Raw genomic sequence first — 115,343 nt, forward strand, 5'->3', positions numbered from 1 at the left:
CCGATTCCATCTCCGTCAAGAGTCTGGATGGCACCGCCACCCAGGCCATCACCGTCACCATCAATGGCACCAACGATGTGCCCGTGATTGGCGGCTCCAGCTCCGGCGCCGTGGTCGAGGCCGGCGGCGTGGCCAACGCCACCACCGGCACGCCCAACGCCAGCGGTACCCTGACCATCTCCGATGCCGATTCCGGTCAGTCCAGCTTTACCGCTGTGGCTCCGGCCAGCCTCACTGGCACTTACGGGACTTTCACTTTCAACAACGCCACCGGCGCATGGACCTATGCGCTGGACAACACCAAGTCCGCCACCCAGGCCCTCACGGCCGGTCAGGTCGTGCACGACACGCTCTCCGTCACCAGCCAGGATGGCACTGCCACCCAGACCATCGATGTCACGGTCACCGGCGCCAATGACAACGCCGCCATCACCGGTACCTCCACCGGCTCCATGACCGAGGATGTCGCCGTCTCCGGCGGCAACCTCTCCACCAGCGGCGCACTCGCCGTCTCCGATGTGGACAGCGGCCAGGCCACCTTCCAGACGCCGGCCACGCTGGCCGGTACCTACGGCACTTTCACGTTCAACACCAGCACCGGTGCATGGACCTATGCCGCCAACAACGCACAAAGCGCCATCCAGGCCCTGGGCGCAGGCCAGTCCCTCACCGATTCCATCTCCGTCAAGAGTCTGGATGGCACCGCCACCCAGGCCATCACCGTCACCATCAATGGCACCAACGATGCTCCGACCGTCACCAGCGGCACGGTCTCAGGAACAGAGGACACGGCGATCACCCTGTCGTGGACAAATTTCTCTATCAACGACATCGATTCATCCACCAGTGCCCTGAGTGTGAAGATCATTACGCTGCCGTCGGACGGTACGCTGCAATACTCGGCCAACGGAGTGACATGGACCAATGTTGCAGCCAACCAGTTGATCACCAAAGCTGAGGTTGATGCAGGACACTTGCGCTTCACACCAGACCTCAATGAGTCCGGTGGCAGTGACTATGCAACGGCTGGTACAGGCAACATGAAGAGCCACTACGCCAGCTTCACCTACCAAGGAAGCGACGGCAGCCTTACCAGCACCACGGCCACATTGACGGTTGATATCAAGCCCGTGGCGGATGATCCCATTCTCAAGATTGGTGGGGCCTCTGTGATCGACGGCGCCACCACGGTTGTGACGCAACCCGCGGGTGACGGATTGACTGTGCGGACTTACACGGCTGTACCGAATATTGATACGACGACGGTAGACACCTTGACAGAGGTGGAACAACTGCTCAACTTGTTGAATGCCGATACACCAGCCACGACATCCATATCTACGGCACCCCAGAACTACACCGTAAACACCAACAGCGATCCATCGGGAATCCCAACTGACGGTGCTTACCGGATGACTGGGTTGATCTACCTCGACGCGGGCCACACCTACACCTTCAGCTCCTACATGGACGATACGGCCCTGCTGTCACTCGGAGGCACCATTGTTCTGGAGAAACAATACAACAGCTGGGGCAATATCACCGGCACAACCTACACGGCCGCCGTCAGTGGCTATTACACGCTCGACTGGGCTGTTTACAACGGCAATTCGATTGGAGCAATCAAACCCTACCTGAGTATCGATGGTGGTACTGCACAGGACTTGACCAGCGCCAACTTCAAAATCTACAGTTCCATCGCAGCCGTTGAGAACGCCGGTGGTATCCACGATGCAGTCGTCGGAACCAGCACTGCCGGCTACTACCCTGTAAGCAACAGCGGCGTGGAAGATACAGCGATCAAGATTTCGCCCATTACGATTGCATTGGCCGACACCGATGGATCAGAGTCCCTGGTTTCGCTTTTCGCGAAGAATCTCTTGACCGGCACTGTCCTTTCCGACGGCACCAATAGCTTCACAGCCAGCGCCGCGACCACGTCCATCAACATCAGCGGCTGGTCGCTCAGCACCTTGACCTTGAAGCCACCGGCCAACTTCAACGGCACATATGGCTTGACGCTGGAACTGACCAGCAAGGAAAACGCTACCAGCGAACTAGCCACTACGCTCACCACGCTGTCCATTCCCGTAGCCGCCGTCAACGACGCACCGGTAGCAGTAGCGGATACCAACAGCGTGACCGAGGACTCAGGGGTCTACACGATTACTGGCTCCGTCACCAGCAACGACACGGATGTGGATGGGGATACGTTGAGTGTTGCCGCAGTCAGTGGTCAGAGCGCACTCACTGGGGCCAGCATAGCCGGCTCCTACGGAACGTTCGTGATCAATGCCAACGGGAACTACACCTATGCACTGACCAGCGATGATGCGCGCGTGAACGCGCTCAACACCGGAGAGTCGCTGACTGACTTCATTTCCTATACCGTCACAGATCCAGGCGGCTTAACAAGTACCAGCACGCTGACCGTCACCATCAACGGCCACACTGACACGTATGCCGCGACATCGTTGATCACGGGGACTGCAGCCGCGAACAACATAGTTGGCACCGCATCGGACGATAGCATCAGCGCCTTGGGCGGCAACGACTATGTAGAGGCCGGCGCTGGCAATGATGTTGTATACGCCGGAGACAGTGGCACTGCCTTGACGAGTGTTGCCAACCTCGCCGCATCGACCTTTATGACGACAGCCGATGGAAGCATGACGACTGCAGGCGGCACTTTGACGGCTACCGTCGCCAGCAATACCAACAAAGGCTACGGTGACTTGGTACATGGAGGAGCTGGCAACGACGCCTTGTTTGGCGAAGCCGGAAGCGACCTGCTGTACGGTGGTGCCGGCAACGACTATTTGAACGGCGGTGCAAGCAATGATGCGTTGCGCGGCGGTGCCGGCAATGACCGTCTTGAAGGTGGCGCCGGCAGCGATGTACTCCGGGGCGACTCAGGCTCAGACGTCTTCGTCTGGTCCCTCAACGATGGCAGCAGCACCAATGGTGTTGCCGCTGCTGGCGCAGGGAACGCTTATGGCGTAGGCAACAACATTGGCCTATCTGGCACCACTGACTTGGTGATGGACTTCAGCAAATCGGAGGGGGATGTACTGGACCTGCGCGATCTGTTGGTCGGCGAAAGCCATCAAGGACTCGCTTCTGGCAACCTGTCCAACTATCTGCACTTTGAAGTTTCCAACGGAAACACTGTGGTTCACGTCAGCACCAATGGTGGCTTTACTGGTGGGACCTACAACGCCGCCAATGAAAATCAGACCATCGTATTGACCGGCGTGAACCTGCTGCAAGACAACAATGGCACCACCCTGCTCAATGACAATGCAGTCATACAGGACTTGCTAACCAACAAACGGTTGATCGTCGACTGATACGTGCTGGCGACTTGCGCTTCAGGAGTGGGTTATGGGCAACGCCCGTACCCCAGGACCCGTTGCTCCGTCAAAACCCAACGCCAGCACGGTGTCCAATTCGCTGGGCGACGTGACGCCTTCTGCCAGCACGAGCAAACCAATGTTGTGGGCAATGCCGCATAGTCCTTTCAGGAAGGCCGCATTGCCGCTGTTGGACTCCACCCCACGTACAAAACTGGAGTCCACCTTCAGATAGTCCAAGCCGAGGTCGTGCAGCTGACCGATCTGGCTGAAGTGGTGCCCAAAGTGCTCCAACCCGGTCCTGCAGCCTACGGCGTTCAAGGCGCGACACAGTACTTTGAACGCTTCAAGATGCTTCAAAGCGCCGCCTTCTGCCATCTCCAGCCATAACCTGGGCGCCAACGCTTTTTCTGCCGCGATCAGTGCCATCAAGCGCGGCTGAAATGCGGCGTCTTCCAGTGAACTCGCAGACAGGTTAATGGCCAATCCGGGCAAGTCAGGGTCCGCCTTGAGCTCCTGCAGCCCCAAAGCTACGGCAACTAGGTCAAGCGATGGCGTCAACTTGAGACGCTCGGCCACGGGCAGGAATCGGCCAGCTGGCAACCACTCGCCTTTTTCGTCAAACATCAAGCGCAACGGACACTCCCGATGCGACAGGGCACCTTGGGCGTTGACCACTGGAAATGAAATAAGTCGCACCCACTGGTGCTCCAGTGCGCGCTTGATCATGGTGGCCCATTGATCTGCAGTACGAGGCATTTCATCCGCAGCATCCGCCTGGGCTTCCCGCACACCGTCCTCCCCACCGGCTTCGGCTGCGGCCAACGCCAGATCCACCTGGGACAGAAGACCGCCAACATCCGCACCAGCAGCAAACCGGCCAACACCAATCCAAGCAGTCGCAGCACCATCGACAAAAGGCGCAGCAGCCAACACCAAACTTTGCAACAGCTCAACGCCCGCGGCATACCCTGCTTTGTCGGCAGGAAGCAATAAGGCGAAGTCTGCACCATTGAGACGTGCAGCCACACCGTTGCTCGAAGTTGCACAGGCCGCGTTGATCGTATGTCCCACGACTTTCAAAAAATCGTCTGTTGAAGCACGCCCGAGTCGCCGGTTGATCCCCGTCAGGTCAGCCAGCCGGACCATCATCAAGGTTCCGCCCACCGAGTCCTCAGCATCAATCGCCTGGCGCAAACGCGCCATGAAGTGAGACCGGTTGGCTAGCCCAGTCAAAGGATCAAAATTGGCCTCTTTGCGCACCAGCTCCAGCCGCGAAGCCTCCTCCTCAAACATGGCCTTCAGCCGCCCCACCGTAGCATTCATGGCAATGGCCAATTGCTTGAGTTCTGGCACCTTGGGCAGCTCCACCGTGACGAAGCGCCGTTGGGTGATGGCCTTGGCCTGCTCAATCACCGTGTGCAGTGGCCCGCGAATTCGGCCCAGGACCATGGACCCCAGCAGCCCGCCCACCACACCGGCTAGCGACAACGCCAGCACCATTTCATAGGCGCTTTTCCACAATGCACCATAGGCAAAACGGCTGTGGCTGATCAACGTGACAGTGCCAAACTGCTTCCAGCCACTGCTGATCTGGGCCTGCCCCGGTGTGGCGGTGATGGGCAGCAAGTGCGCAAACCAGGCAGGGGCATCAAGATCCTTGGCATCTCCAACACGCTCGGCAATCAATTTGCCGGCGGGATCGGTGACACGGATCAATTCGTAGTGCCCGCTGTCAAACAGCGAAGCCACGACCAGATCGACGGTTACCGCATCGGGACTACCCTGGCTGAGGGACAGTGCCAAAGCCGTCGCATTGTCCGTATTTTTGATGGAGAGCTGGGAACCCAGATAGCTGCGCGCACTCAGCATGGACGCCAGCAGACCACCTCCCAGGGCCAGCAACATGCTGACGACAATCGCGAGCCATAGTTGACGGTACATCGACATTTCGTTTTCCTCTTGCAAGCAATCTATTCAAAACCTTCGGCCTTCGCGCGCCGCAGCAAATCTTCCCAACGGGACAAGCGCCCGGTGCCCCCTGGCGCAGCGGCCTCACCGCCGCCAATACCGGCAAACACACCCGCCCGGTTGAAGCTGAAGACGGGTACCAAATCCGGCCTGCGCGAGGCGGGACGAATGTCGGGGATCAGGTTGTCCATGATGAGCGGCTCGGCATCGGGCTGGGCATAGTAGGCCAACACCATGTGGGCCTGCGTGGGCGCGCCATCGGAGCCCCCGGTCTTGGCACGCACATAAATCAGGCGCAGCTTTTCGGGCGCCACACCCGTCTCCAACAGCGTGAAATATTTGGCGATGACGAAGTCTTCACAATCTCCCGCACCACGCCCTATGGACTCCATAGGGGTCGCCCAGTAGTCCACTTGCCCCCAGACCACCATATCGTCGGCAAACTGCATTTGCTGGTTAAAAAACTGGTTCACCCGCTTGATGCGTTCTGCATCACTGACGGCCATGTTGCTTTGAATCAGGCCACGCCAGGCTGTGAACTTGGGCACCGGGCCGCTACCCCAGCGCTGCGTCAATGTGGCCAGAAGGCGGTCGAAATCCGCCCCCCCCTGTGCAGTCCCCACGGCCCCCAACAGCAGCGCCAGCACCAGGACAGTAGCAGCCCACTTGTAGAGCGCGCGCAAGGCCATCACCATTCGAGTCGGCTTCCGTCTGCAGGCATCAACCGCAGAAAAATCCTGATAACGTGAAATTCATCGCAATTGATCTTGGTTTTCCAATGGGCCCCTGCAAGCAAGGTATGCTAAAAATGGATCGCTGGCAGATAATCAAACGATGGACGCTGGCGGTGAGGTTAGCACAGCGCTCCGCCCCACCCACAAGCCCGGCGAGCTTGAATTCAAAGAAGTTTCTACTATGAATCGACTGACCGCAATCAGCCAAGCGATTGCGCTTGTTGCCCTTACCGTGGGCGCCAATGCACAGACCACCCCAGAGCCATCTCCGACCAACTTGAAGGATGCGGTGGAACGCGCCATCCTGCAAAACCCGGAAGTCAAACTGCGCTTCCATAATTTCGAAGCATCGCAGGAAGAGCGCAAATCCGCAGAAGGTGCCTGGTTGCCCAAGGTGGACCTGGAGGCCGCCACCTCAACCAACCAGACACTAAAACCCTACCTGTCCTCCACCCAGTCCTACAACGGCAACCGTGCTTCCATCCAGCTGCGCCAAACACTGTTCGACGGCTTCGCCACACGGAACGACGTACGCCGTCTGAGCTATGCCCAGCAGTCAGCGTTCTATGAACTGCAATCGGCCAGCAACCAGACCGGGCTGGAAGCAGCGCGTGCCTATCTCGACGTCATCCGCTACCGCGAACTGGTGGAAATGGCCGCCGACAACCTGGTGACCCACCAGGAGGTCCATGGCCGCCTGAGCCAAAAAGTGCAAGCCGGCGTGGGCCGCCGTGTCGACCTGGAGCAAGCCTCGGGCCGGATGGCGCTGGCCGAGTCCAACTGGCTCACGGAGGTCAGCAACCTGCATGACGTGTCAGCCCGCTACCAGCGCTTGATCGGTGACACACCGGCCGCCGAGCTGCCCCCGCCGCCGCCACTGACCAGCCAGATGCCCCAAGGCATCGATTTTTTGCGCGGCGCCGTGGCGAAGAACCCGGACTTTCTGGCCTCAGTGGCGACTTTGCGCGCCTACCGCGCCGACATGAACCTGCGCAAGGCACCCATGTATCCCACGCTGGAGTTCCGGGCACGCCAAAGCTACGAAACCAACCAGAGTGGCACCCTCGGCGACTACCGCGACTCCACGCTCGAATTGGTCTTGAACTACAACCTGTACCGCGGCGGATCGGACATCACCCGCATCAAGCAATACGCGGCCAAGCTCAACTCGGCGTTCGACCTGCGTGACAAAGCCTGCCGCGATGTCTGGCAGACCGGGCAAATTGCCTACAACGACTCGGTACGCATTGCCTCCCAGATTAAGTTGCTACAACAACACGAGCTATCCACCTCCAAAGCCCGGGTGGCCTACCAGCAGCAGTTCGATATTGGCCAGCGCTCGCTCCTGGACTTGCTGGACACGGAAAACGAGTACTACCAATCCCGCCGGGCCCTCGCCAACGCCGAGTACGACCTGCAGTTGGCCCACGCCCGGGTGCTCGCATCGTCGGGATCGCTTCTGGAAGCCCTGAAACTGCAGCCCCTCTCGAGCACCTTGCCCGAGGTGAAAGGCGGCCAAGAGGACGATGACGAGCTGATGGAGTGCAGTACCCACACGCTCCCCTCGATTGAAAAGACCCCGGTGCCGGTCGCCGTGGCCAAGCCGCTCCTGGTGGAGCCCGCCCCCCAGCCGGTGGTACCCGCGCCCGTCAAAGCCCCCCCTCCCGATCCGGTAGCGTTGGCCTGTGCCCAGGTGCCGCAGTCGGTGCAGACTTGGCTGACCGCCTGGAACACCAAAGACACGACCGGCTATCTGGGGCAGTACGCAGACAACTTTGTTCCTGCCATGGGCCTGAGCCGCAGTGCATGGGAGACCTTGCGCAAGAAACGCATCGGCAAGCAGGGCGATATTCAGACGACCGTGAGCGAGATCAAGCCCCAGGCCTGCGACGCCAAGAGCGCCGAAGTCTCGTTCAAGCAGGAGTACGGTTCAGTGGACTACCGCGACAGCGTGGAGAAAACCTTGTCGCTGGTACGCGTTGGCGATGCCTGGAAGATCGTGCGGGAAACGGTGACCAAGGGTCGTACCTTCTGATCCCACGCGATGCCCCCATGAAAAAAGCGACCGAAGGGTCGCTTTTTATTTGTTCGCCGCGAGCAGTTTTCAGAACGGAATATCGTCATCCATGTCATCAAAGCCACTGGCGGGGCGGGGAGCCGGTGCCTGGCGCGGTGCGGGGGCCGGGGCAGCTGCACGGGGTGCGGCAGGTGCCATGCGGCGGGGAGGCGGTGCACCACCTTCGTCACCGCCGTCCGACGGTCCGCCCATACCTTCACGGCCGCCCAGCAACTGCAGCTCGGTGGCCACAATGTCCACCGTGTTCTTTTCCACACCGGACTGGTCGGTGTACTTGCCGTACTTCAGGCGACCTTCCACATAAATGGGGCGACCTTTTTTTACGTACTCACCGGCGATTTCGGCCAAGCGGTCATAAAAGGTCACACGGTGCCACTGGGTGTCTTCAACGGTCTCGCCGGTATTGCGGTCCTTGCGGCGGCTGCTGGTGGCCACGCTCACATTGGCCACGGCCTGGCCGGAGGGCAAGTAACGGATTTCAGGGTCACGGCCACAGTTGCCGACCAGAATGACTTTGTTGACGGATGCCATGGGAGTTTCTCCAAATTAGTCGCAGATTATGCCGCCGCGCGCGGGGCCGGGGCCCGCATGGGCCAGGCCACGGCAAGCCACAGCAGCATGGCCGCGGTGCTGGCCGCAAACAGGGCCTGCGGCCCTGACCACTTCACCAGCCATCCGCCCAGCGCCCCGCCGGCAAAGAAGCCCAGCGACTGCAGGGTGTTGTAGACGCCCAGCGCCGCACCGCGGGCTGACGCGGGTGCCACGCGCGAAGCCAGGCTGGGCTGGCTGGCCTCCAACACGTTGAACCCGCAAAAGAACACGAACAGCAGCACCGCCAGCAAGGCCACTGAAGGCATGGCCCGGGTCAGAACCATCAGCCCCAACTGCACCAAAGCCACCAACCCTACTGCCGACAAAAATACGGCGCGCAAGTACCCCCGCTTCTCCAGCGGAAACAGTGTGGCACCCATGACCAGGAACGAGGCCAGCACCGCGGGCAGGTAGACCTGCCAATGCAGATCACGCGCCAGCCCGGCTTGCACCAGCATGGCGGGCAGGGCCACCCACATCGCCAACTGCACCGCGTGCAGCACAAACACCCCGAAATCCAGCCGCAACAGCGCCGGATGGCGCAACACGTCGCGCAAGCGGCCCCGCGCTTGCGTGGCATGCTGCAGGGGCTCCGGTGGCACCCACCACAGCACCACCGCAATGCCCCCCACCGCCAAGGTGGCTGTAATGGCAAACAGACCATGCAGGCCCACCCAGGCCGCCAACAACGGCGACAGCACCAGAGACAGCGCGAACATCAGCCCAATGCTGGCGCCGATCAAGGCCATGGCCTTGGTACGTACCACGTCGCGGGTCTGGTCGGCCAACAAGGCGGTAACCGCCGCCGAAATGGCCCCAGCGCCTTGCATCGCACGCCCGGCCACCAGCCAGGGCAGAGTGGGCGCCCAAGCTGCCAGCGCGCTGCCAGCCGCAAAAATCACCAGCCCCAGCACCATGACCGGTTTGCGGCCAAAACGGTCGGACGCCATGCCAAACGGAATCTGCAGTACGCCTTGGGTCAGGCCGTAAATGCCCATGGCCATTCCCACCAGCGCGGGGTCATCGCCACCGGGGTAGCGGCGCGCCTCCAGTGCAAACACGGGCAAAACCAGGAAAAGCCCCAGCATGCGCAGGGCAAAAATCAGGGCCAGCGAGGCGCTGGAACGACGCTCTTGCGGCGTCATGGTGGTATCGGGAAGGGCAGGCGTGGGCAAAACGGGCACTCGTGGCAAAAAGGCGGCACAAACCCGGGGCGGGCGGCGCAACCCGACATTGTCTATCATGGCGGGTTACTCTTTTGGCGGCCACGAACTTGAACTCTCCTACTGACGACGGCAAATACCTGGCCCGCGCCCTGCAGCAGCAAAACATCAGTGTGCGGGGTGCGCGCACCCACAATCTGAAAAACATTGATCTGGACATTCCCCGCAACCAGTTGGTGGTCATCACCGGGTTGAGCGGCTCCGGCAAGTCCAGTCTGGCGTTTGACACGCTGTATGCCGAAGGGCAGCGCCGCTATGTGGAAAGCCTTTCCACCTACGCGCGCCAGTTTTTGCAGCTGATGGACAAGCCCGATGTGGACATGATCGAGGGCCTGTCGCCTGCCATCAGCATCGAGCAGAAGGCCACCAGCCACAACCCGCGCTCCACCGTGGGCACGGTGACCGAGATCCACGACTACCTGCGCCTGCTGTTTGCCCGCGCCGGCACGCCCTTTTGCCCGGACCACAACCTGCCGCTGCAGAGCCAGACGGTGAGCCAGATGGTGGACGCCGTGCTGGCCCTGCCCGAAGACACGCGCCTGATGATCCTGGCACCGCTGGCGCGGGAGAAAAAGGGCGAGTTTCTGGACGTCTTTGCCGACATGCAGGCCCAGGGCTATGTGCGCTTTCGCATCAACGGCGAGGCCTATGAGGCCGAGAACCTGCCCAAGCTGAAGAAGACCGAGAAACACGACATCGACGTGGTGGTGGACCGCATCAAGGTGCGCGCCGACCTGAAACAACGCCTGGCCGAAAGCTTTGAAGCCGCGCTGCGCCTGGCCAATGGACGCGCCATTGCGCTGGAGATGGATGCGCCCAATGACTCCGAAATTGATAGCGCACAACGCAATGGTGACGGGGGCCAGAGGCCTAAAGAGCACCTATTCAACGCCAAGTTTGCCTGCCCCGTCTGCAACTACTCGATTGCCGAGCTGGAGCCGCGCCTGTTCTCCTTCAACTCACCCGTGGGCGCTTGCCCCACCTGCGATGGGCTGGGCAACCACGAGTTCTTCGACCCCACGCGCGTGGTCGCCTTCCCCACGCTAAGCCTGGCCAGCGGCGCCATCAAGGGCTGGGACCGGCGCAACGGCTACTACTTCAGCATGCTGGAGAGCTTGGCCAAGCACTACAAGTTCGATATCGACGCCGCCTTCGACAGCCTGCCCGAAGCGGTGCAAGCCGCCATCCTGTTCGGGTCGGGGGAAGAAGAGATCAAGTTCAGCTACGTGATGGACTCGGGCGCCTCGCAGGGCAAGAAGGTCAGCAAGAAACACGCCTTCGAGGGCATCATTCCCAATATGCAGCGGCGCTACCGCGAGACGGATTCGGCCCTCGTGCGTGAAGACCTGGGCCGCCTGCGCAGCACCCAGCCCTGCCCCGACTGCGGGGGCTCGCGCCTGCGCAAGGAAGCGCGCCACGTGAAGGTCGGAGAAGGAGACCAGGCCCGCGCCATTTACGAGATCAGCCACGCCACGCTGCGCGAGAGTTTTGAGTACTTCAACACGCTGCAAATGCCCGGCGCGCGCGGCGAAATCGCGTCGAAGGTGATTCGCGAGATTGGCCTGCGCCTGAAATTCCTCAACGACGTGGGCCTGAACTACCTGAGCCTGGACCGCAGTGCGGAAACGCTCAGTGGCGGCGAGAGCCAGCGCATCCGTCTCGCGTCGCAGATCGGCTCGGGCCTGACGGGCGTGATGTACGTGCTGGACGAGCCCAGCATTGGCCTGCACCAGCGCGACAATGACCGGCTGATTGGCACGCTGCAGCACCTGCGTGACATTGGCAACAGTGTGCTGGTGGTAGAGCATGACGAAGACATGATGCGCGCTGCCGACCATGTGATCGACATGGGCCTGGGCGCGGGCGTGCACGGCGGGCGCGTGATCGCCCAGGGCACGTTTGACGAGGTGAAGGCGAACACCGAATCACTGACCGGTCAGTACCTGGCCAAGACCTTGCAGATTGAGGTACCCAAGCGCCGCACGCCCTGGCTGCCCGTGGTGGCAGAAGCCAAACCCGTGGCCAAGGCCGTGGGCGGCAAAGGTGCACCCAGCAAGGCCGCGCTTGCCTGGGCCGAACGCCAGGCGCACCACCTTGCCACCCAGGGCAATATGCAGGCCATTCGCGTGGTGGGCGCCAGCGGCCACAACCTCAAGGGCGTGGACGTGGACTTCCCCGTGGGCCTGCTGACCTGCGTGACTGGCGTGTCCGGCTCAGGCAAGAGCACGCTGGTCAACGACACGCTGTACGCCGCTGTGGCGCGCCAGCTCTACCGCGCGCACGACGAGCCTGCGGCGCACGAGAGCATCGACGGCATCCAGTACTTCGACAAGGTCATCAACGTCGACCAGTCCCCCATTGGCCGCACCCCGCGCTCCAATCCCGCCACCTACACCGGCCTGTTCACGCCTATCCGCGAACTCATGGCCGAGGTGCCCACGGCGCGTGAACGCGGCTACGGCCCGGGCCGCTTCAGCTTCAACGTGGCCGGCGGACGCTGCGAGGCCTGCCAGGGCGACGGCATGGTGAAGGTGGAGATGCACTTTCTGCCTGATGTGTACGTGCCTTGCGACGTGTGCGCGGGCCAGCGCTACAACCGCGAGACACTGGAGGTGCTCTACAAAGGCAAGAACATCGCGCAGATTCTGGACATGACGGTGGAGGCGGCCTACGAGTTCCTGCAGGCCGTGCCCACCATCGCGCGCAAGCTGCAGACGCTGCTGGACGTGGGCTTGTCCTACATCCGCCTGGGCCAGGCCGCCACCACGCTGTCGGGTGGCGAGGCCCAGCGCGTGAAGCTGGCGCTGGAACTCAGCAAGCGCGACACCGGCCGCACGCTCTACATCCTGGACGAGCCGACCACGGGCCTGCACTTTGCCGACATTGCCCTATTGCTCAAGGTGCTGCACCAGCTGCGCGACGCGGGCAACACCATCGTCATCATCGAGCACAACCTGGACGTGATCAAAACCGCCGACTGGCTCATCGACATCGGCCCCGAGGGCGGCGCGGGTGGTGGCATGGTGGTGGGCGTGGGCACACCGGAAGACCTGGCAGCCAACCCGGCTAGCTACACCGGAAAATACCTGAAACCACTGCTGCAACCGGGTACTTAAGCCGTTTTCCACCTCAGCCCCCCGCAGTCATTGCGATTTACGCTATCTATTTGGTAGCAAAAAAGAGCGATTGCTGGTACGACGCCCTTGGCGCGTGGAGGCCTTTTCCTGCTGGCACCCGCCACTCCTGCCACGTCGCCACAATGCTGGGCTGCTTCGCAATACGCTGAAGCACAACCCGCACCCGGAGACATGCATGCACGACGACGAACGCGGCATGGGTACGACCCGTGCCTTGGTTTGGTTCAAGCGCGATCTGCGGGTGCACGACCACGCGCCACTGGCAGCGGCCCTGGCCCATACAGACGCACTGGCACTCTTTGTCTTCGAGCCCGAATGGCTGCAAAGCCCCGAGTGCGATGCCAGCCATGTGGACTTTGCGCTCGGCTGCCTCATGGAACTGCGTGCTGCGCTGGCCGCGCACGGCATGCCATTGCTGGTGCGCCACGGCAGCATGACGACCGTATTGGCCCAGCTGCAGGATGGGCTGCGTTTTACCCATGTGCTGAGCCACGAAGAAACGGGCCCGGGCTGGTCCTACGTGCGCGACCGTGAGGTTGCGCGGTGGTGCCAAGGCAAACAGGTGGTCTGGCAGGAGTTCCCGCAGTCCGGCGTGGTGCGCCGCCTGCGCAGCCGCAGCGGCTGGGCCCAGCGCTGGCAGGCCCGTATGGATGCACCGTTGCATGTGCTGCAAGGCAGGTTCACCCCCGCAGCACCGCTGAACCAACCCGACCTGCCCACGCTGGGTGCCCTGGGTTTGGCGCCCCACCACAAGGCGTTGCAAGCTGCCGGCGAGAAGGCGGCACGCAGCACCTTGAAAAGCTTTCTGCAGGTGCGTGGCTATGACTACCGCAAGGCACTGTCCAGCCCCTTGAGCGCCGAGGACGGTTGCAGCCGCCTGAGTCCCCATCTGGCTTTCGGCACCTTGTCCCTGCGCACCGTGCACCAGGCCGCCGAGGTAGCCATTGCCACCACGCCGGACCGCACCATGGCCTATGCCCTGCGCGGTTTTGCCGGGCGCCTGCGCTGGCACTGCCACTTCATGCAAAAGCTCGAAGACGAGCCGGGCATCGAGTTCCACAACTTTGCCCGGGTCTGCGACGGCCTGCGCGAGCACGAATTCAACGACGCCCACTTTGCAGCCTGGTGTGAGGGCCGCACCGGTTACCCCATGGTGGATGCCTGCATGCGCTCGCTGCGCGCCACGGGCTGGCTCAACTTCCGCATGCGGGCCATGCTGGTCAGCTTTGCCAGCTACCAGCTCTGGCTGCACTGGCGCCCCACGGGTCTGTTTCTGGGGCGACAGTTTCTGGACTTCGAGGCAGGCATCCACTGGAGCCAGATGCAGATGCAAAGCGGCACCACCGGCATCAACACGCTGCGCATGTACTCCCCCACCAAACAGGCGCAGGACCAGGACCCCCAGGGCGTTTTCATACGACGCTGGGTGCCAGAACTGGCCCGCGTGCCCCTGCCTTACCTGGCCAAGCCATGGGAGATGGATGCCAGCGTACAGCGCATGGCAGGCTGCGTGATTGGCGTGGACTACCCCGCCCCCATCGTGGATGACAAGGCTGCCCTGAAAGCCGCCAAAGACCGCATGTACGGCCTGCGCCAAACCACGCAAGCCCGCGAAGAAGCCGGTGAAGTGCAAGCGCGCCATGGCTCGCGCAAGAGCGGCTTGCCACCTTCGGCACAACGCCGGGTGACGTCCCGCCAACGCCAAACCCCAGCCCCCGAAGCGCCATCGCCACAGGGCGACCTGTTTGCCTGAGCCGCATAGATACCCACCATGAAAAACGACTTCAAAGGCAACAAGCACTTCCTGCCCAGCAAACCCTGCGCCGCGTGCGGCCGCACCATGACCTGGCGCAAGGCCTGGGCCAAGAACTGGGGCAGCGTGCGGTACTGTTCGGATGCCTGCCGCGCCCAAAAGTCGTTGAGGCCAACGCCGTGAATGCAGCGCGAGCGGCGGCCGTGCCCAGCCGGGTCCGCCACCTAGTCGTTGTGCTGGGTGACCAGCTGGATATGCAGTCCACCGCACTGCAGGGTTTTGACGCGTCGCAAGACCTGGTGTGGATGGCCGAGGTGGGCGAGGAATCCACCCATGTGTGGTCGGCCAAACAGCGCATCGCCGTATTTCTGGGCGCCATGCGCCACTTTGCGCACGCGCTGCAAGCGCATGGCATGCCCGTGGCCTACACGCGGCTCGACGACCCCGACAACCAGGGCACGCTGGCACAGCAACTGGCCCAGGCCATTGCCCGGCACCAACCCGCAGGCATCGTGCTGACAGCCCCCGGCGACTGGCGCGTGCTGCAAAGCCTGCGTGCGGTGGCGGCACAGCACCAGTTGCCACTGGACCTGCGCGACGACACACACTTTTTCAGCACCGTGCGCGAGTTCGCAGCGCATGCCAAAGGTCGCAAACAGCTGCGACTGGAATACTGGTACCGCGCGCTGCGGCAGAAGCACGGCATCCTGATGGACGGGGGCTCACCCGCGGGCGGGCAATGGAACTTTGATGCGGACAACCGCGAGTCCTTCGGCAAGCACGGGCCACAGAACGTTCCGCCACCCACCCGGTTTGTGCCAGACGCCACGACGCAGGAAGTCATCGCGCTGGTGAACGTGCAGTTTGCGGACCACCCGGGCACGCTGGACAGCTTTGGCTGGCCAATGACGCGCGAACAGGCGCAGCATGCCTTGCAGGCCTTCATCGCCGAGCGCTTGCCGCTCTTCGGCAAATATGAAGATGCCATGTGGGCGGGTGAGGCATGGCTGTACCACTCGCACCTGAGCTGCGCGCTCAATCTCAAGCTGTTAAACCCGCGCGAAGTGGTGCAAGCCGCAGAAGACGCCTATCGAACGGGTCAGGCACCGCTGGCGGCGGTAGAGGGATTCATCCGGCAGATTCTGGGCTGGCGCGAGTATGTGCGTGGCATGTACTGGACGCACATGCCCAGCTATCTGGAGCGCAATGCGCTGGATGCGCAGGCCGACTTGCCTGCGTGGTACTGGACTGGTGACACCGACATGGCTTGCCTGAAGGACGCCATCACGCAGACCTTGCAGCATGGCTACGCCCACCACATCCAGCGCCTGATGGTGACCGGCTTGTACGCGCTGCTGCTCGGCGTGCGTCCGCAAGCGGTGCATGGCTGGTACCTCAGCGTGTATGTGGATGCGGTGGAGTGGGTGGAACTGCCCAACACCCTGGGCATGGGCCAGTTCGGCGACGGTGGGCTCATGGCCAGCAAACCCTATGTCGCCAGCGGCAAGTACATCCAGCGCATGAGCAGCCACTGCACGGGCTGCAGGTACGACCCCGCGCAAACCACAGGACCGCAAGCCTGCCCTTTCACCACCCTCTATTGGGACTTTCTGGCACGCCACGAAACCCTGTTGAAGAAAAACCCGCGCATGGCCATGCAGCTCAAGAACCTGGCCCGACTGGACGAAGATGCCCGGGCCGCGATCGCGGCGCAAGCAGCCGCCCACCGGTCGCTGCAAACCACTGCTGCTGCATCCATTGGCACGGCGACAAAGCATGACGCCGTTTGAGCCGACACGCAGCGCCGCGCTGGCCCGGCTTGCCACCGTGGACCCAAAGGCCTATGCCCGCACCCGCAACGCCCTGGAAGGCGCTGTGACGCAGCTATCGCCCTACCTGACCCACGGGCTGTTGGGCTTGCGCGAGGTGTACAGCGCCATCCATGCCCGCCACCCGTTGGACACACAGCACAAGCTGGTGTTCGAGCTGGGCTGGCGGGCCTACTACCGGCATGTATGGGCTCACCGCGGCGATGGTATTCACGCGTCGCTGCATGCGGGTCCGTTGCCCGACTCTGTGTACTGCACAGAAATGCCAACCGATGTGCAGGAAGCGCGCACCGGCGTGCCCGCCATCGACCTGGCGGTACGCACGCTGTACGCCACCGGCTATGTGCATAACCACGCGCGTATGTGGCTGGCAAGCTACCTGGTGCATGTGCGCAAGGTGCACTGGCGCACGGGCGCGCAGTGGATGTTGGCGTACTTGCTGGATGGTGATGTCGCCAGCAACCACTTGAGCTGGCAGTGGGTAGCCGGCACTGGCAGCGTGAAGCCATATGTGTTCAATGCCGAGAACGTGGCCAAGTACGCACCACCGCCCTGGCACAGCTTTGGCACGGCCATCGACACCAGCTACGAGGCCATGGACGCCCTGGCCCGCAACCCCGAGGCCGTGAATGGCGAAGCACCGACCAGCCAAGATGCGGGCACCACGCCCCCGGTGTGCTTCACCGTCCCGACCGATGCACGCTGGACGGCACCCGACGACAGCCTGGCCCGCGATCGGGAGGTGTGGCTGGTCCATCCCTGGTCTTTGGGGGCACTGCCCGCACATCTCCAGACAAGCACATGCACCGTCGCCATCGGCCTGAAAGACAGTCACACCGGCATGCCCTGGAGCGGTCTGCGCTGGCGTTTTGTCACCGAAGGGCTGACCGCCCGCACACCACACCTGTGGTGGAGCACCGCGCAGCAGTTGGCCCATGCGCTCAGCTCCGCGCGCTCGGTCCGTTGGCAGTCTGACCCGCATATCGATGCCGCAATGGGCGAGGTTCAGCGCCTGCTGCAGGGGGCACCGGTTCCTCCGCATACCGAAGCGCTCACTGCCGCACCGCTGTTTGCACCGGTCAGCCCCTTGTGCGCCAGCTTTGCACAATGGTGGCGACAGACGCGCCTTGCCCCTTGAGCCCTACCAGGGGATCGCCTGCCCTTGGTAGTCCACAAAATGGGCGCCTTGTCGGGACTGCAGCCCACGCAAGGCCGCCAGCATGCCGGCCACCGAGTCTTGCGGCTCCAGCAGGTGCGGCGCGTTGGCTGAAAAAGGTTTGGAGAGTTCCGAGCGCACGGTGCCTGGCTGCAAGGCCACCACACGCAGCTCGGGCCACTTGCGCTGCAGTTCGATGGCCGCAGTTTGCAAATACATGTTGAGGGCCGCCTTGGCGGCGCGGTAGCCATACCAGCCGCCCTTGTGGTTGTCGCTGATGCTGCCCACCCGTGCTGAAAGCTTGGCGTAGATGCTCGGCCCTGGGGCCAGCAGTGGCGCAAAGTGCCGCAATACCATCAGCGGGCCGATGGCGTTCAATGCGAACGACTGCGCCAGCACCTCCGGTCGCACCGCCGCCAGCGACTTCTCGGGTCCCACACCGTCGATGGAGAGCGCCCCCGTGGCGTCCACGATGAGGTGGTAGGGCCCCGCAGCGGCGCTGGCTGCTGCAAATGCAGGCAGCGCCGCAGTGTCCAGCAAATCAAAACCATTGCCCTGCGAGCGGGACACCACTTCGACGTGGGCGCAGCGAACATCTTGCTGCAACGCGTGAACAAACGCCTGCCCTATCGCCCCACCCGCGCCAATCACCAGCGCATGGTAGTCGTGGTCAAACAGCGCCGTCATGGGGGTACCTTGCTGCGTCCACCCGCTCAGCCCTTCTTTGCCCAGGCGCTGCACCAGCCTTTGGCAGCCACCTGTTTGCCGGCAAACAAGGGGCAGGCGCCAGCCTGTGCATTGGCCGCCCCCTGGAACAGCGCGCAGGAGCCACAGGCTTGCCCGGCGGCGTATTTGGGCTGCTTGGTCTTGTCCACCTTGGTGGCGTCGGCCTTGTAGCCCAGGGCAGCGGCTTGTGCGTCGGTCTCAGCCAGCATCGCTTGCGCTTGGGCTCGCAGGGCAACGCCCGCGGCGGCGGCGCCCACGACGGTGTGCAGCATGAAAACCCGGCGGTTGCTGGGGGCGACGCGGTGGAGGGATTGGATATCAGTTGTCATGGTTCATTCCAGAGTTGTGGTGGCGTGGCGGTTGAAGATGCGATGCGGCTGGATGCCCGCGTCGTAAATGATGGGGCCCTTGTAGGCAAACCGGACTTCAGGCGGCGTTTCCGCCTCTAGGGTGTGCCGCTCGATCACCAGATTGGCCAGCGCCAAGCGGTTTTCACGGATCTCCCGTTTCAAATGTCCCAGCACATGGGTGAGCTGCAACGCATCTTCCACATGCACGTTCCATTTCCACGCCTGGCCGGGCGGAATCTTGCGGGCTTTGCCGGTTTTATTGAGCAGCATGTAACTAACTTTCATGCAGGCAATTTAGCACCAAGCAAAAAAATATCTACTCAAATTCAAAAATAGTCTTGATAAACTATTCAATACCTACTCAATTGAGCTGCCATGCCCCACCCCAAGCCCGTTCACTCCGATTCCCAGGCCAACCACCGCATCGGCGCGGTGTCCGCATTGAGTGGCGTGCCCGTGCCAACCCTGCGCGTCTGGGAGACGCGCTATGCAGCCTTCAGCCCGCGCTTGACCAGTGGCCAGCAAAGGATCTACACCGACGACGACGTGTTGCGTGCCACGCTGCTCAAGCGCCTGACCGAGCAGGGCCACGCCATCAGCCGCATCGCCAACGACACGGCGGCGCGGCTCAATGACCTGTTGCAGCAACAATCCGCCACCCAGCGCCGGACCGCGGGCAAACAGGCCGAGCGACAAGCAGCCCGCGTCGCCGTCGTCGGGTTGCCATTGGCAGCCCGCCTCGCATCCAGAAAGTTCAAGCAGATTGCCGCGGCCCTTGCCCTGGAAACCACGGACATCTACCCCGACCTAGACGCCGCACTGGCATCCGCGCTGACCGTTCAGCCGCAATTTCTGATGGTGCGGGTGAACTCCCTGCACGCCTTGGTACAGGTGGATCTGCACCGCCTGGTCGAGCGCAGCAAGATCCCCCAGGTCATCGTGCTGTACCGCTTTGGGCAGGAGCGGGTTGTCGAATCAATGAAGCGCGCGGGCATGGTGGTGCGCAGAGAGCCGGTGTCCGACTACGAGCTGGCAGACCTGATCAGCGCGGCCATGCTGATGGACGCACCCCAGGCCATGGGCCAAGCCGGCATGGGCGCCACCATTCCGCCGCGCAAGTACGACGACGCCACCCTGGCGCGCATGGCCAACATCTCCACCAATGTGCTGTGCGAGTGTCCGCGCCATGTGGCGGAAATCATTGCGCAGCTGGTGAGCTTTGAGCAATACAGCCAGGAATGCCTGAACAAGAGCTCCGAAGACGCACGGCTGCACGCCTACCTGCATTCCGTATCCGGCTCGGCCCGGGCCCTTTTTGAGCACGCCTTGCAACGGGTGGCTGAGCACGAGGGGCTGGTGCTGGGCGCTTCAAACCAAGACCAAAAAGCCTCCTAGCCCCCGTATCCATTGCGCCAGTAGCTATAAAATGAATAGCAATTAACCGCGCAACTTGCGGTACAGCGTCTGCCGGCTGATGCCCAGCTGGCGGGCGGCCAGGGACACATTGCCGCGCGCGGCCTCCAGCGCCTGTTGAATCGCGGCATGGCCCATGGCCTGCAGGCTTTGGGGCGCGTGGGCTGCGGGGCACTCCACGATTTCTGTCTTCACGGTGTCCCCCACCTGCAGCGCTTCCACCAGGTCGTCAGGCAGGTGCGCCCAATCCAGCGTGTCTTCTCCGTCCAGCAGCATAGCGCAGGCGGTGCGCAGCACGCTGGCGTACTGGCGCAGGTTGCCGGGCCAGGCGTGCGCGCTCAGGCGGGCCAGCAGTTCGGGCGCCAGCTGCACGTCGCGCTCCGGGCTCAAGTCCGCCAGCAGGCGCTCGGTCAGCGCTGCGAAGTCGCTGCGCTCGCGCAGCGCCGGCAGTTGCACCGTGAGGCCGTTGATACGGTAGTACAGGTCTTGACGGAACGTGCCGCGCTCCGCCGCCTCGGCCAGCTTGCTGTGCGTGGCGCACACCAGGGCAAAGTCCACCGCCACCGCCTTGCCTGCGCCCACTGGCGTGACCGTGCGCTCCTGCAGCACCCGCAGCAGCCGCGTCTGCATGGGCAAGGGCATGTCGCCAATCTCGTCCAGAAACAGGGTGCCGCCCTCGGCTTCGCGCAGGCGGCCCAGGCTTCCCTCCTTGCGCGCACCGGTGAAAGCGCCGGCCACATAGCCAAACAGCTCGGACTCGATCAGGCTCTCGGGAATCGCGCCGCAGTTGATAGCGATAAAGGGCGCCCCACGGCGCGGACCGCTGGCGTGCAAGGCGCGGGCGAACAACTCCTTGCCCACGCCCGACTCGCCCTGGATGAGCACGGGAATGGGCTTGGCCACCACGCGACGCGCCTTGTCGGCGGCGCTGCGCCAACGCAGGTCCCCAGTGTCCAGCGCAGCCAGCGCATCGCTGACGGGGGTGCCACCCAAGGCTGGGGCCGACCCACTGGCGACTGGCAGCACCGAGGCATCCACCTGCACCTGGGCAAACAACACGGCACCGTTGTGCAGGCGCAGCGACTGGGCCTGCTGGGGGCGGCGTTTGTGGCGGGACAGCAGATCGTCCAGCCGCACATCGAGCACGCGCTCCAGCAACGTGGCGCCGATGTCCCCGGCATTCAGGCGCAACAACGCCAGCCCCACGCGGTTGGCGCCCACGATCCAGCCATCGTCCGACAGCGCGACGATGCCTTCGGCCACGCTGCCAATGCCCTCAGGCTGGGCGTGCAGATGCAAACGGATGTTGCGCTTGCAGGTGGCCACCATGAGCCGGTTCTCGATCATGCGGGCTGCCGTGCTGGCCAAGCCCAGCGTGTGGCCGTGGCCATGGCGGTGGTCGCCCGAAATGTCGAGCACGCCCACGAGTTCGCCCGTGGCCGACAGGATGGGTGAGGCCGCACAGGTGAGGAAGCCGTTGCGCTCCAGAAAGTGTTCGCCGCCGTGGATCTCCACCGCGCTGCGTTCCACCAGCGCGGTGCCGATGGCGTTGGTGCCGCGGTGGGCTTCGTGCCAGGAGGCGCCGCTGGTCAGCGCCACGCGCTCGGCCTTGCCCACAAAACTGACGTCACCCAGCGTGTGCATCAGCATGCCGTGCTGATCGGCCAGCACCACCACGCTCTGGCTGTGGCGCACTTGGTCAAACACGTACTCCATGACCGGGCGTGAGTGGGCCAGCAGCGCGTGGCTATTGGCCAGCGCCTGGCGCAAGCTGCCGCTGCCCGCGTGGTCGGTGGCGGCGCGGCCAGCGGGCGCCAAGCCTGCGGCCAGGCTGCGGTGCCAGGAACGGACCAGGCGCTCGTCCAGCACGCCCACAGGGCATTGGCCGGTTTCCAGCAATTGCTGGCGGGCCTGTCGCAAGGCCAGCACGGGGGAGGTTTGTCGCACGTTGTCTCCTGCGCGGGGTCGTGTTCGCCCCGCTTTGGCGCAGTATGGGGGGTGGGCGGTGGGTGAGGCAATGGCACACGCCCGTGCACGCATCCAACTGTTCCATTTTGTGACACCTGTCACTGTGGCGAATCGTGACAGCCCTAGCTTGCGGACAGCTTGCGCTAGATCAGGGCTTTCAAAAAACCCAATGAAATCAAGGAGATGAGCAGGCCGACCCAGATGGCACGCGTCTTGAGGTAGCTCTGCACCTGCCGGATCGACCGATGCGGGGAACCATAGCAAACACAAGAGGACGACAACCATGGCTATTTACGCAGCACCCGGCGCCACTGGCGCCAAGATCAACTACAAGCAAAAGTACGACAACTTCATTGGCGGCAAGTTTGTACCCCCGGTCAAAGGTCAGTACTTTGACGTCATCACCCCGGTCAGCGGCAAGGTCTACACCCAGGCCGCGCGCTCCACGGCCGAAGACATTGATCTGGCACTGGACGCCGCCCACGCCGCATCCGATGCCTGGGGCAAGACCGACGCTGCCACACGCGCCAACATCCTGCTGAAGATTGCCGATCGCATCGAACAAAACCTGGAGCTGCTGGCCTACGCCGAGACCGTGGACAACGGCAAGGCGATCCGCGAAACGCTGAACGCTGACATCCCGCTCACCGTGGACCACTTCCGCTACTTTGCGGGCTGCGTACGTGCGCAAGAAGGTGCGCTCTCCAACATTGATGAGAACACCGTGGCCTACCACATCCAGGAACCCCTGGGCGTGGTGGGCCAGATCATTCCTTGGAACTTTCCCATTCTGATGGCGGCCTGGAAGCTGGCTCCCGCCTTGGGCGCCGGTAACTGCGTGGTGCTCAAGCCCGCTGAAAGCACGCCCATCTCCATCCTCATCCTGGCCGAGCTGATTGCCGACCTGCTGCCACCCGGCGTGCTCAACATCGTCAACGGCTATGGCCGTGAAGCCGGCATGCCCCTGGCCACCAGCAAACGCATCGCCAAGATCGCCTTCACCGGCTCCACTACCACCGGCCGCGTGATTGCGCAGGCCGCCGCCAACAACCTGATTCCCGCCACGCTGGAGCTGGGTGGCAAGAGCCCCAACGTCTTCTTTGCCGACATCATGGACAAGGACGATGCATTCCTGGACAAGGCCATCGAAGGCATGGTGCTGTTCGCGTTCAACCAGGGTGAAGTCTGCACCTGCCCATCGCGTGCCTTGATTCAAGAATCGATCTACGACAAGTTCATGGAGCGCGTCTTGAAACGTGTGGCCGCCATCCAGCAGAAGAACCCGCTGGACACCGACAGCATGATGGGCGCACAGGCCAGCAAAGAGCAGCTGACCAAGATCCTGAGCTACCTGGACTTGGGCAAGCAGGAAGGAGCAGAAGTCCTCATCGGCGGTGGCCAAGCCCATCTGGGTGGCGACCTGGAAGGTGGCTACTACGTGCAGCCCACGCTGTTCAAGGGCCACAACAAGATGCGCATCTTCCAGGAAGAAATCTTCGGCCCCGTTCTGGCCGTGACCACCTTCAAGGACGAAGCCGAAGCGCTGGCCATTGCCAATGACACGCTGTACGGCCTTGGCGCCGGCGTGTGGAGCCGCAACGGCAATGTGGCCTACCGCATGGGCCGTGCCATCAAGGCCGGCCGCGTGTGGACCAATTGCTACCACGCCTACCCCGCGCACGCAGCGTTTGGCGGCTACAAGGAATCCGGCATCGGCCGCGAGACCCACAAGATGATGCTGGACCACTACCAGCAGACCAAAAACCTCTTGGTGAGCTACAGCGAGAACAAGCTGGGCTTCTTCTGATGGTCGACAAGGTCGTCGCTACGCCGGCCGCATTGGAGCTCGTCGCGTTTCTGCAAAGCAAACACGGCGAGCAGCTGATGTTCCACCAGAGTGGCGGCTGCTGTGACAACAGTGCCGCCAACTGCTACCTGCCCGGCGAAATCACCATGGGTGCGGGCGATGTGTACCTGGGCGATATTGGTGGCTGCCCGTTCTACATTGGGCTGGCGCAGTACCAGTACTGGCGGCATACGCAACTCATCATCGATGTGATTGAAGGGCATGGTGGCACCTTCTCGCTCGAAGGGCCGGAGGGCAAGGCCTTTCACACGCGGTCCCGCGTATTCACCGACGCGGAACTGGCCGAGCTGGGAATCGCCAAACCTACTGCATGAACCCCAGGTCGGTCGGGTAGTCCGGCCGGCCTGCGGCAGTGCCGAAGTTCACGATCTTGGGCAACACGCCTGGCATCTCCGCATCCGTCACACCAAACCATTTGGCCAGCGTGGCCGCATACTGGTCGGACGAAGTGCGGGGCAAGAGACGACCCTGCCCCACATGCCATGCATTTTCAGGCAGGTAGTTGCCACCACCGTCTTTCGCATCGCTCACGCTGACCGGCGGGGGCACCCCATAAAACGCCTTGCCGTTTACCGCACCTCCTACCACCAGGTGGTGACTGCCCCAGCCGTGGTCGGAGCCGTCCCCGTTGGAGGCCAGTGTGCGGCCAAAGTCTGACGCGGTGAATGCAGTCACCTTGTCGGCAATGCCCATCTCCACTGTCGCTTCGTAAAAGGCCGTCATGGCCTTGCTCACACGGTCCATCAGCACCGACTGCTGGCTGACCAGGTTGTCGTGCAAATCAAACCCGCCGAGGGACACAAAGAACACCTGGCGCCGTGCGCCCAACTGTGCCCGGCCATTGATCAGGCGCGCCACCATCTTGAGCTGCGGTCCCAGCCCGTCCGCGGGGAATACGGTACTGGGCGGCGTGAGTGCCAAAGCCGCAGTAACGGAGGCCTCTGCATTCAAGGCCCGCGCGGTCACTGCGTTGTATTCGTTCTCCATCTTGTGCACACGGCTGTCACGTAAAAACGCTTCAATGGTGCTGCGCACCGCAGCAGAGCCATAGACCGTGGCATCGGTTGCGGGTTTGATCTTGATCGCACCACTGGTACTGACCTGGTACTGCAGTGCGGTATCGCCCGACAAAAACACCGCATTGCCCGCAACCGACATGCAGGTGAAGGTGGAGCTGCTGTTGAGGCTGTTTTGCAGCACCAGATCACCCATGTTGCCGCCCCACCCCACCTTGGAGCCTTCGGGCGATGACGACTGCCAGATGGACTGCTGGTCGTTGTGGGAAAACAGCTGCGGCGGGCGTGGGTACAGCGTTCGGTTGTTGCTGTTGTATTCGGCCCGGGTCAGCGGCACCACCAGCGGCCCCACGTTGAGCTGCACGGCAGCTTTACCGGTATTGAACAGGTTGGCCAGCCCCGTCATGGCAGGATGCAGGGCGTACTGGCGGTTTTGGCCCAAGGCGTCCTGGGGCACCACCGTCGGCACCAGCAAGGTGGGCGTCAGCGCGGACTTGGCCAGCGCAATGCCGCCCGCTGTCTGCCCCGCACCGCCACCACGTATGGTGCTGTACTGGTTGTAGCTCGGGTCGTCATAGGTAATGACGGTGTTGGCGTAATCATTGCCGCCGTATAAAAAAACGCACACCAGCGCCTTGTAGTCCCCACTGGGTGCGTTGAAAGCTGCGGCCTCACCAATGGCGGCCAAATTGAGTGCCAGCGGCAGCGCGGTGCCGGTCAGGGCGAGCTGCCCGGAGCGGCGCAAGAACGCGCGGCGGGTAAGTTCGGACTGGGGGAGTTGCATGGCCATCCGCCTATTTCTGGATCAGGTATTCAGGGTGGGCCATCACCATCAGCACGGCGGCGCAGACACGCCGGCGCAAGTTGGTCGCGGTGGTACTGCTGGAAGCAACGATCCCTGCCATGCTGCCCACCGTGTTGGTGATGGTGGTCACCGTCGCAGCTGAAAGCTGCCCTGCACACAGCAACAGGTTGAGCCGGTCCACCAGTGCCTTGGGATTGCCTGCGGTCGGGCTGGTGGCCAGGCCGATTTCAGTGCTGTAAGCGGCCTTGATGTCGGACGAATAGTTCACGCCACTGTCAATCGCTGTCATCATGAAGTTGAGGTAGCCCCCCACGCTGGTCTCGGTCACCAACTGGAACTCGGGGGCCACCGTGCCTGCACTCATGCCCACGGCGGGCGGTGCCACCGTGGACGGTGGGGCGTAGCCAGGGCGAAAAAAGTTGAATACCGAGGGCGAACGCAACGGGCTTTGCCCCAGGTAAATGCCCGCATTGCTCAAATCACCGATCTTCCAGCCACCGCTGGCCGAACCCACACCGAAGGTCCGCGCCCACTGCACCAGGCGCAGCATGGGTTCACGCAGCTTGCCGAATTCTGGGTCGCTCAAGCCAGGGGAATTGCGGGCTTCAGGGTCCAGCAGGATGGCGGCAAACACATAAGCCAGGTCCCCACGCACACCTTCCCCGTTGTCCGCAAACACGGCCGCGACACGGCCCACATACGCCGCACTGGGGTTGCTAGTGACCAGGCGCTGGATCATCTGCTTGCAGAAGAAGGGTGCGGTGTTGGGGTGGTTGAACAGCGTATCCAGCGCAGTCTTCAATGCCGCTGCAGCCGGGGTATTGGCGGGAATGGTCACCCCCAGAAACGTGGCCGCAAGATTGGAGTGGTTGCTGGCCGTCAGCAGCATGGGCAGGCGCGCAAAGGCCGTATTGCCCACCGTGTTGCCATTGACTGTGACAGTGCCGTTCTGCCGCATGTCCAGGTCGTAGCCCGTGAACACACGGGCCAGGTTGCTGACATCACTGGTGGTGTAGGTTTCTTGCGGTTTTCCTGCGCCGTCGAGCTTCAGACTGCCGTCCGCGTTGAGCAAGTACAGACCCACACTGAACAACTGCATAACCTCTCGGGCAAAGTTCTCATCGGGTTGGCGCCCCGAGGCGTTTTCTTTTTTGTTGCCCTTGGTGTTGAGGTAATACCCCATCGCCGGATGCAGGGTCACCGCGCCCAGTAGATCCCGAAAATTCCCAAACGCATGGGCACACAGCGTGTCCCAGTAGTGGGCTACAGCGTGGCTGACCCAGCCAAACTCTAGGCCCGAGAGCGACACCACAAAGAACTCGGACAGCGCCAGCCCCATGCGCTTGCGCATGGGATCGCTGGAGGCCATGAGCTGGCTCCACGCCATGTAGTCCGCGGGATAGCTTTGGTTGTAATAGTTGTTAGTGCTGTACACATCCCCGTAGCCTTGGCTGTTGAGCCAGTCCCAACCGGTGGTGCCGTAGTTCAAAGCCACCTGGCGCTCCATCCACGCGGCATACCCATTGGCGCGCACTGAAGCGATGTCGGCATCGGTAGCCGCAAATTGCGCTTGCATCAGGAAACGGGCCGCCTGCTCTGCCGTGGGGACGACGGCGCGTGTGGCGGCAGCGAAGCTGGCGGACTGCAGCGCTACGGCACGTCCTCCAATGGCGGGGGCCGAAGCAGAACTGCCGGGAGATGAGTCGCCACCGCCACCACACGCTGACAACGCTGCGGAGGCGAGCACTGCTGCCGCCAGTGAAGCGGCACGCGCATCTGCATCCGCGGATTGCGTATCAGGGGCGGTAGCAATATCTCCAACGGCGGAGTGCATGGCGAAGTCGCCCAACGGCGCGAAGCTTGTAAGTAGCGCCCGAGGCTAGGGCCATCCAACCGGATTGCCCAGCGCTCTTACAAACATTTACCGAGGGTGCGCTTGACGACGAAGCCCGCCCCAAGCGGGTTTCAGCGCGTAGCGGCTTGCAATACTTCGCGGGTGCGCAGCGCTTCCTGCCGGGCTGCCGATGCGAAGTCCATGCCGCTGGCGGCATACAAAATAGCGCGCGAGGAATTCACCACGATGGGCGCCGTGGTCTCTCCGTTGGCCGCTTTCCAGCCCGCCTTGACCGTGGCCACGGCATCTCCGCCTTGCGCACCCACGCCCGGGATCAGCAACGGAACCGTGGGTGCCAAGGCGCGCACGCGCTCGATCTCGGCGGGGTAGGTGGCGCCTACCACCAAGCCGAGTTGGCCATTCAGGTTCCAGGGGCCTTGCGTGAGCGTGGCGATGTGTTCGTACAGGCGCGGCTGGCCCGGCACATCCAGCAGGCGCTGGGGTTGCAAGTCATCTCCCCCAGGGTTGGAAGTGCGGCACAGCAGGAAGGCCCCCTTGCCGTGGTACTTCAGGTAGGGCTGCACCGAGTCAAACCCCATGAAAGGTGAGAGCGTCACTGCGTCGGCACCGTAGCGCTCGAACGCTTCCTTGGCGTACTGCTCCGCCGTGCTGCCGATGTCGCCGCGCTTGGCGTCCAAGATGATAGGCACCTGGGGTGCCGTGCGGCGCATGTGCGCCATGAGCTTTTCAAGCTGGTCTTCGGCGCGGTGGGCGGCAAAGTAGGCAATCTGCGGTTTGAAGCTGATGACCAAGTCGGCCGTCGCATCGACGATAGCGGCACAAAAATCATAGATCTTGCTGGCGTCGCCCCTCAGATGGGCGGGGAACTTGGCGGGTTCGGGGTCCAGGCCCACGCACAACAACGAGCCGTTTTGGCGCTCGGCGGTGCGCAACTGGTCAAGAAAGGTCATGGAGCGCTATTTTACGGAGGCGTCGCGAACATCCATCGCCAGGCACAGGTCGGCCCAGGCCTTGGCCTTGTCGGCGCTGGCGCGCAGCAGTACCTTGGGGTGGTACGTCACGATGACGGGAATGCCACGGTACTGGTACACCGTGCCGCGCAGCTTGCCCAGCGGCTGGGTGGCCAGCGCGCCATGTTCGGCCAGCAGGGTCTGGGTAGCAAACCGGCCCATTGCCAGAATGACCTTGGGTTGCACCAGCGCAATCTCGCGCTGCAGGTAGTGCGCGCATTGGGCCAGGTCTGCCGCCTGGGGAATTTGCCCATGCGGAGGACGGCACTTCACCACATTGGTGGCATAGGCCCCTTCTGCGCCCTCACTCGCGCGACTGGCGCCCACAGCCTTCAGCATGTTGTCCAGCAGCGCGCCAGGGTTGTCCACAAACGCCTGGGCTGCGCGGTCTTCGTCTTCTTCGGGCGGGTCACCCACCACCATCCAGTCGCGCTGGCCAGTGGCAGGCTGGAGGGTCGCATTTTTGCGGCCCGCGCACAGACCACAAGCCTGACAACTGGCGGCCGTATCGGCCAGGGCCTCCCAGCCCAGAGCAGCCAGGTCCAAACCCAAGCCATCGCCGGTAGTCAGGGGCTGCACCGTGGGCACGGCGCGCACGGGGGCTGCCACTGGCGCCTCGGTGCTTACCGGTGCGGGGCGCACGGCAGGCGTAGGCGCACGCACGGGCGCGGCGCTGGCTGCAGTATGGTCCACCACGCTGGGCGGCTCGGTCTCAAAGGCGATGCCGGGCAGCCAGACGCGCACGCCCATCTCCAGCAGCATGGCGCGTTGGCGGTCGTCGAGGTTCAGGGCCATGGGGTGGAGGTTCTCGTCAGGTTCACAGAGGCAGGCTCATGACCACCGCGTCCTCGCGCTGGCCACCGCCCGCCGGGTAATAGGCCTTGCGCTGGCCCACGCGGCGGTAGCCATAGCGTTCGTACACATGCAGGGCGCGGAGATTGCTCACACGGGCCTCCAGCCACAGCCACTGCGCACCCTGGCCGCGCGCCCACACGGCCAGTGCATCCAGCATGACGCGGGCCCAGCCCTGGCCCTGGAATTCAGGCGCCACAGTGATGTTGAGCAGGTGTACCTCGTCCACGCCCTTCATGGCCACAAAGTAGCCCAGCACATAACCATCGGCCATGAGCATCTGGGCCTGGTAGCCGCTGTGCAGCGCGTCCAGAAAATTGGTGCGGTTCCAGGGGTGGGCGTAGGCCCGGTCTTCCACGCGCAGCACTTCGTCCAGGCGATCGGCCAGCAGCGGCTCAAAGAGGGCTTCGGGTGCGCGTGGGAGGGACGACATGGCGTGGGGACTCAAGCAGCCGCGGCGACTTTTTCGGCCATGCGTTCGGCGGTGGTTTTTGCCACCTTGTCGCGCACATAGCTGGGCATGGCATGGGATGCATCTACCGCCTGGCCCGCGGCCAGCAGGGCCGGCGCCAAACGCAGCATCGCCGCGGCCGTGGGTAAAGCATTCACCACGGTGGCGGCCTGCAGCGCGGCGGCAGGCAGGCGGTCGGCGTACACGTCAAACACATTGCCCGCCAGCAACAAGGGGCCCAACGCAGCATCTGGCGCGGGCAGCGCCAGATGCTCGGGGCGCAGCAGTTGCTGGGCCTGCAGGACGCGCCACTGGCCATCGGCATAGGCGTATTGGGCGGCGTACATTTCGTCCATGCGGGCGTCCAGCAGAGCCAACACCCGCAGAGCTGGCGCGTCGGGCGCCGCAGCAATGCGCGCGTCTTCGGCCATGGCCATGAGCGAATCCACGGGCAGCACCGGCACGCTGGCGCCAAACGCCAGCCCCTGCACCACGGAACAGGCGGTGCGCAGCCCCGTGAACGAACCCGGCCCCGCACCAAATGCGATGGCGTCCAACGCCTGCAAGCCCAGGCTGGACCGGGCCAGCAAGTCCATCACGCCGGCAATCAGGTCGGTGGAGGCGCGTGCACCCCCTGGACCCGTGTGCTGCCACACCGTGGGGCCGTGGCAGACCGCGATGGACAGATGTTCGGTACCGGTGTCGATGGCCAGCAGATTCATGAATATGAGTAAAAAGTGCCTCTATCCCCCGTATTCATTGCGCAAGCAGCTCCTAAATCAGGAGCATTGCAAATACGCCAACGCGGAGGAAAGGCGTTGATTATCGACGCTGGCCGGATAATCCGGCGATGCACCTGCTCCCTCCCCTCGCCCTGCGCACACTCGCAACCGGCTTCAGCATCGGCCTGCTCTTCAGCCTCAGTGCCGTCGCCCAGAATCTCCCCCCCGACGTAGACGCCGCCCTGGCCCGCGCCAAGGTGCCGCGTGACGCAGTGTCCTTCCTGGTGCTGGACGCCCAAAACCCCGGCGCCCCCGCCCGCCTGGCCCACCGCGCCAGCACGCCCATGAACCCCGCTTCGGTCATGAAACTGGTGACCACCTACGCCGCGCTGGACCTGCTGGGGCCTGCTTACACATGGGCCACGCCGGTGTACACCGAAGGCACGGTGCAAAACGGCATCCTCAACGGGAACCTCTACATCAAAGGCCAGGGCGACCCCAAGCTGGTGCTGGAGCGCCTGTGGCTGCTGCTGCGCCGCGTGCAGGGCCTGGGCATCAAGACGATTGCAGGCGATATCGTGCTGGACCGCAGCGCGCTGGACGTGCCAGAGACCGACCCTGCCCGGTTCGACGGGGAGCCTCTGCGCCCCTACAACGCGGCGCCCGATGCACTGCTGATCAACTTCAAATCGGTGGTGATGACGTTCACCCCGGACCGCAGCGCCAACGTGGCACAGGTGCAGTACGACCCGCCCCTGGCCGGTGTGGTCCTGCCCGCCACGGTGCCATTGGGCGCAGGCGATTGCGGCGACTACCGCGGCACACTGAAGGCCGACTTTGCCGACCCCGTACGCATCCGATTCCTGGGCAGCTACCCGGCCAGCTGTGGCGAAAAGGTCTGGCCCGTGGCCTATGCGGATGCCAAGAGCTACGCCCCGCGCGCCGTGCAGGGCCTGTGGGAAAGCATGGGGGGCAAGGTCATGGGCGCGGTGCGCTTTGGCCTGGTGCCGACCGCGCTAGCCGCCGGCAAGCCCGCCTTTGTGAGCAACTCGGCACCCCTGGCCGAGGTGATCCGCGATATCAACAAGTACAGCAACAACGTGATGGCGCAGCAGGTATTTCTGACGCTGGGCCGCAGCGGCAGCGCGCCTGCGGCCGCGGCCAGCGAGGCGCAGTCCGACCCCACGCTGCCACAAGGCAGCTTTGCCGCCAGCCGCGCCGTAGTGCAGCGCTGGTGGCGCGAGCGCATCAGCCCCGACGACGTGCCGGTGTTGGACAACGGTTCGGGGCTGTCACGCCAGGAACGCATCAGCGCCCAGGGGTTGGCTCGTTTGTTGCAGACTGCCTATGTGTCGCCCGTGATGCCAGAGCTGATGTCCTCCCTGCCCATCTCGGGGGTGGACGGCACGCTGCGCAAGGTCAAAGGCAGCGTCAGCGCCCACCTCAAGACCGGTACCCTCAGCAATGTGGTGGCTCGCGCGGGCTATGTGCTGGCCAGCAGCGGCAAGCGCTATGTGGTGGTGGCCTTCATCAACCACGCCAACGCGGGTGAGGCACGGCCCGCCATGGAGGCGCTGGTGAATTTCGTGGCCAACGACCAGTAACCCCCTTAGCCCGCATGACACGCCCCGCCCCCTCCCCCATGCAGGACGTGCGTGCCGGTCTGGAGACCGCGCTGCAGGGGCTGTCCACCTCCATCGGACCCATACTGATTCTGGTGGGCCTGCTGGGCACGGCGGCACTGTCCGCGGGCTACTGGGCCGCCCTGGTGGCGGCCAGCGTGGTGCCGTTGCTGCGCCTGCTACTGGGTGGGCACGCGGCCCTGCTGCCCGCGCCGCGGGCCGCCTCGCTCACCACCTACGCCACGCTGGTCTTGCAGCTGTGCCTGGCCTCGGGTGGCCCTGTACCCTCCGGGGCGGCGCAGAGCCTGACATCCGCGCAACTGGCCACCGGGCTGGCCGGTGGTGCCCTGCTGTATTTCGCCGCTAGCACCTTGGTGCTGCTGGCGGGGGTGCTGCGGCTGGGGCCCGTCTTCAAGATGATTCCTTCGCCCGTGGCAGCGGGCATTGGCAACGGCACGGCTTTGCTGCTGGCCTGGCTGGCGCTGCAACAGCTCTGGCAGGCCCAGTCCCTGGCCACCCTGACTGCACTGGGCATGCTGGGCGCCTACCTGCTCTGGCAAGGGTTGCAGACACGCCTTCCCGCGGCGCAGGCGCTGCCACCTGTGGTGGTGGCAACAGTGCTGGGCGTCACCATGGCCTGGGCGCTGGAGGCTCACCCAATGCCCACCTTCGCGGGTTTGTCAACAGGCCATGTACCTGTCGTCGCCCTTTGGCAGGGGCTGCACAGCAGCATCGCCGAACTACCCCAGTGGCTGCACATTGCGCTGCCGGGCGCCTTGACCCTGGCCTTGGTGATGGTGCTGGAGACCTTCACGGCCGGGGCGCTCATGGAGAGTCGGTTCCAAATCCGCACCGATGGCAACCGCGAGCTGGTGGCGCTGGGCGCCGCCAACATGGCCAGCGCGCTGGTGGGGGGAGTGCCCTGCACGGCCAGTCCGGTCTTCAGCCTGTCCAACCACCGGGCGGGCGGGCGCGGCAGGCTGGCCGTGTATATGAGTTTCGCCACCGTGTTTGCTGCCATTTACCTGGCCGCACCGGTGTTGGTGGCGCTGCCTGTGGGCCTGAGCGCTGGGCTGTTGCTACTGCAGTGTGGCCCCCTCGTGGATCCGGTGTTCCGCGGGCAACTGGGCAAACTGCTGGGCGACCGACAAACCCGCGCGACGCAGGTATCGGACCTGGGCTTCCAGATCACTGTGGTGATCACGTTGATCGGTTTTTGGGGGGACCTGGTCTGGGCCTGCTTGGTGGGCATTGGTTTGTCCAGCGTGGCCGTGCTCAAGCGGGTGTCAGGCGACATGACCGCGCAGTGGGTGTACCTGGACACCCAGCGTTCTCGCCGCGTGCGCGAGCCCGATGCCTGGGCCGTCTTAGGTCAGCACGCCCATCGCGTGGGCATCCTGCCACTCTCCGGTCACCTGTTCTTTGGCAACGCCACCCGCCTGCAACAGCTCGCCAGTGAGATCGACGCGCAGGCCCGTTGGGTGGCCCTGGACCTGAGCCGGGTGCACGCCGTGGATCCCAGTGGGGTGGCCGCGGTCCGCGGGCTGATCCGCACGCTGCTGGCCGACCAGCACCAGGTGTTGGTATGCGGCCTGCCCCACAGCTCCGCGCAGGCGTTGCGTACCAGCCTGGCTTCGGTGAAGGGCGTGGCCTACCACCCGGACCTGGACCGTGGCCTGGAGCTCTGCGAGAACCAGGTGCTGGACGAGGCTGGCCTGTCCCACGGAACGCAGACACAGCCCGTTACCGGCAACCACTTGCTCGATGAGCTCACACCAGCAGAGATGCAAAGCCTGCTGGCACTGGGCCAGCGCTGCAGCGTGACCCAAGGAGAGGCTCTGTTCGAACGCGGTGCCGCTGCCGATGGCATCTGGCTCATCGTGAGTGGCCAAGTCAGCATCCTGTCCGACATGCTTCAGAACGCAGAGCGCCTGGCCACGCTGGGGCCGGGCCAGTTTGTGGGAGAGATGGGCCTGATCGACGGCAAACCACGCTCGGCCAGCGCACGGGCCGACACCGATGTCGCTGCCTGGCTGCTGGACCGTCAGGCCATTGCTACACTGATGGAACAGCATCCGGCTGCGGCCCTGAAAATCACGCGCAATATCGCCAGGGAACTGTCCCTGCGCTTGCGCAGTGCGGCCCCCTAAGGCAAGCCTCCCGAGCCCACCATGAACTCTCACTACGCGGCCCCTGGCAAACGGCACCTCCCCGAGGACGATCCGCTGCGTGCCGTGTTGCACAACGAGGTGTTGCTGCGCCCGCCACCCCGCATGGGGCTGCCCGTGCATGTGCTGTGTGTGGTGGTGCGCAATACCGAGGTGGACCTGCAAGCCGAATGCGAACACCTGGCCCTGCTGCCCGGACAGAAGGACCTGGATGTGTCCATGTTGCAGGCACAGCAACTGCGCGTACCCGTGGGCCCTTGCACCTTGCGCTGGGAACGCCACACCGAGTTCACACGCTACACGCTGATTCGCGCCCTGCCACCGGCCACGCTGATCAACGACGTGCCGCAGCAGTACGTGTCACAGCTGTTCCCGGAAGACGCCTGGCTGGAAAACATTCCCGGCACCACGCTGGCGGCCATGCACCTGGTGATGCTATGGGGCGAGCCCCCGCATGCCGTCACGCGGGCCACGGCCTATGGCCACTGGTTTGCCGAAGGCGCGGCAGTGGCGGCCCTGATGGGCACGCCGCCCCACTCGTGTGTGGTGACCGACCTGGCGTTGCAACCCGATGGCTTTGAACGCCTGCTGGTGGTCGCCACGCCGGGCATGAGCGAGCCGCGTGCGGGCCGCATCGCGCAGCGCCTGTTGGACATCGAGACCTACCGCATCATGGCGCTGCGTGGCCTGCCCGCAGCGCAACAGCTTCTGCCGCAGATTGCGGAGATGGAAAGCGAGCTGGTGCACGTGAGTGCACAGCTGCGCGGCATTTTGACCAACAACCAAGAACTGCTGGACCAGCTCACGCCCTTGGCGGCTCGGCTGGAGCGCAACATTGCCGAGCACCGTGCGCTCTTCGATGCGAGCCGGGCCTACGCCGCCATCGTCGCGCAGCGGCTGGGCGAATTGCGCGAGAAGGCCGCGCCAGAAACCCGCGCACTCAGTGAGCTGGTGGAGCGGCGGCTGGCTCCCGCCATGGCCACCATCACTGCCACCGAAAAACGCATGGGCGATCTGTCGACACGCATCGCCCACACCACGGCGCTGCTGCACACCCGCATCCAGGCCATCGTGGAAGCGCAAAACCGGCAAACCATTGCCAACCTGCGCGGTACCCAGCGGCTGGTGCGGCGCCTGCAGCAAACCGTGGCCGGACTCACCATTGTGGCCGCCACCTATTTCGTCATCCGCTTGCTGTGGCAAACGGCCTTGGCACTCCAGAGTGGTGGGCTGGCATTTGACCCACAGCTCTGGGTGGGCGCGCTGATTCCGGTTGCGCTGGGCGCTGTCTGGTGGCTGGTGCGGCGTGTGAACCAGTCTTTGGACGCCGACTAGCGCCTTGCCCAGCTAGGCCGGCGGCGCGCCGGTTTTCACCAATACGTCCAGCCATTGCTGGGCCGCCGCGGCGTCGCTGAACGTGGGCATGGCCACCCCCTCTGGCAGGGTGAAGCCCTCGGGCAGCGTCAACCCCGGTGGCAGGCCCAGGCTGGCACCCACATCGGGCAACTTCAACTCCGGCAGTCCCAGGTCTTGGGGCAGCGCAAGCCCGTCGACCGATGGCATGGTCGGCAGCTCCAGGGAAGGGATTTCCGGCATCGGTGGAATTTCAGGCACGGCCACCTCTGGCAGAGCCACACCTTCGGGCAGCGTTGGCATGGCACCGGCAGGTGCGGAAGGAGGGACGGCTGCACCTGCCGGCACAGCGGAAGATGCGGGTGTCTGCGCTGCGCCCGGCGCCGCAGTTCCGGGAGCTGCGACAGGTGCGGCACCTGGCGCGGCGGGTGGTGGGGCGCCGCCCGCACTTGCGGCAGTGCCTGCGGGAGCAGCTGCCGCGCCCTCTGCGGCCTGACCAGCGCCAGCCGGTTGTGCTGCCTGGCCTGCAGCCGCGGGCGGGGCCGCTGCTGCGGTTCCGGCCGGCGTGCCAGGTGCTGCAGCCGTTGGCGTACCGGGTGCCGTTGCGGGGTCCTTGGGTGGGGCGCCTGCAGCTGGCGCGGCACCGGTTCCTGCCGCAGGTGCTGCCGCGGCAGCGGGGGCGCCGCCGGCTGCAGGTGCCGCACCGGCAGCCCCGGCACTCGCCGCAGGACTGGCCGCAGCGGCTGCAGCGGGAGCGGCCGCAGCGGCTTGGGTTGCAGCCGCTGCAGCAGCCTTGGCGGCATTCGATGCACCTCCCTGCGCGACCACGGCTGCATCCATGGTGGCTTCGGCCTTCACCGCATCGGCACGCGCCACCTGGGCTTCCTGCTTGGCGCTCTCCACTTTCTTTTTGGCATCGTCCATCAACGCCTGACCCTGGTCCCGCAGCTTGGTGACCTCGGCCTTTGCGGCCTGGGTCTTTTCCGCCATTTGCGCCGAGGCCTCTTGGACCTTCTCCTTGAGCGCATCCACCGGGGCGACTGCAGAGGCCAGGCTTTTCTCCATATTCGCCTGCACGGACTGCGCGGCATCGGCCGCGGGCTGCACCGCGGCAAGCGCATCGTCCTTCATGGTTTTGACAGCATCCAGCGCCTGACTCATCTGCGAACTTGGGCCTTCGGTAGCAGCATTCACCTTGTCGCCAGCGGCGGCGGCAGCGTCGTGCGCCTCTTGCAGCGCATCCTGCAGAGGCTGGCCCGACGACTGCAAGGCATCTGCCTCAGTCGTTGTGCTTTGCGAGGCGTCCTTGGCGCTGTTGCCTGCGGTCTTCATACTGTCCTGCGCGCCCACCACGGCCTCACTGGCCTCCTCCAGCTTGCCGCGGACCGCATCGAGCGCTGATGTGGCCTGGCTTTTCACACCATCGATGCGTGCCTGCACCCCGTCGACCTGACCTTGGGCTGCATTCAGAACCGCCTGCCCCTGTTCGCTCAATCGGTCCGCTGTGCTGAGCGCTTGCGTCAGTCCGGCCTCGAACTGTGCTGACATGCGCACGGCATCACCGCTGATGCCGGCGGCACGGTCCACCACCGCCTTAGCCTGGCGCACCACATTGCGGGCCTGGGCCAACAGCCCATCCATCACGCCTTGCGCCTTTTCCAGCTGCACATGGAACTGCTGACGCAGGTCTTCCACCATGACCATCAGCTTGGCAGGGGGCTCGTGCACCTTGGCCGTCACGATGTCGATCTGCTGGTGCACCACGCGCATCTGCTGCTTGACCAGGTCCATCGGCGGTTGCATCTGCGCCTGCACCTTGGAGACCGTGTCCAGCAACTGCGTGCGCATGGCCTCGATCTTGTTGCGCACGGGCATAACCTTGGTCTCTTTGATCTCGATCACCTTGTCGTGCACCAGCTGGATCTTTTCCAGGGGCTGCGCCGCTGCCAAAAAATCGTCCCGTGCCTGGCGCACCTGGGCCAGTATGGGATCGGGCTGCAGCTTGACCTGCTCGACCACGGTGTGCATCTGCTCGGAGACCGTGTCCATCTGCACGCTGGCCTCTTGCAGGGCCGCCTTCACCTGGTCCAGGATGAGGATCACCTGGGCGATGTTCTGACGTACCAGCTCCACCACCTGGGCCAGCACAGGGCGCAAACCCTCCACCTGCGTGATGGCCTGGTCCAACAAGCCGATGGAGGTGTCTCCGGCCGACTTCACCGTGGCACGCGCGGTGGCAATGGTGGCCTTGATGCCAGGGACCATGCCCTTGACGCCCATGAACAAAGTGCGTGCGGCCACCATGGCCATAGAACGGTTGATGTACTTGGTGCAAATTTCGATGGCGTGGTCACACAGGGCATCGGCCTGGTCCATCTCGCGGGCGGCCTGCGCCAAGGCGCGGTCGGCCACCGCCATGTACTGGCGTATGGTGTCCTGCACCTGGCCTATGGCCACTTTGGACAGGTCGATCTGCTGCTCCACCACGTCAAATTCTTCGGGCAGGCGGTTCAGCAGCATCTCCAGGTTGTCGATCTCACGCACGACCTCCGCCAGCGTGTCCTGCAGGCCATGGATGGCGTGGTCCACCGCGGCCACCACTTCCTCAAGGCTGCGCTTGAGGTTGTCAATGATGCGTTCCAGGCGCTGCAAGGCGGACTCGATCGCATCCAGAATCGAGTCCACGGTTTGTGCCACAGTCTCGATCTGCTGCACCACGGTGTCGATGGCAGACTCCACCTCGCGGATGGGGTGCAGCACGCCTTCGATGAGTTCGTGCACCTTGTCCTTCAGGGTATCGCCCAGGCCGCGGATGAACTGAAGCTCCGAATCGATGCTGGTGACGGCCGCATCCACGCGTTCGACGATGGGGTCCAGCGAACCGCTGATCTCATCGATCAGGCTGTCCACCTTTCCACGCACATCCTCCACCATGTCCACCACCAGCTGTTCGGTCGCATCCACCTCCTCGCGGATGCCGGTGGCCGTTTCGACCAGCTCGGCGTCAGTGCGTTCAATCTCGGTTTGCACACTGCCCACCAGTTGTTGAACTTGGGCTGCCACTTGGGCCTGCGCCGCAATCAGGTCCGCGGGGCGGGTGCTGCGCAGTTGCTGGGCGCGTTGCTGCAGCGGCGCCAGCTGCCCGGCAAAGGCCTGCAGGCGGGGCCCCAGTGCCCGGGCCTTGTCCATCACGCCCTGGCCGCGGGAGATCACGGACTCCACACGCGGGGGCACCGCCGTGACGTCGGGACGCAGGTCAATCACACGCTGCGGCAGGCTCTGGGCCAGTTCCGCAATGTTCTGGACATCCGTCGTCACGCCAGCCAGGTTCTCGCCCACGGCGAGCAGGCGCTCCCCCATGTCCTTGAGCTGATCTGCCACGTCTTTCGCTTGCGGTGGCAAAGATTGCAGTGCTGTGAGCAATGGCCCCGACAGGGCTTGGGGATTCAGCGTGTCCTGCAGGCCCAGGATGGCTTGCGCGATGCCAGTGACCTTCTCCACCACCAGATTCACCGTGGTCGTGGCTTCCTCGATGCCGCCCACCAGTTCCTCTTCCAGCGTGGTCTTGGCCTTCAGGACCGCATCCACCACCTGGTTGGCGCCTTCGGTGATGGCGTCCGTGGCCTTAGTGACAAGCTGCATGGCGGGCGGCCGTCAGAGGGAGTCCAGGGTCTTCTTGACGTTGCCACCCGCTTCGGTCATGGCTTCCTCGATCTTAGGAATCTGCAGTGGAGCGGGCTCCAACGACACACTCGCTTGGTCAATGCCACCCATGGTGACGTCGATCTGCTCCAGCGTCTGGTCAATCTCGGGTAGCACCTGGGCATTCTCCAGCTGTACCTCTTCCAGAATGGGCAGCAGTGGTGGCACAGGGGGTTTGTCGGGGAGGGTATTCAGGTTAACCGGCGCCACATCGCTGGCGGGCGCTGCTGCGGTTTCAGGGGGCTCCGGCCACCCTTGCAGCATGTGGGATGGTGCACCCAGGCCGCGGAGTCCCTGCAACGGCGCTTGCGCTGCCAGGAACTCGCGCATGCGCTGGATGACTTCGGCATCAGACAGCATGGTCACGCCCTAGGCTCAACCCCGGGGCTCTTTGATGCCTAGCAGGGAGAAGTATCGGGTAATGTCCCCCTCCTCGCGCACTATTTCCTGCATCAGGTCCGCCAACGACATACGGCCCCAGGTCACGGCGCGCTTGACCAGATAGGGCGTCGGGCTGTGGGGCTCGGTTCTCTGCAGGTAATCCGCCACGGCTTCAAGCATACGGTAGGCATCTTCACGGCTGTTGATGGGGCCCATGGCGTTGTCACTTTCAGGTAGGGAAAGGGGAGGCGGCGCCGGCACCACGGCGGGCTCAGCAACAGGTAATGCGGTGGGTACTGTCACAGGCGCCGGGGCGGCAGGCAGGACAGGGGCAATCACCACGAGCGGGGCAGGTGTTTTGACCTGGGGTTCACGTCCTGCGATCAGGGTGTCGCACATGCGCTGCATGCGCTGCAGCACCTCTAGCACCTTGGCCACGCTGGGGGCCTGCATCCCCATCTTGCGGTTAAGTGCCTGCGTGAAGGCCTCCCAGGCGGCCATGCTGGCCAGCAGCAGGTTGCGGTTGTCGATGAGGAACTGCAGTTGGGCGCCGTTGGAGCCGGCCACGATTTCCGAGCGCGTAGGGATGGGACTGTCCACCACCACATTCTTGGAAGAGGGAGTACTCTTGGTCTGGGTCGCCTTCTTGGCTTCCGGCTTGCGATTTTCCAGGGCCAAGGCCTGGTCCCAGTCGAACACGTTCACGGCACTGGGCATGCGCTCCGGCAAATGCATCAGCGGCACGCGCAGCATTAGCACGCGCGGCAGGTTCTCATTCATCCAATACAGCGGCGCGATGCGAGCCTCATCGTCGTCGGCTTCGATCTGAGGGTGGGCGGTATCCCAGTAATGGTCTACGAGGCCGGTGATGAGCCGCACTGCGGCGTGGAAGCCCTGAAGCTGGTGCTGCTGGGTCCACGCTTCGCATAGCCAGGCAGCCACCTGGAAATCTTTGGATCGCCCCCGCAACAGGGCCGATGCGTTGTCGGCCACTGTACGCCAGTCGGCCTTCTTCAAAGGACGCTCCCATTCCCGCATGGGCAATCGGGGGTCTTCCTCTTCCCGCGCCACCCGAATCGCCATGTACTGCGGGTCATAGCGCATGGAGGGGCCGGCAGGCAGTTCACCCGCTATGGGAACCAGCAGGCCCTCGATGTCCGGCAGGAATGCATCAACGTCGTTCATGGACTCGCAGTTACTGGCCGTTGAAGTCTGGCGCCTTGACGGGGAAGGAAACCGGCCAGACCTGCGGCGTGCGCTTCCCGACCGGGTACAGGGTTAACCGCAGGAATACCTTGGCACGCGTATCGGGTTGGGCACCCTTGCCGGGTTCGGTACCGGTTCCCATGGGGAACTCCATCCGCAGCAGCTGCGTGCGCAGATCACCACGTCCGCTAGGGTCTGATTCGCGCTGGCGCTGCACCATGCGCACCAGAGACCAAGTGTCGGTAAAGCGATAAGTCACTGTTTTTCCGTCGACAGACATTGCAGGCTGCTGGGGATCGGGCAAGGCGTTGCCCTGGATGTCCTTGGCCAAACGCAGATTGAGCGTGACTGGCATGCCGGGCTCCCAGCGCATCAGGCGCGGGGTATCACGCAACTTGATGGTTTGTGGCCCCACGTCCAACGACCAATCGATGACCTTGTTGCCTTCCACCTCGCCCGCTTGGTTCGCGCGGAATTCCGCCATCACGTCGTAGCCAGGCACCATGCCATCTTCGGGTGGGTATAAGGGCGCGAGGAAGGCGCGCACACGCTCAAACTGATCGGAGAATTTGCGCACCGCCTGGGACGACGGGGCTGCACGGTTTGTGGCCTGCGGGTCCTTGAGGACACGCGCCAGCTTTTCGGAGGTCTTGAGCAACTGGTTGACGTCCTCGTAGTCCGCATCGATGGCGTCCTTGGTACCAGGTGTAGCAAATGGAGCTCGTCCTGCAACCTGGCCATTGAATGTGTTGGCAAATGCGGTCCATTGCTCCAGCTGCTCGGCATAGCGCAGCTCATTGCAGCGCTTGAGCAACGCACCGTACACCTGCACATGGCGTTCCGCAAAGTAGTCAGCCGGTCGGCTGCCTGGCGACTTGCCAGCTAACTTTTCGGCACAACTATTGCGATCCGCCTCTACACCGGTGGTGAGCAGGAACTGCTCATACAAGCCCAGGCTGCTGTTGGGATTTTTGCTGCGGTAGCGTTCCAGTTCGCGGTTGATGGCCTGCCAACGGCTGGCCAGCTGGCCATCGGTCGAAATTTTGTCCAGCGACGGCAGGTAAATTTCCGCCTGCCGCCCCAGAGCATCGGCACGGTTGAACTGCAGTGCCAAGTACTGTTGCATGGCCTGGATATCCGGGACGCCAAAGGCCTGCAACAGAGGTCCACGATCACCGGACCAATAGCTAAAGTCACGCCCACGAATCGCATAGAGGTCAGACTGATTGAGACTCTTATCGATCTGGCGCAGGCGCACACTGGCATCGGCTGACACCAGGCGCTGCAGCGTATCGGCAGTGGCATTGGCGCCTAGATCGGACAACAAGGCCTCCACCTTGACCAGCCGTCCGCGCGCCACGTCAAACGCGTTGGCATCGGTCACATTGGCTGGGTCCACCCGGCCGCTCACCGACAGGGCATCCACGATGCGGTCGTTGATCAAACGCGCAAACTGTACATTCAGGAAGGCCACCACACCCGGGCGGTTCGCCGGAGGGAACTTCAACAGGCCTTCGGCCATGAAACGTTTGTGCATGTCACCGAGGGCCAGTGCCTGGTCCAGCTTGGCAACATCCCAAAGCAAGGCGCCCTGCGCGGGGATCTCCGGAATCTCGCGGTCTCCCGGCGGAGTCATGAAGGGCTGTGCCAGCAGACCCGTGATGGCATCACGCAACCCCAGACGCTGGACAGACAGGCTATACCGCGCCTCCTTTTCCTGCCAGACGATGTCACTTTGCTGCTCCGGGTTGGAACGCGCAGAAAACTCGGAAGAGAATTTCAGGAATTCGTTAACAGCACGCTGGCGAACCTGCTCGGCAGCCTCGGGGCCCAACAACCGCGTCGCCTGCGCAATCCGATCCAGCGCCGCGGCATAGGCTTTGCCCAGGTCGAAATTCAGCTCATGCATCCAACCACCACGACCCGTGGCCAGCATGCTCTCCTGCTCACGGATGATGTCCAAAATTTCCTTGTAGCCAGCCACCGTTTGTGCATACCCGGCAACCCGGAAGTCGGTGGACAGCAACCGGTAGCTCAGGGCGGTCAGTTGCCGCTCGATCACCATCAGGTCGTTGTTGACAAAGACGCGCTGGTCCAGCGAATTCATGCCCTTGACCAAGGAACAACGCACAGCTTGCTGCATGTGCATCACACTCAGGCCATTGGAGGTGCCAGGACCGGAATCGCTCTTGCGCAGCAAACGCAGACTCTGCGAAATATTGCTGGGCAGCTCAGCACCCAGCGTGTACTTGACCAGCAGGCGCAGGTCGTTGGCATCATTGGCACCGCCCTTTTGCAGGCGCTTCATCGCTTCAACCGCCTGCTCCAGCCGCTCCACCGACGAGATGTATTGCAACATGGCCGCAAACTCGGCGGTGTCTTCTACCGCCAACACGGCTTTGTGCGTGGCGCCTGGCGCGGGAACCGGATTCAAACATTCGCCACCAATGATGAGCTCCGAAGTGCTCTCATCCTGAGGGACACCCGTGAGCTCGGACGCACGGGCGTAGAGCTCTCGCCGAAGGGTGCCGATCGCAATCTCGCCAAACTCGCGCTCCACCCGCTCAACAACACGTGCGTCCAGGTTTTCCCAGATCGGCCAGGATCCCGGCATAAACACCGAGAACATCTTCTGTGTCCCCAGCTCCTCAATCACACCCAGAAGCGTGAGAGTACGGGCTTTGTACCAATCGGATGGAATGGTTTCGGCATTGCGCATCTTCTGGGTTCGGTAGCGGGCGTCTGTTTCGATCTGCTGCAGGGTGGCACTGAGCTGGCTGCTGCGGTGGCTGAGCTGCAGGGTTGCGACAACGAGGCCGATGCTCCATCCACCCAGCACCAAGAAGGCCGTGAACTGCCCCAGTCGCGTGAGCATGGGACGCGCCAAAGGCTGCCGCGAGGGACGCGCCAGCCCATACTCCATGAATATCTTTTTCTCGAACAGATCGCGCAGGAAGGCCGGCTCCTGCATCAGCTGGGACACCAGGTCTGCTGTATCCAGAGAATCCAGTGCCAAGTCGGCATCGGAGTCCAGGGTGTGCGCGCCCGCTGCTTGCGCAGACTGGCTGCTGTCACCCGTAAAGTAAAGACCCCGAAAGAAGAAGGGCTCATGGTAGGCGCTAGGACGCATGAGCTCGTCGGTATAGATCTGCAACTGCGCGCGCAAACCTTCAATCCTGCTGGGCAGCAGGAAAAAGCTGCGGGTATCCGCAAGGGCCTGCTTGCTGGCAAACAACTCGGCTGATGTATCTGAAATGGTCCGAACCACGCCATCCAGCGCCTCGGCAATCCAGATGTCTTGGTAGGTGGTGGAAAGATCGTAGGGTGAAGACCAGCCCAGCATGCCTGCCCGCATGGGCTCTGGAAGAGTACGCGCAAACGCTGAGAATCCGTCGATTTTTTCGCACCCCGATATGGCGACGTATACGGCAAAGCGCATGGCAAACCGGTTTTGCGCCAACCACAGACGGCGATGCGCCAGCCGTGCCATTTTGGCCAGTTCCAATGCAGCATCTGGGCTGGTGTCCATCAGCATTGCTGCGGGCACCGTAATCACCACCGAATCAAAAGGGCGCTGGGGACGATACTTGTGGCAAAGGCTTAGAAACTCGTCCCATGGCTTCTCCGCAGCGTTCTCGTCGTCGGGAGAGCCCAGGTAAGCACCCTGCATCTCCACGACAACCCCCTTGTCAAAGAAATGCCAGGAGATACCCTGAGAGGTAGCCGCGGAAGCCGCCTCTGAACTCAACGCACTGGGCACGCCCGACTGTTCAATCGGCAGGCCACGTGGCTCCATACCTTCGTTCAGCACCAATACCCATGGAATGCCGTAGCGCTCGGAGCGCGAGGCAATATTGCCCTCAATCAGCTCCACCGCCTGGCGGAACGAATTGCGCAAGGAGTCGAAACGCAACTTCGCCAGCTTGGGATCGCTGCCAGGTTTGGCGGAGGCGCTGCGCATCGCGAAATACAGCACCAAGCCGAGGACTGCCAGAACCACCAAGGTCAGCAGGCCCAACGCCATGAGAAACAGGTTGTCCCGCAAGATACTCATTTCGCCGTCTCCTGGCTCAAGGTGCCGCCACTTTGCAGCACATCACGCACCGGCCACGACTCCCAAAGCCAAAGCATTTCGGACACCGCCAACAATCCGAGTATTCCTACAAGAAAAATGACCGTCCATCGGCTCAGGGTCGGCATCTTGCGGGGTGAGAGATGCGACAAGGTACTGGCGTAGGCGCGTTCGGAAAGTACACGATCGCGGCCCGATAGGTCAGCCTGACGCTGGTACACAAACTGAAACAGCTCGGCTCGGAAGCCGGCAAACCGTTCTGTAGCAGCGGAGCCGCGGAACTTGCCCTGAAAACCCAGCGCCAGCGCAAACAAATACAGGGCTGCGATGGGACGTAGCGAAGGCTCGCGATTGGATAACAGCTCTTCGATTTTTTCAAAGATACGGTCTCCTGCCACACTGGTGCGAAACAGGGACGCCTCCAGCAGATGGTCAGTCCAGCGGTCGCGACCTATCCACTCCGTATTGAGCAGCATCTCGTCTGCCAGCGCGGCTTTCAGGTAGCGCGCATCGGCAATGCTTTGTAATTCGGAGCGACTGCCTTCACGCTTGGATTCCAGGGTCTGCAACTCAATCAGCTGTTCCAGATCCTTGCTGACGGCCGCGGCCGCCGCATCCGGCGTAATTTCGCGCATCTCGATCGCACGCGTTTGTGCTTTGGACACCTCCGCGAAGAACGCGCGAAATTGCGCGATCAAATGGTCGTCTTCGTGCTTCTCTTTGATCGGACGGGCCATGCGCAAGTTGCTCCTGTTTCAGTTTCAGCCTTTGACGAACAGCACCATCTCTTGGGGACGTTGCGCCGTGGCGCTCTCCGCAGAGTTGCTGATCACCAACGCCTGACCGGCCAATATCAAGGCTTCATCGAACTTGACGGAAAACAGGGTGTAGCCCGCACTGGCGCGCACGCCAAGCTCCGGCGAGGATTCAATAAAGCGGCGCTCAGCCCCCAGAACCCGGCGCTCGCGCAGGGAGCCATAGCTGGATTGAGATCCCACGATCGCACCATCCATCCATGCGACCAGTTCCCGCTCAGGCTGCCCCCGCAAACCGATGATGAGCTGGGGAGCAATCCATTCGTTTTGCAACACAATTTCGAAAGCGGCGTGACGAAACTCGAACTTGAACTCGCGGTAGTCCTGGCTGATTTCATCCAGCGCACCTTGCAGAGCATTCAACACGGGGGTGAGTGTCGCCAATGGATCTGCGTGGTCATATTCCGGCGGTACCGGTGGCAACCCGCCTGGGCGCAACAAACTTAGAGGCCCCAACAGGCCGCACAAGGCCAAGAATAAATGGTAAGGGTGCAAGGCTGGGGTTCGCATGACCGCCTCTACCATGGGCAAACCTGTCATCAGATTGCGCAGCCGCTCCCTCTGCTCCAAATACGCCAAACGGTCCTCCGTGCGCGACGAAGGCACCGCTGTTTGCTTGGCGACAAAAGCTGCCTTGCCACGCAACTGCGAGACAAACTGGGAGAGACTCTCCCACAGCGCACCTTCCTTCGCGACCTCTAACAGGGGAGGCAGTGCAGAACCTAGCTTGATGACCTCGTTATCCTTGAACACAGTGGCCAGGCGCAGGCTGGTGTACAGGCCGGAGGGCGTTGCACCCGCCGAGAGCGAGAGATTGGGCACAAGCCGCGGCACGTCGGCCGGCAGGGCTTCCGACACCTCGTCTTCCACCGCCACCGTGGCGATGGAGCGAAAACGCGAGGGCGCACCGCTGGATCGCATTCCAGGCGCGATGGGCAACACCAGATGGACATCTACCGCCCCACTGGACATGGCCGCAGCGTAAGGGACCAAATCAAGTTCCAGCACGCCGTGCAAGGCTTCTTGCGCAGAGTGAACCACCGCCGTGCCGTCCGGCAAGATCGCCTCCAGTTGGATCACTCGCAGGAGGCCGGCCGCCAGCAGCGCAGTGTCAATCTTGAGCCGTCGCACACCCCATGCAAAGGGAGCCGCCACTTGCATCTGCCATCCGAGCAAGGCATCCACGCGGCCGGACTCCTGCTGAAAATGCTGCGGCGAGAGCAGCATGCCCTCATGCCATTGAATTCGCGGGCGTGGCGGGCTGGGATTATTCATTGCCCGCCCCCATTTGCCGGTCCATGAGAAAAGTCGTGGTGTCGATCAACATGGAAGATCTCCCGGTTACTTGAGCGGCTGCGCTGTCACTGTGAAATCCTTGGCTCCCAACTGAACCAACACTGTTCCTTGCAGTTGGTCGACCCGAATTCGATGCTCACCTGGCGTCAGGTAGTCAGCAAACATCAGAACTCCAGCTACACGCGACGTCCCGAAGTCACTGGCAGCAAGGCGAAGTATCTGTCCGGGAGCTACTTCATAGCTCTTGTACGTGATGGCCTGAGGGAAAGTTTTTTCCATCTCCCCGCGCGTCGCAAACCACTTGGCAGCCGGCAAGGCGGCCAACATGTTCAGGGCCGCATCATCTTTGAGCATCACCACGTCCAGCGCTACAGGGCTGTTGAGATTGGCGTCGTTAGCGGCAGAGATAGTGACACTGTCCCATCCCAGTTTTGTCCCTTTCGGCGACGCAAAATCCATCATGCCCTTGGGAATGATGTACTCCAGAACTCCACAGGCCGATAGTTGGAGTAGTGCAAAAGCTAGAAGGGCGTGCTTTAGAAAGGTAATCATTTTGTGTTCGAGGGATTATCTACTAGCAATTTCCCGGAAAGGGCAGTTGCAGGCTGCCCCACATTGGAACCCGCGGACCTCTGCCCCACCCCTATCCCAGCAAGAACCATCAAACCGGCCAATACCAGGCAACTAAGCACCAGTAACGAGGCGCTCAAGCGCGTAAACGTGAACTTGACGGGACCCACCATGGAACGTTCGTCGTTTGGCTTGACTTCAATGCGCTCCGACGGCAGTCCCTTACAGACCAGGACAATCAATACGCAACAGCACAGCGTGGACAACAAATTGCGCGGAGCTTCACAAATCAGATCAATGGCCAGGAACAGCGCCAGTGCGGCCTCGATAGGGAGGTTCAGCATGGAGAGAACGACGCTACCCGACCCAACTATGGCAAAGCTACTGGCCCCGGCAGAGGCAAACGCCGACAGCGTGGCACCTACGGCAATCAGAACCAACTCCATACCTTCCAGGGAGTGTCCGTAAATATTTGCGACAAAAACTGCCAGCAACGCAAAGTAGACCGCTGATCCAGCCCGAACAAAGATAGAGGCCGCAGGCACTACCAGCTCCACAATGCCGCGGCTGTAACCGAGCTTGGCACTCATGGCGCGAATGGTGTCCGGCACTCCTGCCGTAGAGCTGGCGGATGTCAGGCTAATGAGCACCGGTGTCTTGAGGTAAGAAGCTACAGTCCACAAGGACGTTGCAGAGTTTCGCCATATCAATGCTGTCGCAAGTGCGGCCAGCAGCAGGGATGACGCCGTGAAGACCGCAATAAACGAACCCATGGACCGCAGCACTTGACCGTCCACGCTGGCAACAAAGTGTGCTGCGAGTCCAAAAACAAGCACCGGTATGAGCAAATTCACCCGAGAAATAATCGTCTCAAAGGTCCGGTAAATGGCCTCAAAAATTCCCATCAACGCGTTGCTCTGAGTCTTGCCCGTGGATGCAAAGGCCAACCCGAAAAGAATGGCGCAAATCAGAATACCCAGTGGCTGACCCTGAGCCAGGGCCCGAAAGAAGTTGTCAGGAAGAAACGCCGCCCAAGCGTGCGCACCGGTGATGGCATTCGGGGCGTCGATCTCAAACAGGGACAACTCAACATTGCCTGCAGCCGAGTTCAACACCACGCCACCCAAATATGCCAGGTTGGCACTGCTCAAGCTGCTCCCTGGGTTGGCGAGGTAGCCCAAGACTGTTCCCAACACGGCTGACAGCAGCACCAACCCCAAGGCAATCACCACAATCATCAGACTCCTGCGTGCTGGCAGCGGTAGCGCCAAGGTCTGGCGCAAGCCAAAGAAGGTGGCGACCACCATCAGCGGGATGGCTACCATATTGACCAGCGCTAAATAGACCTGCCCCAGAACAAAGGCTGGCGCCGCGACGCTGGGGGCAGCACCACCCGCCACAGCACCCGCCAACAGGCAGAGCAGCAGAAGCAGGGGGCTGGAGGCTAACGTCTTCAGGAATCCCATCCCGGCCTGTTCCAGCCCCGCTCGAGGGCATATGTCACTGTGGCACGCGCGAGCTCCAGCGAGCTGTCCACCAATGCCAGCTCCGCAGTGTCCGCATGGCGGCATGCTATGGGGATTTCGGTGCACCCCATGATCAATGCAGTGGCTCCGGCGGTGGCGACACTGCTGCAGGCCAGCGCCAGCGCAGTACCTGCCGCATTAAACTGCCCGGCTTTTACTTCACGGATACACAGGTCCACGTCGTTTTGCGCGCCCTCCGGATCTGGCAGCAGGTAATCAATACCCTCCACCTCCAAAGCCCTTTGGTAGAAGCCGGAAAGCAAGGCCCCACGCGTCGCAAATATGGCCACGCGTGTAGCGGGCACTCTTGGCACGGCAGCGACGCTGGTCTCCGCAATATGCAGCAACGGGGCTCGGCTGCGCTCGCGCAACTGCGCAAACCAGTGGTGGGAAGAGTTGCAAGGAATAGCAATCACCCCCACGCCCGCGTGGTTGAGCAGGTCTATTCCCTCTAGCAACTGCGGCAGCGGGTCGCGACCAAGGCCCAAAATGGCACTGGAGCGGTCGTGGGTATGGGGCAGGCTTGCCACCAGCATCGGAATGTGGTCTTGGTCCCGCGTAGCGGGCGTCAGGCGAACCAATTTCTCCATGAAATCGACCGTGGCCAAAGGCCCCATGCCGCCGAACACACCAATGCGTGACATCTTGCGCCCTCTATATCTTCAGAGGTTTTGCACAGACCACCGAAACCGCGGCGCTGTTTCCAATCACCAGAACCAAGGTACGCAGCATGTCGCAAACGGGGTCAACGGCCAGAAACAGGATGAAGGCGGCCTCAAACGGCAAACCAAGGTAACTGCAGGTCAAACCAACCAAGGACACTGTCAACAGCCCCGTCATGCCCGCAGACGCAAAACCGGCCAGGATGGACGCTGCGATGACGATGGCCAATTCGCTCGGACCCAACACGCGGCCATACAGCTGTGCAATGAAAAGGGTGGCCGCCACGTAGTAGATTACCGGACCAACGCGCAACAAAGACACACTCAGCGGCACGAGCAACTCGACCCGGGAACGCGCAAAACCCAGGCGATCGACCAAACCCTCGATCATGATGGGCATGCACGTGGCGCTGCTGCGGGTAGCGAGGGCCAGTGCAAAGGGCCCACGCAAGGCGCCCAAGGTCTGACTCAGGCTGGCGTTGGATCGCTTCCAGATGATGAGAGTGGCTAGGCCAAGAGCCAAGGCCGACGCCACGGTGAAGGCCAAAACGAACTGCGCCATGGCCTGAAGAGGTCCCAGACCTGTCTTGGCCATTTGCGAGGCACTCATGCACAACAAGATCAAAGGCAGCGGATAGTTCAGCCAACGCATAAGTGTTTGGCAGGCGTGGTAAATCGTTTCCAGCGAATAGGTCAACCCATCCGCAATGCGCGAAGGGACCTGGCCTACGGCAAAACCGAACATCAAGGCAAACACCAACGCCTTCAGCGTCTCACCACCCGCAAGAGCAGCAAAAATGTTGGAGGGGACGATGCTCACCAGCACATCCGCGAAATTGACGGACTTGGCCGGCGCATCAACACCCTGCAAGCTCATGACGGTGTCACTGGAATTGAGATCGTTGCCCACAATCTTCCCAAAGGTCTGGCGTGTCTGGACGGAAAGATCTTCGCCTGGTCGCATCACCAGCAATGTGGCAGCCCCAAGGGCAGCCACCACGATGGAAAACATGACAAACACCAAACCTACACGCGCCAACAAGCTCCCTGCCCCGCCCTCTCGGAACAAGCGCTGCAAGCTAAATATCACGGCGGACACCATGAACGGCAGGGCAATCATCTTGAGCATGTCCACATACACGTCACCGACAATGCCAAGGTTGCGCGCTATGCCGGGTTGGTACAGCCCCAAAGCGAATCCGGCGGCCAGCATAGAGACGACAACCCAGGGGTTGAGTGCGAGCGCATATAGTTTTTTGGAATCAATCATGGAAAACGTCCGTTAGCCTTATTGCGACACTGCTTTGAGAACCTTGTCGATCGTTAACTTTTCTGTTCCCTCGGCAAGGAACTGGTTAACGAACGCCAGCAGGGTCGGGTCCTGAATGCCCACTGCAATCCCCAGGCTGTCTTCCAGATCCTTGAATGTCACAGTGCGCAACGTCAATGACACAGTGGGGTCAATTTTCAGCAGGCGCTTGATCTCAAATTCGTCACGGTAGGCCGCCATGATCTGGCCCTTTTCCAGAGCCTTGAGCACATCGCCCCAACTGGGGAACTCGCGTATTTCGGCGTTGGGGAAGTTTTTGACCGCATAGTCTGCGAATGAAGACTTGGCGATTACGCCAATCGAACCTTTGAAGCCTCGAATCACGGTGGGCAGAGGCTGGTCTCTGGCCAGCTCTGCAAACTTCACACGATTCAGGATGAAGGCATGGTTCAGGCGCAGATAGGGATCGGTAAAACTGATCGTCTGGGCGCGCGCCAAGGTGCGCGACAGCTTGCTGATGCCCAAGTCCGCCTCCTGCCGTGCCACTACCGCCACCACTTCATTGAAGGTTTGTGCGCTGCGGTCAAACCGGACGGTTACTTTGAGTTCCTTGGCAATAGCCTTGGCCAAATCCACTTCCAACCCCACCAGCTCGCCATTGCGGGTATAAAAAAATGGAGGGGAATCCACGCCCAGCATGGCCACGATCAACTCGCCGCGATTGACAATGCGTGCGATATCGGGCGCCAGCAAGCGCCCGTCCGCCACTTTGACCAACGTGGTAGCAGGAAGCGCCGGAGCAACCGGCACCGCGGCCTCCTGAACAACGACGGGCTTGGCTGCAACGGGCGCAGGCGCTGCGCTCTGCGCGGGAACGGCCAGGAACACACCAGCCGACAGGGCAATGCACTGCAACGCCTGGCGTGCAGCAGTTAGTGGCCCACGCGGCATGCGCGGCTTCTCATGGTTCTTGGTCATGTTCATGGTTTGGTTGCAGGCACCATGGGGGCCGCGAATTCGGCCACTCCTGGCACCTTGGGGGGTGCGGGTAAAGCTTTGGAAACGTCTGGGACTGCGACCTTGATGGTCTCGCCTGCCATCTTCTGTCCGATCTCCAAACCGACCAGAAAGAGCAAAATGCAAAGCAGTACGAGGCAAACCACGGTCAAGGTCATCATCCGGGTCGTCATGGAAAAAGTGTATTGCATCAAAGTCTCGCTTCAGGGAACCATGACGGTGGTTTGTCCAGGCACCAGCACCTGAATCACACCGCCCCAGTTGCACATCAATTTGGAAGAATTCTGCAGACTCGGCATTCCGCCCACCATTACCGTGGGGGCCCCGGGAGCCCAAGGCGCGGCGGTGACAGGAACACATGGCATCGGAGTCAAGACACCCAGGGCCGCAGCAGTTGCTGCTGCCACCATGGGGTTGGCAGGGCAATTGCACATGCCAAACGGCATGATATTGACCATAGGCTTGTTGTCCATGATGTTGGCCGCAGGGGTGCCGGTCATCACCCGGTTGGCGGGCAAGACCACGAGCGCACTTGGGGCAACACCAAAACTGCATTGAAGATTGGCCCCCATGGCGACTTGAATGCCCATGTTCAACCCTTCACCAATTGTTCGAGCCGCTGCATGATGCCGGGTTTGGCGCTAGCGCTCTGTATTTCCTCGCCGTTCTGGTCGAAGCTGCGCAGCGCTGACACGGGCTTTCCAGCCTTGTAGTCCTGCGTTTCCAGAATCTTTCCATCCGGCCAGAACCGTGTCACCGTGCCGTCCCGCAGGTTGTCCTTGTAGGAAGCCTTCTGCAGGGGCTTTCCATCACGGCTGAAATCCACAGCATCTCCATTCTGAGATCCGCCACGGTAGACAACCTTGCGAACCATGCGCCCCTCACTGAAGTAGACCGCCTCACCCTCGAGCAGTCCCTGGACATACATCTCTTTAGCGGACACCTCGCCAGCGTCCGAATACATCACACTGAGACCATGCAGCTTGCCTTGCTGATAGCTTTGCTCCATGAGTAGTCGGCCCGCTGCGTAGATGCGCGTGACGCCTTGCTGTACTCCGGCTGCATAACTGGCCTCTTGCAGCAACCGACCTGACGCATCCCGCGTCACCAGCACACCGTTCAGAAGTCCCTCTGCATAGGGGGCCATGACCTCCACCACGCTACCGTTGGCGCTAAACACACTGCAATCACCGTGCAAGACTCCAGCCCGCAAGCTGGCGCGCTGCGTCAACCGACCTTCTGCATCAAATTGCTCGATGGTTTCTGTGGTGGCCATGGAAGGGGTGGCGTCCATATCAGTTGATCTTTACCATACCGCCCTTGAGCGTCAGCATGCCACCGCCGTCCACTGTCTGTGTGGCGGAAGCCTTGTTGTTGACCATGGCACCTTCGTTGTCCAGCGTGGTTCCCGCCTTGTTCTTAAGTCCGGTTCCGGCCTGGTTGGTCAGCTCAGTTCCCGCCTTGTTGGTCAAGGCAGTACCCGCTTCGTTCGCCAGGGTGGTGCCCGCCTTACTCAAAATGTCTTTGGCAGACTTGATCGTGATGGACCCTGTCACATCGATCAGCAAATCACCCGTCACCTTCAGTTCGTACTTGCCGTCGACCACCTGTTTGAAGTCCGCCTTGTTGCTGTGGGTTTCATTACCCGTGATGGTCAGCTCGCGCGTCCCTTTCACGTTATGGGTCTCCTTGCCGGTCTGCACATCCACCGTACGATCCCCTTTTTCCAGCGTATGGGTTTCAGACCCTTTGTGAAGCAGGGTCGCCAGATCATTTTCGATCTCCACCTTCATGTCTTTTTGGGCATGAAAGTAAAACTCTTCTGCATCCTTTTTGTCCTCCATACGCATCTCGTTGCCTGCGGCGCCTTCCTTGGAAGAACGCGACTTGATGGTGCTTTGGGTTTGCATGGACGGCAAAGTGACGGGTGGCTTGTTTTCGGCGTTGTATACGCTGCCCGTGATCAACGGTCGGTCGGGGTCGCCGTCGACAAAGCTGACCACCACCTCGTGTCCTATGCGGGGCAAGAACAAGCTACCCCACCCCTTTCCGGCCCATGACTGCGCGACACGCACCCAACAGGTACTTTTATCGTCCTTGACGCCCAAACGGTCCCAGTGGAACTGAATCTTGACCCGCCCATGCTCATCGGTCCAGATCTCTTCTCCGGAGGGCCCCACCACGAAGGCGGTCTGGCTGCCCGATACACGCGGCAATGCCGTGAGCGCCGGCGCACGGAACGGCACGGTGGCGTCAAAGGCTTCAAACGCGTTGCAATACTGTGCCGGGCTGGCCCAATGTGTCACCGAGCGCAACACCAGAGAGGTGTTCAGGGCATCGCGAGGATGGTCAGTCAGCTTGAATTTGGTCCCTGCTGTGAACGGATAGCAGTAACTGCTGCCACGGCACACGACGCCCTGACTCTGGCTAGCCTGGGAGCGCATGGTGGCACGTTGCGTCCCATCGGCAGCGACTACATACTTGCCGGGGTACACAAACTGCTTGCCTTTGCCCAGGGCGCCTTCGACGTTGGCCGCCAAGGCGGTCGTGGGTGTGAGGTAGTTGAAGTCGCCATACTCAAACTTCTGCGATACCAGCCTACTTTCCATTTCCAGCTGGTTGACCACGGTCATGCGCCTGCGCCCATCCTGGTCGGGAAAATACTGCATGGCTTTTGCATCGGCACAATCTTTGTGGGCACTGGCAGCATCCGCCAAGACCAGGGTATGCGCTCCATTCGCAAACGTGAAAAAGTAGAAGATGCCTTCTTCTTCCATCAACCGCGAGATGAAGTCGAAGGCGGTTTCGTCGTACTGCACACAGTACTCGCGGCTGCCATAGGTTCCCGTCAGTTGCGCGTCGAACACCACCGCAAAGTCTCCTAGTACTTCCTTGATGATCTCAGCGGCTGTCTTCTTCTGATAAATCTTGCGATCACGGCTCAGCGTCAACAGCCAGAGCGCGGGGACCATTTCCGCGGTATACACAGAAAACGCGTTATCGCCTCCTGCATGCAAAAAACGGGAAACAATGCCGCTGAAGTACCTAGCAGGCCCCTTCGGAACTTGGAGGGTGACGGTAATGGCACAACCAATGATGGTGGCGGGGTCCAATGTGGCTTGTTCCGCACGCATGGAGAGCGAGAATTTGAAGGGCTGGGAGATTGCTTCCACGCCGTGAAAGGTGTCCAGAATCAGCGCATCCGCACCGAATGGCGTGGTCACACGCATCACAGAGTTCTGTTGGGTAAAGCCCTCACGCATGGCCGGTCACCCTCTGGACTCAAAAGAAAAGTTGAACTCGAAAAGTCCCGCGTCACCCAGCCGCACCTCCACCGTGTTGAAGTCCTCCGCCGTAGCAATGCACTCCAGCACCCGCCGTGATAACTCGGGCAAGAGGGCATGGGACAGGATATGGTCCACATTGCGCGCACCACTATCGACCTCGGTGCAGCGGGCCACAATGGCGTCTTCGACATCGCTTCCCCAGGTCAAAGCAGCCTTATGGTTGCGGGCAAATCGCTGTACCAGCTTGTCGAGTTTGAGCCGCACGATCGAGCGGATCTGCGCATCACCCAGCGGGTAATAGGGCACCAATGTCATGCGGCCCAGAAAGGCCGGTGAAAACTGTCGCAGCAATTCGGGACGCAATGCCCCAACCAATGTTTCGCTTGAGGGACGCTCTCTACCGGCGCAGGCTTGGGTGATAACGTCCTGCGCGGCATTGGATGTCAACAAGATCAAGGTGTTCTTGAAATCGATCTGGACACCTTCCCCGTCCTCCATGGTGCCCTTGTCAAACACCTGAAAAAACAGCTCGAGAACATCCGGGTGGGCCTTCTCCATTTCGTCGAGGAGCACCACGCTGTAGGGCCTGCGCCGTACGGCCTCAGTCAGCACACCACCTTTGCCATAGCCAACATAGCCAGGCGGCGCTCCTTTGAGGTTGGATACCGAATGCGCCTCCTGAAACTCGGACATATTCACGGTCACCATATTGCGATCACCGCCATACATCAGGTCCGCCAGTGCATAGGCAGTTTCCGTCTTGCCCACCCCGCTGGGACCCACCAACAAGAAAACGCCCACCGGCTTGCCAGGATCATCCAGGTCCGCACGCGAAGTCCTCACGCGGCGGGCAATGGTGTCAAGCGCCGAGTCCTGCCCAACCACGCGCTCCCTCAATCGCTCCTGGAGATTGAGCACCGTGTGCAGCTCGTCCGCGAGGACCTTGCCAATCGGAATGCCCGTCCAGCCGGAAACCACAGCAGCCACAGCTGCAGAGTCCACACAGACCGGGACCAGAGGTTCATCACTGCGGATCGCTTCCAGCCCTTTCTCAAGCCTCACCAGCGTGGCAGAGGCCCATGGCGCATCATCACCCCCTTCGACAGGGGTATTGGCATCAGCTTGTTCCGCAATGCGGCGGCGCAAGGCAATGATTTCGGTCACCGCGTGCTTTTCTTCTGCAAGTTTTTCGTCCAGCCGCGCTTTATCTTGTCGGTATTTCGTCAGATCGGCCGTGAGGCTCAGGATTGCCGCATGGTGGTCTCGTCCCGCAGCGGCCTCACGCCGATAGATACGGAGCTGCACCTCTGCGTTGGCAATATCACGCTCCAGATTTTCCAACTCAGGCGGCACACCACTCTGCCCCACCGCTACGCGAGCGCAGGCGGTGTCCAGCACACTGATGGCCTTGTCCGGCAGTTGCCGGCCAGAAATGTAGCGGTGGGAGAGCTTGACCGCGTCGCGGACCGCGTCGTCCACAATTTCCACGTTGTGGTGTTTTTCCAGCGTGGCTACCATGCCGCGCAGCATCTCAATGGCCACCTCCTCGGAGGGCTCATCCACCTTGACCACCTGGAAACGCCGCGCCAAGGCCGGGTCGCGTTCCACATATTTCTTGTACTCGGCCCAGGTAGTCGCCGCAATGGTGCGCAGCTCTCCCCGGGCAAGCGCGGGTTTGAGCAAATTGGCAGCATCGCCCTGTCCCTCTGCGCCTCCCGCACCAATCAACTGGTGTGCCTCGTCAATGAACAGGATGATGGGTTGAGCCGACGCCTTGACCTCATTGATGACCGACTTCAGCCGGTTTTCGAACTCGCCCTTGATGCCCGCCCCCGCCTGCAGCAATGCCAGATCGAGCGAGCGCACGGACACGTTTTGCAGCACGGCAGGTACCTGCCCTTGCACCACGCGCTGTGCAAATCCTTCCACCACCGCAGTTTTTCCAACGCCGGCCTCACCGGTCAGGATGGGGTTGTTCTGGCGGCGGCGGAGCAGCACATCAATGAGTTGGCGAATCTCAGCGTCACGACCACGAATCGGATCGATGCGGCCTTGCCGCGCCCACTCTGTCAAGTCCACGGTGTACTGGTCCAGCGACGGCGTGTTGCCCGGTTCGCTCGATCGGCTTGGCATTTGCGCGGCCACTCCTACCTGAGGCGCTGGTGGTACAGCGCTGTCAACAGCGCCAACACCCTGGCGACCCCGACCTTCCTCTGCGGAGCCTCGCAGCCATTCCGACAGGCCGTTGCGCAAGGATTCCCGGGGAATTTGCAGCAGCCCAGGGGCAGACTCCAGCAGAACCCCACGCAATGCGTCCACCTCCAGCGCCGCCAGCAACACGGTCCCCGAGCGGATACGTTGCTCTCCCAGCAGCATGGAACTCAGCAACCAGGCTTCCTGCAACAGGGGCGCCAAGTGAGGAGACAACGCTGGAGTCCGCGCATTCCCACGCTTGAAGTGGTCCATCGCCTGCTGCAACTGCTGCGCGATGGCCTCGGGCTGGATCGCAAAATGCGCCAGCAGAGTGGCCCAATCTGGCGCATGGCTGTCGAGCAGCAAGAAGAAGAAATGCTCCACCTCCACGTTGTAGTGAGTTTGCTGCACACACAACTCCGCGGCACGCTCCAGCGCGCGCTTGCACTCCGGATTCAACTTCGCCAACAGAGTACGTGTGTCTATTTCCATAGCTTGGCGCCCTGGTTCATGGCGCAACGGCCACAGGCTCTGCCAACTTGAAACACACCGGAGGCAGATCGACCGAAAACGCGGGGCGCGACACCAGCCAAGAAGTCCATCCCAGACGCAGAGGCTGCGCGGCGCTCAGTCTCGCTGGAGGAACATCGCCGGGCTGCACTTGCAGCACGATCTCCGCGTCCAGATCCTGCGGCAGATAGCGACGCACCATCCAACCCAACAAGGCGTGATCACTTCCCCCTTTGATCAATTGCTGCAGCCTTGTCAGGCGCAATGCGTGAAAGGAGATGCGAATTCCTGCACTCTGGTCCCAAACCCGCTCACCCAACACAGCAGAGTGCCCAAGACGGGGCGAACGGCCCCGCCCTCCCAGACACAAAACTTCGGCCCGCTCCAACGCGCGCCAACCACCGCAAAACTGCTGCGCCGAGGCACGTACATTCAGTCTGTGCGACAGCATGGCCAGCAAGCCGGTGATAGACCGCGGAGCGCCGCCCATCAAACCAGCATGCTCGAGCCATCCCGCATCACCATCTGGTGCACGAACACCGGCCTTGAGCCCCAGCGCACTGAGCGCGTCCAGACAAGAAGCCAAGGGCGATGCAGCAGGTGCAAGACCGTTGAGCCCCATATTGTGTTTCTTGCGGCTTCGGTACAAGAACGCTAGGAAACGGTGGTTGAAGATATCCAGAAACTCTGCGGTGGCATGGTCACGCGCCGCCGTGCGCTCCAGCACCATTTCGGTAAATGGCAGTGGCAAGGGCCCCTGCGCCCCCGCCAGGGACATCACTGCCGTGTGCAAAACAAACCGATCGTCCTCTGGCGTTCCCGGCGTGACCTTGCTCACATCGCTAGCCTGAAAACCCAGGGAAACTACCGAACGCAAACGCACAGGCAATTGCATGGCATCGCGCGACTGAGAAACAGCCTCAGCCTGCGCGCGGCCAATCTCCCGCTCCAGCAGGCTGATGGCCTGGAAGAGGTTATAGCCCTGGGGCCGGGTGACTAGTCCGTCGACTAGAGAACCAGCTGGCGGCCGCTCATCGGTTCCCATTGTTTCCATATTTCGTCACCGCGGTAAACCCGCAGCTGTACAAATGAATTGACCGAGGTGTACAGGGCAAAGAAACGCGCCAATGCCGCAGACATGAGAAGACGTGATCCACCAACAAACGCTTCTTCATCGAATTCCAGAGCGACTTCCGTACCCCGGCAGTACCCGCGCCAAGCCTCGGTCCCAATATGGCCCGTCACGCTACGCGCTTTAAGGCTGCGGATGCCTCGAATTTGCTCATGGTCACGCGTGCTATCCGAAGCAAACAGACTCAGCATTTCCCGCAACTGGTCTTTTCCGGTGGAGCCATCTACCAGCGATTGGTGACTTAGCGTCAACAGTGACACGAGTCGCCATAAGGTTTCGCTGCCTAGCGGAGGGTTACGCTGGGCGGTGGGTTCGTATAGGCAACGCACGCCAGCCGTATCCGAAATACCTTCGGCAACCATGCGCGCGTTGCGTGGAACCTGCTCGGCGAGACGTCGATTGGTGCAAAGCACATTGGCATAGACTACGGGCTGCGAAGGCGTGGTCAGCGCCTTGGTCTGGTCCACAAACGACAGGAACATATCGGTGCCGGAAATGTCGCGCCGCAAACTTTGCTCACGACGCGCCGACCAATAGCAGGTGGCAGCGTCTGCGCGCACGTGACTCAGTGCAGCAAAACTCGGAACGACCATCGGACGCTGCGCATTCGGATCCGATGCCGTCACCGACACAATGGAATGCACCTCGGTGCTGGCTTCGCGCTGACGATCGCCCACAAGGCGATATTCATAGTGCTTTTGGTCAATCAGCAACGGCTCGCTGGTACGAGGAAACAGATTGACAATCGGCGTGCATCCGAGTTGGAACTGATCGGCAGAGAGTCCTGCAACGCCCCGCGCCGGTTGCCCCATTGCCAACCGCAACTCAAACCGCCGTCCTTTCCCCAGCCTGCCACGCAGGTTGCACAGGTCAAAGAAATGGAATTTGCGTGGAAATGCAAAATACTCCTGCATCAATCCGTACGCGGGCTGGGCATTGGGCGGAAGCGGCAGCACATTCTCATCTTCGCCATACCCTACCTCACGCCAAGAATTCGCGGGGAGGAAACGAGAGGGCTCACCCTCGGGCGTGAGGCTCGCGGACGCCACATCTGCCACGAGAAATTCGTACAGCGGGATTGTCGTCATCCAGTCGCCGTGCAAGTGCAGGCGCAGGCTATCGATTTCCAACTCTGCAAAGTCGGAATCCGCACCACACTCGAAGGACAACCGCAGGGTACTGCCACCACCTTCCAGAACGGCATCAGACACACGCACCGGCCACAGCACCGAATGCCATGCAGTACGGAACCGACATTGCTGTCCATCCGACGCATTGGCATACAACGCCGAATGCCGGGGAACCTGAAAGCCGGAGGTAACTTTGCCCTGTGCAGGATCCAACTGAAATTGCGCCACCGACATAGAGGGAACGGGCTGCACCAGCGAGGGGCCAAGATTGTCCAGCAGTGCAGCAGCCACCTGGGGAAATTCGCGGTCCAGATCCTGGTGTACGCGAGCGGCCAGAAAAGCCACGGACTCAATAAGCCGCTCCGTATGCGGATCCAGAGACTCAGACCCGTGTAAGGCCAAGCTTGACGCCACCTTGGGGTACCGCGCAGCGAAGTCAGCGCCCTGCTCGCGTAAATAAGTTAGTTCACGCTTGTAGTACTGGAGCAGATCACTATGTATGACTTCAGCCACCGTCAATTCGCCTTTGCCAGACCACCGTGGCGCGGATCCAGCTGAAGCTCGAAGCTCAACGGCCGAAGCTTCATATCGATCGTGACCGCGCCACTGATTGCTACACGGGTCGTCGCATCGGTGGCCGAGGATGCCGCCTTCACGACGACATTTTTCAATCGGGGCTCGTACATCGCTATGGCCTTGGTGATCGCTGACTGCAGTAAATCTAGGTCGGATTGGGAACGCGAGGAGAGGGCCGAAATATCCGGGATGCCGTAGTCCAGCGTAGTACCCCCACCATCCAGAAACTCGCGCATGACGAGCCTGGACCGGGTATTCAACAAGCGCGACAGCTCTCGCCCGATGGAAAGCTCCAGCTGAGCCGGCGACATAATTTGCCCAAACTGCCCGGCGTCACCGCCCTGCAAGCGCTCGAACAGCGGAATGCTGGCACCACGGATGAGTTCTGCCATGGTGTACCAGCAGTCTCGACAACGCTAATTCAGAGATTAGCTGCCAGCGGCAGACTTGTTCTCGCGCGTCTTCATATCCCACGAGAAGTTGGCCGTACCTTCAGCAGTGCCTTCTGGTTTCTGCTTGGTGTAAGTCGCATCAATCGCTGTAAAGTTGATCGAGAAACTTTCGCTAGGCAAGTCACCGTGCCCAGACCCGGATGTCGAGATGTTAGAAATCATGGCGTCACTCAGGGTGTAGTTCACCAATTCCAATTGCTCATCACCGTCGGTACGGGTCACGGTCAATATCACCTCACCAAGATTTTTGTTGCCTGCACACGCTTCTGCGAGCAGCAGAGATGCGACATCCATTGTCTTAGAGCAATTCATTTCAGAGATTTGCACGCCACCACTGGTGCGTTCGCTGTTACCTGCGTTGGATGTCAATGAGTTGGAGACGCCCAGGCTGAAGGAATCCAGCATGATCCAGTCTTCATAGCCCTTTTCCGTGCAGTTGCCGCTGATGGTGTCAATACTTAGGTACAGCATAGGTAGTCCAGATAGGTTAGGTTAATGGAACGAGGCGGCCTCAAACCGCGGGGGCCGGCAAGTCCGCCACCAAGCGAATGGAAGCGGTCAGCTCTTCCATCTGGAAGTGAGGACGCAGGAAAACCACGGCACGGAATGCACCGGGCTTGCCAGGGACTTCAGACACATCAATACGCGCCTGGTTCAGGGGGAAACGGGCCTTCATTGCCTGCGGCGCACCCTCGTTGATCAGCACGTAATTGGAAATCCAGTTGTTGAGATAAATCTCGACTTCTGCGCGTGTCTGGAAGCTACCCACCTTGTCACGCATGATGACCTTGAGGTAGTGGGCGAAACGGGAAGCTGCCAGCACGTAGGGCAGACGCGCAGACAGTTGCGCGTTGGAGTTGGCCGCGTCCTTGTCGTACAGCTTGGGCTTGTTGACTGTCTGGCCGCCAAAGAATGCGGCGAAGTTCGAACCCTTGGAGTTGACGATAGCGATGAAACCCAGGTCGTTCAACTCTTTTTCACGGCGGTCTGTAATCAGAACCTCCGTGGGGCACTTGAGAACCACATCACCCTCATCGGTCTTGAAGGCATGGGCGGTCATGCCCTCAACCTTGCCCCCGCCTTCCACGCCACGAATGGCAGTGGACCAGCCAAACTGCGCATACGCATCAGTGATGCGCAACCCGAGTTGGTAGGCGGAATTGGCCCAGAGGTACTTGGAGTGGTCTTTGCCATCCACATCCTCTTCGAAATTGAAGTTGTCCACTGGAATGGTTTTGGCACCGTAGGGCAAGCGCGCAGCGTAGCTGGGCAGCACCAACGAGACGTAACGTGAATCTTCGGAGTCACGGAAACCGCGCCATGTGGCCAGCTCTGCGCTTTCAAAGATTTTGGACAGATCGCGTGGAACACCAAGTTCGGTGAACGACTTCATGTCGAACAGGGCTGGGGCCGCCGCAGCGATAAAGGGTGCATGGGCTGCAGCTGCCACTTTGGAGATACGCTCCAACAAGGCGAGGTCTTGGGGGTGGCGACCGAATTGGTAATCACCAATCAGCAACGAGTAAGGGTGACCACCGAAAGTGCCGTATTCCTCTTCGTACACCTTCTTGAAGAGCACGCTCATGTCGTGGTCAACCGCAGACTCCAAGTCTTTCAGAAGCTCTTTTTTGGTGACGTTGAGCAAACGCAGTTTCAGGCGCGAGCTGGTTTCTGTGCCAAACACCATGTCATGGAGACCACGCCACGAGGCTTCCAGCGTCTGGAAAGCCTTGTCATGCATGATGGCGTTGAGTTGGTCCGACAGCAGCGTGTCGATCTCTGCAATCCGTTCATTGATCATCGCGACCACGCCCTTGTCCGGACTGGCCTTCATGCCTTCGTCCAGAATCTGCGAGGCGAATTGCCCAATCAGTTTTTTGGCATAGGGGTTTTGGGAAGGCTCCACCGCCATATTGCCCTCCACCACGATGCGGTCCAGAAGACCCAATTCGCTGGTGCTGCCGGCAGCGCCTGCGCCGCCTGTTTCTTGTGTAGTTGCCATATCAATCACCGTTCCAAATGTTGAAGCCCGTGCGCTCGCACAAACCTAAAAGCTGTTAAGAGGCATCCGATGCAGGCGCATCGGCATTGGCCTGGGACTGGATCGTTTTCAGCTCTTCGGTGCTTTGGACGATGTTTTCAAGCAGGCTGTCGAGCTCGTCGTTGCCGTCGAGCTTGGCCAACAGGTCGCGTAGTTGCTGGCGTGCTTCCAGCAGCTTGGCCAGGCGAGGGACCTGGCGAACAATGGCTTCGGGGTGAAAGTCGTCAAACTCTTTGAAGTTGAGTTCGACCTTGATATTGCCTTCGCCCTTCATGGCATCGGGAACGGAGAGGTCCAGACGGGGAGCGATCTTGGCCATGATGCCGTTGAAGTTGTCGCGGTCGATTTCGACAAAACGACGATCCTTCATCTTGGGCAGTGCGATGGCGGGTTGGCCAGACAGGTCGGCAAGCAGACCCACCACCATGGGGAGTTCTTTTTTCTCTACGGCATCGCCAATTTCAACGTCGTAGGTGATCTGAACCCGTGGTGGACGGTTGCGACCCACCCAATTTTGCAAACTATCAGCCATAAAGTCCCCTCAAAAAGGTTGAAAACGAAGTTGCAAGAAGCCGCGATCAGCACCACGCATGAACACAAAGCAAAAACCATGCACCCGAGGATGGGCTTTGTACACCACAATCTGCTGCTATGCAATAGATAGTAACGTTTTAAACATCCTGGACACTTGACATACAGGCGTCACTTGCTTGGGGTAACCACCGAACCGGTCAATTTTCAGCACAAGGACATCGCCATGGACACTGTGACCCAACTGAGAGCCGACCTGACACGCTTGCGCATGGTGGTCGCCATCGACTCCGCCATGTTGCTGTCCGTGCTGCGGCGTATGCGCCCGGACCAACTAGGTCAAGCCTCGACCGACTTCCTGGAGGTATGTGAGGGGCTGAGTATCAAAACGCTATTCTCCGAGATGGACGACGACGCTATCCAGGCCGCACAAAAGCGGCGTGACTGGTGGGTAGGCTTGTTGGCAGAGTTGCTCGCAGACGAGGTACTGACACCCTCCCCTCCAAGCACCCATCCCCAAGCTCCGCCCCCCTGAGCGTCACGGCCTTCAGACCACAACGAACCGTTTGGTCAGATCCAGCATGCGTCCGGCTGCCGTCGCCCCCAGTGCCAAAGCCAGGGAAAGTGCGACAGTGGGGTGCTCCCTGCGCAGCACATCGAACCGCCCCACTGCAAGGCTCCAGACACGGCAAACCGTGGTGGCCTGAACCGTTGCATTTCGCTCCCGCTGCGAAAAAAATGCCCCTTCACCCACCACGCTCCCCGCCCCCAAAATGGCAATGGCATTCCTGTCTGATTCTGCACCGTACAGTATGCGCAGGGTGCCAGACTCGACGAAGTAAACCGTTCGATCCAGCGCCCCCTTGGCCGTCAAAATATGTCCGCGCGGCAACGTCTCTACGCTCAGGTAGTTCGCCAATAGCATCCACTCTTCTTGCGACATGAATCGCGTCAGCGAATCATCTGCCGCAACGGTTTGGATCGCACGCATCAACGCCGACGGATCGGACGCAGTCGTCTTGAAAAGCGAGCTGACAGAAACCATCGTTAGGTCCTCAATCTAGGGCTGTAGCGTTTGGGTATGTTGGACTGCACGCCAGGGCAACAGCAAGCGCATGCATCATGGAGCAGCAACAAATCCCAACACGGCCCCACCCAAGGTAACTTTACCCTTGTGGTGCGCCACCGCGTGGTGCAACAGGCCTGTCACATATTGGTTGCCGGGGTCGCGAGCACGAAATTTGAAGCCGGAACTCTTGAGATACCCCGAACTAAACTCTTTCAGTCGCGCAAAGTAACGGCCTGCAATGTCATATTGCTCCATTTTCTGGCTTCCGTGCGGCGCGGCCTTGATCATTGCGCCGGTGTCATCAAACATCCTTGCCAGTGTCATCAGACTGCCGCATATGCCGGAATTGAGCGTCAGCATCGGGACCAAGGGACTCGCCTCACACCCCAGTTTGAAAAACTCGGTGAACCTTTCGGTGTCTGCAATGATGCCGCCCGGTGACACATTGGGCTTGAGACGTTCGGGGCGCTGCACCTTCGCATGCGGGTCAGTCGATGGTTCTTTTGTGGCGCGGCGCTTCTCAATGTCGTAGTAGTCGCGCGCAATCTCCAGAAACTTCTTGACGCAATAGTTTTCCACCAGCCGACAAATGAACTTGATCAGCCACTCAATGGCGGTCAGAACTGCGGACACCAGACTACCCAGGCCCGGCAAAAAAGCCTGCACGGCGGTCTTGCCCACGCCCTTCAAGATCGAGACCAGCCCCAAAAAGACACCTTCGTTCATCGCACCTTCAATGCTGTTGGCGATTTCCTCAGGATGGCCCGCAACGACCCGAATTTTCTTGCGATCCAAGTAAGAGTTGATGCGATTCTTTGCCGCTTCAAAAGTACGTGCCAGTCCAGCCCCGATTTCCATCACACTCCCCACCAAAGGTGCGGCTGACTTCATCAAGACATCGACCAGGAATTTCACCGCAATCTTGACAATGCCGGCGATGGTGGTGCCATGACCGGACATACCGATCTTGGCCACCAACTTGTTCCATAGCCAGTCCTTGAAATGGACCACGGCATCGCGAATGCTCCGCCACAACTTGGCGCCCGCGTCCATGAGCAAGGTCCCAGTCAGCACCACTGGCGCAGCGACTGCCATACCCACCATCGCCGCATGGCCATAGTAGCGACCATGGCTGTAAGCCTCCGTCACATTGACGGCAGCCGACATCAATGCATCAACGGTCGTGGGAAAGGCCTCTACAGGCACAGGAATAGGCGCGGGAAGCGTTGACGGCTTTGACGTGCGACTGTCAATCGGTGCACTGACGGTCACCGTGGCATCCAATGCTCTCTTGAGTTGTGCTTCCCTCTGATGGCTCTTGATGCCTGCCAGTTTGGGGGCAACCTTGGGCGAAAGTTTGATCGCTGCACTGCCACCGGTGACGATTTGCTGCGCAGTGATCTCCTTGCCACGCACCACCAACCCGCTCATTTTGGAAGAGTCCTTGACGTGGAGCTTGTGCATATCCGTGGCAAAGCCGGATCCGATAGCACCTCCGACCGCGGCCACGCCCTCCATACCGATATTGATCATGTTCAATTCGATATCAATATTGCCCAGCAGGTAGAGCACCCCAAAACGGGAATGGGGGATTTCGTATTCGTCTATCTTCTGGCGAGCCGACGCGTCCAAGCTGTCGTTACGACCAAGAACTGTGGGGGCTGCGGCGGGCGCGGTGAACTTGAACAACCACTCCAACAAGCCGCCGCTCACTTTGTCGCGCTCGCAGTGCGCCCAATAACCGCCGTGGCTGGCCAAGTACTCGCGCAACGCCGCGTAGAGTTGGGCTCTGTTCTCGTCAGTGCGATAACCGTAGTAGGCGTCGTATGCAGCATCGACTTTGAGGGTGGTACCGCTGCGGCTGCTGAATCGTAGACTGGTGCGTGCCCGAAACTCGTCCGGAGACACCATGCCGTTAGGGCCTTTACTTCCCATTGTCTACTCCTGAATCGCGAAGGGCATGCTGCACAGAACATTCATGCGCCTCCCTGCGGGCAGGAGGGACAACCGAATGGCCGAGATCATTCTAGTCCAGCAACATCATTCAGCCATTCCCTGCGAGCACGGGGCTTGCGCATCCCCTTTTTGCATCAGCAGCGTCTGGGGGCACCTGTCGCGAACGCCTGCAGCGCAACCTGTTGGCGACTTCGAGTAGTATTTCCCCGCCCATCCAGCGAACACAGGGGACTCTATGCCTGACGTGCACGGTATTCCACAAGCCAAGGAATTCAAGACCCGTATTGGTCGAACCGGTATTTCTTCCATCACCAAGAAGAAAGACCCCATCATCGACAACATCCTGCGTTACCTCCAGAACGCAGAATATTGGCGTGACCAGATGAACGTCAACGGGCTCCCACCCCTTCGCCAGTTGCGCAAGGAGTGCATCAGCTGGATCGCGGCCAACCCGGCGGCAACCACCCGAGCGGCCCGCCCCCATATCCTGGCGTTGTTGGACGCTGTGCACGCCAGAATTACCGTGATGGTGGAGTCCATTTACGCCAACACCGACCACAAGACGCCGGCCCAGCGCTGGGGAATGTTGGCCAAGATGAATAACATCGGCTCCGGTCTGTACACCGCGGATGCCAAAGGCGTGGTTACCCGTGGTGGACGTGTCGGCAAACGCCTGAACGAAGGCTACCTGGTAGAACGTGTGACCGGTAGCCATGCGCCGAAAATGAATTTCGATGCTGGCTTCACCAAATACAAACTCGCCAACTCCCGGCTGAAATTTGAAACCTGGGTGCAACAGGTCTTGATCCCCCAGAGTGATGAAGACCCCATGGGCGTGTATTTCCAGAACGACGGCCGGGTCGGCAACACGGCAAACCTGAAGAAGACAGAGCGCGTCAAATACTGCGATGAGGTGGAACGCCGGGACTACGTCATCACCATCACCGGCGGCTTGGTCAAAGATGCCGGCGGCGCCCACTACCACACGGGCAACAAACACACGCACTTTAGTGGCCAGGGCTGGGCGATTTACGTGGTGGGAATGGACAACACCTTCTACTCTAACTCCCACATCGTCAATGAATTCCACCACTCCAGTTTCCTGTCAGGCGCGCCGGTACAGGGTGCTGGAGAAATTGCAGTGAACAACGGAAAAGTGGTCGCGGTGACCAACAAAACCGGACACTACACAGCGGGCCCCGCCGAGCTCACGCGCACACTGTTCCTGCTGCACCAAGGCGGCGTCAAGCTGGACGAAATTCTGGTCAATGACCCCTTCAAGGCCAAGGATGTCTGGATCAGCGGGCTGGAATGCTTGCGCGCTGGCGGCGACTTCACGGGATTTGCCAAAGGGCCCACGCCCGCCAAGGTTCCGGTTTAGAACGGCGCATCAGGCCGCAGCGCGGCTCAGCCGATCCCGCACCCCATCCCACTCCGTGGCATCGGGCGGCGCTTCCACCCAGATCAGCTTGACGCCTTGGGCGTCCATCTCACGCAGCTTGGCAAACAGCTCATGCGCGGCGGGGGCGGCGTGGGTGGGCATGCGGTGGGCGGCCACCAGGGGCGAACGCACATGCAGCGGACTGCGGTGGTAGAGCGCGATGATCGGCCTGGCATCGGGCGCCTGGGCGCTGGCCAGCAGGTCCAGCGCGGCTTGCAGCGCCTTGGCATCCATCAGGCGCACGGTTGCGCTGGGCGCATAGTGCGACTCCAGGGTCCCGGAGGCCCGTGGCCCCGGCTGGTTCTGCATATCCAGCTCTTCTTTTGATAGCAATTGACGGCCACAGGCATCCGCCACCTGGGTCGCGCTGATGGCACCAGGGCGCAGCAGCACGGGCGCGCCGCGCGTGCAGTCGATGATGGTGGACTCAATCCCCACGTCGCAGGGGCCGCCGTCCAGGATCAGCAGCTGGTCACCAAATTCGTCGTGCACATGCTCGGCGGTGGTCGGGCTCACGCGGCCAAACTTGTTGGCGCTGGGGGCGGCAACGCCCCAGACCTCGGTCTCGCCCTCGGCTGGCTTGCGCAGTGCGGCCAGCAGCGCCTGCGCCACGGGGTGCGACGGGCAGCGCAGGCCGATGCTGTCCTGCCCACCGGCCGCCGCCTCGCCCACGCCATCACGGCGCGGCAAGATCAGCGTGAGCGGACCGGGCCAGAAGGCCGACATGAGCTGCTGGGCAAAGGCCGGCACCTTGGAGCAGTAATGCGCCACACCGCCCATGCCACCATCAAACGCGGCCACGTGGACGATGAGCGGGTGGTCGGCCGGGCGGCCCTTGGCAGTGAAGATCTTGCCGACTGCCACAGGGGCTGAGGCATCGGCGCCCAGGCCATACACCGTCTCGGTTGGCAAGCCAATCAGGCCTCCAGCCCGCACGGTCTGTGCGGCAGCAGCTATCGAATCAGGAGCAAGCTCCACGCCATCCGCAAACAGGTAGGCCGAGACAATCATGGGCGCAGCGGTCTCAGAACGCGGCGATGCCGAGGATGCGCGCCGCCTCCAGGGCGGTGGCGCGCACGCCTTCCACCGTAGCAACGGTGATGTTGAGGTGGCCCATCTTGCGGCCGGGTTTGGCATCCAGCTTGCCATACAGGTGCAGGTGGGTGCCGGGCAGCGCCAGCACGGCGGCCCAGTCGGGCACCCCACCATCACGGCCTTCGTTCGGCCAAATGTCGCCCAGCAGGTTCAGCATGATGGCCGGGCTGTGCTGGCGCGGCTGCACCAGCGGCAGGCCCGCCAGCGTGCGCACCTGCAGGTCAAACTGCGAGACATCGCAGGCGTCCATGCTGTAGTGGCCGCTGTTGTGCGGGCGCGGCGCCATCTCGTTCACCACCAGGCCACCCAAGCCCGCTGCGGCGGGGTTGCTTTCGTCCAGCACGAAGAACTCCACGCAGAGCACGCCGACGTACTGCACACCCTCTGCTATGGATTTCGCAGCAGCCACCGCACGCTCCACTAGGGCTGGAGGCAGATTTCCCTCATACACCTCGGTCACGGCCAGGATGCCGTCGCGGTGCAGGTTGCGCTGCACGGGCAGGTTCACGCAGTTGCCATCGGCGGCACGCGCCACGATGACCGAGCATTCCAGCGCCAGCGGCAGCATCTTCTCCAGTACGCAGGTCACGCCCTGCAGGTCAGCCCAGGCCGCAGCCAGCTCGGCCGGCGTTTTGACACGCACCTGCCCCTTGCCGTCGTAGCCCATGCGGGCGGTTTTCAGAATGCCGGGGAGCAGATTCGCATCCACGGCGGCCAGTTGCTCGGCCGTCTCAATGACGGCGTACGGGGCGCAGGGCACGCCGCACTTCACAAAGTGCGCCTTCTCTGCTGCCCGGTCTTGGGCAATAGCCACGGCCGCACCGCTGGGCGCCACCGGGCGGCTCTGGGCCAGCTGGGTCAGGGCTTCGGCCGGCACATTTTCGAATTCGGTGGTGATAGCTGCCGACACTTCCGCCAGCCGGGCCAGGCCCGCGGGGTCGGTGTAGGCAGTCTGGATGTGGTGGTGGCTGATGCGGCCGGCCGGGCTGTTGGCGTCGGGGTCCAGCACCGCGGTGAAAAAACCCATTTGCTGCGCGGCGTGGGCAAACATGCGGCCCAGCTGGCCGCCCCCCATGACGCCCAGCGTCGTTTCCTTGGCCCCTCCCAGGGTCAGGCTGTCAGACACACCACTCATTGCGCGCTGCCCGTCACCGGCAGGGTCATGCTCTGGGCTTTTTGGGTCTGGTCACGGCGGAAGGCCTCCAGCTCCATGCGCATATCAAAATTGTTCGCGGCCAGCATGGCCACGGCAAACAGCGCCGCATTGGCCGCACCAGCGGCGCCGATGGCGAAGGTGGCTACGGGAATGCCCTTGGGCATTTGCACGATGCTGTGTAGGGAATCCACGCCGTTCAGGTGTTTGCTGGGCACAGGCACGCCCAGCACAGGCACCGTGGTCTTGGCGGCCAACATGCCGGGCAGGTGGGCGGCACCGCCAGCACCGGCAATGATGGCCTTCAGGCCGCGCTCGGCGGCCAGTTCGGCGTAGACAAACATGTCGTCAGGCATGCGGTGGGCAGAAACCACCTTGGCTTCGAAGCCAATGCCAAACTGCTGGAGAATATCGACTGCGTGCTGCATGGTGTCCCAGTCCGAGCTGGAACCCATGACGACGCCGATTTGAATGGTTTTCATAGTGCTGAAATGCGCTTTGCAGAGCGCCAGGTGGGCTGGCGGCGCAGGGTTTGCGCACTTGGCCAGAATTGAATTTTACTTTTTCACCCCGAGCTACCCCAAATGATCAACGTCACCATCGAAAACTTTGAGGCCGAAGTCGTCGCGGCCTCCCACCAGGTCCCGGTGCTGGTAGACTTCTGGGCGCCCTGGTGCGGCCCCTGCAAGGTCATTGGCCCGCTGCTCGAAAAGGTGGAGGAAGAGTACGCCGGGCGCTTCAAACTGGTGAAGATCGACTCCGACCAGGAGCAGCAACTGGCCCAGGCCTTTGGCATCCGCAGCATTCCCACCTGCGTGCTGATGATCAACGGCAAACCTGCCGATGGTTTCATGGGCGCCATTCCTGAGAGCAAGATCAAGGAATTCCTGGACAAGCACGTGCCCTCTGAGGCCGCACTGGAAGCCGAGGCCGACGCCGAAGATGCCCAGGCGCTGGCGGCCGCTGGCGACCCGCAGGCGGCGCTCAACAAGCTGCTGGAGGCGCTGACCATCAACCCCGGCAACGACGATGCGCGCTACGACTACGTGCGGCTATTGATCGAAAACGACCTACTCGAAGACGCCGAAGCCGCGCTGGCACCCAAGCTCACGGAGATTCCCCGCCAACTGCGCTTTGAGGCGCTGGGCCAGTTTCTGGACGCCATCAAGTTCGTGGTGACCGACGACCGCGGCCTATGGACGCCCGACCAGTTCGACGCGCTGATTGCCACCAACAAACGCGACTTTGACACCCGCCTGGCCAAAGCCCGCGTGCTCATGGTGGCCGGTGACTGGACGGGCGCCATGGACGAACTCCTGGAAATTGTGATGCGCGACAAGGCCTGGGGCGACGCGGTGCCGCGCAAGACCTTTGTGGCCATTCTGGAACTGCTGACACCGCCCAAGCCCAAGGCCAGCCCGGCGGATGCAGGCAAGACGGCTGGCGGCATTGAAGTGGTGGGCAAGGTCGTGGCCGAGGCCGATCCACAGGCACAACTTGTCGCTGCCTACCGCCGCAAACTCAGCATGGCGCTGAACTGATCCCGCAGGCGCCTCCCCCCCGGGGGCGCCCTGTTGCAGAAGGGGGTAATTTGCAGTAGGGTGTCCCGCATATCCATGCGTCCCTGTGCGCCCCCTTTGATGCAAGCTCCTGTCCGTATCGGCTTTGTGCACCTCAATGCACTGTGCTGGACGTATTTCCACTACCACCTCCAGATCTGCAGCCGAGCGCAGGGAGTTGAGGTACTGAACCGGCCTGTGCGCTCTCTGCCAGGCCAGATTGCGGAAATCCGCGCCCTGCTGCACCAGGGCATCCAGGCCCTCATCGTGCGCCCCGTGGCCACCGAGCAGCCCGACCTGATTGCCGTTCTGCACGAGGTACGCGAACAGGGCGTCCATGTGATTGCCGTGGACGGTTCACCGGGTGGAGACGACCACTTTCTCACCATCAGTGCCGACAACTTTGGCGGCCAGTTCGCCATGGCGGACTATGTCTGCCAGCACCTGGGCGGGCGCGGCAAAGTGGCCTACTTGCAAGGCGACCAACGCATGGAGGCCGGGCGCCTGCGCACCCAGGGGTTCCTGCGCGCACTGGAGAAGTACCCTGACATTGAGTTGGTGTTTGACGGTGCACTGGACTGGAGTTCCGAGACCGACCTGCGCACCCAGGCGGTGGCATTGACACGACAAGCCCTGGCCGCCCATCCCGACCTGGTCGCGATCATGAGCACCAGCGACGAAGCGTCGCTGGGCATTAACGAAGTGCTGAGCCAGGCGGGTTTGGTGGAGCAAGTGCTGGTCACGGGCTTTGATGCCATGCCCGAAGGGCTGGTGGCCATGGCCCAAGGCCGCATGCACGCCTCGGTGCACCAGCCCCTGGACCGTATGGCTGATGCGGCCATCCAGGCAGCGCTGCAGATGGTGCACGGGGAAAGCCCGCAGAGCTCGCAGATCGTGCTGGAGACGGAAATCGTCACCCCGTCCAATTTGGGTGAGGCCGCCTTGCGCGCGCTCAGCATCTTCCCCAGCATCACCCAAGACTTGGTGACCCGCAACCAGGAGCAGAAGCAAAGCAACGCTTTTCTGGAGACACTGCTGGACAACATCCCCACCATGCTTTACGTGAAGGAGGCCAAGGACTTTCGCTACATCCGTGTGAACAAGGCCCGCGAAGCCTGGCTGGGCTTGTCACGTGACCAGCATCTGGGCAAAACCGTTTTTGATTTGTTTGGTGAGGCAGATGCGCAGCGGTATTGGCAGGAAGACCACACGGTGATGGCGTCCGGCATTGCGCTGGAAATTCCTGTTGAACGGACCGACATTCCAGGTTTTGGTGTCCGCTACGTGCACACCCGGAAAATCCCCATTTACGACGAACAGCACCAACCCGCATACATCCTGTGCATGGCCGATGACATCACGGAGCGAACACGGGCAGAGGCCCTGCTGGCCCAGCATGCCGCGGACCTGGAGAAAGCCAACCAGGCGCTGCAAGACAACCACCGCATTCTGGTGACCTCCGAAAAAATGGCCGCTTTGGGCGCCCTGGTGGCAGGCGTGGCGCATGAACTCAACACGCCCATTGGCAATGCCATGTTGGCCGCGACCACCTTGAAAGACCAGTGCAAGGCGTTTGAGGATCAGGTGGCCAAGGGCATCAAGCGCTCGGACCTGCAACACTTCATGGAGGCCATTGGCAGTGGCTCCGACCTGGTGGAGCGCAACCTGGTGCGCACGGCGCACCTGATCTCCAGCTTCAAGCAAGTGGCGATTGACCAGTCCAGCGCGCAGCCCCGCAAGTTTCTGCTGGCGTCACTGGTGGAGGAAACCCTGCTCCTGCTCTCCCCCACCCTGAAAAAGACGTCGGTAACGCTGGAATGCAGCATTCCCGGTGACATAGAGATGCACAGCCACCCAGGCGCGCTGGAGCAGGTGCTGATGAACCTGGTCAACAACGCCGTGATCCACGGACTGGAAGGTCGCGCACAAGGCCATATCGGCATCCAGGCCGCCACGGATTCATCGGGGTGGGTGCGGCTCGTGGTGGAAGACGACGGCGTGGGCATTGCGCCCGAGAACATCCCGCGCGTGTTTGACCCCTTTTTCTCGACCCGGTTTGGCCGAGGCGGCTCGGGCTTGGGACTGAGCATCACGCACAGCCTGGTGGAACACACGCTGGGCGGAAAAATCGAGGTGCGCAGCGAAGTGGGCAAGGCCACGCATTTCGACATCACCCTGCCGCTGCACGCGCCCGCCATTCACTTGGAATAGTGGACCTACTTGGCGGCCTCTTTAGCCTTCAGCCACGCTGTCATCATCGCAATTTCGTGTTTTTGCGCGCGAATGATGCCGCGGGCCAGCTGCTTCACCTTGGGGTCCTTCCCGTACTTCAGCACCACTTCGGCCATATCGATGGCGCCCTGGTGATGGGGAATCATGCCCGCCAGAAAATCGCGGTCCGCATCACCGGTCAAAGCCACGGACATGTCTTTGTGCATCTTGGCGTTGGCGGCTTCATAGGCCACGCTGGCAGGCGATGCATCACCGCTGGCTGCCATGGTGTGGCCCGCGTGAGGGTCTTTGTCCTGCGCCCAGGTGCCGGAGGTCAGCAGCAAGGTCGACAAGGTGAAGGTCAAGGCGGCCACGGCACGGCCCCGGGAAATCAGTGTTTGCATACGTTTCTTCCATCACTGCACAGCGCAGGTGGCAGGTAGAGCGCCGGGGGCCACCAAGGTTCCCGACCGGGTTTGCGCTGGATCAAAATCCCTTCAAGCAGCCCGCCGCTGCGCTCCCCCACTGGCAGCGGGGTAGCGCTCGGTAGCCAGCACGCGCTCGGCGTTGAGGCTGCGGATGGGAATGTCCACGTCCTGCGGAATGCCGCCGCTAAGTTGTAGCGCCATGTAGCGGCCACAGCACACGCGCAGAAAGGACGCAAAGTTGTCCACCTCACCGCGCTCCTCTACCAGCTCGTCGTAGAGCTTGGTGCAGAGCTGCGGCACGCTCATGCCGTCGCGCGTGGCAATCTCGTCGAGCACCTGCCAGAACAGGTTTTCCAGCTTGATGCTGGTGGCCACGCCGTGCAGCCGCACCGAACGGGCGCGGCTTTCGTACAGGGCGGGGTCGGCGCTGATGAACACTTGGCACATGGCGGTCTCCTCGGTAGGCTGCCCCGCATGGTGCGGGCCAGCCCCCAAGACGTCAATGGGAAATACGTGTACCCAAGAGCGTCAGGAACTGCGCAATCCAGGCCGGGTGTGCGGGCCAGGCGGGGGCGCTGACCAGGTTGCCATCCGTGTGGGCCGCATCAATGGCAATGTCGGCGTAGGTGCCGCCGGCAATCTCCACCTCCACCCGGCAGGCCGGGTAGGCCGAGCAGGTGCGGCCATTGAGCACGCCGGCGCCGGCCAGCAGCTGCGCACCGTGGCACACCGCGGCGACAGGCTTGTTGGCCTCGAAGAAGTGCTTCACCGCAGCCACCACGGCGGGGTAGGTGCGCAGGTACTCGGGGCCGCGGCCGCCGGGAATCACCAGTGCGTCGTAGCTGCTGGCCTGCACCTCGGCAAAGGTGGCGTTCAGGGTGAAGTTGTGGCCAGGCTTCTCGCTGTAGGTCTGCGCGCCCTCAAAGTCGTGGATGGCCGTCTTGATGTGGTCGCCCGCCTTCTTGTCGGGGCACACCGCATGCACCGTGTGGCCCACGGCCAGCAGCGCCTGAAACGGCACCATGGTTTCGTAGTCTTCGCAGTAGTCACCGCAAATCATCAGGATTTTCTTGCCCGCCATGTCAGTCTCCTCGTTGTAAATGGGAAACCGATTGTTGGGCGCCACGCGCCGTGCGTGGTGGTACCGGGTTGTTACACCCGGCACTGCCAAAACGCTACCAAAACAATAGCTGCTTGTGCAATGCTGACGGGGGCTAGAGCCCCAAAACCTTCTGAATCAGGCGGTCAGGCGCGTCAGGGCTTCCTGGTACTTGGCGGCGGTTTTCTCGATCACCTCGCGCGGCACGCGCGGCGCGGGGGGCGTCTTGTCCCAGGGCTTGCCGTCCACCAGGGCGGCTTCCAGCCAGTCGCGCACAAACTGCTTGTCGTAACTGGGCGGGTTGGTGCCCACCTGGTAGCTTTCCTGCGGCCAGTAGCGGCTGGAGTCCGGGGTCAGCACCTCGTCCATGAGTACCAGCGTGCCGTCTTTGTCCAGGCCAAACTCGAACTTGGTGTCGGCAATGATGATGCCCTTGGTCAGCGCAAAGGCGGCCGCGGTTTGGTAGATCTGGATGCTGATATCGCGGATGCGGGTGGCCAGGTCCAGACCGATCATCTCCACGGTTTTCTCGAACGTGATGTTCTCGTCGTGGTCGCCCACGGCGGCCTTGGCGGCAGGGGTGTAGATGGGCTCGGGCAGCTTGCTGGCGTTTTGCAAACCGGCGGGCAGCTTCACGCCGCAGACCGCGCCGTTCTCCTGGTATTCCTTCCAGCCGCTGCCGGCCAGGTAGCCCCGCACCACGGCCTCGACCGGAATGGGCTTGAGGCGCTTGACCAGCATGGAGCGGCCGGTGACTTGCGCCACCTCCGACGGCAGCACCACGCTTTCGGGTGCTTCACCGGTCAGGTGGTTAGGGCAGATGTTGGCGCCATTCTTGCCCAGCTTGTCGAACCAGAACAGGGCCATTTGCGTCAGCAGCACGCCCTTGCCGGGAATGGGCTCGCCCATGATCACGTCAAACGCCGAGAGACGGTCACTGGCCACCATGAGGATGCGGTCATCGCCCACGGCGTAGTTGTCACGCACCTTGCCACGGGCAAGCAGGGGAAGGGACAGGGCGGAGGTGTGCAGTGCAGAGGTCATGGCATCCAACAAATAAAAGGGCTCTGCCCCCATGCGGGAAGGCAGAGCCCTCGATTATCGCAAGTTCACGCGGCCCCGGGCCACGTCCTAGTTCCGGTGGCTAAGCAGGTAGGTCTTTCTGTCCACGCCGTTGCGCTTGGTTTCGGACATCGAGCTGATGCCGGGGTGGCGAAAGATCAGTCCATAGCCCACCTCATCCCAAGCACCGGCCTTCTTGAACTCCTGGCTGTAGTACAGCACATAGCGCTCTGAACCGCTTCCCAGCCAGTAGGAGGCTACGGTGGCATTGCCATTTGAATAGGCGTACACGACCTTGGCAGAACCCGACTCTGCCAAACTCTTGGCAATCTGCTTGTACCAATCGTCCAGGATGTCTGGAGGCACACCCACGGGATTCACGGTGTCGAGAAAGGCCTCTGCTGCCAGGATGGCATAGCGCGCCTCGCTTTGGCGCAGACAAATGCCGGTGGAGCGGGTGATCTGGAACTGGCTGGCGGAACTCAGGTGGCCCAACCCAATCGTGGTGCCCGCTGGCAAGGGCAATTTGGCCGCCGTGTCCTTGACGCCCGTGCCAGACGCAACCACCTGCGGCACGCACTTGGCAGCTTCAACTGCCAGATTGCCCGCATTCACTTGGGCACTCTGAAATTTGCTCTCGATACGAAGCGCACTCAAAGGCACGTAGTCGTCTGGCTGTGCAAACTGCTTGGGCTGGGTAGTCTCACAGCCCGTCAGCAGCGCTGCAGCCCCAACCATCCACCACATCCATGTTGTCTTCACGTTGTCTCCTCCCTCGGGTTTATTGGAGCAACGAGTTTAGCCTCACCCCAAAACCAAAACGCCCCCGGCGCACGGGGTGCGCCAGGGGCGTTCGGGTCAGCGCGAAAAAATGGCTTACTGGACGACTTGCGCCAGCTCCCCGCGCGCGTACTGCCCAGCCACCACCTGCAGGCTGTGGCCCTTGATGCTGGCGGCCTGGCCTTCGCAGCCAAACTCCATGTAGCGCTGCTTACAGAGCTGCTTGGCGGCTTCGCGGGCGGGTTTGAGCCATTCGCGGGCGTCGAACTTGTCAGGGTTCTCGAACAGGAACTTGCGCACCGCGGCGGTCATGGCCATACGGATGTCGGTGTCGATGTTGACCTTGCGCACGCCGAACGGAATGGCGCGCTGCACCTCTTCCACCGGCACGCCCCAGGTCTGGGGCATGGCGCCACCGTACTGGTTGATGGCGGCCAGCAGGTCCTGCGGCACGGCGCTGGAGCCATGCATCACCAGGTGGGTGTTGGGAATGCGGGCGTGGATTTCCTTGATACGCTCAATCGCCAGGATGTCGCCCGTGGGCTGGCGCGTGAACTTGTAGGCGCCGTGGCTGGTGCCAATGGCAATGGCCAGTGCGTCCAGCTGCGTGCGCTTCACAAAATCGGCGGCTTCTTCGGGGTCGGTCAGCAGCTGTTCGCGGGTCATGATGGCATCGGTGCCGTGGCCGTCTTCCTTGTCGCCTTGCATGGTTTCCAGCGAGCCCAGGCAGCCCAGCTCTCCTTCCACCGTCACGCCCAGCTTGTGCGCCATATCGACTACTTTGCGGGTCACTTCGACGTTGTATTCATAGCTGGCAATCGTCTTGCCATCGGCCTCCAGGCTGCCGTCCATCATGACGGAGCTGAAACCGAGGTCGATCGCACCTTGGCAGACGGCCGGGCTCTGGCCATGGTCCTGGTGCATGACCACGGGAATGGTGGGGTAGCTTTCCACGGCAGCCTGGATCAGGTGCTTGAGGAAATGCTCGCCTGCGTATTTGCGGGCGCCGGCGCTGGCCTGCATGATCACGGGGGCGCCGATTTCCTTGGCCGCCTCCATGATGGCCTGGACCTGCTCCAGGTTGTTGACGTTGAACGCGGGAATCGCGTAGTTGTGCGTAGCCGCGTGGTCGAGAAGCTCACGCATCGAGACGAGTGCCATGGATATCCCCAGGAAGTTAAAAACTCGCAGCGGCTGGTTTGGTAACCGCTTGGTAACTTTTACCGTTGAGCGATTCTAACCGTCAAGGGTTTACCCGCGGTCGGACGCAAAAAAAGGGGCCTGAGGCCCCCTTTTTTATGGTGTGAACCGGATCAGTTCACGGCGCAGATCTTCAGCATGTTGGTGCCGCCGGGTGCGCCCATGGGCTCGCCACAGGTGATGGCGTAGATCTCGCCCTTTTGCACGATGCCACGGGTCTTCAGGTGCTTTTCGGCTTCCAGCAGCGCGGTGTCGCGGTCGGCGCTGGAACCCATCAACAACGGGCGCACATTGCGGTACAGCGTCATCTTGCGCTGGGTGGTGACCTTGGGCGTCAGCGCGTAGATCGGCACATGGATCAGGTGGCGGCTCATCCACAGCGCGGTACTCCCGCTGTCGGTCATGGCCACAATCGCCTTGGCACCCAAATGGTGGGCCGTGAACAGGGCACCCATGGCGATGGACTGGTCGATGCGGGTGAAGGTCTTGCCGGTGAAGTCGGCGTCCAGCTTCACGTGCTCGCTGCCTTCGGCAGCCAGGCAAATCTTCGCCATTTCAATGACGGTTTCTAGCGGGTACTTGCCGGCGGCCGTCTCGGCGGACAGCATCACGGCATCGGTGCCGTCCAGCACGGCGTTGGCCACGTCGCTCACCTCGGCGCGCGTGGGCACGGGGTTGGTGATCATGGATTCCATCATCTGCGTGGCGGTGATGACGACCTTGTCGTGCTCGCGGGCCAGCTTGATCATGCGCTTTTGTAGCGCAGGTACGGCAGCGTTACCAACCTCTACAGCCAGGTCACCCCGGGCCACCATGATGCCGTCGGAGGCCAACAAAATTTCTTCGAGGCGGGGGATCGCTTCCGCGCGTTCGATCTTGGCGATCAGGCCGGGCTTGTGGTTGTATTCCGCAGCCGCCACGTTGCACAACTGGCGCGCCATTTCCATGTCGGTGGCGTTCTTGGGGAAGCTCACGGCCACGTAGTCGGCCTGGAAGCTCATCGCGGTGCGGATGTCTTCCATGTCCTTGCCGGTCAGGGCGGGGGCGGTGAGGCCACCACCCTGCTTGTTGATGCCCTTGTTGTTGGACAGCTCGCCACCTAGCTTCACGGTGGTGTGCACCTGCTCGCCCTTCACCGCGTCCACGGTGATCACGATCAGGCCGTCGTTGAGCAGCAGCACGTCGCCGGCCTTGACTTCGTTGGGCAGGGACTTGTAGTCCAGGCCCACAGCGTTGACATCGCCCAGCTCTGTGCGCGCAGCGTCCAGAACGAATTTCTGACCAGGCTCCAGGAACACCTTGCCTTCGGCAAACTTGCCCACGCGGATCTTGGGGCCCTGCAGGTCGGCCATGATGGCCACTTCGCGACCGGCGCGTTGGGCGGCTTCGCGCACCAGGCGGGCACGGTCGATGTGGTCTTGTGCCTTGCCATGGCTGAAGTTCAGTCGCACCACGTTGACGCCGGCACGGATCATTTGCTCCAGGATGGCGGCGTCGCTGGAGGCGGGTCCGAGGGTGGCAACGATTTTGGTAGCGCGACTGGGCATGAAACGGTCTCCTAGAGTGTGTTACCTATTTTCACACGTAAGGTCCTGTAAGAGTTACAGCGCAGGCACAAGAAAGGCAGAGCAGGGGTTAGCCCCGAGGGCGCTTGGGCGCGGTGCGTGGTTGAATGATTGCCCGCCCGACGCCTGTGCCCCATTTCCTCCATGCCCGCCCCCGCCACCCATACTGCCGCACTGCTGGACAGCACCCACGGCAAGCCCAAGCTCTTGGTGGTGGACGACCAGCCCATCAACATCCAGCTGCTGGTACAGGCGTTTGCAGAGGACTACCAGGTATTCATGGCCACGTCGGGCGAACAGGCATTGGCCGTGTGCCAGAGCAACCCGCCGGACCTGGTGCTGCTGGACGTGCTGATGCCGGGCATGGACGGCTTTGCCGTGTGCCGCCAGTTGAAGGCACAAGAGGCCACCTCTGACATCCCCATCATCTTTGTCACCGCCCGCCCCGACGCCGGCCAGGAGACACACGGCCTGAGCCTGGGCGCGGTGGACTTCATCGCCAAGCCCATCAACCCTGCCGTGGTGCGCGCCCGCGTGCACACCCACCTGACCGTCAAATTCCAGTCCGACCTGCTCAAGAAGCTGGTGCTGCTGGACGGCCTGTCGGGCGTCTTCAACCGCCGCTATTTCGACCAGCAGCTGGCCACCGAGTGGGCGCGCGCGGCACGCAGTGGCCTGTCGCTCTCACTGGTGCTGCTAGATGTGGACCACTTTGGCGCCTACAACGAACGCCACGGCCACCAGGCCGGTGATGACTGCCTGCGCCTGATCGCGGTGACGCTGAAATCGGTGCTGCGCCGCCCGGCGGATGTGGTGGCCCGCTTTGGCGGCGAGGAGTTTGCCTGTCTGCTGCCCGACACCTCGCACGAGGACGCGTTGGCCCTGGCGCAAGACATGGAGCGCCGCGTGCGCCAGCTGCAGTTGCCGCACAGCGGCCTGCCCGGTGGCGAGGTGGTGTCGGTCAGCGTGGGTCTGGGCACACGCGTGAGCCCGCACAGCGGCCAGGCCAGCGACCTGCTGGCGCTGGCAGACGCCCAACTGCAGCGCGCCAAACACAGCGGTCGCGGCCAGGTGTGCTGCGCGAGCCTGGACACCGCGCCGGCGCCGCTCACGCTCTAACCCTCCAAAAAACAAAGGCACCTTCCGGCGTTCATGCCAAAAAGTGCCTCTAGCCCCCGCAGAATTTTTGTGGGCAGCTACTAATTCAATAGCAACTTAACCCGCAGCGCGTTGGGTCAGAATCTCGAACGCGGGCAGGGTCTTGCCCTCCAGCACCTCCAGGAAGGCGCCGCCGCCTGTGCTGATGTAGCCCACCTGCTTCTCGATGCCGTACTTGGCAATCGCCGCCAAGGTGTCGCCACCGCCAGCGATGGAGAAGGCGCTGGACTCGGCAATCGCCTGGGCGATGGCCTTGGTGCCATTCTCAAACGCGGCAAATTCGAACACGCCCACGGGGCCGTTCCAGACAATGGTGCCGGCCTTTTTCAGCTGGTCAGCCAGGGCCTGGGCAGTCTGCGGGCCAATGTCCAGGATCAGGTCATCGTCGGCCACATCGGTGGCGGCCTTGATCGTGGCGGGCGCGTCGGCAGCAAAGGTCTTGGCGGTCACCACATCGGTGGGGATCGGCACCGCAGCGCCACGCGCCTTCATGGCTTCGATCACGGCCTTGGCCTGGTCCAGCAAATCGGGTTCGGCCAGGCTCTTGCCGATCTTCAGGCCCGCAGCCAGCATGAAGGTGTTGGCAATGCCGCCGCCCACGATCAGCTGGTCCACGTTCTCGGCCAGGCTCTTCAGAATGGTGAGCTTGGTGGACACCTTGGAGCCGGCGACGATGGCGACCAACGGGCGCTTGGGCGCCAACAGAGCCTTGCTGATAGCGTCCATTTCGGCCGCCAGCAGCGGGCCAGCGCAGGCGATGGGCGCGAACTGGGCGATGCCGTAGGTGGAGGCTTCGGCGCGGTGGGCGGTGCCAAAGGCGTCGTGCACAAAGATGTCGCACAGCGCGGCCATTTTCTTGGCGAGTGCTTCGTCGTTCTTCTTCTCGCCCTTGTTCACGCGGCAGTTTTCCAGCAGCACGAGTTGGCCGGGTTTCACGTCGACACCGTCCGTCCAGTTGGCGATGACAGGCACTTCGCGGCCCAGCAGCTCGCCCATGCGCTTGGCCACAGGGGCCAGCGAGTCGGCGGGCTTGAATTCGCCTTCCGTGGGGCGGCCCAGGTGGCTGGTCACCATGACGGCGGCACCGGCGTCCAGCGCCATCTGGATGGCGGGCACGCTGGCACGCACACGGGTGTCTTCAGTGATATTGCCAGCGTCGTCCTGCGGCACATTCAGGTCGGCACGGATGAACACGCGCTTGCCAGCGACTTTGCCTTGGGCAACCAGGTCAGAAAAACGGATCACTTGCATGGGGAAACCTCAGGTTCGGGGAGTTGAAAGGCGCGCACGGGTGCGGCAACTGACGGCATTGTAGAAGTGCGCCGGACGCGCCCGGACGTAACGACAACGGAACCGGAGCGGCAACTCGCCGCCGGGCCGCCCCAAGGCGAGTTAGCCCCCTCGGGGGGCAGCGACCCGCGCAGCGGCGGAGCGTGGGGGCCACATGCTTACCAGCCCAGGCCGATATGCAATGGCAGGTAGACGGCCATGCCCGAGGCAATGGTGCCCAACACCGCTTGACCGGCACCACGGCGCCAGACGAAGAATGCCAAACCGCCCAGCACCGCGTAAAGGCGCGCATCCTTGAGCGTGTGGATCAGTTGCCCCTGCGACATCACGATTTCGGGCACGATGACGGCCGACAAGGCCGCAATCGGCGCGTACTGCAGGCCACGCTGGGCCCAGGCCGGCAGCGACCAGTCTTTGTCCGTGATGAAGAAGAAGGAGCGCGCCACTACGGTCACACAGGCCAGACCGAAGGTGGTCAGCAGGGTCCAGCCATCGGTGGTGCCAACCAAGAAACTGTCCAGACTCATGCAGGCTCCCTGGGCGGTTGCGGCGTTGGGTGGTGCGGCGGATGCGAGGTATCGGGGCGCTTGTCCAGCAACAGGCACACGGCTACCGCCACGGCAATCGCCACCAGGATGTTGAGCTTGAGCGGTAGCGCAAACGCCGCCACGCCCGCCGCCCCGGCTACGCCGGCCGACACCCAGCGCAGGCGGCTGGTGGCCAGCGAGGCCATCATGCCCACCAGCGCAAGGATGCCCGCAAAGCCCAGGCCCCAGGACGTGGGTACAAAGTTAGCCAGCACCACGCCCAGCACGCTGCTGCATGTCCAGCTGAACCAGTTGATGCCGCCGTTGCCAGCCAGGTAGGCGATCTGCTCGGCGCGGCCCGCCTCATCGGTGGCGGGGTGGGCGAACTGCTTGACGAAGAGCACATAGGTCAGGTCGGCCGACAGGTAACCCGTGATGAGGCGCTGCCAGCGCGGCAGGTGCATGAGGTAGGGCCGCATGTGCGCGCTGAACACCACAAAGCGCAGGTTCACGCAAAAGCCCGTCACCAGAATGATCCACACAGGTGCGCCCGCCATGAGCAGCGGAATAGCCGCCAGCTGCGAGCTGCCCGCAAACACGGTAAGCGCCATGAACAGCGCCTCCACCGTGCTCATGCCAGACTTGACCATGGCCACGCCGGTCATCAAGCCCCAGGCGGCGATGCCGGGCGAGACGCCCAGCATGTCCTCAAAGCCGCGGCGGAACGCGGGGTGTGTGTAGTTGCTACGCAGGAAAAACATCAAGGCGCCTCAGAAGCCGGGGGCGGCTCGAAGCGCTGGCCCTCTTGCAGCGGGCAGCCGCGCAGGAACTCGGCCGCCGGCAGACGTTTGCCCCCAGGGCGTTGCAGCTCGGTCAAAATTGCTATGGAATTCATAGCTGCCACCGCAATACCTTCGGGGGCTAGCGCCACTATTTGTCCTGCATCCACACGACTGACTCCTTGCCCGACCTGCGCGCCCCAGACCTTGATGGTTTCCCCGTTCAGCACCGTGCTGGCGCCAGGAAACGGGTTGAAGGCACGCACCCGACGCACGATGGTCGCAGCATCCAGGCGCCAGTCGATCGGCGCCTCGTGCTTTTCGATCTTGTGGGCGTAGGTCACACCCGCGTCGGGCTGTTTGACCGGCTGCAGGGCACCCTGCGCGGCCAGATCCAGCGCCTGCACGATCATGGCGGCACCCAAATCGGCCACCTTGTCGTGCAGCGTGGCCGTAGTGTCGGTGTCCAGAATGGGCAGCGCCTCTTTGAGCAGCATGTCGCCCGTGTCCAGCCCCACGTCCATCTGCATGATGGTGACGCCGGTCTCGGCATCGCCGGCTTCAATCGCGCGGTGGATGGGCGCAGCACCGCGCCAACGCGGAAGCAAGGAACCGTGGATGTTGAGACAGCCGAGCTTGCCGCCGGCCGCCATGTCGTCGAGCACCCATTGCGGCAAGATCAGGCCATAAGCGGCCACCACCATCACATCGGCCTGTGCGTCGGCAATAGCCTGGCGCGCCGCAGCGGCGTCTTCAGGGTATTTCCCGTCCAGGCGCAGGCTGCGCGGCTGAGCCACAGGAATGGCATGGTCCAGCGCAAACTGTTTGACCGCAGAGGCCTGCAGCTTCATGCCGCGCCCGGCCGGGCGGTCCGGCTGGCTCATCACCAGGGCGATGGTGTGGCCGGCGGCATGCAGCCGCTCCAGCGCCACGCGGGCAAATTCCGGCGTACCGGCAAAGATGACGCGCAAGGGCCGCGCGGCCTGGCCGGATGCGGCAGCCACTTAGCGCGATTCCTCGCGCTTGGCCTTGATCATCTTGGTCTTGATGCGGTTGCGCTTGAGGGGCGACAGGTATTCCACAAACACCTTGCCCAGCAAATGGTCCATCTCGTGCTGCACACAGACGGCCAACAGGCCATCGGCCTCGATCACACGGCTGTTGCCCTTTTCGTCCAGCGCCTTCACATGTACTGCATCAAAGCGGGTCACACCGTCGTAGATGCCGGGCACCGACAGGCAACCCTCTTCATTCAGGTGGGTGGTCGGGCTCGTCCAGACCAGCTCGGGGTTGATCAGCACCATGGGCTGGTCGCGCTCTTCCGACACGTCGATGACGATCAGGCGCTCGTGCACATCGATCTGCGTGGCCGCCAGGCCGATGCCTTTGGCGTCGTACATGGTTTCCAGCATGTCCGCCGCGAGCTGCTGGATGCGCGCGTCCACCGCGGCAATGGGTTTGGCCACAGTGTGGAGTTTGGGGTCGGGGTAGCAAAGAATCGGGAGTAAAGCCATGGCAACATCTTCAAAGATGTCGCTATTTTCGCCACTTTTGGGTTCCCTCGCAGCCCCAAAGGGCTAAAAACGTTGCCGAATCAAGGGCTTGAGCGCAAAATCGCGCGTAAATTATCAAGTTCCTTCACCGATTCGCACCCTATGACGACACACCTCAAGGCGAAATCCAGCGTGGCCATCGCCGCCCTGGCTGCACTGGCCACTTTGGCCGGCAACGCGACCTGGGCCCAGAACTTCCCGATCTCGGCCGCCCAGAAGCAAACCGCCAACGATGTGGCCCAAAAAGGTGTGCCGCTGAGCGAACTGGCCGCCAATGCACCGGAGCGCTACACCGTCAAGAGTGGTGACACGCTGTGGGCGATCTCCACCCTCTACCTCAAGAGCCCCTGGCGCTGGCCCGAGCTCTGGGGCATGAACCTCACCGACATCAAAAACCCGCACCGCATCTACCCTGGCCAGGTGCTGGTGCTGGAGCGCAAAAACGGCATGGCCACGCTGCGCGTGGGCAGTTCGACCGAGGACGCTCCCACCGACACCGTGCGCGTCAGCCCCCGCACCCGCTTTGAATCGCTGGCCGACCAAGCCCTGCCCACCCTCAAGTCCCGCATCATTGAGGCCTTCCTGGCCGAACCCCTGATCGTGGACGAAGCCGGCCTGAAGGTCGCCCCACGCATTGTGTCCACCCAGGAAGGCCGCGTGCTGCTGACCCGCGGCGACCGCGCCTATGCCCGCAGCTCCAACGGCAGCCCGCTGATGGACGACCTGAGCAAGGAACAGCAGATGTTCCGTGTGTTCCGCAACGCCACGCCACTGAAAGACCCCGCCACAGGTGAAGTTCTGGGCTATGAAGCCCAGTACGTGGGCAAGGCCACGCTGGTCCGCGGAGAGAGCACGACCGAGGTGGAAGGCGAGGAAGGCAAGATGGCCAGCGCCATCGTGCCCGCCACCATCGATATCGTGGCCGCCAAGGAAGAGATGCGCGTCGGTGACCGCATGCTCCCCGAGCCGCCCCGCGAACTCACGGCCTACGTGCCCCACGCACCCAGCACACAAGTCGCGGCCCGCATCGTGTCGGTCTACGGTAGCGCCGTGGCCAATGCCGGCCAGAACCAGGTGGTAGCCATCAACCGCGGCAAGAACGACGGTATGGAGCCAGGCCATGTGTTGGCCATCCTGAAGGACGGCGCCAAGATCGTGGACAAGTCTGATCCGGCCCACCCACTGATGAAGCTGCCCGACGAGCGCAACGGCCTGCTGATGGTGTTCCGCACCTACGACCGCCTGTCCTACGCGCTGATCCTGGAAATCACGGACAGCGTGCGTGTGGGTGACCGTCTGATCAACCCCAAGTAACCCAACCCGCCCCGGTACTCCTGACTGTGGAGCCCGACGAACTCAGCGCTTGGCTGCGCCTGCAGCTCAGCCCCGGTGTGGGCAATAGCACGGCGCGCAAGCTGCTGGCGACCTTCGGGTTGCCGCAGCACGTGTTTACCCAGTCTGCCGCCGCACTGAAATCTTGTGTAGGCGCCCGGGCCGCCGGGCTGCTGCAGGAGCCGCCGGAACTGGCAGACCAACTGCACACCACCCTGGCCTGGTTGGCCGCACAACCCACGCAACGCCGCGTGCTGGCACTGGGCGACCCTAACTATCCCCAGGCCTTGCTGGACATGGAGGACCCGCCCCTGCTGCTGTACGCCATGGGCGCGTCTGGTCAGTGGGCGCAGTTGGCCCAGTGTGCTGCCGCCGGCATCGCCGTGGTCGGCAGCCGCAACCCCACCCCCCAAGGCAGGGCCAACGCACGGCAGTTTTCCGAAGCGCTGGCCCGAGCTGGCCTAACCGTGGTGTCGGGCCTGGCACTGGGCGTGGACGGTGCGGCACATGAAGGTGCGCTGGACGGCGCCCCCGAGGGGCAGCTGGCCACCATTGCCGTGGTCGGCACCGGACTGGACCGCGTCTATCCCAAAGACCACTTCGACCTGGCGCACCGCATCGCCCAGCGTGGTCTGCTGCTCAGCGAATACCCGCTGGGCACACCGCCCCTTTCGGCCAATTTCCCAAAACGCAACCGCATCATTGCGGGCCTGGCGCGCGGCACGCTGGTGGTGGAGGCCGCACTCAAATCCGGATCCCTGATCACGGCGCGCCTAGCCGTGGAACAAGGCAAAGACGTGTTCGCCATTCCGGGCTCCATCCACGCCACGCAAGCGCGTGGCTGCCATGCCTTGATCAAGCAGGGCGCAAAGCTGGTGGAGGGCGCGCAGGACATTCTGGAGGAGCTGCAGCTGCCCGACAGCACAGGATTCGCTATCAACCTGAGAGCAGCTAACCAAGAACCCACGGGGGCTAGCACTTTGAATGATGCCGAAGCTTCGGTGCTGGACGCACTGGGCTACGACCCCAGTGGCCTGGATGCCCTGCAGGCACGCACAGGCCTGGACACGGCCAGCCTGCAGGCCCTGCTCATGGGTCTGGAACTACAGGGCCAGGTAGCGCGCCTGCCGGGCGGGCGGTTCCAGCGCATGGGCCAGGCTTAGCCCCCAATCCAATCCGCCAGACCCTTCAATCCGGAGAAAAGAGGGGCAGTTTCGCCCGCTGGCGCGAAGCCGTTTTTTCTGCGCTATATTGGCTCCCATGTTTGAAGTGCTTGTCTTCGTTTACGAAAACTACTATGCCGATGAGGGCTACCCTGAACCGGCGCATCTCCAGCGCAAACTCAGCGCCGTGGGCTTTGAGGCCGACGAAATCGAGGAAGCCATGACATGGCTCAACGGGCTCAGCGCGGCCTCCCGCGGAGCCCGCCCGGTGCCGGAAACTCTGCCCACAGTTCCAGCCGATCCATGGCTGCGCCTGCCGCTGGCCTCCAGCGTGCGCATCTACCCGCCGTACGAACAAAACCACCTGGGTCCCCAGTGCCTGGGTTTCATCAGCTTTCTGGAATCCAACGGCGTGCTGCCCGCCCACATGCGCGAGGTCGTCATTGACCGCGCCATGGCCGCACCGGGCAGCCCCGTCGCCTTGGACGACCTGAAAACGATTATCTTGATGGTGTTCTGGAGTTTTGGGCTTGAACCCGATGCGCTGGTGCTCGACGAGCTGTGTGACAACCCCGGCGATCGCGTAGCCCACTAACTACGCCACCACGCTCCGCCGCTGCGCGGGTTGCAACCATCCAGGGGGTTAATTCGCCTTGGGGCGGTCCGACAGCGCGTTGGCACCGGCGCCCACACGCCGTCTATCAGGCCAGCAGGCGTTCCGGGTTGGCCTCGAGCTTGGCCAGCGCATCACGCGTGGCACGCACAGTGAGGGCCTCTTCTTCTTGCGGCAACAGCAAGCCGGCCTGCAAGTAGGCCGCCAGGCGTCCCCCCTGAATCAGGAAACTCTTGCCCGATGTGGCTGCAAACAGGTTCAGATGCTTGCGGTCGCTGCGCCAGGCGAATTGCACCTGCGTGATCTGGTTGTTGTGGTCCAGCGTGAACCACGAACCCAGTTGCAGCTCCTGCGCCCAGGCCAGCATGGCGGCTGTGGGCTTGGAGCCCCCGTTGGCCACCACCTCCAGCGCGGAGGCATCGATGCCCAGCATCATCTCGATGCTTTCGGCATCCAGCGGTAGGTCACCCATGCCGTCTTCCGACACAAAGTCTTCCAGATTGCCCAAGCGTTGCGCCATGGCATCGATTTTGGCCTGCGGAATGGCCTGGGTCTTGGACATGAAGGCGTCCGCCAGCGTATCGCTGATGCGTTTCACATGGCCTTCCTGCTCGCTGGGCGCCATGGCCAGCAGCGTCATGCCGGAGCGCAAACGCAGCAGCAGATTGGGCAGGTCTTGAATCACGCGCGCACGGTCGGCGCGGTTGGGCTTGGCGCTGGCAGCCCAGATCAGGTCGGTGGCTGACTTCTTGAGCACCAAGGTGTCTGCATGCTGCGGCCCCTTGCGTACGGCGGCCACGGCCAGCACCTCGGCCCAAACCTTGAAGAGGAAGTCCCGGATCTCGTCGCGCACGGGCATGTCTTTCAACATGTTGCGCATCTCGATGGTGTACTGGATGGCAAGCGTCTCTTTCTGCTCGACCTGCTGCGCCACGCTCACCACTTTCTGGGTCGGGCCCTTTTCGGTGAGGAACTTGGAGAGGAATTTCTGGAACTCCTCAAACACAATTTGGTACACCTTTTTGCCGGTCTCTGGGTACTGCTCGATGACCTGCACGATGCGCTTGATCTCGCTCTCCATGGCCTTGCCCTGCACGCCTGCAGCGTCAAAGCCCATGACCACGGAACCCATGCGGTCGATCAGCTGGCGCGCCGGGTGATCGGCCGTGCCAAAGAAATCGGGGTCTTCCAGCGCCACGCGCAGCACCGGCATTTGCAGGCGCGCGAACCACACGCGGATGCCCGGAGGAATGCGCTCCTCGGCCAAAATGGCCTGGAACATCAAGGCGACGATCTCGATCGTGGCTTTCTCGCCCTTGGTCTCGGCCTTTTTCTTGAGTTCAGCCGACTTCTCGCGCAGGTCGCCTGCCACACGGGCCACGCCGGCCGGGCTGTAGTCTTCGTACAGCGTTCCGCCTGCGGCATACACCATGCCGCCAGCACCATCCATGCGTGGTGCCATGGCTGCAGCCAACGCCGGCGAGGGCGTGTGGTGGGCTGTGCCGACAAAGTCACCGCCGCCATGGCTGACAAACAGCCTGCGAATCTGGCCAATCACCCCTTGGGCCCGGCTGCGCGCGCGCGCAATCGGTGTATTCGTGGTGAGCATGCGGGTCTCTTCCGACGTGCCATAGGCTTGGCCAGGCATGCTGTTGGAGCCGGACGATTGGCGCCAAAACGGAGTGGGGGTAGAGGGCGTGACGCTCTGCGGACCACTGCCTGCCACCTGTGCCGGTCCTGCAGATGCAGCATTGCCACCGCCACCCCAGCCCAAGCGCCCACCAAAGAATCCACCACCGGAACGTGGCGCCCCACCCGCAGCCCCTGGTCCAGAAGCCTCAGGCCCTGAGTGGCCTGCGTATCCCTGCCCACCACCATAGCCTGGCGCAGCGCCATTGCCTGCTTGCATGGCACCACCACCGCCCACAGGACCACCATCCAGACCTGCATGACCGGTGGGCGCATAGGCCTGCTGGTACCCGCCTCCGCCCTGAGGCGCGCCACCGTAACCACCTACATCGCCATAGCCGCTGGGACCCATTTCACCAGGCTGAGGGGCCTGCGGCTGGGCACCCGCTGCCGGGGGACGGGGGCGATTGGCTCCCATTTGGCGCACGGGCGCCTTGACACGGTCTTTCAGCTCAATGGTGGGCATCACGCCCTTGCTGATCAGTACGTCGTTAGCGTTCTTGTAGGCGATCACCAGCCGCTCGATCAGCAGCTTCTGAACCACATCGTTCACCATGGGCCAGGACTCACCCGGCATACCCGATTGGGCCCATTGCTCCACCATCAGGAGCACCAGCACCTCGGGACGCAACAGGTCGTTACCTTCCAGGTCGTCGGTCCCCTCGAGATATTTGATGCGCACCCGCAGGTCGTCCAGCTGGGGCAGCACTTTTTCATTGACGGCCAGCACCAAGCGCGACGCAAGGATCTTGTTCTCCACCACCTCGGTCCCCACCAGCTCCAGCCCCGCAGTTTCCAGCGAGGCCGCCTTCTTCTGTTTGGGCGGATCCAGGCACTCGCGCCAAGCCTTCATGGTCGCGTCCAGCCATAGGGGGCGGCAGCGCTTGTAGGCCATCCAGGTGTCTCGGCGGGTCTGGGACTCGCGGGCATTGGCCAGCTCGTCCATCAGCGTCGTCAGCCGCTCCTGCACCGCACCGGTGATTTCCAGCGCGGCTTTACCGGCTTCCGCCAAAAAACGTTCGCGCACTGCGCGGGCGAGTTGCAATCGGGGAGAGAGCACGGGTCCGGTTGCCATGGCTTGTTATCGCTTAAACAGTCGCGCCTGCATTGGGGTCGTTGGGATCGATCTCCTTCTTGGGACCACCCTTGACCAAATCTTCGCGCTGGATGCCCAGCCACATGGCAATGGCCGCGGCCACGAAGACTGAGGAGTAAATACCAAACAAAATCCCGATGGTCAACGCCAGCGCAAAGTAATGCAGCGTGGCACCACCGAACAGCAGCATGGACAGCACCATCATCTGGGTCGCACCGTGGGTAATGATGGTGCGGCTGATGGTGGAGGTGATCGCGTTGTCGATGATCTCTTCGGTGTTCATCTTGCGATAACGGCGGAAGTTCTCGCGAATACGGTCAAAGATCACCACTGACTCGTTCACCGAGTAGCCCAGCACCGCCAGCACCGCAGCCAGCACGGGCAGGGAGAATTCCCACTGGAAGAAGGCGAAAAAGCCCAGGATGATGACCACATCGTGCAGGTTGGCGATGATGGCGGCCACGGCAAACTTCCACTCAAAGCGCACCGCCAGATAGATCATGATGCCGGCCACCACAAAGGCCAGGGCCTTGAGGCCATCGGCCGCCAATTCATCCCCCACCTGGGGTCCGACAAATTCGGTGCGGCGAAGGGTGGCCGACGGATCGCTGGCCTTGAGCGCTTCCAGCACCTTATCGCTTTGCTGGCTGGAGGTGCTGCCCTTTTGCACCGGCATCCGGATCAGCACGTCCTGGGCGGTGCCAAAGTTCTGCACCTGCACATCGTTGATGCCCAGCTTGTCCACGGCGCTACGAATCGCGTTGAGGTCGGCGGGCTGTGAGTAGCTCACCTCCATGAGGGTGCCGCCGGTGAATTCCACCGACAGGTGCAGGTGGCGCGTGAAGAGGAAGAAGACCGCTGCCACAAAAGTGATCAGCGAGACCAGATTGAATACCAAGGCATTCCGCATGAACGGAATGTCACGGCGAATTTTGAAGAATTCCATGCCCGTTTCCCTTTAGTTGGTCGTCACCTGACTGCCGGAATCAGGCCGCCACACCGTGCCAATCGACACAGTCTTGAGCTTCTTTTGCCTACCGTACCACAAATTCACCACGCCCCGGGAGAAGAAGACCCCGGAGAACATGCTGGTCAAAATGCCCAGGCAGTGCACCACGGCGAAGCCGCGCACCGGGCCAGAACCGAAGGCCAGCAAGGCCAGGCCGGCGATCAGCGTGGTGACGTTGGAGTCGATGATGGTGGCCCAGGCGCGGTCGTAACCGGCGTGAATGGCCGCCTGCGGCGAGGCGCCGTTGCGCAGCTCTTCGCGCACGCGCTCGTTGATCAGCACGTTGGCGTCAATCGCCATCCCCAGCACCAAGGCCATGGCGGCCATGCCGGGCAATGTCAACGTAGCCTGCAACATGGACAGCACGGCGACCAAGAGCAAGAGGTTGAATGCCAGTGCAATGCTGGAGATCACGCCAAACAGCATGTAGTAAACACACATGAAAACAGCCACAGCCAGGAAACCCCAAGTCACGCTGTGGAAGCCTTTGGAGATATTTTCCGCGCCCAGGCTGGGGCCGATGGTGCGTTCTTCGATGATTTCCATGGGCGCCGCCAGGGAACCAGCGCGCAGCAGCAGCGCCGTATCGGCCGCCTCCACCGTGGTCATGCGACCAGAAATTTGCACACGGCCACCACCGATTTCGGAGCGGATCACGGGAGCCGTCACCACTTCACCCTTGCCTTTTTCAAACAAAAGAATGGCCATGCGCTTGCCGATGTTCTCCCGCGTCACATCGCGGAAGATGCGTGAGCCCTTCGCGTCCAGCGACAGGTTGACCGTGGGTTCATGGCTCTGGCTGTCAAAACCGGGCTGGGCGTCGGTCAAGTTTTCGCCGGTCAGGATGACCTGTTTCTTCACAACCACGCCCTGGCCGTTGCGCTCCAGGTAACGTTCGGAACCAAAGGGCACAGGGCCGGCGCCGGACTCAGCAGCACGCGCCTCAGTACCTTCGTCCACCATGCGGATTTCCAGTGTGGCGGTGCGGCCCAGGATGTCCTTGGCTTTGGCCGTGTCCTGCACGCCGGGCAGCTGCACCACAATGCGGTCCAGACCTTGCTGCTGGATCACGGGTTCGGCCACGCCGAGTTCGTTAATCCGGTTGTGCAGCGTCGTGATGTTCTGCTTGAGCGCCTGGGTCTGCACATTGCGCGCAGCCACAGGCTTGATGGAGGCCACCATCTTCACATCGGTACCGTCTGCGGTTTGCACGGTATCGAGTTCGGCAAACTGATCTTGGATGACGCGCCTGGCTTCTTCGGCCGTCGCTGCATCGCGGAACCGGATTTCAATGGTCTGGCCGTTGCGGGTGATGCCGCTGTGGCGCACATTTTTCTCGCGCAGGCTGGTACGGATATCGCCGGCCAGCGACTCGGCCTTCTTGGTCAGCGCGGCCTGCATGTCCACCTGCAGCATGAAGTGCACGCCACCGCGCAAGTCCAGCCCCAGGTACATGGGCGATGCGCGCAGCGAGGTCAACCAGGCGGGCGAGCGGGACAGCAGGTTCAACGCCACCACATAGGCGGGGTCTGCCGCATCAGGATTCAGCGCCTTCTGCAGCGCGTCCTTGGCCTTGAGCTGGGCATCGGTATCGGCAAAACGGGCCTTGATGGAGGCACCGTCCAGGCTCAACGCCTCAGGCGCTAGGCCCGCGGTCTTCAAAACCTCTTCCACCTTGGCCAGGGCCACGGTGTCCAGCTTGAGGCTGGACTTGGCCACCGACACCTGCACCGCAGGGGCTTCACCAAACACATTGGGCAGGGCGTACAGGCCCCCCACCACGAGCGCGATCAGGATGATCGCGTACTTCCACACCGGGTAACGGTTCATGATCGCGCGTCGCTTTGAGAGAAATTACTTGATGGAACCCTTGGGCAGCACTTGCACCACGGCGCTGCGTTGCACCTGGATTTCAACGCCGTTGGCCACTTCCAGACCGACGTAGCTGTCGCCCATCTTGCTGACCTTGCCGAGTACGCCACCGGCGGTAACGACTTCGTCGCCCTTGGCCAGCGCGTCAATCATGGCGCGGTGCTCTTTCTGCTTCTTCATCTGGGGGCGGATCATCACGAAATAGAGCACCACAAACATCAGCACCAAGGGCAGCATGCTCATCAGGGTGGATTGCATGTCACCGCCAGCGGCGGCAGGAGCGGTTTGGGCAAAAGCAGAAGAAATAAACACGGGCAAAACTCCACAAAAATGGACCAACGACAAAAGCGCTCTCGCCCCAGGGGCAGCCGCGCACGGCCATGCCGCCCCAAGGCGAGCAACCGGTCATTGTAAGCCGGGGAAAAGGCCCGCCCTGGCCGGGCGGGCAAGGCCCTAGGCGGCCTGGGTTTGCTTGACAGCGGGTGCCTGGCGGCATTTGTCCAGCAGCAGGTTCCACTGCTGCCGTGCAGCCACGAGGTGGCGCGCCTTGACGTGGCCATAGCCGCGGATCTGCTCCGGCACGCGGGCAAAGGCGGCGGCGGCATCCCGGTTACCAGCGCCCAGGGTGGGCAGCAGGGACTCGATGGCCTCGCGGTACTCGGCAATCAGGGCGCGCTCTTCCTGGCGTTCGGCGGTATAGCCAAACACGTCCAGCGCGGTGCCGCGCAGGCCTTTCAGAGACGCCAGCACGCCAAACACTGGGCGCATCCAGCCGCCCAGACGCATCTTCTGCAGTTCGCCTTGGTCGTTCTTACGGGCCAACAGGGGCGGCGCCAGGTGGTAGGCCAGCTTGAAGTCGCCCTCGAACATGCCTTCCACCTTGGCACGGAAGGCCGTGTCGGTGTGCAGGCGGGCCACCTCGTATTCGTCCTTGTAGGCCATGAGCTTGAACAAGTAGCGCGCGACGGCTTCGGACAGAGGCAGCTTGTCGCCACCTGCCGCGGCCGCCTCGACAGCGCGCACCTTGGCCACAAAATCGGCGTAGCTCTGGGCGTAGGCCGCGTTCTGGTAGCCCGTCAAAAACTCCACGCGCTTGTGCACCAGGGCATCCAGCGACTGGTGCTGGCGCGGCGTGAAGGCAATCACCTGGCCCGGATTGATGGCTCGCTGCACCGCAGGCCAGTCCACCGCGGCGCGGCGACCCCACTCAAACGCGGCCTTGTTGTTGGCCACAGCCACAGCGTTGAGCTCGATAGCGCGCATGAGGGACGCCAGCCCCAGCGGGATCCATCCCTTTTGCCAAGCGTAGCCCAGCATCATGGGGTTGGTATAGATGCTGTCGCCGAGCAGGTGGGTTGCTGCCGCGTCGGCATCAAACACGCCCACATTGCCCTCGCCCACGGTCTTGGTGATGTCGGTCACACACTGTTCGCCAGGGTTGGTCCAGTTGGCGTTCTTCACAAAGGCGGCCGTGGGCGCGCTGTTTGCGTTCAGCGCCACATGGGTGCGGCCCGGGCGCATGCGCACCAGGGTTTCCTTGCCTGCCACCACGATGGGGTCGCATCCCAGCACCAGATCGGCCGAGGCGGTGCCCACGCGGGTGGTGCGGATGGCGTCCTGGCTCGCGCCTATGAGCACGTGACTCCAGGTGGCGCCGCCCTTTTGGGCCAGGCCACCGGCATCCTGGGTGACGATGCCCTTGCCTTCCAGATGGGCGGCCACACCCAACAGCTGGCCGATGGTGATGACGCCCGTACCGCCCACGCCGGCGACGATGGTGCCCCAGACGCCACCGGGCACGGTGGCCACATCGGGAATCAGCGGCTCGGGCAAGGTCGGCCAGGATGCGGCCTGTGCGTCACCCGCCTTGGGCTTGGCGGCCTTCTTCAGGTTGCCGCCCTCCACGGTGACAAAGCTGGGGCAGAAGCCCTTGACGCAAGAAAAATCCTTGTTGCAGGTACTCTGGTTGATCTGGCGCTTGCGACCAAACTCGGTCTCCAGTGGCTCCACGCTCATGCAGTTGCTCTGCACGCCGCAGTCGCCGCAGCCTTCGCAGACCAGCTCGTTGATGACCACGCGCTTGGCCGGGTCCACCAGCGTGCCCCGTTTGCGGCGGCGACGCTTTTCCGTGGCGCAGGTCTGGTCGTAGATGATGACGGTGGTGCCCGCAATCTCGCGGAACTCGCGCTGGATGCGGTCCAGTTCGTCGCGGTGCTCAATGGCAATGCCTTCGGGCAGGCCCACCACATCGTCGTATTTTTCGGGCTCGTCCGTCACCACTACGATTTTGATAGCGCCTTCCGCACGCATGCTCTGGGCGATCTGCACCACAGAGTGGCCTTCAGGCCGCTCGCCCACCTGTTGGCCACCGGTCATGGCGACAGCGTCGTTGTAGAGGATCTTGTAGGTGATGTTGACCCCCGCGGCAATGCTCTGGCGCACGGCCAGCAGACCACTGTGGAAGTAGGTGCCGTCACCCAGGTTGGCGAAGATGTGCTTCTCGTGGGTGAAGGGCTGCTGGCCCACCCAGGGCACACCCTCGCCGCCCATCTGCGTGAAGCCGTCGGTGCTGCGGTCCATCCAGATGGTCATGAAGTGGCAGCCGATGCCGGCCATGGCGCGTGAGCCTTCGGGCACCTTGGTGGAGGTGTTGTGCGGGCAGCCCGAGCAGAACCAGGGCTGGCGGTCCGCGCCCTTGGTGCCCGAGAGCTCGATCACATGCATCGCGCGTTCCTTGGCCTCCAGAATCGCCATTTGCGCGTCGATGCGCGCACTCGTATCTGCATCCAGCCCCAGCTTCTTGATGCGCTGGGCAATGGCGCGCGCAATGAGAGCGGGGTTGAGGTCGGCGTTGGCGCGCAGCAGCGTGTTGGCCATGGGATTGGGCATGGACCATTCACCGCCAGCGCCGTAGTGGTCAGGTGTTTCCACCTCGTTGAACTTGCCCAGCACCGTTGGCCGCACGTCGGCGCGCCAGTTGTACAACTCTTCTTTCAGCTGGTATTCGATGACCTGGCGCTTTTCTTCCACCACCAGAATCTCCTGCAGGCCGGTGGCGAATTCGCGCGTCAGCTGCGCCTCCAGCGGCCAGACCACGCCCACCTTGTGCAGGCGGATGCCGATGCGTTGGCAGGTGGCATCGTCCAGCCCCAGGTCCAGCAGGGCCTGGCGCGTGTCGTTGTAGGCCTTGCCGCTGGCGATGATGCCGAAGCGGTCGTGCTTGCCTTCGATGACGTTGTAGTTGAGCCGGTTGGCCCGGATGTACGCCAGCGCGGCGTACCACTTGTAGTCCATGAGCCGGGCTTCCTGCTCCAGCGCATGGTCGGGCCAGCGGATGTGCAGGCCGCCGGGGGGAATTTCGAAGTCGGCCGGCACGCGGGTGATCACGCGGTCCGGGTCGATCATCACGGTGGAGCTGGACTCGACGATCTCCTGGATCGTTTTCATGCCGGCCCACACGCCCGAAAAGCGGCTCATGGCGAAGGCATGCAGGCCGAGGTCCAAAATCTCCTGCACGTTGGCCGGGAAGAACACGGGCGTGCCGCAGGCCTTGAAGATGTGGTCGCTCTGGTGCGCGGCAGTGCTGCTCTTGGAGATGTGGTCATCGCCTGCCACGGCAATCACACCGCCCCAGGGCGTGGTACCCGCCATGTTGGCGTGTTTGAACACATCCGAGCAGCGGTCCACGCCCGGGCCTTTGCCGTACCAGATGCCGAACACGCCGTCGTATTTATTGCTGCCGGGCGGGGCAAAGCCCAGCTGCTGCGTGCCCCACAGCGCGGTGGCGGCCAACTCTTCGTTGACGCCGGGCTGGAAGTGGATGTGGTGGGCCTGGAGGTATTTCTCGGCCTTGACCAGGGACTGGTCGTAGGTGCCCAGCGGCGAACCGCGGTAGCCGCTGATGAAACCGGCCGTGTTCTTGCCCAGGCGCTGGTCACGCACGCGCTGCAGCATGGGCAGTTTGACCAGGGCTTGCACCCCGCTCATGAAAGCGCGACCGTAGTCCAGCGCGTATTTGTCGTCCAGGGTGACCGTGTCCAGCGCCGTGCGGATGTGCTCGGGCAGATCGCGGCTGAGGGGTGCATTCATAGTGCTTGTCTCCGTTATAGCTGCGGCAAAGTGTATGCCTGCAAGGCGGATATGTCTTTGCGTTCTTTGCCTAAATATGGGCTTTCAAAGAATGATTCTTTCTCCATAATAGAGTTTATGGAAACACTTGACCGATTTGACCTTGCCATCCTGAACGAACTGCAAAACGATGGGCGCCTGAGCAACGCCGAACTCGCCAACCGCGTGGGCCTGAGTGCGGCGCCCTGCTGGCGCCGCGTGAAGGCGCTGGAAGAAAGCGGCTTCATCACCGGCTACCGCGCCGAGATCAACCGCCAGAAGATGGGCCTGGGCGTGCTGGCCTTTGTGCGGCTGGACGCCAACCGCAACAGCGGCGACGTGCTGCACGCGCTGGAAGAAGCCATCCGCCAGATCCCCGAGGTGATCAGCTGCCACTACATCAGCGGCACCGGCACCTTCGAGCTGCAGGTGGTCAGCCGCGACCTCAACACCTTCAGCCAGTTCGCGCGCGAGGTGCTGATCAACCTGCCCAATGTGAAAGACGTGCACACCAGCTTCTCGCTGGGCGAGGTGAAGGCCAGCAGCGCCCTGCCGCTGGGCCATTTGCAGCCCCAGCCCACCGCCACGACCCCACCCCGGAGCCGCCCATGAAACGCCGCCACGCCCTGGTTCTTGCATCATTTTGGCCTCTAGCCCCCGTCGTATATGCGCAGACAGCTCCTGATTCGATAGCAAAACCGGCAACGCTACCGCTGCGCAATTTGCTCATCGAGGTGCGCCAGGTGCAGTCCGACGAGAGCCAGCGCGCCGGCGTGGAGCTGGGCAACCGGGGTGGGGTGCAAATGAACCAGTCGCGCAACAGCGGCTCGGCCATGCAGCAGGCGCTGGTGCTCAACGGACGCCCCGTGCGCCTGGGCCTGCAGACCACCACGCCCATCCGCCTGCTGCAGGGCTTTGTGCGAAATGGCCGTGTGGTCACCACCGTGGGCACGGTGTTGCTGGAGGCCGGCACGGGCTTCAGCGCCACGCCACGCTGGGACGGCGGCACGCTGGTGGAGCTGGAACTGGCGGCGCAGCAGGCGCTGCGTTCTGCGACCACGATCCCCGGCGCTGTGGCGTCCTCCAGCACCAGCAGCGTGTTGGCACTGCCGCTGGATGAGTGGACGACGGTGGGGGAGTCGGAACAGAGCGCGCAGTCCAGCGGGACCGGGCTGACGGGGGGGCAGCAGCAGAGTGGGCAAACCCGGACCGAGGTGCAGGTGCGCGTTAGTTTGCGTTGACGTTCAGGCGGGCAGCAACACGGCAGCAGAAGCGTCCTGGCTGCCACTGAGCCGGAACACCGCCACCACCTGCACCAGATCCTGCGCCTGCGCCTTCAGGCTCGATGCGGCCGCCGCCATTTCTTCGACCAATGCTGCGTTCTGCTGCGTGGCCTGGTCCATCTGGGTCACTGCTTCTCCTACTTGCGATACGCCCGCACTTTGTTCGTTGCTGGCCGCACTGATTTCTCCCATGATGTCGGTCACCCGCTTGATGCTGGTGACGACTTCGGTCATGGTCGATCCGGCTTTGTCCACCAGGGCCGTTCCCTGTTCCACCCGCTCCACGCTGGTGCCAATCAGGGTTTTGATTTCTTTGGCGGCTTCGGCAGAGCGTCCTGCCAAAGATCGGACTTCGGAGGCCACCACCGCAAAGCCCCGTCCCTGTTCTCCGGCTCTGGCGGCTTCTACGGCAGCGTTCAGGGCCAGGATGTTGGTCTGGAAGGCGATACCGTCAATCACGCTAATGATGTCTGCAATCTTTCGACTGGATTCGTTGATGCCTTTCATGGTTTCCACCACCTGGCCCACCACTTCTCCACCTTGAATCGCTACCGTAGAGGCATTCATGGCCAATTGGTTGGCCTGGCGGGCGGAGTCGGCGTTTTGTTTGACGGTGGAGCCCAGTTCTTCCATGCTCGCTGCGGTTTCTTCCAGGGCGCTGGCTTGTTGTTCGGTGCGGGCGCTCAGGTCGTGGTTGCCTTGGGCGATCTCGGCGCTGGCCGTGGCGACCGATTCGGAGTTCTGCTTCACCCGGGCCACGATGTCGGCGAAGCCGCTCTGCATGGTGTGCAGCTCATGAAACAGGTGTACAAACTCAGCGCTGCCAAACACCCGGACAGGACTGGACAAGTCCCCGTGGGCAATCTTGCCGGCCACCTCCACCGCATGCAGCATGGGACGCTTGATTTGTTGCGCCAGCCAGAGGGCGGCGGCCAGCAAGATGAGCACCGCCACGCCCAGGGCCAGCACCACAGCGCGTTCTGCGGTCACGATGGTAGCGTTTGCCGCGCCTACCTGGGCCACCGAAGCGGCCGAGATTTCCCGCCCCAAGGTGGCCACGGGCCCCGTCAATTGCCCGTAGGTCTTTTGCAAATCGCCCAGCAGGCTTTCCGCTTGTGGCGTGTCCGAGGCCGACAGGTCCACAATTTTGGCGGCCTGTTGCAGGTAGCTGGCGCTCAGCGGTGTGAGGGTTTGCAACGCGGTTTGGCCATTGGCAGGCAGCGTGCGCGCCTGCAGGCTGGTCACCGCGTCCTGGAACGCCTTGGCGTGCAGTTTGAAACCATTCTCGGCCTCCATCAGCCGGTCCGGGTTGCGCTGCCGGCCCGCAAACAGGGCCAGCTGGGCGTCACCGCGTACCGAGTCCAGCAGCGTGCCCACGGTCTGGCTCTCGCTCAGCGAAACGCTGGCTTGCAGCGCATCGTCCAGCCCACCCTGGATAGACCGGGTGGCAGCCAGCCCGGACAGACCCACCAAGGCAACGAATACCGCCCCCACCACGCCCAAGCCAATGATCTGGTTTTGAATTCTCATGTCCAACACCGGTTGTTATCGCCACCCCGCGCCTGGTGCGCCGGGGCGGCTGGTTCAAGAAGAGATTTGCAGCACGCGCTGCTGCCAGGCCGCCGCGTAGGCCGTCAGTGTTGGCAGATCGAGCGGTGTGGCGGCACGCAGCAAGGTCGCGTCTGCGGGTTGGTCCCAGCGCGTGAGTTGCCAGGCGCCACGGGCCGTGCCTTCCAACGCGTCCACGCTGGCGTAGCAAGCCACCTCGGGCAGCAAACTCGGCAACAAACCCATGTACAAGGCGTTGTGAGACAGGGGCCCCTCCACCACCAGCCGCTGTGCCACCGTGCCCGTCTTCGGCCAGAGCTGGCGCACCAGCCAACTGGTGACCAGCGCGCAGTACAGCGCCGCCAGCGCAGAGCGCTCGCCTTCGGGCAGGTCGATCAGTGCAAACGGAGTGCCGGCGCGCAGTACCACGCCCTCGCACCGGGCAAACGGTCCTCCCTGCGTGGCAAACGAAGGCAAAGCCAGGGTCTGGCTGCGCAATAACCGCGCCACATCGGCCACAGTCCCGGCATCCGGGGATGCACCCGCCAACACGTGCGCGAACTCGCGCCCCCCCATGAAACGGGCCGTCGGTGTGGCGCGGCCCAGCACGTCCACATTGGCCAACATGTCGCGCTCGGCCTGCAGACTGGCCGTAGGCGCGCCGGGTGCCATCAGCACGGTCCAGGTGCCGGACGAGACCACGGTCAACGCATAGGCATCTGCCAGTGAGGCATCGAGATAGCGCGCCAAACAGGCATTGCTGTCGTGCACGCCCACATGCACCTCGCAGTGCGCAGGCAGGCCCCAGGCCTTGGCGATATCAGGGCGCACGGTGCCCAGCACGTCCCAGGCAGAGCGCAGCGGTGCAAACAGTGCGGCCCATCCTTTGGCCTGCGCCAATGCGGAAAAACCGCCATCCTGCGGGCGCCACAGATGCGTGTGGCAGCCCAGCGAAGACACCTCGCTGGCGCGCTGGCCGCTCAGGCGCCAAGCCCAGTACTGCGCGTATGGCAACAAACAGCGCGTGCGCCGCCAGGCCTCAGGGTGCAGGTTTTGCACATAGAACAGCTGGCGCGCGGCATTCAAGCCCGCCGGGAGGTCGGGCGACAGGGTCTGCGCAAAGCCATCGGCCGCAGCATCAAACGCCTGCGCCAGCAAGGCGTGCTGTGCCAGGCCATCAAACTCATAGTCCAAGGGTGCCCATGCCAAGCCTTCGTCGCCCAGCGCCACCAGCGCGGCACCGTGGGTCGAAGCAATGGCGCGGCCACAGCGCGGGGTGTTGGGCGAGGTGCGCAGGGTCTGCGCCATCCAGTCTTCCAGACCCTGCACATCCAGCGCGGGGTAGCCCAAGAGAGATGGCACACTGGCGTTGTCGCGCCCATGGCGCTCCACCACCGTACCCTCAGCGTCCACCATCAACAGCTTGGCGTGGCTTTTGCCGATGTCGATCACCAGCGTCAGTGCGTCGTTCACCACCTCACTCCAAGTGGAACAGGCAGGGCAGTGGCTCGGCCACGGGCGAACCATCGGAGTTGGCGCGCATGATATCGGCCATGTAGGCCCACCAGCGCCGCATTACCGGGTGGCTGGGAAGACTGTCCATGGTGTGGCCCACCGTGCGGCGCAGCACGGCAAACAGCACGTGGTGTTCTTCGTCCAGGTAGATGCTGTAGTCGCTCACCCCCGCATCCTTCAGCAGGGCGCTGAGCTCGGGCCAGATTGCGTCATGGCGCTTTTTGTACTCCGTCACGCAGCCCGGGTTCAGGAACATGCGGAACGCATATTTTTCGGTAGGTGCCAAATCGCTCATGCATGGGCTCCCTGGCGCTTGAGCAAGCGCGGCAAGACCATGGAGACAATCAGCAGTGCACCAATCACCATGCTCATGACAATGCCGGTCACATTGGCCATGCCCATGGCAAAGGTGAACAGGCCCAGCAGCAGCACGGCCAGCATGCTGCCCACGATGCTGCCACGCCCGCCTTCAATCGCCACGCCACCCAGGATCACCATGGTGATGGCGTCCAGCTCCCAGCCCATCGCGATATTGGGGCGTGTGCTGCCAATGCGGCCCGTCAGCATCACCGCAGCCAGTGCTGCCATCAGGCCGGCAAATACAAACAAGGCCATGCGGTAGCGGTCCGCCTCAATGCCCGAGAAGCGCGCGGCCACGGGGTTCGCACCGATGGCATACAGGCGGCGGCCCAGCACCGTGCGGTGCAACGTGACGCCCACCGCGATGGCACCGACCAACAGGATGGCAAATTCGATCGGAATGATGAGCCAGCGCACACCGACCACCTCGCCTACATAGCTGTTGCCCAGCGTGGAGAACACCTCGGGGTAGCCCGAGATGGCCTGGTCGCCCAGTGCCACCATGGCCAGGCCGCGGTACAGCGACAGCGTGCCGATGGTCACCACGATGGACGGCAGCTTGTAGCGCGTGACCAGCACGCCGTTCACGGCACCAGCCACACCACCGGTCACAAAGGCGGCCAGCGTCATGCCCAGCGGGCCAGCACCGGCCTTCATCGCATAGCCCATGGCCAGCGAACTCAGCGCCAATATGGCCGCAATCGACAGGTCAATCTCGCCGGTGATGATGAGCAGCGCCAGCGCCAGTGCGAGGATGCCTTTTTCGCTGAAGTTGAAGGTGCTGTCGGCCAGCGCGTCGGGCGTCATGAAGCCCGGCTGCGCGATGCCAAACACCACCAGCAGCACAACCAGCAGGGCCAGCAGCACCCGCTCCCATGTGTTCCAGGCCTTCATGCTGCGGCTCCTTGGGCGGTCGTGCTTGTCATCGCTTTATGTTCCAGAATCTGGCGCCCTGCGCGCCGCTCGGCACGGGCATTCACCGTCACCGAAATCAAAATCACGGCACCGGCAATCGCCTGCTGCCAAAACGGTGAGACCTGGATCACCGGCAGCGCGCCGTTGACCACGCCGATGAACAGCACACCGAGCGCCGCGCCCAAGACCGTGCCCACGCCGCCGCCAATGCTCACGCCGCCAATCACGCAGGCCGCCACCACGGTCAGCTCATAGCCCGCGGCCAACTCGGTGTAGGCAATGGAATAGCGCCCTACCCACAGTAGCCCGGCCAGACCGGCCAGCATGCCCGACAGCGTGTAAACCATCATGAGCCGCTTGTTGGCCGAGATGCCCACATAGGCCGCCGCATGCGGGTTGCCGCCCAGCGCATAGATTTCACGGCCTTCGCGGCGCAGCTTCAAAAACACGGCGGCCAGCGCCAACACCACCAGCGCAAACCACACGAGCGCGGGAAGACCCAGCCACACTTCGCGCGGCAGACCCTTGATGACGGCATGGATGTCCTGATCGGACACCCAGGCACCCTTGCTGGCCACAAAGATGGCACCGCGGTAGGCGGACAAGGTACCCAGCGTGACCACAATGGGTGGCAGTTCAAAGCGCGTGATGAGCCAGCCATTCACGGCACCCAGTAAGGCGCCAACGCCCAGGGCGATGACCAGCAACGCCGGCACCGACGCACCGGGCCAGGCCTTGCCAATCAGCGCGCAAACCATGCCGGTCAGCGCCAAATTGGAGGCCACTGACAGGTCAATGCCGCGCGTCAGCAGCACCAGCATCTGGCCCATGACGAGGATGGCCAGGATGGCCGAGTCATTGGCAATGTCCATGCCGTTGCGCCAGGTCAGGAAGACGGGCGCACGGGCTCCCACGGCCAGCGCGATGGCCACGATGATGGCCAGGAGCAGCCATTCGCGCCGAATCGATTTCAGAGATGTCATGCTGCAAGCGCCTCCTGCGCCGTTGCGGGTTCGGCCACACGGGGCACCGGCACAGCGGTCAGGCCCGAGGCCGCGGCCACGATCTGTTCTGCGTGCGCGTGGGCACGGTCAAATTCCGCCACCTGCACGCCACGGCGCATGACGATGGTGCGGTGCGCCAGGTGCATCACTTCGGGCAGTTCGCTGGACACCAGAATCACGGCCAAGCCCTGCTCCACCATCTCGGCAATGAGCTGGTAGACGGCCTGCTTGGCGCCCACATCGATGCCCTTGGTGGGCTCATCCAGAATCACGATGCGCGGATCCAGCCCCAGCCACTTGGCGATCACCACCTTCTGCTGGTTGCCGCCGGACAGGCCGGACAACAGGGTGTCGGGTGAATGGGTCTTGATGCGCAGACGTTCAATCATGCGCTGGCACAACGCCGATTCGCGCACCTTGGACAGCCACACGCCACGCGCAAAACGCGAGAGGCCGGCCAAGCTGATGTTGTGCTCCACCGAGAAGCCCAGGATGCCGCCCTGGCGCTGGCGCTCTTCGGGCACATAGGCAATGCCGGCGGCAATCGCGTCGCCGGGGCGGCGCGCATGCAGGGTCTGGCCGCACACCACAAACTCACCACGCGCCGCGGGGTTCAGGCCCATGATGGCCAGCATGGCCTCACTGCGGCCCGAGCCCACCAGGCCGTAGAAGCCCAGAATCTCACCACGGCGCAGTTCGAAGGCCACGTTGTTGAATTCGGTGGGGTGCGACAGGTTCTTGACCGTCATCACCACTTCACCAGGAACGGAAGCAATGTGCGGGTAAATCTGGTCGATGGCGCGTCCGGCCATGAGCTTGACCAGCTCCTGCTCGGTCGCATCGGCAATTGCACCACTGCCCACGGCGGCACCGTCGCGCAGCACCACGTAGCGGTCCGCCACGGCAAAAATCTCATCGAACTTGTGGGTGATGAAGATCACGCCTACGCCCTGGTCGCGCAGCTGGCGCACGATGCCGTAGAAGTCGCGGATCTCGGCCTGCGACAGGGCGGCCGTGGGCTCGTCCAAAATGACCACCAAGGCCTTTTGCGAGAGAGCCCGCGCAATCTCCACCAGGTGGCGCTCGGCCAAGCTCAGGTCCTTCACCAAGGTGGTGGCCTGGAAGCGCGCGCCAATCTGGTCCAGCACGGCCTGGGCCTGCGTGTTCATGGACTTCCAGTCGATGAAGGGGCCGCGCATCAGGTGGCGCCCCACGTAAATGTTTTCGGCCACGCTGAGTTCTTCGAACATCACCGTTTCCTGGTGCACGGCCAAGATGCCTGCAGCCTGCGAGGCCTGTGCGTTGGCAAAGCTCTGGGTCACGCCATTGAGCGTGATCACCCCCTCGTCCACCGGCACCACGCCGGTGAGCATCTTGACCAGCGTGGACTTGCCCGCGCCGTTCTCGCCCACCAGGGCCAGCACTTCTCCGGCCCGTAAATCCAGGTCCACTCCGCGCAGCGCGTGGGTTGCGCCATAGCGCTTGTGGATGGTCCGCAGGCTCAGCAATACATCAGACATGATGAGAATCCAACATTCCAAAAAATAGGGGCATCTACCCGAGAGCGATGCCCCACGAACTTAGCCGTTCAACGACTCCGTCAGCCGGAGCGCTCCCTCACCAGAAACACCGCAGAACCGGCTGGGCCGGGCTGCTGGTGTTGCCCCCTGCAAGGGGGGTGGCGAAAGTGCGCAGCACTGCAGCCTGGGGGTGTTAGAAAAATTTCGCGAACTTCTCGACGTTGGAGGCATCGTACGTGAAAGGCTCGGACATGGCGGCTTCGCCCTTGTCGTCCAGTGTCACGGTGCCCACACGGCCCAGAGACACTTTTTCACCCGCCTTGCCCGTGACCTTGCCAGAGATGAACTGGCTGGCCGCGTAGATGGAGGAGTAGCCCAGGTCGATGGGGTTCCAGATGGCAAAGGACTTGACCGCACCGCTCTTCACGTGGCCAGCCATTTCAGAGGGCAGGCCCAAACCGGTCACGAAGATTTTTCCGACCATTTTTTCATCCTGCACGGCCTTTGCTGCTGCCGCCACACCCACCGTGGTAGGCGCAATGATGGCTTTCAGGTTGGGGTAGCTCTTGAACAGGCCTTGGGCTTCGCGGTAGCTCTTGTCGGTCTGGTCGTCACCATAGACCACGCTGACCAACTTCAGGCCCTTGTAGGCAGGCTGGGCCAGCACCTTCTTGGCTTCTTCAATCCAGATGTTCTGGTTGGTGGCTTGTGCGGTGGCGGACAGCACGGCCACTTCACCGGTGGAGCCGATGGCGTCGGCGGTCATCTTCACCAGCTTCTCGCCGATCAGCGGGTTGCTGGAGGGGTTCAGGTGCATCATGCGACCGTCTTTGCGCACGCCGGAGTCAAACGAGATGACCTTGATGCCGCGGTCCATGGCGCGCTTGAGCACGGGGGCCAGGGCGTCGGGGTCGTTGGCAGAAATCACAATGGCGGAGACCTTTTGCGCGATCAGCGAGTTGACGATTTCAATCTGGCCTTCGGCGGTCGCCTTGGCGGGGCCGGTGTAGATGATCTCGATGTTCTTGAGCTCCTTGGCGGCTTCTTGTGCGCCCTGGTTGGCAGCGTCAAAGAAGCCGTTGCCCAAGCTCTTCACCACGAGGGCGATCTTGTCGGCGGCAAAGGCGGGGCTGACCAGGGCGGCGCTCAGCGCGACGGCCAGCAGGGTCTTCAGTTGTTTCTTCACAATTGTCTCCTTATGTTGTTTCACAGAAAAATGGCCGCTTTGAGGCCGGTCTCGATACCGACAGCGGTGACCACCGCTGCCTGGTGTTCGATGGGGTTGGACAGTCGCGCACCGCGCTGCCCTTAAACAATGCCGCCGCTACCACCCACCACTGCCGGGCGATCCTTGGCAACCTGCTGTCGATAGCCGCTGGCGCGGTAGGCGCCCACAGGGTCGATGGCGCCGCCGGCTTCCAGCCGCACGCGCTGCAGGATGGGGCTGACATCGGTCTCAAAACCGCGTTTGAGGGCACGCGTCGCCATCAGCGCATCGTTGGCCGTCTGTGCTGCATCCAGTTCGGTGCGGTCCACGATCAGGGCTTGCGCATAGCTGCGTTGCACCTGGGCGGCGCTGGTCATCAGGCTTTCGATCGGATCGGTGACGTTGTGGCTTTGGTCCAGCATGTAGGCTGGGTCGAAGCCCGCCACGTTTTCATGGGCGGCCGAGACCAGTTCGTTGAACACCAAGAAGAGGCGGTACGGGGCGACGCTGCCAGCATCCAGGTCATCGTCACCGTACTTGCTGTCATTGAAGTGGAACCCGGCCAGTTTGCCGGCGGCAATGAGGCGGGCCACGATCATTTCAATGTTCACATTCGGTGCGTGGTGACCCAGGTCCACCAGGCACTGCGCCTTGACGCCCAGGGCGCTGGCAGCCAGGTAGCTGGAGCCCCAGTCCTGAATCACGGTGCTGTAGAACGCCGGCTCGCAGATCTTGTGTTCCAGAAACATGCGCCAGTCATCGGGCAGCGCGGCATAGATCTGCCGTGTACTTTCAAGATAACGGTCAAAGGCGCGACGGAAGTGCTGCTGGCCCGGGAAATTGCTGCCGTCGCCCACCCACACGGTGAGCGCCTTGCTGCCGAGTTGCTTGCCGATTTCAATGCATTCGATGTTGTGCGCCACGGCCTGGGCGCGGGTGGCGGCATCGGCATGCGTGAGGCTGCCAAACTTGTAGCTGTGGTCCTGGTCCTTCTGGTCGGAGAAGGTGTTGGAGTTCATGGCATCAAAACCCAAGCCATAGCCTTGGGCTTGCTCGCGCAGCGCATTCCAATCGCTGGTCTTGTCCCATGGAATATGCAAGGACACGGTGGGGGTGGCACGCGCCAGTTGCTGGATGACGCCGCAGTCCTGCAGCTTGTCAAACACATTGCGCGGCTCGCCCAGACCCGGGAAACGGGCAAAGCGCGTACCTCCGGTGCCCACGCCCCAACTGGGAATAGCCACACCAAACTGCGCCACTTTGTGTTTGATGGCGTCGATGTCGATATTGCGACGCGCCAGCTGTTCGCCCAGATACTCGTAGTCGGTATCAGCGTGGCGCTTTTGGGTGGCGTTATGGGCCTGGATCTGGTCTTGGGAAATGACGGACATTGCGTGCTTCTAAAAATTAACGGGGGAAGGCAGCCAAGTTGCCTGCGTCCACGTTGAGGATGTTGCCGGTGGATTTGGCTGCGAGTTCGCTGGCCAGGAAGTAGGTGGCCTCGGCAATGTCTTCGGGGAAGACGCTGCGCTTGAGCATGGAACGGTCGCGGTAAAAGGCTTCGAGTTCTTCCTCGCTCACCTTGTTGGCCGCAGCACGTTCCTGGCTCCAGGTACCCGTCCAGATTTTGCTGCCACGGATGACGGCGTCGGGGTTCACCACATTGCAGCGAATGCCCAGCGGTGCGCCTTCGAGCGCAAAGCTGCGCGAGAGCTGGATCTCGGCGGCCTTGGCCGCGCAGTAGGCCACGGCCTGGTTGCTGGCCACCATGCCGTTTTTGCTGGCAATGAAGACCATGGAGCCACCCACGGCCTGCGCCTTCATGAGGCGGAAGGCTTCACGACCCACCAGGAAATAGCCTGTTGCCAGAATGCTCTGGTTGCGGTTCCACAGCGCGAGCGTGGTGTCTTCCAGCGGGGCAGCAGAGGCAATGCCCGCGTTGGACACCAGAATGTCCACACCACCGTATTCGATGGCGGTACGGGCATAGGCCGCGATGACCGACTCTTCGCTGGTCACGTCGCAAACCACACCGCGCACCACGTCTTTGCCAAACTTCTTGGAGAGTTCGGCCACGGTGGACTCCAGCGCGGCGGCATCGATGTCAAGCAGCACGGCGCACACGCCCTCTTGCAACTGACGCTCCACAATCGCGCGGCCAATGCCACCAGCGCCGCCGGTGACCAGGGCTACCTTGCCGACCAGGGGCTTGGCCTTGGGCATACGCTGCAGCTTGGCTTCTTCGAGCAGCCAGTACTCGATGTCAAACGCTTCCTGCTCGGGCAGGCCCACATAGGTGTCAATCGCGTTCGCATCGCGCATCACGTTGATGGCGTTCACATAAAACTCGCCAGCAATGCGGGCCGTGGCCTTGTCCTTGGCGATGGCCACCATGCCGATGCGGGGCAGCAGGATGATGACGGGGTTGGGATCGCGCAGCGCCGGGCTGTTGGCGCGCTTGCAGCGTTCGTAATACGCGGTGTAGTCGGCGCGGTAGTCGGCCAGCTTGCTGGCGATAGCCTTGGACAGTTCGGCTCCGCCCAGGTTGTAGACCGATTCGTCCAGGATCAGCGGCTTGATCTTGGTGCGCAGGAAGTGGTCAGGGCAGGAAGTACCTAGAGCCGCCAGGCTTTGCAGCTGCTGGCTGTTCACAAACTCCATCACCACGGGCTGGCGGTCCACGTGCAGCAGCTTGTGGCCGCTCTGCGAGGCCTGGCCGCGCAACACGGGAAGCACGCGTGCCAGGATGGTGTCCTGGTCGGCGGCTTCCAGCGACACTACCTTGGCGCCGCCAAAGGGCACGGCCTTGCGGGCTTGGGCTTGCGCGGCGAGCCAGGTTTGGGCCTGCTCGATCACGGCCACGGTGTTCTCGTAGCAGCTGCGCGAATCATCCCCCCAGGTGAACAGGCCGTGGCCACCGAGCACCAGGCCCTTGAGGCCGGGATGAGCCGCTACATAGCGTTGCAGTTGCAGGCCCAGCTCGTAGCCGGGACGGCGCCAAGGCAACCAGCCAATGGTTCCGCCAAAGGCTTCTTTCGTGATGGCTTCGCTGTTGGCCATGGCGGCGATGGCGATGACCGAATCTGGGTGCATGTGGTCCACATGCGCAAACGGCAGGTAGGCATGCAGGGGTGTGTCGATGCTGGCGGCGCGCGGGTTCAGGTTGAAGGTGCAGTGCGGCAGGTAGCCCACCATCTCGTCTTCAAAGTCGGAGCCGCGGTAAATGCCTTGCAGCGCATTGAGCTTGTCCATGTACAGCGTGGAGAAGCCATCGAGCTTCATGGAACCCACGTCGCCACCCGAGCCCTTGACCCACAGCACCGACACATCCTTGCCGGTCAGCGGGTCCTTTTGGTTGATCTTGGCCGAGGTGTTGCCACCGCCATAGTTGGTGATGCGCAGGTCGGAGCCCAGCAGGTTGGAGCGGTACAGCAGCAGGTTGGGTTGGTCCAGCTTGGCGGCGTGGTCCTGGTTCCAGACGGGGAACGGGACGGGTTGGGAGCGAGTGGTCATGGGCAATGCAGTTACGAAGAATTGGTGTAACTGTAGGCAGGCAAAGCTATAGGCACAACGCAGACTTTTTTATGAAATCGATCAGAAAGTCTGATAGATGACTAGAATGCGCCCCAACCCATGCCTCCGTACCCGGCCACCCGGGAAGCACACGGGGATCAGCCGCCCAATCCCTAGGGAAAACACCGATGAAAACTCGCTCCACCGCCTTAGCGCCCGCACGCAAAGCCCTAGGGAAATCCCGCAGACTTCCGGTGGCAAACCCTGAGCCACAGAGTGGGAAACGCGACCTGCGGCTCAAAAACCTCACGCTGCGCCAGTTGCGCCTGTTCGAGGCCGTGGCTACGCAGCTGAGCTACTCACGGGCAGCCGAGCAGATGAGCGTGACGCAGCCCGCCGTGTCCATGCAAGTGCAGCAGCTGGAGGCCGAGCTGGGCCTGCAGCTGCTGGTGAAGGCGGGCAAAAAAGTGAGCCTGAGCCAGGCCGGCGAAGAGATGCTGCGCCAAGCACGGCGCATCCTGAACCAGGTCACGATCGCAGAGGAGGCTATTGGCGCGTTCCACGACGCTGCCGGCGGCCATGGCGGCCTGCTGCACCTGGGTGTGGTGTCATCGGCGCACTATTTTGCGCCGGCCCTGCTCATGGCGTTTGCCGAACACTGGCCCGGTGTGAAGTTCAAGCTTACGGTGGACCGGCGCGAGACCATTCTCGCCATGCTGCAGGACCACCAGCTGGACGTGGCGATTGCAGGCTATCCGCCATCCGAAGCAGATGTAGAGGCCGAGACCTTTGCGCAGAACCCCCACTGCGTGGTGGCCGCCGCCAACCACCCGCTGGCCAAGAAACGCCGCATCCACTGGGATGCGCTGCGCGACGAACCCTTTATCTTTCGCGAGCCAGGTTCCGCCACGCGGCAGTTTTTTGACCATCTGCTGCAGGCCCAATCACTGCCGGTGCGGGTGACCATGGAGCTATCGGGCAACGAGACCATCAAGCAAGCCGTGATGGCGGGCATGGGCATCAGCTTTCTGTCGGCCCACACCTTCCAGGTCGAGATCGAGGCCGGCAAGCTGGCCGTGCTGCACATGGAGGACATGCCCAAGATGCTGGACTGGTGCCTGCTGCACCGGCGCGACTCGGCGCTCAGCGGGGTGAATGGGGCCTTTCGGGAGTTTGTGCTGGAACACGGCCCGCGGCTGGTGCAGTGCCGCATGTAAAACAAAAACGGGAGCCCGAAGGCTCCCGTACCGAGGTGGATCGCTGAGCCGTACTTAGCGGTGCAACACGTCGCGGATCGTTGCGGCCAGCTCCTCTTCCACAAACTTGGCGATGTAGGCATCGGCCCCCACGCTTTTCACATGGCTCTCGTTGGTCGACCCGGTGAGCGATGAGTGGATGATGACCGGGATATGGTTGAAGCGGCCATCCTGTTTGATGTTGCGCGTGAGCGTAAAGCCGTCCATTTCCGGCATTTCCAGGTCGGTGAGCACCAGGGCCACCTTGTCCTTGATGGACTTGCCTTCGGCCGTGGCCGCAGCCTGCAGGACCTGCAAGCGCTCCCAAGCTTCCTTGCCAGTCTTGGTCATGATGTAGGGCACATCCATGGACTTGAAACCCTTTTCGATCATCATGCGGGCCACAGCCGAATCGTCGGCCGCCAGGATGACCTGGCCTGGCTCCAGCCGGAGCTTGGGGATGCCCTTGGCATCTTCCAGCTTGACTTCCTGGGGCATCACGTCGCGCAGGATTTGCTCCACGTCCAGCACCTGGGCCAGGCGCGTGTTTTCAGCGGCACCATCCAGGCGTGCGATGCTGGTCACCAGCCCGCCGCCCGAATTTTCGGCCGACAGCACATGCTTCCACTCCAGGCGCACGATTTCATTGACCTCTTCCACCGCAAACGCCTGGGTGGTGCGCGCAAACTCAGTCACCAGCAGAATGCCCAGGCCCTTGGTGGGCTTGCAGCCCACCACCATGGGCAGATTGATCACGGTGATCATCTGGCCGCGGATGTTGGCCACGCCCATCACCTCGGGTGGCGAGTTCACCATGGCGGTGATCTCGGGCATCACCAGAATTTCGCGCACCTTGAACACGTTGATGCCAAACAGCTCGCGTCGGTCGTTATTGGCGGCCTCCCCCAAGCGAAACAGCAACAGTTCAAACATGCTGTTGGCGGCCAGGTTGGTCCGCTCGTCAATCTCGCGCATCTCTTTGCTCATGGGGTCCGTCCTTTTGAAGGCTTCAAGGTTGCTGTGCTGCCATGGTAACGCCATCCAGCCTATTTCGGCCAGAGCACCCACATCTGCAGCGGCTGGCGCATCCGCCCGGCCAAATCGCCCGCATCGGCGCCCCAACCCGCGAAGTAATCGGCACGCACAGCCCCCGTAATGGCGCTGCCTGTGTCTTGGGCCAGCACCAGTTTTTGCAGGTTGGTTTGAGGCCCAGGCGAGGCAAGCCACACGGGTGTGCCGTAGGGAATGCTACCCGGGTCCACTGCGATGGAGCGTCCCGGCGTCAGTGCAACCCCCTGCGCGCCACGGGGGCCAAATCCGGCCTCCAGATCGGACAGGGTTTCTTCCTTGAAGAAGACCACGCGCGGGTTGGCCCACAGCAACTCCTGCTGGCGCCCCGGGTTTTGCACCAGCCAGGCCTTGATGCCAGGCCAGGAAGCGTCCTTGATCAGGCCCTGGTCCAGCAGCCAGCGGCCCACGCTGCGGTAGGGCTGGTCGTTGGTACCGGCATAGGCTAGGCGCACCCAGCGTTGGCCACCGTCGGCCTGGGTCATGCGCACCCGACCAGAGCCCTGGATCTGCAGCACCAGGGCATCCACCGGGTCGGCCATGTAGGCCAGGACCCGGCCCTTGAGCGCGGCTTGGGCCTCCGGCAGCGTGTCGATTTCCTGGCGCGTGTACCAGGGTTTGCGCTGGGCCAGCGTGGCCGGCGGTTGGTACAGCGGCACGCTGAATGCCGCGCTGGGCACGCGGCTGGCTTCAATTACAGGCTCAAAGTAGCTAGTCAGCAGCCCCGTGGCCTCGCCTTGCGACGACTCCACACGGTAGGGCTGCAGGCGCTGCTGCATCCAGGCGCGCTGCTCGTCAGCGGTACCGATGCTCAGGCGCCGTACTTCCGAGCACAGCGCGGCCAGCGGTGCCTGCGGCTTTTCACAGCTCTTGATCCAGGCGTTCCAAGCCTCGAACAGATTGTCCTGGCCCCAACCGGGCAGCTCGGTCCAAGGCACGGGCACCCAGCGTGCCCGCGGCTGCGCCAGCGTGCCAGGCACCACCGCGGCGGCTGGCGC

Annotated in this window: 93 protein-coding genes (1 of these 93 running past the window's edge); 24 read left to right on the top strand and 69 right to left on the bottom strand. The window is 62.4% G+C overall.

The annotated features are described in order from the left end of the window. Nucleotides 1-3,350, top strand: a 3,350-nt coding sequence (locus AC07OE_RS14640; RefSeq protein ID WP_495071309.1) for a VCBS domain-containing protein, incomplete at its 5' end; no start/stop codon positions are given. Nucleotides 3,351-3,371: 21 nt separating this feature from the next. Here AC07OE_RS14640 and AC07OE_RS14645 read toward each other — a convergent pair. Both AC07OE_RS14645 and AC07OE_RS14650 read right to left on the bottom strand, forming a co-directional pair. Beyond that, nucleotides 3,372-5,303 (bottom strand): bifunctional diguanylate cyclase/phosphodiesterase, encoded by a 1,932-nt coding sequence (locus tag AC07OE_RS14645; protein ID WP_495071310.1) that lies wholly within the window; start codon nt 5,301-5,303, stop codon nt 3,372-3,374. 23 nt (nt 5,304-5,326) lie between these two features. Then, nucleotides 5,327-6,013, bottom strand: coding sequence for a transglutaminase-like cysteine peptidase (locus tag AC07OE_RS14650; protein WP_495071311.1), 687 nt, complete (start codon nt 6,011-6,013; stop codon nt 5,327-5,329). Nucleotides 6,014-6,239: 226 nt separating this feature from the next. On the opposite strand from AC07OE_RS14650, the gene AC07OE_RS14655 reads away from it, so the two are divergent. After that, on the top strand, nt 6,240-8,093 hold the full coding sequence (locus AC07OE_RS14655) for a TolC family outer membrane protein (RefSeq protein WP_495071312.1): 1,854 nt from the start codon (nt 6,240-6,242) through the stop codon (nt 8,091-8,093). 69 nt (nt 8,094-8,162) lie between these two features. Here the strand turns inward: AC07OE_RS14655 and ssb are convergent, their stop codons facing one another. Together ssb and AC07OE_RS14665 are read right to left on the bottom strand one after the other, a co-directional pair. Then, the gene (gene ssb / locus AC07OE_RS14660) at nt 8,163-8,666 is read right to left on the bottom strand and encodes a single-stranded DNA-binding protein (protein ID WP_495071313.1); all 504 of its coding nucleotides are present in this window, start codon (nt 8,664-8,666) and stop codon (nt 8,163-8,165) included. A gap of 26 nt (nt 8,667-8,692) precedes the next feature. Then, a complete protein-coding gene (locus AC07OE_RS14665; protein WP_495071314.1) occupies nt 8,693-9,871 on the bottom strand; it encodes an MFS transporter in 1,179 nt (392 codons plus the stop codon). Between the two features lie 128 nt (nt 9,872-9,999). Between AC07OE_RS14665 and uvrA the strand changes: the two genes are divergently transcribed. The 5 genes from uvrA to AC07OE_RS14690 all read left to right on the top strand — a co-directional run bounded on the left by uvrA (nt 10,000) and on the right by AC07OE_RS14690 (nt 17,806). After that, nucleotides 10,000-13,065: an excinuclease ABC subunit UvrA gene (gene uvrA, locus AC07OE_RS14670; protein ID WP_495071315.1), complete on the top strand. Its 3,066-nt coding sequence runs from the start codon at nt 10,000-10,002 to the stop codon at nt 13,063-13,065. A gap of 196 nt (nt 13,066-13,261) precedes the next feature. Then, nucleotides 13,262-14,839, top strand: coding sequence for a cryptochrome/deoxyribodipyrimidine photo-lyase family protein (locus AC07OE_RS14675; protein ID WP_495071316.1), 1,578 nt, complete (start codon nt 13,262-13,264; stop codon nt 14,837-14,839). A gap of 18 nt (nt 14,840-14,857) precedes the next feature. Further along, nucleotides 14,858-15,022 carry a DUF2256 domain-containing protein gene (locus AC07OE_RS14680; protein ID WP_495071317.1) on the top strand — a complete coding sequence of 55 codons (165 nt, stop codon included), beginning with the start codon at nt 14,858-14,860 and terminating at the stop codon, nt 15,020-15,022. Next, nucleotides 15,019-16,629 (top strand): cryptochrome/photolyase family protein, encoded by a 1,611-nt coding sequence (locus AC07OE_RS14685; RefSeq protein ID WP_495071318.1) that lies wholly within the window; start codon nt 15,019-15,021, stop codon nt 16,627-16,629. Before AC07OE_RS14680 ends, AC07OE_RS14685 begins: the two co-directional genes overlap by 4 nt. Beyond that, on the top strand, nt 16,616-17,806 hold the full coding sequence (locus AC07OE_RS14690) for an FAD-binding domain-containing protein (protein WP_495071319.1): 1,191 nt from the start codon (nt 16,616-16,618) through the stop codon (nt 17,804-17,806). Before AC07OE_RS14685 ends, AC07OE_RS14690 begins: the two co-directional genes overlap by 14 nt. A 3-nt stretch (nt 17,807-17,809) precedes the next feature. Here the strand turns inward: AC07OE_RS14690 and AC07OE_RS14695 are convergent, their stop codons facing one another. From AC07OE_RS14695 to AC07OE_RS14705, 3 genes are read right to left on the bottom strand one after another with little or no spacing between them, the layout of a single operon-like run. After that, on the bottom strand, nt 17,810-18,511 hold the full coding sequence (locus AC07OE_RS14695; protein WP_495071320.1) for an SDR family NAD(P)-dependent oxidoreductase: 702 nt from the start codon (nt 18,509-18,511) through the stop codon (nt 17,810-17,812). Nucleotides 18,512-18,537: 26 nt separating this feature from the next. Then, nucleotides 18,538-18,879, bottom strand: coding sequence for a high-potential iron-sulfur protein (locus AC07OE_RS14700; RefSeq protein ID WP_495071321.1), 342 nt, complete (start codon nt 18,877-18,879; stop codon nt 18,538-18,540). A 3-nt stretch (nt 18,880-18,882) separates the two neighbouring features. After that, nucleotides 18,883-19,185, bottom strand: coding sequence for a hypothetical protein (locus tag AC07OE_RS14705; RefSeq protein WP_495071322.1), 303 nt, complete (start codon nt 19,183-19,185; stop codon nt 18,883-18,885). Nucleotides 19,186-19,275: 90 nt separating this feature from the next. On the opposite strand from AC07OE_RS14705, the gene AC07OE_RS14710 reads away from it, so the two are divergent. Next, on the top strand, nt 19,276-20,295 hold the full coding sequence (locus tag AC07OE_RS14710; RefSeq protein ID WP_495071323.1) for a MerR family transcriptional regulator: 1,020 nt from the start codon (nt 19,276-19,278) through the stop codon (nt 20,293-20,295). Between the two features lie 42 nt (nt 20,296-20,337). On the opposite strand, the gene AC07OE_RS14715 is transcribed toward AC07OE_RS14710, so the two are convergent. After that, entirely contained in the window at nt 20,338-22,260 is a 1,923-nt protein-coding gene (locus AC07OE_RS14715; protein WP_495071324.1) for a sigma-54-dependent Fis family transcriptional regulator, read from the bottom strand. A 304-nt stretch (nt 22,261-22,564) separates the two neighbouring features. On the opposite strand from AC07OE_RS14715, the gene exaC reads away from it, so the two are divergent. Both exaC and AC07OE_RS14725 read left to right on the top strand, forming a co-directional pair. Next, nucleotides 22,565-24,088, top strand: a complete 1,524-nt coding sequence (exaC, locus tag AC07OE_RS14720) for an acetaldehyde dehydrogenase ExaC (RefSeq protein WP_495071325.1) — start codon at nt 22,565-22,567, stop codon at nt 24,086-24,088. Then, the gene (locus AC07OE_RS14725; protein WP_495071326.1) at nt 24,088-24,462 is read left to right on the top strand and encodes a DUF779 domain-containing protein; all 375 of its coding nucleotides are present in this window, start codon (nt 24,088-24,090) and stop codon (nt 24,460-24,462) included. Before exaC ends, AC07OE_RS14725 begins: the two co-directional genes overlap by 1 nt. Here AC07OE_RS14725 and AC07OE_RS14730 read toward each other — a convergent pair. From AC07OE_RS14730 to tsaB, 6 genes are all read right to left on the bottom strand, one after another. Then, nucleotides 24,452-25,948, bottom strand: coding sequence for a DUF1501 domain-containing protein (locus AC07OE_RS14730; RefSeq protein ID WP_495071327.1), 1,497 nt, complete (start codon nt 25,946-25,948; stop codon nt 24,452-24,454). The genes AC07OE_RS14725 and AC07OE_RS14730 overlap by 11 nt on opposite strands. Nucleotides 25,949-25,958: 10 nt before the next feature. Further along, entirely contained in the window at nt 25,959-27,803 is a 1,845-nt protein-coding gene (locus tag AC07OE_RS14735) for a DUF1800 domain-containing protein (protein WP_495071328.1), read from the bottom strand. A 131-nt stretch (nt 27,804-27,934) separates the two neighbouring features. Beyond that, nucleotides 27,935-28,774, bottom strand: a complete 840-nt coding sequence (gene pyrF, locus AC07OE_RS14740; RefSeq protein WP_495071329.1) for an orotidine-5'-phosphate decarboxylase — start codon at nt 28,772-28,774, stop codon at nt 27,935-27,937. 6 nt (nt 28,775-28,780) lie between these two features. Continuing rightward, on the bottom strand, nt 28,781-29,629 hold the full coding sequence (locus AC07OE_RS14745) for a uracil-DNA glycosylase (protein ID WP_495071330.1): 849 nt from the start codon (nt 29,627-29,629) through the stop codon (nt 28,781-28,783). 22 nt (nt 29,630-29,651) lie between these two features. After that, nucleotides 29,652-30,119: a ribosomal protein S18-alanine N-acetyltransferase gene (rimI, locus tag AC07OE_RS14750; protein ID WP_495071331.1), complete on the bottom strand. Its 468-nt coding sequence runs from the start codon at nt 30,117-30,119 to the stop codon at nt 29,652-29,654. An 11-nt stretch (nt 30,120-30,130) separates the two neighbouring features. Next, nucleotides 30,131-30,859: a tRNA (adenosine(37)-N6)-threonylcarbamoyltransferase complex dimerization subunit type 1 TsaB gene (gene tsaB / locus AC07OE_RS14755; protein WP_495071332.1), complete on the bottom strand. Its 729-nt coding sequence runs from the start codon at nt 30,857-30,859 to the stop codon at nt 30,131-30,133. A 128-nt stretch (nt 30,860-30,987) separates the two neighbouring features. Between tsaB and dacB the strand changes: the two genes are divergently transcribed. The 3 genes from dacB to AC07OE_RS14770 are packed head-to-tail and all read left to right on the top strand — an operon-like array spanning nt 30,988 to nt 35,984. Beyond that, a complete protein-coding gene (dacB, locus tag AC07OE_RS14760) occupies nt 30,988-32,463 on the top strand; it encodes a D-alanyl-D-alanine carboxypeptidase/D-alanyl-D-alanine endopeptidase (protein ID WP_495071333.1) in 1,476 nt (491 codons plus the stop codon). Nucleotides 32,464-32,477: 14 nt separating this feature from the next. Continuing rightward, a complete protein-coding gene (locus tag AC07OE_RS14765; protein WP_495071334.1) occupies nt 32,478-34,631 on the top strand; it encodes a SulP family inorganic anion transporter in 2,154 nt (717 codons plus the stop codon). Between the two features lie 21 nt (nt 34,632-34,652). After that, a complete protein-coding gene (locus AC07OE_RS14770; protein WP_495071335.1) occupies nt 34,653-35,984 on the top strand; it encodes a DUF3422 family protein in 1,332 nt (443 codons plus the stop codon). 12 nt (nt 35,985-35,996) lie between these two features. On the opposite strand, the gene AC07OE_RS14775 is transcribed toward AC07OE_RS14770, so the two are convergent. The 22 genes from AC07OE_RS14775 to tssB form a co-directional block, all read right to left on the bottom strand. Then, on the bottom strand, nt 35,997-39,644 hold the full coding sequence (locus AC07OE_RS14775) for a hypothetical protein (protein ID WP_495071336.1): 3,648 nt from the start codon (nt 39,642-39,644) through the stop codon (nt 35,997-35,999). Between the two features lie 12 nt (nt 39,645-39,656). Then, nucleotides 39,657-40,070, bottom strand: a complete 414-nt coding sequence (locus tag AC07OE_RS14780; RefSeq protein WP_495071337.1) for a hypothetical protein — start codon at nt 40,068-40,070, stop codon at nt 39,657-39,659. A 9-nt stretch (nt 40,071-40,079) separates the two neighbouring features. Then, a complete protein-coding gene (tssA, locus tag AC07OE_RS14785) occupies nt 40,080-41,270 on the bottom strand; it encodes a type VI secretion system protein TssA (protein ID WP_495071338.1) in 1,191 nt (396 codons plus the stop codon). Nucleotides 41,271-41,280: 10 nt separating this feature from the next. Then, nucleotides 41,281-45,345 (bottom strand): type VI secretion system protein, encoded by a 4,065-nt coding sequence (locus tag AC07OE_RS14790; protein WP_495071339.1) that lies wholly within the window; start codon nt 45,343-45,345, stop codon nt 41,281-41,283. After that, the gene (locus AC07OE_RS14795) at nt 45,342-46,100 is read right to left on the bottom strand and encodes a DotU/TssL family secretion system protein (protein WP_495071340.1); all 759 of its coding nucleotides are present in this window, start codon (nt 46,098-46,100) and stop codon (nt 45,342-45,344) included. Before AC07OE_RS14795 ends, AC07OE_RS14790 begins: the two co-directional genes overlap by 4 nt. Nucleotides 46,101-46,124: 24 nt before the next feature. After that, the gene (gene tssK / locus AC07OE_RS14800; protein ID WP_495071341.1) at nt 46,125-47,453 is read right to left on the bottom strand and encodes a type VI secretion system baseplate subunit TssK; all 1,329 of its coding nucleotides are present in this window, start codon (nt 47,451-47,453) and stop codon (nt 46,125-46,127) included. A 66-nt stretch (nt 47,454-47,519) separates the two neighbouring features. Then, nucleotides 47,520-48,026, bottom strand: coding sequence for a hypothetical protein (locus AC07OE_RS14805; RefSeq protein ID WP_495071342.1), 507 nt, complete (start codon nt 48,024-48,026; stop codon nt 47,520-47,522). Further along, the gene (locus tag AC07OE_RS14810; protein WP_495071343.1) at nt 48,023-49,510 is read right to left on the bottom strand and encodes a dicarboxylate/amino acid:cation symporter; all 1,488 of its coding nucleotides are present in this window, start codon (nt 49,508-49,510) and stop codon (nt 48,023-48,025) included. Before AC07OE_RS14810 ends, AC07OE_RS14805 begins: the two co-directional genes overlap by 4 nt. Beyond that, nucleotides 49,498-50,214, bottom strand: a complete 717-nt coding sequence (gene cuyB / locus AC07OE_RS14815) for a cysteate racemase (protein ID WP_495071344.1) — start codon at nt 50,212-50,214, stop codon at nt 49,498-49,500. The genes AC07OE_RS14810 and cuyB overlap by 13 nt, the downstream gene beginning before the upstream one ends. A gap of 10 nt (nt 50,215-50,224) precedes the next feature. Beyond that, nucleotides 50,225-51,502 (bottom strand): dicarboxylate/amino acid:cation symporter, encoded by a 1,278-nt coding sequence (locus AC07OE_RS14820; RefSeq protein WP_495071345.1) that lies wholly within the window; start codon nt 51,500-51,502, stop codon nt 50,225-50,227. An 18-nt stretch (nt 51,503-51,520) separates the two neighbouring features. Further along, complete coding sequence (locus AC07OE_RS14825; RefSeq protein WP_495071346.1) at nt 51,521-52,480, bottom strand: ABC transporter substrate-binding protein; 960 nt, start codon at nt 52,478-52,480, stop codon at nt 51,521-51,523. Between the two features lie 2 nt (nt 52,481-52,482). Then, the gene (locus AC07OE_RS14830; protein WP_495071347.1) at nt 52,483-52,710 is read right to left on the bottom strand and encodes a hypothetical protein; all 228 of its coding nucleotides are present in this window, start codon (nt 52,708-52,710) and stop codon (nt 52,483-52,485) included. Nucleotides 52,711-52,722: 12 nt separating this feature from the next. Next, nucleotides 52,723-53,109 carry a DUF4280 domain-containing protein gene (locus AC07OE_RS14835; protein ID WP_495071348.1) on the bottom strand — a complete coding sequence of 129 codons (387 nt, stop codon included), beginning with the start codon at nt 53,107-53,109 and terminating at the stop codon, nt 52,723-52,725. Nucleotides 53,110-53,111: 2 nt separating this feature from the next. Next, a complete protein-coding gene (locus tag AC07OE_RS14840) occupies nt 53,112-53,813 on the bottom strand; it encodes a toxin-antitoxin system YwqK family antitoxin (RefSeq protein WP_495071349.1) in 702 nt (233 codons plus the stop codon). Nucleotide 53,814: 1 nt separating this feature from the next. After that, on the bottom strand, nt 53,815-55,782 hold the full coding sequence (locus tag AC07OE_RS14845; RefSeq protein ID WP_495071350.1) for a type VI secretion system Vgr family protein: 1,968 nt from the start codon (nt 55,780-55,782) through the stop codon (nt 53,815-53,817). Between the two features lie 6 nt (nt 55,783-55,788). Next, complete coding sequence (tssH, locus tag AC07OE_RS14850) at nt 55,789-58,491, bottom strand: type VI secretion system ATPase TssH (protein WP_495071351.1); 2,703 nt, start codon at nt 58,489-58,491, stop codon at nt 55,789-55,791. Between the two features lie 16 nt (nt 58,492-58,507). Then, nucleotides 58,508-59,563 carry a type VI secretion system baseplate subunit TssG gene (gene tssG / locus AC07OE_RS14855; protein WP_495071352.1) on the bottom strand — a complete coding sequence of 352 codons (1,056 nt, stop codon included), beginning with the start codon at nt 59,561-59,563 and terminating at the stop codon, nt 58,508-58,510. Next, nucleotides 59,518-61,284, bottom strand: a complete 1,767-nt coding sequence (tssF, locus tag AC07OE_RS14860; protein ID WP_495071353.1) for a type VI secretion system baseplate subunit TssF — start codon at nt 61,282-61,284, stop codon at nt 59,518-59,520. The genes tssG and tssF overlap by 46 nt, the downstream gene beginning before the upstream one ends. Before the next feature lie 2 nt (nt 61,285-61,286). Beyond that, nucleotides 61,287-61,739, bottom strand: coding sequence for a type VI secretion system baseplate subunit TssE (gene tssE / locus AC07OE_RS14865; protein ID WP_495071354.1), 453 nt, complete (start codon nt 61,737-61,739; stop codon nt 61,287-61,289). Between the two features lie 36 nt (nt 61,740-61,775). After that, nucleotides 61,776-62,270 carry an Hcp family type VI secretion system effector gene (locus AC07OE_RS14870; RefSeq protein ID WP_495071355.1) on the bottom strand — a complete coding sequence of 165 codons (495 nt, stop codon included), beginning with the start codon at nt 62,268-62,270 and terminating at the stop codon, nt 61,776-61,778. A 40-nt stretch (nt 62,271-62,310) separates the two neighbouring features. Further along, nucleotides 62,311-63,801 carry a type VI secretion system contractile sheath large subunit gene (tssC, locus tag AC07OE_RS14875; protein WP_495071356.1) on the bottom strand — a complete coding sequence of 497 codons (1,491 nt, stop codon included), beginning with the start codon at nt 63,799-63,801 and terminating at the stop codon, nt 62,311-62,313. A 55-nt stretch (nt 63,802-63,856) separates the two neighbouring features. Further along, a complete protein-coding gene (tssB, locus tag AC07OE_RS14880; RefSeq protein ID WP_495071357.1) occupies nt 63,857-64,372 on the bottom strand; it encodes a type VI secretion system contractile sheath small subunit in 516 nt (171 codons plus the stop codon). A gap of 225 nt (nt 64,373-64,597) precedes the next feature. On the opposite strand from tssB, the gene AC07OE_RS14885 reads away from it, so the two are divergent. Beyond that, on the top strand, nt 64,598-64,906 hold the full coding sequence (locus tag AC07OE_RS14885; protein ID WP_495071358.1) for a hypothetical protein: 309 nt from the start codon (nt 64,598-64,600) through the stop codon (nt 64,904-64,906). Nucleotides 64,907-64,918: 12 nt separating this feature from the next. Here AC07OE_RS14885 and AC07OE_RS14890 read toward each other — a convergent pair whose 3' ends face one another. Then, a complete protein-coding gene (locus AC07OE_RS14890; protein ID WP_495071359.1) occupies nt 64,919-65,416 on the bottom strand; it encodes a cyclic nucleotide-binding domain-containing protein in 498 nt (165 codons plus the stop codon). A gap of 75 nt (nt 65,417-65,491) precedes the next feature. After that, nucleotides 65,492-67,375, bottom strand: coding sequence for a hypothetical protein (locus AC07OE_RS14895; RefSeq protein ID WP_495071360.1), 1,884 nt, complete (start codon nt 67,373-67,375; stop codon nt 65,492-65,494). 256 nt (nt 67,376-67,631) lie between these two features. Between AC07OE_RS14895 and AC07OE_RS14900 the strand changes: the two genes are divergently transcribed. Further along, complete coding sequence (locus tag AC07OE_RS14900; RefSeq protein ID WP_495071361.1) at nt 67,632-68,777, top strand: IQM protein middle domain-containing protein; 1,146 nt, start codon at nt 67,632-67,634, stop codon at nt 68,775-68,777. Between the two features lie 9 nt (nt 68,778-68,786). On the opposite strand, the gene AC07OE_RS14905 is transcribed toward AC07OE_RS14900, so the two are convergent. The 3 genes from AC07OE_RS14905 to purE are packed head-to-tail and all read right to left on the bottom strand — an operon-like array spanning nt 68,787 to nt 71,567. Continuing rightward, on the bottom strand, nt 68,787-69,830 hold the full coding sequence (locus tag AC07OE_RS14905; RefSeq protein WP_495071594.1) for an L-threonylcarbamoyladenylate synthase: 1,044 nt from the start codon (nt 69,828-69,830) through the stop codon (nt 68,787-68,789). 31 nt (nt 69,831-69,861) lie between these two features. Then, entirely contained in the window at nt 69,862-71,067 is a 1,206-nt protein-coding gene (locus AC07OE_RS14910) for a 5-(carboxyamino)imidazole ribonucleotide synthase (protein ID WP_495071362.1), read from the bottom strand. Then, a complete protein-coding gene (gene purE, locus AC07OE_RS14915) occupies nt 71,064-71,567 on the bottom strand; it encodes a 5-(carboxyamino)imidazole ribonucleotide mutase (protein WP_495071363.1) in 504 nt (167 codons plus the stop codon). Before purE ends, AC07OE_RS14910 begins: the two co-directional genes overlap by 4 nt. A 102-nt stretch (nt 71,568-71,669) precedes the next feature. On the opposite strand from purE, the gene trxA reads away from it, so the two are divergent. Both trxA and AC07OE_RS14925 read left to right on the top strand, forming a co-directional pair. Next, the gene (gene trxA / locus AC07OE_RS14920) at nt 71,670-72,626 is read left to right on the top strand and encodes a thioredoxin (RefSeq protein WP_495071364.1); all 957 of its coding nucleotides are present in this window, start codon (nt 71,670-71,672) and stop codon (nt 72,624-72,626) included. A gap of 99 nt (nt 72,627-72,725) precedes the next feature. Continuing rightward, complete coding sequence (locus AC07OE_RS14925; RefSeq protein ID WP_495071365.1) at nt 72,726-74,855, top strand: substrate-binding domain-containing protein; 2,130 nt, start codon at nt 72,726-72,728, stop codon at nt 74,853-74,855. Between the two features lie 5 nt (nt 74,856-74,860). Here the strand turns inward: AC07OE_RS14925 and copM are convergent, their stop codons facing one another. The 7 genes from copM to pyk form a co-directional block, all read right to left on the bottom strand. After that, nucleotides 74,861-75,259, bottom strand: coding sequence for a CopM family metallochaperone (gene copM, locus AC07OE_RS14930; RefSeq protein ID WP_495071366.1), 399 nt, complete (start codon nt 75,257-75,259; stop codon nt 74,861-74,863). Between the two features lie 93 nt (nt 75,260-75,352). Continuing rightward, nucleotides 75,353-75,730, bottom strand: coding sequence for a ribbon-helix-helix domain-containing protein (locus AC07OE_RS14935; RefSeq protein ID WP_495071367.1), 378 nt, complete (start codon nt 75,728-75,730; stop codon nt 75,353-75,355). Nucleotides 75,731-75,782: 52 nt separating this feature from the next. Next, a complete protein-coding gene (locus AC07OE_RS14940) occupies nt 75,783-76,364 on the bottom strand; it encodes a DJ-1/PfpI family protein (RefSeq protein ID WP_495071368.1) in 582 nt (193 codons plus the stop codon). A gap of 156 nt (nt 76,365-76,520) precedes the next feature. Beyond that, the gene (locus AC07OE_RS14945; protein ID WP_495071369.1) at nt 76,521-77,426 is read right to left on the bottom strand and encodes a phosphoribosylaminoimidazolesuccinocarboxamide synthase; all 906 of its coding nucleotides are present in this window, start codon (nt 77,424-77,426) and stop codon (nt 76,521-76,523) included. Nucleotides 77,427-77,513: 87 nt separating this feature from the next. After that, entirely contained in the window at nt 77,514-78,206 is a 693-nt protein-coding gene (locus AC07OE_RS14950) for a hypothetical protein (RefSeq protein ID WP_495071370.1), read from the bottom strand. A gap of 114 nt (nt 78,207-78,320) precedes the next feature. Further along, nucleotides 78,321-79,385: a class II fructose-bisphosphate aldolase gene (fba, locus tag AC07OE_RS14955; RefSeq protein ID WP_495071371.1), complete on the bottom strand. Its 1,065-nt coding sequence runs from the start codon at nt 79,383-79,385 to the stop codon at nt 78,321-78,323. 152 nt (nt 79,386-79,537) lie between these two features. After that, a complete protein-coding gene (pyk, locus tag AC07OE_RS14960; protein WP_495071372.1) occupies nt 79,538-80,971 on the bottom strand; it encodes a pyruvate kinase in 1,434 nt (477 codons plus the stop codon). Between the two features lie 162 nt (nt 80,972-81,133). Here pyk and AC07OE_RS14965 point away from each other — a divergent pair, with 162 nt between their 5' ends. Then, a complete protein-coding gene (locus AC07OE_RS14965) occupies nt 81,134-82,108 on the top strand; it encodes a response regulator (protein WP_495071373.1) in 975 nt (324 codons plus the stop codon). A 96-nt stretch (nt 82,109-82,204) separates the two neighbouring features. Here AC07OE_RS14965 and AC07OE_RS14970 read toward each other — a convergent pair whose 3' ends face one another. The 5 genes from AC07OE_RS14970 to def form a co-directional block, all read right to left on the bottom strand. Further along, a complete protein-coding gene (locus AC07OE_RS14970; RefSeq protein WP_495071374.1) occupies nt 82,205-83,398 on the bottom strand; it encodes a phosphoglycerate kinase in 1,194 nt (397 codons plus the stop codon). Between the two features lie 197 nt (nt 83,399-83,595). Continuing rightward, nucleotides 83,596-83,964 carry an AzlD domain-containing protein gene (locus AC07OE_RS14975; RefSeq protein ID WP_495071375.1) on the bottom strand — a complete coding sequence of 123 codons (369 nt, stop codon included), beginning with the start codon at nt 83,962-83,964 and terminating at the stop codon, nt 83,596-83,598. Continuing rightward, nucleotides 83,961-84,725, bottom strand: coding sequence for an AzlC family ABC transporter permease (locus AC07OE_RS14980; protein ID WP_495071376.1), 765 nt, complete (start codon nt 84,723-84,725; stop codon nt 83,961-83,963). Before AC07OE_RS14980 ends, AC07OE_RS14975 begins: the two co-directional genes overlap by 4 nt. After that, a complete protein-coding gene (gene fmt / locus AC07OE_RS14985) occupies nt 84,725-85,714 on the bottom strand; it encodes a methionyl-tRNA formyltransferase (protein WP_495071595.1) in 990 nt (329 codons plus the stop codon). The genes AC07OE_RS14980 and fmt overlap by 1 nt, the downstream gene beginning before the upstream one ends. A 33-nt stretch (nt 85,715-85,747) precedes the next feature. Next, nucleotides 85,748-86,257: a peptide deformylase gene (gene def, locus AC07OE_RS14990; protein WP_495071377.1), complete on the bottom strand. Its 510-nt coding sequence runs from the start codon at nt 86,255-86,257 to the stop codon at nt 85,748-85,750. Between the two features lie 141 nt (nt 86,258-86,398). Between def and AC07OE_RS14995 the strand changes: the two genes are divergently transcribed. The 3 genes from AC07OE_RS14995 (at nt 86,399) to AC07OE_RS15005 (ending at nt 89,386) form a co-directional block, all read left to right on the top strand. Continuing rightward, nucleotides 86,399-87,610: a LysM peptidoglycan-binding domain-containing protein gene (locus AC07OE_RS14995; RefSeq protein WP_495071378.1), complete on the top strand. Its 1,212-nt coding sequence runs from the start codon at nt 86,399-86,401 to the stop codon at nt 87,608-87,610. Nucleotides 87,611-87,636: 26 nt separating this feature from the next. After that, nucleotides 87,637-88,791 carry a DNA-processing protein DprA gene (gene dprA, locus AC07OE_RS15000; RefSeq protein WP_495071379.1) on the top strand — a complete coding sequence of 385 codons (1,155 nt, stop codon included), beginning with the start codon at nt 87,637-87,639 and terminating at the stop codon, nt 88,789-88,791. Nucleotides 88,792-88,888: 97 nt separating this feature from the next. Next, nucleotides 88,889-89,386, top strand: coding sequence for a Smg family protein (locus tag AC07OE_RS15005; RefSeq protein WP_495071380.1), 498 nt, complete (start codon nt 88,889-88,891; stop codon nt 89,384-89,386). Nucleotides 89,387-89,492: 106 nt separating this feature from the next. On the opposite strand, the gene AC07OE_RS15010 is transcribed toward AC07OE_RS15005, so the two are convergent. The 5 genes from AC07OE_RS15010 to AC07OE_RS15030 form a co-directional block, all read right to left on the bottom strand. After that, on the bottom strand, nt 89,493-92,168 hold the full coding sequence (locus tag AC07OE_RS15010) for a DUF1631 family protein (RefSeq protein WP_495071381.1): 2,676 nt from the start codon (nt 92,166-92,168) through the stop codon (nt 89,493-89,495). Between the two features lie 13 nt (nt 92,169-92,181). Beyond that, entirely contained in the window at nt 92,182-93,135 is a 954-nt protein-coding gene (gene secF, locus AC07OE_RS15015) for a protein translocase subunit SecF (protein ID WP_495071382.1), read from the bottom strand. Between the two features lie 12 nt (nt 93,136-93,147). Next, complete coding sequence (gene secD, locus AC07OE_RS15020; protein WP_495071383.1) at nt 93,148-95,028, bottom strand: protein translocase subunit SecD; 1,881 nt, start codon at nt 95,026-95,028, stop codon at nt 93,148-93,150. Nucleotides 95,029-95,052: 24 nt separating this feature from the next. Then, nucleotides 95,053-95,382, bottom strand: a complete 330-nt coding sequence (yajC, locus tag AC07OE_RS15025) for a preprotein translocase subunit YajC (RefSeq protein WP_495071384.1) — start codon at nt 95,380-95,382, stop codon at nt 95,053-95,055. A 141-nt stretch (nt 95,383-95,523) separates the two neighbouring features. Then, nucleotides 95,524-99,159 carry an indolepyruvate ferredoxin oxidoreductase family protein gene (locus tag AC07OE_RS15030; protein ID WP_495071385.1) on the bottom strand — a complete coding sequence of 1,212 codons (3,636 nt, stop codon included), beginning with the start codon at nt 99,157-99,159 and terminating at the stop codon, nt 95,524-95,526. Nucleotides 99,160-99,276: 117 nt separating this feature from the next. Between AC07OE_RS15030 and AC07OE_RS15035 the strand changes: the two genes are divergently transcribed. Both AC07OE_RS15035 and AC07OE_RS15040 read left to right on the top strand, forming a co-directional pair. Next, nucleotides 99,277-99,789, top strand: a complete 513-nt coding sequence (locus AC07OE_RS15035) for an Lrp/AsnC family transcriptional regulator (RefSeq protein WP_495071386.1) — start codon at nt 99,277-99,279, stop codon at nt 99,787-99,789. Continuing rightward, entirely contained in the window at nt 99,786-100,418 is a 633-nt protein-coding gene (locus tag AC07OE_RS15040) for a hypothetical protein (RefSeq protein WP_495071387.1), read from the top strand. The genes AC07OE_RS15035 and AC07OE_RS15040 overlap by 4 nt, the downstream gene beginning before the upstream one ends. 3 nt (nt 100,419-100,421) lie before the next feature. Here AC07OE_RS15040 and AC07OE_RS15045 read toward each other — a convergent pair whose 3' ends face one another. The 9 genes from AC07OE_RS15045 to AC07OE_RS15085 all read right to left on the bottom strand — a co-directional run bounded on the left by AC07OE_RS15045 (nt 100,422) and on the right by AC07OE_RS15085 (nt 112,042). Continuing rightward, the gene (locus AC07OE_RS15045) at nt 100,422-101,990 is read right to left on the bottom strand and encodes a methyl-accepting chemotaxis protein (RefSeq protein ID WP_495071388.1); all 1,569 of its coding nucleotides are present in this window, start codon (nt 101,988-101,990) and stop codon (nt 100,422-100,424) included. A 54-nt stretch (nt 101,991-102,044) separates the two neighbouring features. Beyond that, on the bottom strand, nt 102,045-103,481 hold the full coding sequence (locus tag AC07OE_RS15050) for an FGGY-family carbohydrate kinase (RefSeq protein ID WP_495071389.1): 1,437 nt from the start codon (nt 103,479-103,481) through the stop codon (nt 102,045-102,047). Nucleotides 103,482-103,485: 4 nt separating this feature from the next. Next, nucleotides 103,486-103,818 (bottom strand): L-rhamnose mutarotase, encoded by a 333-nt coding sequence (rhaM, locus tag AC07OE_RS15055; RefSeq protein ID WP_495071390.1) that lies wholly within the window; start codon nt 103,816-103,818, stop codon nt 103,486-103,488. Next, nucleotides 103,815-104,777, bottom strand: a complete 963-nt coding sequence (locus AC07OE_RS15060; RefSeq protein ID WP_495071391.1) for an ABC transporter permease — start codon at nt 104,775-104,777, stop codon at nt 103,815-103,817. Before AC07OE_RS15060 ends, rhaM begins: the two co-directional genes overlap by 4 nt. Continuing rightward, entirely contained in the window at nt 104,774-105,781 is a 1,008-nt protein-coding gene (locus AC07OE_RS15065) for an ABC transporter permease (RefSeq protein ID WP_495071392.1), read from the bottom strand. The genes AC07OE_RS15060 and AC07OE_RS15065 overlap by 4 nt, the downstream gene beginning before the upstream one ends. After that, nucleotides 105,778-107,322 carry a sugar ABC transporter ATP-binding protein gene (locus tag AC07OE_RS15070; protein ID WP_495071393.1) on the bottom strand — a complete coding sequence of 515 codons (1,545 nt, stop codon included), beginning with the start codon at nt 107,320-107,322 and terminating at the stop codon, nt 105,778-105,780. The genes AC07OE_RS15065 and AC07OE_RS15070 overlap by 4 nt, the downstream gene beginning before the upstream one ends. 193 nt (nt 107,323-107,515) lie before the next feature. Further along, nucleotides 107,516-108,508, bottom strand: coding sequence for a rhamnose ABC transporter substrate-binding protein (gene rhaS, locus AC07OE_RS15075; protein ID WP_495071394.1), 993 nt, complete (start codon nt 108,506-108,508; stop codon nt 107,516-107,518). Nucleotides 108,509-108,630: 122 nt separating this feature from the next. Continuing rightward, nucleotides 108,631-109,920 carry an L-rhamnose catabolism isomerase gene (gene rhaI / locus AC07OE_RS15080; protein ID WP_495071395.1) on the bottom strand — a complete coding sequence of 430 codons (1,290 nt, stop codon included), beginning with the start codon at nt 109,918-109,920 and terminating at the stop codon, nt 108,631-108,633. A gap of 16 nt (nt 109,921-109,936) precedes the next feature. Further along, the gene (locus AC07OE_RS15085) at nt 109,937-112,042 is read right to left on the bottom strand and encodes a bifunctional rhamnulose-1-phosphate aldolase/short-chain dehydrogenase (RefSeq protein ID WP_495071396.1); all 2,106 of its coding nucleotides are present in this window, start codon (nt 112,040-112,042) and stop codon (nt 109,937-109,939) included. A 254-nt stretch (nt 112,043-112,296) separates the two neighbouring features. Between AC07OE_RS15085 and AC07OE_RS15090 the strand changes: the two genes are divergently transcribed. Continuing rightward, nucleotides 112,297-113,259, top strand: a complete 963-nt coding sequence (locus AC07OE_RS15090) for a LysR family transcriptional regulator (RefSeq protein ID WP_495071397.1) — start codon at nt 112,297-112,299, stop codon at nt 113,257-113,259. A 54-nt stretch (nt 113,260-113,313) separates the two neighbouring features. Here the strand turns inward: AC07OE_RS15090 and AC07OE_RS15095 are convergent, their stop codons facing one another. Then, on the bottom strand, nt 113,314-114,264 hold the full coding sequence (locus tag AC07OE_RS15095; protein WP_495071398.1) for a chemotaxis protein: 951 nt from the start codon (nt 114,262-114,264) through the stop codon (nt 113,314-113,316). A gap of 59 nt (nt 114,265-114,323) precedes the next feature. Next, a protein-coding gene (gene mltA / locus AC07OE_RS15100) for a murein transglycosylase A (RefSeq protein WP_495071399.1) crosses the window boundary here: on the bottom strand, nt 114,324-115,343 show its 3' portion. It continues 111 nt past the right edge of the window; the window shows 1,020 of its 1,131 coding nt (coding positions 112-1,131); the start codon falls outside the window, past its right edge — the gene reads right to left on this strand; the stop codon is at nt 114,324-114,326.

The sequence above is a fragment of the Rhodoferax sp. GW821-FHT09E07 genome (assembly GCF_059416145.1).

What these genes read in the sequence shown, in the direction of transcription:
- AC07OE_RS14645 (WP_495071310.1), bottom strand. Translation starts at nt 5,303, where the DNA reads ATGTCGATGTACCGTCAACTATGGCTCGCGATTGTCGTCAGCATGTTG.
- AC07OE_RS14650 (WP_495071311.1), bottom strand. Translation starts at nt 6,013, where the DNA reads ATGGCCTTGCGCGCGCTCTACAAGTGGGCTGCTACTGTCCTGGTGCTG.
- AC07OE_RS14655 (WP_495071312.1), top strand. Translation starts at nt 6,240, where the DNA reads ATGAATCGACTGACCGCAATCAGCCAAGCGATTGCGCTTGTTGCCCTT.
- ssb (WP_495071313.1), bottom strand. Translation starts at nt 8,666, where the DNA reads ATGGCATCCGTCAACAAAGTCATTCTGGTCGGCAACTGTGGCCGTGAC.
- AC07OE_RS14665 (WP_495071314.1), bottom strand. Translation starts at nt 9,871, where the DNA reads ATGACGCCGCAAGAGCGTCGTTCCAGCGCCTCGCTGGCCCTGATTTTT.
- AC07OE_RS14675 (WP_495071316.1), top strand. Translation starts at nt 13,262, where the DNA reads ATGCACGACGACGAACGCGGCATGGGTACGACCCGTGCCTTGGTTTGG.
- AC07OE_RS14680 (WP_495071317.1), top strand. Translation starts at nt 14,858, where the DNA reads ATGAAAAACGACTTCAAAGGCAACAAGCACTTCCTGCCCAGCAAACCC.
- AC07OE_RS14690 (WP_495071319.1), top strand. Translation starts at nt 16,616, where the DNA reads ATGACGCCGTTTGAGCCGACACGCAGCGCCGCGCTGGCCCGGCTTGCC.
- AC07OE_RS14695 (WP_495071320.1), bottom strand. Translation starts at nt 18,511, where the DNA reads ATGACGGCGCTGTTTGACCACGACTACCATGCGCTGGTGATTGGCGCG.
- AC07OE_RS14700 (WP_495071321.1), bottom strand. Translation starts at nt 18,879, where the DNA reads ATGACAACTGATATCCAATCCCTCCACCGCGTCGCCCCCAGCAACCGC.
- AC07OE_RS14705 (WP_495071322.1), bottom strand. Translation starts at nt 19,185, where the DNA reads ATGAAAGTTAGTTACATGCTGCTCAATAAAACCGGCAAAGCCCGCAAG.
- AC07OE_RS14710 (WP_495071323.1), top strand. Translation starts at nt 19,276, where the DNA reads ATGCCCCACCCCAAGCCCGTTCACTCCGATTCCCAGGCCAACCACCGC.
- exaC (WP_495071325.1), top strand. Translation starts at nt 22,565, where the DNA reads ATGGCTATTTACGCAGCACCCGGCGCCACTGGCGCCAAGATCAACTAC.
- AC07OE_RS14725 (WP_495071326.1), top strand. Translation starts at nt 24,088, where the DNA reads ATGGTCGACAAGGTCGTCGCTACGCCGGCCGCATTGGAGCTCGTCGCG.
- AC07OE_RS14730 (WP_495071327.1), bottom strand. Translation starts at nt 25,948, where the DNA reads ATGCAACTCCCCCAGTCCGAACTTACCCGCCGCGCGTTCTTGCGCCGC.
- AC07OE_RS14735 (WP_495071328.1), bottom strand. Translation starts at nt 27,803, where the DNA reads ATGCACTCCGCCGTTGGAGATATTGCTACCGCCCCTGATACGCAATCC.
- pyrF (WP_495071329.1), bottom strand. Translation starts at nt 28,774, where the DNA reads ATGACCTTTCTTGACCAGTTGCGCACCGCCGAGCGCCAAAACGGCTCG.
- AC07OE_RS14745 (WP_495071330.1), bottom strand. Translation starts at nt 29,629, where the DNA reads ATGGCCCTGAACCTCGACGACCGCCAACGCGCCATGCTGCTGGAGATG.
- rimI (WP_495071331.1), bottom strand. Translation starts at nt 30,119, where the DNA reads ATGTCGTCCCTCCCACGCGCACCCGAAGCCCTCTTTGAGCCGCTGCTG.
- tsaB (WP_495071332.1), bottom strand. Translation starts at nt 30,859, where the DNA reads ATGAATCTGCTGGCCATCGACACCGGTACCGAACATCTGTCCATCGCG.
- dacB (WP_495071333.1), top strand. Translation starts at nt 30,988, where the DNA reads ATGCACCTGCTCCCTCCCCTCGCCCTGCGCACACTCGCAACCGGCTTC.
- AC07OE_RS14765 (WP_495071334.1), top strand. Translation starts at nt 32,478, where the DNA reads ATGACACGCCCCGCCCCCTCCCCCATGCAGGACGTGCGTGCCGGTCTG.
- AC07OE_RS14770 (WP_495071335.1), top strand. Translation starts at nt 34,653, where the DNA reads ATGAACTCTCACTACGCGGCCCCTGGCAAACGGCACCTCCCCGAGGAC.
- AC07OE_RS14775 (WP_495071336.1), bottom strand. Translation starts at nt 39,644, where the DNA reads ATGCAGCTTGTCACTAAGGCCACGGACGCCATCACCGAAGGCGCCAAC.
- tssA (WP_495071338.1), bottom strand. Translation starts at nt 41,270, where the DNA reads ATGAACGACGTTGATGCATTCCTGCCGGACATCGAGGGCCTGCTGGTT.
- AC07OE_RS14790 (WP_495071339.1), bottom strand. Translation starts at nt 45,345, where the DNA reads ATGAGTATCTTGCGGGACAACCTGTTTCTCATGGCGTTGGGCCTGCTG.
- AC07OE_RS14795 (WP_495071340.1), bottom strand. Translation starts at nt 46,100, where the DNA reads ATGGCCCGTCCGATCAAAGAGAAGCACGAAGACGACCATTTGATCGCG.
- tssK (WP_495071341.1), bottom strand. Translation starts at nt 47,453, where the DNA reads ATGAATAATCCCAGCCCGCCACGCCCGCGAATTCAATGGCATGAGGGC.
- AC07OE_RS14805 (WP_495071342.1), bottom strand. Translation starts at nt 48,026, where the DNA reads ATGATTACCTTTCTAAAGCACGCCCTTCTAGCTTTTGCACTACTCCAA.
- AC07OE_RS14810 (WP_495071343.1), bottom strand. Translation starts at nt 49,510, where the DNA reads ATGGGATTCCTGAAGACGTTAGCCTCCAGCCCCCTGCTTCTGCTGCTC.
- cuyB (WP_495071344.1), bottom strand. Translation starts at nt 50,214, where the DNA reads ATGTCACGCATTGGTGTGTTCGGCGGCATGGGGCCTTTGGCCACGGTC.
- AC07OE_RS14820 (WP_495071345.1), bottom strand. Translation starts at nt 51,502, where the DNA reads ATGATTGATTCCAAAAAACTATATGCGCTCGCACTCAACCCCTGGGTT.
- AC07OE_RS14825 (WP_495071346.1), bottom strand. Translation starts at nt 52,480, where the DNA reads ATGACCAAGAACCATGAGAAGCCGCGCATGCCGCGTGGGCCACTAACT.
- AC07OE_RS14830 (WP_495071347.1), bottom strand. Translation starts at nt 52,710, where the DNA reads ATGCAATACACTTTTTCCATGACGACCCGGATGATGACCTTGACCGTG.
- AC07OE_RS14835 (WP_495071348.1), bottom strand. Translation starts at nt 53,109, where the DNA reads ATGGGCATTCAAGTCGCCATGGGGGCCAATCTTCAATGCAGTTTTGGT.
- AC07OE_RS14840 (WP_495071349.1), bottom strand. Translation starts at nt 53,813, where the DNA reads ATGGACGCCACCCCTTCCATGGCCACCACAGAAACCATCGAGCAATTT.
- AC07OE_RS14845 (WP_495071350.1), bottom strand. Translation starts at nt 55,782, where the DNA reads ATGCGTGAGGGCTTTACCCAACAGAACTCTGTGATGCGTGTGACCACG.
- tssH (WP_495071351.1), bottom strand. Translation starts at nt 58,491, where the DNA reads ATGGAAATAGACACACGTACTCTGTTGGCGAAGTTGAATCCGGAGTGC.
- tssG (WP_495071352.1), bottom strand. Translation starts at nt 59,563, where the DNA reads ATGGAAACAATGGGAACCGATGAGCGGCCGCCAGCTGGTTCTCTAGTC.
- tssE (WP_495071354.1), bottom strand. Translation starts at nt 61,739, where the DNA reads ATGGCAGAACTCATCCGTGGTGCCAGCATTCCGCTGTTCGAGCGCTTG.
- AC07OE_RS14870 (WP_495071355.1), bottom strand. Translation starts at nt 62,270, where the DNA reads ATGCTGTACCTAAGTATTGACACCATCAGCGGCAACTGCACGGAAAAG.
- tssC (WP_495071356.1), bottom strand. Translation starts at nt 63,801, where the DNA reads ATGGCAACTACACAAGAAACAGGCGGCGCAGGCGCTGCCGGCAGCACC.
- tssB (WP_495071357.1), bottom strand. Translation starts at nt 64,372, where the DNA reads ATGGCTGATAGTTTGCAAAATTGGGTGGGTCGCAACCGTCCACCACGG.
- AC07OE_RS14885 (WP_495071358.1), top strand. Translation starts at nt 64,598, where the DNA reads ATGGACACTGTGACCCAACTGAGAGCCGACCTGACACGCTTGCGCATG.
- AC07OE_RS14890 (WP_495071359.1), bottom strand. Translation starts at nt 65,416, where the DNA reads ATGGTTTCTGTCAGCTCGCTTTTCAAGACGACTGCGTCCGATCCGTCG.
- AC07OE_RS14895 (WP_495071360.1), bottom strand. Translation starts at nt 67,375, where the DNA reads ATGGGAAGTAAAGGCCCTAACGGCATGGTGTCTCCGGACGAGTTTCGG.
- AC07OE_RS14900 (WP_495071361.1), top strand. Translation starts at nt 67,632, where the DNA reads ATGCCTGACGTGCACGGTATTCCACAAGCCAAGGAATTCAAGACCCGT.
- AC07OE_RS14910 (WP_495071362.1), bottom strand. Translation starts at nt 71,067, where the DNA reads ATGAGTGGTGTGTCTGACAGCCTGACCCTGGGAGGGGCCAAGGAAACG.
- purE (WP_495071363.1), bottom strand. Translation starts at nt 71,567, where the DNA reads ATGAAAACCATTCAAATCGGCGTCGTCATGGGTTCCAGCTCGGACTGG.
- trxA (WP_495071364.1), top strand. Translation starts at nt 71,670, where the DNA reads ATGATCAACGTCACCATCGAAAACTTTGAGGCCGAAGTCGTCGCGGCC.
- AC07OE_RS14925 (WP_495071365.1), top strand. Translation starts at nt 72,726, where the DNA reads ATGCAAGCTCCTGTCCGTATCGGCTTTGTGCACCTCAATGCACTGTGC.
- copM (WP_495071366.1), bottom strand. Translation starts at nt 75,259, where the DNA reads ATGCAAACACTGATTTCCCGGGGCCGTGCCGTGGCCGCCTTGACCTTC.
- AC07OE_RS14935 (WP_495071367.1), bottom strand. Translation starts at nt 75,730, where the DNA reads ATGTGCCAAGTGTTCATCAGCGCCGACCCCGCCCTGTACGAAAGCCGC.
- AC07OE_RS14940 (WP_495071368.1), bottom strand. Translation starts at nt 76,364, where the DNA reads ATGGCGGGCAAGAAAATCCTGATGATTTGCGGTGACTACTGCGAAGAC.
- AC07OE_RS14945 (WP_495071369.1), bottom strand. Translation starts at nt 77,426, where the DNA reads ATGACCTCTGCACTGCACACCTCCGCCCTGTCCCTTCCCCTGCTTGCC.
- fba (WP_495071371.1), bottom strand. Translation starts at nt 79,385, where the DNA reads ATGGCACTCGTCTCGATGCGTGAGCTTCTCGACCACGCGGCTACGCAC.
- pyk (WP_495071372.1), bottom strand. Translation starts at nt 80,971, where the DNA reads ATGCCCAGTCGCGCTACCAAAATCGTTGCCACCCTCGGACCCGCCTCC.
- AC07OE_RS14965 (WP_495071373.1), top strand. Translation starts at nt 81,134, where the DNA reads ATGCCCGCCCCCGCCACCCATACTGCCGCACTGCTGGACAGCACCCAC.
- AC07OE_RS14970 (WP_495071374.1), bottom strand. Translation starts at nt 83,398, where the DNA reads ATGCAAGTGATCCGTTTTTCTGACCTGGTTGCCCAAGGCAAAGTCGCT.
- AC07OE_RS14975 (WP_495071375.1), bottom strand. Translation starts at nt 83,964, where the DNA reads ATGAGTCTGGACAGTTTCTTGGTTGGCACCACCGATGGCTGGACCCTG.
- AC07OE_RS14980 (WP_495071376.1), bottom strand. Translation starts at nt 84,725, where the DNA reads ATGTTTTTCCTGCGTAGCAACTACACACACCCCGCGTTCCGCCGCGGC.
- def (WP_495071377.1), bottom strand. Translation starts at nt 86,257, where the DNA reads ATGGCTTTACTCCCGATTCTTTGCTACCCCGACCCCAAACTCCACACT.
- AC07OE_RS14995 (WP_495071378.1), top strand. Translation starts at nt 86,399, where the DNA reads ATGACGACACACCTCAAGGCGAAATCCAGCGTGGCCATCGCCGCCCTG.
- AC07OE_RS15005 (WP_495071380.1), top strand. Translation starts at nt 88,889, where the DNA reads ATGTTTGAAGTGCTTGTCTTCGTTTACGAAAACTACTATGCCGATGAG.
- AC07OE_RS15010 (WP_495071381.1), bottom strand. Translation starts at nt 92,168, where the DNA reads ATGGCAACCGGACCCGTGCTCTCTCCCCGATTGCAACTCGCCCGCGCA.
- secF (WP_495071382.1), bottom strand. Translation starts at nt 93,135, where the DNA reads ATGGAATTCTTCAAAATTCGCCGTGACATTCCGTTCATGCGGAATGCC.
- secD (WP_495071383.1), bottom strand. Translation starts at nt 95,028, where the DNA reads ATGAACCGTTACCCGGTGTGGAAGTACGCGATCATCCTGATCGCGCTC.
- AC07OE_RS15030 (WP_495071385.1), bottom strand. Translation starts at nt 99,159, where the DNA reads ATGAATGCACCCCTCAGCCGCGATCTGCCCGAGCACATCCGCACGGCG.
- AC07OE_RS15035 (WP_495071386.1), top strand. Translation starts at nt 99,277, where the DNA reads ATGGAAACACTTGACCGATTTGACCTTGCCATCCTGAACGAACTGCAA.
- AC07OE_RS15040 (WP_495071387.1), top strand. Translation starts at nt 99,786, where the DNA reads ATGAAACGCCGCCACGCCCTGGTTCTTGCATCATTTTGGCCTCTAGCC.
- AC07OE_RS15045 (WP_495071388.1), bottom strand. Translation starts at nt 101,990, where the DNA reads ATGAGAATTCAAAACCAGATCATTGGCTTGGGCGTGGTGGGGGCGGTA.
- rhaM (WP_495071390.1), bottom strand. Translation starts at nt 103,818, where the DNA reads ATGAGCGATTTGGCACCTACCGAAAAATATGCGTTCCGCATGTTCCTG.
- AC07OE_RS15060 (WP_495071391.1), bottom strand. Translation starts at nt 104,777, where the DNA reads ATGAAGGCCTGGAACACATGGGAGCGGGTGCTGCTGGCCCTGCTGGTT.
- AC07OE_RS15065 (WP_495071392.1), bottom strand. Translation starts at nt 105,781, where the DNA reads ATGACATCTCTGAAATCGATTCGGCGCGAATGGCTGCTCCTGGCCATC.
- AC07OE_RS15070 (WP_495071393.1), bottom strand. Translation starts at nt 107,322, where the DNA reads ATGTCTGATGTATTGCTGAGCCTGCGGACCATCCACAAGCGCTATGGC.
- rhaI (WP_495071395.1), bottom strand. Translation starts at nt 109,920, where the DNA reads ATGTCCGTCATTTCCCAAGACCAGATCCAGGCCCATAACGCCACCCAA.
- AC07OE_RS15085 (WP_495071396.1), bottom strand. Translation starts at nt 112,042, where the DNA reads ATGACCACTCGCTCCCAACCCGTCCCGTTCCCCGTCTGGAACCAGGAC.
- AC07OE_RS15095 (WP_495071398.1), bottom strand. Translation starts at nt 114,264, where the DNA reads ATGAGCAAAGAGATGCGCGAGATTGACGAGCGGACCAACCTGGCCGCC.